Raw genomic sequence first — 111,696 nt, 5'->3', positions numbered from 1 at the left:
TTGAGCAACAGCGCCAGAACGGCATGCAGCAGGACTACGGCCAGAATGGTCAACAAGGGCAAAATGGCCAACAGGGCAACCAGGGCCAGATGTCAGATCAGGAGATCGAGAACGCCTTGCGCGGCCTGCAGGAAGGGCAGAACAAGCTCAGATCCGATCTCGACCAGATGATGGACGATCTTAAGGGCCTCGGCATCAATCCGGGCAAGGACTTCGGCGATGCCGGCAAATCAATGGGCGATGCCGGCAAGTCGCTCGGCGAAGCTGATGGAGGGCAGGCGCTCGACCAGCAAAGCAATGCGCTCGACGCCTTGCGCCGCGGCGGCCAGGACATGATGAAACAGATGCAGCAGGCGATGGGTCAGGAGGGCCAGACCGGACCGGAAGGACGCCAGCAAAACGGCCGGCTCGATCCGCTCGGCCGCGAGCGCCGCACTGGCGGCATGGACGACGGCACCAGCACAAAGGTCCCCGGCGAAATCGATATCCAGCGGGCGCGCGAGATCCTGGATGCCATCCGCCGCAGGCTTGGCAATGCGCTGAGCCCGCAGATGGAAAAGGATTATCTCGAGCGGCTATTGAAGTTCGATTAAGCGTCGTCAGTCACGACGCCGACATAGGGCAGTTGCCGGTATGAGTGCCCGACATCCATGCCATAGCCGACGACGAAATAGTCCGGGCATTCAAAACCCTTGAAATCGGCCTCGATATCGGTCTTGCGCTTGACGCTCTTGTCGAGAAGCACGGCAATGGAAACGCTGCGGGCGCCGCGCGCCAGCATCAGTTCGCGCGTGAATTTGAGAGTCTTGCCCGATTCCAGAATATCATCGATCAACAGCACATCGCGTCCATGCACATCGCTGTCGATATCGCGCAAAAGATGCACTTCGCCGCTCTCGGTTCCCTTGCCGTAGCTTGACACCGTTATGAATTCGACATCGGGTTCCGCGCCTGCATCGTGCATGGCGCGGATCAGGTCGGCTGCAAAGATAAAAGATCCCTTGAGGATCGAAATGACGAGGAGGTTCTGGAAGTTGCGCCCGACAATGGCCTTTGCAAGTTCGAGGTTCCGCTCCGCGATCGTTTCGGCGCTGAATAGAACGTCGATGTTTCTTCCGCTGACCTTTGGCATGCGTGTCTTTCCGGTTTCATATACGGGGTGGTTGCGCAGATGCGCTCTATAGCCTGATCCTGAGGCAAAAAGCAAAGTTGAACATGTGCGGGCGGCTTACTGTCCGATGAATAGCACGTGCCCGCCAGCGATCCAGAATGCCGACAGCGCCGCCAAAGCGACGACCAGCCAATAGCCAAAGCCGGGAAGGCTTGGACGGCCCGAAACCGCAGGAGTGAATATCGCAAAGCCGCCTGCCGTTGCCGCCACCTCAGCATGTGCGTTGATCGCGCTTCCACCTGGCATTATCGTTTCGAACGAAGCGTCTTCGATGTCGGGCATGGCGAATGCCTGCGCCGACGCAATATTCATGGCCTCGTTCGCAAGCGGTGCTGCAGATTGTGCATTCATCGGGTTTTCCGCTCACCCTGCCATGTTGCAGTCATGTTTGTCCGAATCATGCGCAGGAGCCTAGCGCGCAAAAATTAACGTTTCGGCTGTCGTTCAGGCATGTTGATGGGTGGTCAAATCTGTCCGCGCCAAATAAAACGGGCATGGATTTGAGATTGGAAAACTACGCTTGATTCGCTTTGAGAATGTCGGACTGCGATACGGGATGGGCCCGGAGGTGCTGCGTGATGTCAGCCTCCATATCTCGCCCCGCTCGTTCCAGTTTCTGACCGGTCCCTCTGGCGCCGGCAAGACCTCGCTGCTTCGTCTCCTCTTCATGACACTGAAGCCGACACGCGGTCTGATTACGGTTTTCGGCAAGGACATTGCCACCATCTCATCGAAGGAAATGCCACTGCTGCGCCGCCGCATCGGCGTCGTCTTCCAGGATTTCCGCCTGCTCGATCACATGACGACCTATCAGAATGTCGCGCTGCCGCTGCGTGTGCGCGGCAAGGAAGAGGCGACATACCGCGCCGAAGTCGAGGAACTCTTGCACTGGGTCGGCCTTGGCGAGCGCATGCACGTGCTCCCGCCTGTCCTTTCCGGCGGTGAGAAGCAGCGCGCGGCAATCGCCCGCGCCCTCATCGACCAGCCCGAGATTCTGCTTGCCGACGAGCCGACCGGCAATGTCGATCCGCCGCTGGCGCGGCGGCTGCTGCGGCTCTTTGGCGAGCTCAATCGGTCCGGCACCGCCGTTGTCATCGCCACCCATGATCTCACGCTCATGGACCAGATCAATGCGCGGCGCATGATCCTCGATCAGGGGAGGCTCGACGTCTATGATTGACGCCGCCCGCCTCAAGGAACAGGCTTTCTCCGCCATAGGCGTCCTTGTCGCGCGTGTGCGCGGCGGCAATGGCCAGGCGCCGATCGTTCCGGCAGGCAATGTCGTCGGACATGCCCTGATGATCGTGATTGCCATCATGACCTTTCTCGCCTGCCTCACAATAGGCGCCGTCAGCCTTGTCCAATCGACGGCGGCCACCTGGCAGAGCCAGATTTCGACTGAAGCCACCATCCAGATACGCCCCGTCGAGGGCGAGGACATGGAAGCGCTGCTCGCCAAGGCAAGCGGCATCGCGCAAGGCTTCGCCGGCGTGAAGGCAACGCGGATCATCGACAGGGCAGCGACGGCGCGGCTGCTTGAGCCGTGGCTCGGTACCGGGCTCGACATTGATGAACTCCCGGTGCCGCGCCTCGTTGTCGTGACGCTCGACGAGGCCGCCCTGCCCGATTTTGCCGCCATCCGCGCCGCGCTCGTCAAGGATGTACCGGGGGCAAGCTTCGACGATCACCGCAACTGGGTGGACCGCCTCGTCTCAATGGCCCGCTCGACCGTGCTCATCGGCACCGCGGTCCTTGCCCTCGTCGTGGCGGCGACGGTGCTTACGGTTATTTTCGCAACGCGCGGCGCCATGGCGGGCAACGGCCATATCATCGAGGTGCTGCATTTCATCGGCGCTGAACAGAAGTTCGTTGCCCGCCAGTTCGAGCGGCATTTCTTCTGGACCGCGCTCAAGGGAGCACTCTGCGGCGGCGCGCTCGCGATAGCCATTTTCCTGATGATTGCGTGGTGGTCGTCGCGCAATCTCGCCACGCCTGAGGCAGATCAGGCGACCGCGCTTTTCGGCAATTTTTCCATCGGATCGAGCGGCTATACCGGTGTTGTCCTTATTATTCTGGCGGTCAGCGTCCTCACGATGATTACAACGCGAATGACGGTCATTGCACATTTAAGACAGGTGGACAGACGCGACGAAACCTAACTTTGTTAATTTAGTTTCAGTAACATGGATTTGGCAAAAGGCCCCTGCAAGGCCGTGGTTGACCTCCATTTTGAAAGACATATCTCAGACAAGGCAATTTGCGCGCAAGATGAACGGCGTCAACGACAGCAACGGCAACCAGGATTCCGACGATATGAGACGTGATGGGCGGGTCGTGACATTCGTCCGCAATCGCATCGTCTTGCCTTTGTTCGTCCTCGCAATTCTTGCCCTCGGACTGTTCATCGGCGGTTTCATCATTTTCAGCGATCGCGTGACGATGATGGAACCGCCCGATTTGACCGAGCCGGCCGATGGGATCGTCGTTCTCACAGGCGGTTATTCGCGTATCGAGGGGGCGCTCGACCTGCTCAAGAACAAGCGCGGCAAGCGGCTTTTCATCAGCGGCGTTCACGCCTCAGCCAACCGCGCTGAATTGCAGCGGGTTACGGGCGGCGATGCGGAACTGTTCGACTGCTGCGTCGATCTGGACCGTTCGGCACTGGACACGATCGGCAATGCCGAAGAGAGCGTCAAATGGGCCAATGCGAACAATTACAAGCGGGTGATCGTGGTCACCAACAATTACCACATCCCGCGCACCATGGTCGAACTCACCCACGCTTCGCAGGATATCGAATTCATTCCCTATCCGATCATCAACACCAATCTGCGTGATGGCGACTGGATATCGCGCGGCCTGATCGTGCGCGTACTCTTCGTCGAATACGTCAAATATCTCGGCGCCGTCCTGCGCTCCAATCTGCCCGACAGTCTGTCCGATGCCACCGCGTCACTTCTGCACCGTTTCAAGGGGTAATTTCACGGGCGCCGGTTTGCCGGTTCACGGCCACGCTGAATTGGTATAACGAAGACCGCAAGCCGACAGCACCAGAGACCCTCATGACGATCATCCGGTCACTTCTCTTCAACACCGCCTTCTATCTCAACCTGATCATCCAGATGATCATCTTTACGCCCTTCTACTTCCTCAGCCCGCGCAAGCAGGCCTGGATCATCCCCAAGAATTGGGCAAAATCCAATCTCTGGCTGCAGAAGGTCATTGCGGGCGCCGAGCCGCTGATTGAAGGGTTGGAAAACCTCCCGGAGGGCCCCTATATCTGCGCGCCGAAGCACCAGTCGTTCTGGGATACCTATGCCTTCCTGCCGCACATCGCCGATCCGGTCTATATCCTCAAGCGCGAACTGACGTGGATCCCGCTTTTCGGCTGGTATATCGCCAAGATGAAAATGGTGCCGATCGACCGTGGCAGGCGTTCCGCGGCCATGAAAGCCGCCGTGCGTGGTGCTCGCGATGCCATTGCCGACAACCGGCAGCTGATGATCTACCCTGAGGGTACCCGGACGGCTCCAGGTGCTCCGCCGCATTACAAATACGGGGTTGCCCATATCTATGGTGAACTCGGCGTTCCTGTGGTGCCAATTGCCCATAATGCCGGGCTTTTCTGGCCGCGCCGCAAATTCTTGCGCTACCCCGGAATAATCCGCTGCCGAATCCTGCCGCCGATCCAGCCGGGTCTCGACAACGACGCCTTCCTCAAAAAGCTGGAAGAGGTCACGGAAGCCGCATGCGACGAGCTATTGATCGCAACGGCGAAATCCGACAATCCGCCGCCAATGCCGCCAACGGCGGTCCAGCGGCTGAAGGAACTCAGCGTCGAGGTTTGATTATTCATATTGCGTTGCCACGTCCTCGAGCCTCGCCTGAGGACCAGCGTTAGCCCTGGTCGACAGCAACAGCGACTGCCTCCATCCAATGATCGCGAATATCCATCTTGCGCATATGTTCAAGCGTACTGTGCACATAGTCTTCGTTGCGGCCGGATTTTCCGACCGAACCGCGGACCGCCATTGCCGCATCTTCAACGGACAGTGCCCCTGCATATTGCACATGGTCGCGGTCCACGATGTAGGTTAACGCCTCGACCTTGCGGCCATCCGCAAGGCGCACGCCCAGCCGGCGTTCAAGATAAACGTGGGTCACAAGCTCGCGCTCGCGCAGATAAGCGACAACTTCATCCTCGAGCTCTCCCGGCACGCGAAACGCCATGCCGAGGCATGACCCCCCTCGATCAAGCCCGAGGACGAGGCCCGGCCGCTCCGGCGTGCCACGGTGAACATAAGAACGCACGCAAAGCGCGCGCCGGTAGCCGTGGAGGCGGGCATGAGTGGTCTCCACATGAGCGAAGCCGGGTTTCCACATCAAAGATCCGTAGCCAAAGACCCAAAAATCGCCCATATCCATCCTGATAGCTGTACTCCCACCCAGCGGAGCTTCCCCATGATCGATAGCGATAGCCGGACCATGCCGTCAAGCACCCCCGAAACTGTCAAGAAACCGCGCAGGCTGCTGAAATTTCTGATCGGCGGGCTTGTCGTGCTTGGCGTGATCTACACGGCCGGCTGGTACTACCTCGCCCGCGAGCTCGAGGCCCGTGTTGCGACGAACATCGCCGCCTTCAAGGAAAGAGGCATCGACGCGACTTGCGAGAACGCAAGGGCCAGCGGCTTCCCCCTGCGCGTCGGGCTCGATTGCACCAAGGTCGGCTGGGCCGACAAGGCAAAAAATCTTTCAGTGACAGCCGGAAGCTTCCGCTCGGCGGCACAGCTTTACGATCCAATGCGTATCAACAGCGTCATCGAGGGGCCTGCGGCGCTCGATCTGCCGGGGTTTATTCCACTTGATGCCAAGTGGGACGGCCTGACCTCCAGTATCCGCCTCGACCGGCCGCTTCCGAAGGAAATCACGATCGACGGGAAGAATGTCGTCGTGAGCGGGCGTGATCCAGGCGCGGCGCCAATCGCCGTCGTGGGAAGCGGGCAGCTCGACTTTCGCGCCAATGATCCGCAGATGGATGTCACGCTGAATATCAACAAGCTCAAACTCGCCGATAACGTCGTTCCCAACCGTTCGCTGCCTGAACTTACCGGCGCTGCGGACATCGGACTTACCAATGGTTTCGCGCTTCTGGGCAAAACCGAGCGCAACCTGACTGTCCTGCGCGGGCAATCAGGCACTTTGCGCAAGGTCGATCTCTCCTTTGAAGACGGCAGCGGCGTCGGCATCACCGGGCCGTTCTCGGTGGCTGAAGACGGGCGCATCACCGGCGAATTCCGGGTGACTTTACGCAACCCGGAGGGCTTCGCCAAAGCCGTTCAGGGCATCGTTCCTGAGGCCGGCAATACGATTTCCACCGTGCTGCAGGCGCTTGCTTTTGCGCCGCGCGACGCCAACGGCGCACCGACGCTTCCGATCAGCGTGAAGAACGGAAAAATGTCCGTCGGCTTTATCAGTATCGGCCGCCTGCCGGCGCTGTGACTACGCATTCCATGCAGCTAAAGTCGCATTGCTAACAGTTATCAGCAATGTTAGTTTCGGGGAGGAGATATATCCATGGCCAGTAGCGCAAATCTGGGACAAAAGCTCGAGGCCTACGTAGACGACCTGGTGAAGACCGGGCGCTATAACTCGCGCAGCGAAGTTCTACGGGAAGGTGTTCGTTTGATAGAGGAGCGCGAAAAGCGCCTGGCGGCACTGGATGCTGCTATTGCCCGGGGCCTCGCCGACGTTGAAGCGGGACGCGTCCGGCCTTTGCAAGAAGTCGCCGACAGGCTTAACGCGAAATACCAGCGTATGATTGTTGAAACTCAAAAGTGATCGTTGTTATTACGCAGGAGGCCGAAGACGACCTTGAGCGTATTGGCGACTACATCGCCCGCGATAATGCTGCGCGAGCAGCAACCTTCGTGAATGAATTGGTCGAACGATGCCGGCGGCTAGGCGATATGCCGCGCCGATTTCCCATCGTAACCCGCTATGAGCACACTGGCGTTCGCCGTCGACCGCATGGCGAATATCTGATTTTCTATCGCGTCGACGAGGCCAGCGTTAAGGTGCTACGTATCTTGAACGGGGCCCAGGACTACGAATCTCTCGTCTTCCTGGAGCCATAGCTGTCGATAAACGATTCCCAGCGATCAACTCCCCGGCTGGCCTGCCTTCTGGCGGCCGAAATCGGGAGCGTCGATTTCCTGCCCTGCGTCGATGATGCCGCGGCGCACTGCGCGGGTGCGCGTGAACAGGCTGAAGAGGGCATCGCCGTCGCCCCAACGGATCGACCGCTGCAGCGAGGATAGATCCTCGGAAAAGCGCGCGAGCATTTCGAGGATCGCCTCCTTGTTGTGGAGGCAGACGTCCCGCCACATTGTCGGGTCGGAGGCCGCGAGGCGCGTGAAGTCGCGAAAGCCCGAGGCCGAGTATTTGATGACTTCGGAATTCGTCACTTCCTCAAGGTCGCTGGCGGTGCCGACGATATTATAGGCGATGATGTGCGGCAGGTGCGAGACAATGGCGAGCACCCGGTCGTGGTGCACAGGATCCATCGTATCGAGGCGCGAGCCGCATGCTTCCCAGAACTTCGTCAAACGATCGAGCGCGTCGGGGTCGGTACCTTCGAGCGGCGTTAGAATGCACCAACGATTGTTGAAAAGTTCGGCAAAGCCTGAATCCGGTCCGGAATACTCAGTACCCGCCAGCGGATGGCCGGGAATGAAATGCACGCTTGCGGGAAGTTCCGGCTGCATCTGTGCAATGACAGAGCCCTTGGTCGAGCCGACATCCGTGACGATGGCGCCACGCTTAAGCGACCCGGCAATCTGGCGCGCCACTTCGCCGGAGGACCCCACCGGCACGGAAATGATCACCAGGTCGGCCTGCTTCACCGCCTCGGCGCTGTCGAGCGTGTAGCTGTCGCCAAGCCCCAGTTCCCTGGCCCGGGCAAGCGTAGAGGCGCTGCGTGTGGAGATGACGACGTGATCGGCAAGGCCCTCGCGCTTGATGACGCGCGCAAGGGAAGAACCGATGAGGCCGATGCCGATCAGTGCGATTGTGTCAAAGTGGATTTTGGACATGGTCTACTTCAGAAATTCGGAGAGTGCGGCGACTACGCCGCGATTGGCTTCCTCGGATCCGATGGTAAGGCGCAGCGCGTTGGGGAATCCGTATCCGCCGACGCGGCGCAAAATATAGCCCTTGCTCGTCAGGTAGGCGTCGGCCATCTCGGCGGACTTTGCCGGATCGTCCGGGAAGTGCACAAGCAGGAAATTGCCGACTGACGGCGTGATCCGCAGCCCCAGCGCCGTCAGTTGCTCCGTCAGCCACGGCAGCCACTTCTCGTTGAATGCGACGGCGGCATCGACATGAGCGCGGTCGCGGATAGCCGCGGCCCCGGCGGCGATCGCCGCCGAGTTCAAGTTGAAAGGACCACGAATGCGGTTGACCGCATCGATGACATGGGCGGGCGCGAACATCCAGCCGATGCGCAGGCCGGCAAGCCCGTGAATCTTCGAGAATGTTCGGGTCATCACCACGTTTTCAAAGTTCGAGACGAGTTCGACCCCGGCTTCATAATCGTTGCGACGCACATATTCGGCATAGGCGGCATCAAGCACGAGAAGGACGTTCTTTGGCAGCCCGGCATGCAGCCGGCGCACTTCCTCGAATGGCACGTAGGTGCCGGTCGGGTTGTTCGGATTGGCCAGGAATACGATCTTGGTGCGTGGCGTCACTGCGGCAAGAATGGAATCGACATGCGCCTGCTCGGTCTTTTCCTTGGCGACGACAGGCGTTGCGCCAGCCGCCATGATGTAGATCTTGTACACCATGAAGCCGTGCTCGGTATAAATCGCCTCATCGCCGGGCGCGAGATAGGTCTGGCAGAGCAGTCCGAGCAGTTCGTCGGAGCCATTGCCACAAAGAATATTGCCGGCATTGAGGCCATGCATTTCGGCGATCGCCTTCTTCAGCGCGGTCGCCTGCCCGTCCGGATAGATTTCCAGCCGTTCCGCCGCGGCGCCATAGGCTTCGATCGCGTGCCGGCTGGCGCCAAGTGGCGTTTCGTTGGACGAGAGCTTGTGCACCTTCGCGACACCCGGCGCATGTTCCTTGCCGGGCACGTAGGCCTCGATGTCGAGCACACCGGCTTTGGGGGTTGGGCGTAGGTCTTTAAGCGTCGTCGTCATGATTCTATGTTCCGTGGCATCGTACGTTTCGAGGGCAATGCTCGTCGTTCACTGGAAAGCAACCGTGCGGACATAGCCGCACACGGGGCGGATGTCGAGAAAAATGGCATTTCTCCTTCTTGGCCTTGATCGCCATGGATGACGGCCAGCACCAAAGTAACCATTGACTTTGTCGCTACCGCAACCATAGCTACCGGCATCTTGCTCAATTTTCGCGTAAAGATGACAAAAGCCAGCCGAGCATCAGCAACGACCGATCAGAAGATTCAGGAGGCGACCAATCCCCATAGTCCTGTGGTGGATTTCGGGGCGGACAAGCCCTTGCATCTTGATAGCGGCGTGTCGCTGTCTCCGTTCCGCCTGGCCTACCAGTCCTACGGCGAACTCAACGCCGACAAGTCCAATGCCATTTTGATCTGCCACGCGCTCACCGGCGATCAGCACGTTGCCAACGTGCACCCGGTGACAGGAAAGCCCGGCTGGTGGGAGACGCTCGTCGGGCCGGGAAAGCCTGTCGATACCGACCGCTATTTCGTGCTTTGCTCCAACGTCCTTGGCGGCTGCCTCGGATCGACTGGTCCCGCATCGATCAATCCGGAGACAGGCAAGCCCTATGCGCTCGATCTGCCCGTCATAACCATTGCCGATATGGTCCGGGCTCAGGCCATGCTCATCGACCATTTCGGCATCAAGCAACTCTTTGCCGTCATCGGCGGGTCGATGGGCGGCATGCAGGTGCTCGAATGGGCATCGAGCCATTCAGACCGGGTGTTTGCCGCAGTAGCGATTGCGACAGGCGCGCGGCATTCGTCGCAGAACATCGCTTTCCACGAGGTTGGCCGGCAGGCGGTCATGGCCGATCCCGAATGGAAGGAAGGGCGTTATCTCGAAGCAGGGACAGTGCCGCGCAAGGGTCTCTCCGTTGCCCGCATGGCTGCGCACATCACCTATCTTTCAGAAGTTGCCCTGCATCGAAAGTTCGGCCGCAATCTTCAGGACCGGCAGAACGTCACGTTCGGTTTTGATGCGGATTTCCAGATCGAAAGCTATCTGCGCTATCAGGGCATGAGCTTCGTCGACCGCTTCGATCCGAACTCCTATCTCTACATGACCCGCGCCATGGATTATTTCGATCTGGCGGCCGAGCACGAGGGGCGGCTTGCCGACGCCTTTGCCGGGTCGAAAACACGTTTCTGCATCGTATCGTTTACCAGCGACTGGCTGTTTCCAACGAGCGAAAGCCGCACTGTCGCCCATGCCCTGAATGCCGCAGGCGCTTCGGTGTCTTTCGTCGAGATCGAATCCGATCGCGGCCATGATGCGTTCCTGCTCGATGAGCCGGAGATGTTTTCGGCCATCAACGGCTTCATTCGTTCGGCGGCCCGCGCCAAGGGGCTCCTGGCCCAATGAGCGTCAACACCAATGCCCGCGTCGATTTCGAAGTCATCGCCTCGCTGGTCAAACCCGGTTCCCGCGTCCTCGATGTCGGATGCGGCGATGGCGAACTCCTCGAATTGCTGCAGAGCGCAAAAAATGTCGATGGCCGTGGCGTCGAGCTATCGCAAAAGGGCGTCAATGAATCGGTGGCCCGCGGCCTGTCAGTCATCCAGGGCGACGCCGACAGCGACCTCAAATACTACCCCGATTCCGGCTTCGACTATGTAATCCTGTCACAGACCCTGCAGGCGACCCGCAATCCGAAAAACGTCCTCACGGAACTCCTGCGCATCGGCGAGCGCGCGATCGTATCCTTCCCCAATTTCGGCCATTGGCGCGTGCGAACTTCACTTGCCCTTAACGGCCGCATGCCGGTCACCAAGGATCTTCCCTATAGCTGGTATGACACGCCGAACATCCATTTCTGCACGATCAGCGACTTTGTCGACATGACCAGGGAGGTCGGGGCCGAGGTGGAATCCGCCGTCGCGCTCAACGCGCTCGGCCAGCGGCTCGGCTTCAACATGCCGTGGGGATTCTGGAACCTTTTCGGCCAGCAGGCCGTGTTTCTGCTCAAGCGTTAGATCCCATCCCGCCGGGCACTGGCCGTACCTGACGGTGACAGTACCGGGACGAAAACGCGCCGCGATGAACGCTGCGCAACCGGCAGGCCCTGGTAGATTCGCTTCTGCGCTTCGACGATGTGAACGCCCGAGAACATCGGCCAGAAGCGCCGGCCCGCCCGCTCGAACAGCGGCGACGGCCGCATGACGGAGCGCCTCGACGACGGCGGAAAGAACAACGCCTCTGCCCAGGGACCCGGCGTGAAGTTTGCCTCGCGCAGGAGCCGCGTCAGCTGCCCGCCGCTATAGGGCCTGCCGCTGCCGAAGGGCGTATGCTCGAAGCGCGCCCATAGGCCGCGCCGGTTCGGCACGACAATGACCAGCCTGCCGTTGGGCGCCAGCACGCGCCACATTTCCTTGAGCGTTTCGCGGGGGTCTTCCGCATGCTCCAGCGCATGCACCATTAAAATCCGGTCGACAGAAGAATCGGGCAGCGGCAATTCCTCTTCGAAGATCAATGCCGTGGCGGAAGGCTCCGCCGGCGGCCAGCTCGCGGCGCCTTGCCCGGCCGGCATGAAGGCAAACGTACGCTCCGTATCGCCGCGGAACCGGTCGAGATAGGGAACGGCGTAGCCAAGTCCGACGAGCCTTTCTCCCGGCAGTTTCGGCCAGATCGAAGCGAGTGCCATCGTAATCGAACGCTCCGTCAGGTGGCCGAGCGTCGATGCGTAGAATGCGCGGAGATCGATAATGTCGAGATGCATGCGGGCAACCTAAAGCGTTCCTGCCTTAAATAGAAGCAGGTACGAGTATCGCCAACATGAACATGAAACTTCTAGGGACAGGTGGGTTGCGCCGCTCAGTAGCAAGGCTATCCTGTTTCTGCTCCCCTTTCTTCAAGAGAACGATCATGTCCAATCTCCAAATCGAACAATTCACGGCACGCAGCGATAATTTCGGCGTGTTGATCCACGATCCGGACGCTGGCCTCACTGCTTCGATCGATGCGCCCGAAGAAGCGGCGATCCTCGATGCCCTGAAGCGGCGTGGCTGGAAGCTGACCCACATCTTTACGACGCATCATCATGGCGACCACGTAGAGGCGAACCTTGCCCTCAAGAAACGTTTCGGCGCCGAAATCATCGGGCCCGCCGACGAGCGGTCGAAAATACCGGGGATTGATCGCGCCGTGAAGCACGGCGAGCGCTTTGCGTTCGGCAACTTCGAGGTCGAGGTCATTTCGACCCCCGGGCACACGGCAGGCGAGATTTCCTATTACATACCGAACGGCAGGGTCGTATTTACGGGCGATACGCTGTTTTCGCTCGGCTGCGGCAGGCTCTTCGAAGGGACACCATCGACGATGTTTCAGTCGCTGCAGCGCTTGATGGCGCTACCCGGCGAAACCCAGGTCTATTGCGGGCATGAGTATAGCGAAAGCAATGCGCGTTTCGCCCTGACAATCGATCCGGACAATTCGGCGCTGAAGGAGCGCGCCAAGGAGATTATGGCCTTGCGCGAGTCGAGCCTGCCGACCTTGCCGACGACGATATTGCGCGAGATGGCGACCAACCCATTCCTGCGCGCCCATGATCCCGTTATCCGCAAGAACCTGAAGATGGAAAACGCCAGCGACGAGGCGGTGTTCGCCGAAATCCGCAAGCGCAAGGACGTGTTCTGATGACGCTGACGCCCGAGGCCATCCGCAGCTACCTTGGACTTGCGCCGCATCCCGAGGGCGGCTCCTACGTGCAGACGTTTCGCGATAACAGGGAATGGCCGGTCGGCGGTCGCGGCCATTCGACGGCAATCTATTTCCTCCTCGAAAAGGGCGAGGTGTCGGCCTGGCACCGGGTCAAGGACGCAGCCGAAGTCTGGCACTGGTATGGCGGCGCGCCCTTGTTGCTGTCGATTGCATCTGCCGATGGAGCGCGCGAAACCCACCGCCTTGGTCTTGATCTTGCCGCGGGGGAACGGCCGCAAGCGGTCGTTCCGGCGGGACAATGGCAAAGTGCACGAACAACCGGCGAGTGGACACTTGTCGGCTGCACCGTCGCACCGGGCTTTGATTTTGCCCAGTTCGAGCTTGCGGAGCCGGGCTGGGAACCCTGATGCGTTATCGGCGCTTGAACAGCATTTCCTTGGCTGCCAGCACCGCGCCGAGCGTGATGAGCAGGCAGGCGAGCAGGACACGCGAGGTCGGCTCGGTCACCCCGGCAATGATGAGGACAAGGGTCGAAAGCAAAGGCGCGGCATAGCTTGCTGCGCCCAGAACCTGGATGTTGCCGTGCTTGACGCCGTAATCCCAGACGTAGAAGGCGGCGCCGACCGGGAAGAGCCCGAGGCCGAGCACCGCCAGCCACTGAACCGCGCCCTCCGGCCAGATCGTCTGTTCAAGCATCAGGTGTGAGACGAGAGAGAGGACAGATGTCGCCGCGCAAAAGCCGGTCACGGCATCGGTCGGAACATGGGCGAAGCGCCGCGACAGCAGCGAATAGGCAGCCCATGTGAGCGCGCACAGCCCGGCCATGGCATAGCCGAAGCCATATTGCGCATCAAAGCCGAAGCCGCCGCCCTTGGTAATGATCAGCACTGTTCCAGACAGGCCAAGCAGCGTACCGACGATGTGGAACCAGCGCAGCTTCTCGCCCGGCATGAGCGCGGAGCCGACAACGATGAAGAGTGGCCAGAGATAGGCGATAAGGCTTGCATCTACCGCAGGGGCATTCCGAAGCGCGGTGAAATAGAGGAAGTGGTAGCCGAAGAGGCCGGCTATACCCAGCAGCCAGACTTTTGCCGGCTGGCGCAGGTTGCGTGCAGCGCCGGGACGCCAAAGCCAGGAAATCAGGCCGAGGCTCGTACCGATGGCGAAGGTCATGGCTGTGAGCTGGAATGGTGGCACCTTGCCGGACACATCGGTGAAAAGGGCAAGCATTGCCCACATGATGATCGCAAGAAACCCGACGAACGTGGCCACGCGGCGCCCCCAATTTCGAAACGACCGCCCCCGGCCGCGCTATTTTGTCTTTTCGAAACGGGTCGCGTAAACGGTAACCGTACCGATCTGCGTGCCGATCCTCGCCTGCACGGGCGAATAGATAGCTGACTTGCCCAGCGAAGCAAAGGTGAGACTGATCTTGCTGAAGTTTTTCAAATATTCTATCGCCTTGCGGCCCGCCTGATAGCCGGCGATCGGGACGAATTTCGCGGTACACGTTATAGCATCGCCTTTGAAGCCGCGGGTCGCGAAGGGGGCGACACCGCCTGATGGCGACAGCTTGAGATCGACGCGCGTCTGTCCGTCATAGAGATGCAAGGTCTGGGCGCAGACCTCATCGGGACGATCCGCCGCAACCATCACTCCGGATATGGGATCTGCAACGGATTGAAGATCGGCAGGGGTGAGTTCCACCCAGTTCTTCTTTTTGCTGTTAATCGGCGGAACATTGGTTGTGTTGGTCACATTGCCATTGGTGAATGCAATCGAGGTCAGCTTGTCGCGGTCGCCGTGCCGGTACTTCACCTCATAGGAATTCGGCACAGGACCGTTCTTGGCAAGGTGCCCGGTGACGTCCAGATTCCCATTGGTATCGTCGAAAATACTCGCGAGGCCGGAGCTCGAAAGCTTGCCCGTGACCTTGTAGGCACCATTTTCCTCAACGCTGGTCGAAAAACTCGCCTTGGCGATGGACAAGCCATATATCGACACACGGTAGTCGGTCTTGAATGATTGCGCGCCATGTGCCGGCACTGCCCCGATAAGCGCGGAGGCGGCCAGCGGAACGAGAGCTAGTCTTCGGATGGCAAGGTGCCGGGTAAGCTTCATTCTGTCATTCCCGTCGGTACGCGTCCCTTTCTCCGGTTCGAACGTAGAAAGCAGGCAAAGTTGTGATAAAGATGTGAACTGACGGCCTGCCACGCAAGAGCTGTGCCAAACTTCGCAGCCGGCAGCAGAAGTAGACTTGACGCGCGCGGCTCATATCACTATAGAAACGCGACTTCCCAATAGGCCGCCTGTCCGATAAGCGCGCCGCTGCACGGCGACGTGCGATGGTAACAAGAAACATTCGGGCTATAGGTAATGAAATTTGAAGGTGAGACCCAATGTCCCGCACATGTGAATTGACCGCTAAATCGGTACAGTACGGTAACAATGTGAGCCATGCGAACAACAGAACGCGCCGCCGCTTTTTGCCGAACCTCTGCCACGTTACGCTGATCTCCGAAGCTCTCGGTCAGAGCTTCCGTCTGCGCGTCTCGGCTCATGCCCTGCGCAGCGTCGAGCATCGCGGTGGCCTGGACGCGTTCCTGGCCAAGGCTGACGAGAAGGAATTGTCGCAGCGCGCTCGTCTCTTGAAGCGCCAGATCGCCAAGAAGCTTCTCGAGGCACCGGTTGCTGCCTGATCAGGCAACGGCTTCCATTTGATTGCCGTAAGGCCAGCTTCGGCTGGCCTTATTGTTGTCATCATCGTTTTGGCTGGTTCCATTACCCAGGATAAAAAAATGCCGCTCAAAAGCGCTTATTCTCCTTCGGATTTCATTCTTCCCGTACTCGCCATGTGCGCCGTGGTCGCTGCCTCCAATATTCTGGTTCAGTACCCGTTCAACCACTTCGGCCTTGGTGAAATACTCACCTACGGGGCCTTCACCTATCCGATTGCATTCCTGGTCAACGACCTTGCCAACCGTAGTTATGGCCCCGCCTTCGCGCGCAGGGTCGTCTATGTCGGCTTTACGATCGCTGTGGTCCTGTCGATCTGGCTGGCGACGCCGCGCATTGCGATCGCCTCTGGCACTGCCTTCCTGACAGCGCAGTTGCTCGACATCACTGTTTTCAACAAGCTCCGGCAGTTGACCTGGTGGAAGGCCCCGTTCGCCTCGGCGATCTTCGGCTCGCTCCTCGACACGCTGCTGTTCTTCTCCATAGCCTTCGCCGCGAAATTTGCGTGGATCGATGCAGTAACTGGCCGTCCCGACTCGTCGCTCGCCATGCCTGTTCCATTCTTCGGCCACGAGATCCCGCTGTGGATGTCGCTGGGCTTCGGCGACCTCATGGTCAAGATTGTCATGGCCGTCGTGATGCTCGTCCCTTATGGCGCCATTCTCGCCATCTTCGCGCCGGCGATCTATTCGGCCAACCGGAATTCCAGATAAAGATTGCGCTGGACGATCGAGTGGTTGTCGTCGGAAACGAGTGACACCCGCGTCGAGCCGTCCTCGGCCTGCCAGACGTCAAGCGCTTCCATATTGTCGATCTGGTAGCGCATGTCAGCGTCAATAATGACGGGACCATCCACGGTAGCGCCGGGTACGATGGCGTCGGAGGCTATCCGGCGAATGCGCAGTGCAACGCCGCTCGCAATGCTGAAGCGACGCTCCAGCAACAGGAGATCGCCGTTCGGCAGAAAATCTCCATCGCTGATGTCGAAACCGTCGATGCGCTTGACGTAGAAGATGCCCTTGCGCGGCCCCTCAAGCACGGCAGCAAACATGTCGCCGGCCTTGTTGATGCTTTTCTCGGTAACGGCCACGCGAGCGCCCTGGAGCGGCCCTGTCTCCGGCGCATAGGCGATCGTTTCGATGCCGCGATTACTGCGGAGCTCGTTCTCCGGTATCGGCAGCGGCAGAAATCTTGGCTTTGATGCGAAGTTTTCGAGATCGAGATCGAATTCGGCGATCCGGTGCACGCGTTCGAACGAGACCGTCACCGTACTGCCCGAAACGCTCATGCCTTCGGCGTCGGAGTTCCATTTGCCTTCCAGGGGCGCGCCGTCCTCGCTCGGGATCGGCGCGAGGCGGAATTTGCCGACCCCGACCGGCCTGCCTTTCTCGTCGCGTTCCATCGTGCCGGCATACCAGAAGCCCGTATCGGTAATGCCGAGAAACGAGCCGCCTTTGTCGAGATAGCGGAACGCCGAAAGGCCTCCGAAGTCGCGATTGGTCGAAGAAAGGTCGAGACCGCCGACGAACTCCAATCCGCCAAATCGGGATTCTGACGATCCGATCCGAAAGTTGCTGATCGGATATACCTTGATGACGGCGGGCGACACGCCCTCGTCCTGCGCTTGCGCAGTCAGAGGAATGAGAATAGCGGCTGATAGCAATGCGCGCCGGAAAGCCAGCGCGGGTCGCCGCATTAACGCTTCCGCGCGGATTTCGGCGCCCGTTCCGGTTCCTCGAACAGCGAGGCGAGTTGCTCGGTCATGGCGCCGGCAAGCTCCTCCGCATCGACGATGGTGACAGCCCGTCGATAGTAACGCGTGACATCGTGACCGATGCCGATCGCGATCAGTTCGATGGGCGAGCGCGTCTCGATCTCTTCGATGACGGCGCGCAAATGCCGTTCGAGATAGTTGCCCGGATTGACCGAGAGCGTCGAATCATCGACCGGCGCGCCATCCGAAATCATCATGAGGATGCGACGTTGCTCGGGACGGCCGAGCAGGCGCTGGTGCGCCCAGATCAGTGCCTCGCCGTCGATATTCTCCTTCAGAAGTCCCTCGCGCATCATCAGGCCGAGATTGCGCCGGGAACGACGCCACGGCGCATCGGCGCGCTTGTAGACGATATGGCGCAGATCATTGAGGCGCCCGGGATTGGCGGGTTTGCCGCGTTCGAGCCAGGCCTCGCGCGCCTGCCCGCCCTTCCAGGCCTTGGTCGTGAAGCCGAGAATCTCGACCTTTACACCGCAGCGTTCGAGCGTGCGCGCCAATATGTCTGCACAGGTAGCGGCCACCGTGATCGGACGGCCGCGCATCGACCCGGAATTGTCGATGAGGAGAGTGACGACCGTGTCGCGGAAATCCGTATCGCGTTCCTGCTTGTAGGAGAGCGGCTGCGTCGGGTCGATGACAATGCGCACGAGGCGCGCGGAGTCGAGATAGCCTTCCTCGAGATCGAAATCCCAGGACCGGTTCTGTTGCGCCATCAGGCGGCGCTGCAGCCGGTTGGCGAGACGCCCGACGACGCCGGAAAGATTGGCCAGTTGCTTGTCGAGAAAGGCCCTCAGCCTGTCGAGTTCTGCTTCGTCGCAAAGCTCTTCGGCGTCCGTCGTCTCGTCAAACTCCTGGGTGAAGACTTTGTAGCCGCTTTCGCTGCCGAGATTGGAGAAAGGCGGATTGGGCCGGCGCGCCTCACCGGGAATTTCGGCGTCGGCGTCGCTATCTTCTTCCATCTCGTCCGACGAAGCATCAGTGGCCTCGGTTTCCCCGGCCTGGCTATCATCGCTGGACGTGTCGGAATCATCGCTTTCGGACGAATCGCTGCCTTCGTCCTGCTCGGAACCGCCCTCTTCGTTCTCCTCCGGATCGGGCGAATCCTCGATATTGTCCTGGTCTTCGTCCTGCTGGCTGTCCTGGGCGAGATCCTCGGCCATTTCCATGGATGCGAGCATCTCGCGCACGACGCGGGCGAAGGCATTCTGGTCGTTGATCTTGGCGGCCAGGTGGTCGATGTCGCCGGAGGCTTTCTCCTCGATCCAGTCGCGCCAAAGGTCGAGGACGTTGCCCGCCGATTCCGGCGCCTTGCGTCCGGTCAGTTTCTCCCGCACGAGAAGCGCCACGGCTTCTTCGAGCGGCGCTTCGGCCTTGTCAGTGATCGCCGGAAAATTGGCCCGCGCATATTTATCCGAAAGCATCGAAGTCAGGTTTTCGGCAACGCCGTCCATGCGCAAGGCGCCGATCGCCTCGACACGCGCCTGTTCGACGGCGTCGAATATCGCCCTCGCCTGCTTGCCTTCCGGTGCGAGCGTCGCGTGGATACGGTCATTGTGGCAGGCTTTGCGCAGCGCCATCGAATCGCCAAGACCGCGGGTGACCGCGATGTCGTTGGCGGACGGGCGCTTGGGAAGGTCCGGAAGGCGGGCGCGATGGCCGGTCAGCGCCGGCTTGTCATTGCCAAAGCCGACTTCGAGCTCATGGTCGCCGGCAATGGCGCGCATGCAGGCGGTAACGGCACGTTTGAAGGGCTCGGAATCGACCGGGCCTTTCGGATTTGTACGTAAGTTATCTCCCGGACCTGCCATTTCCAACAGCCGCTCAGCTTATGACGACGTTGGCCGTTGATTCGGGCAGTTCCTTGCCAAAGGCGCGCTGGTAGAACTCAGCAACGATCGGCCTTTCAAGCTCATCGCACTTGTTAAGGAAGGTAAGCCGGAACGCGAAACCGACATCCTTGAAGATATCGGCGTTTTCCGCCCAGGTGATGACCGTTCGCGGGCTCATGACCGTCGACAGATCGCCGTTGATGAAGGCCGAGCGTGTCATATCCGCGACCCGGACCATCTTGGAGATGATCTCCTTCCCTTCCTTGTTCTGGTAGTGCTTGGCCTTGGCCGCGACGATTGCAGCCTCGTTGTCGTGCGGCAGATAGTTGAGCGTCGTCACGATTGACCAGCGGTCCATCTGCGCCTGGTTGATCTGTTGCGTGCCATGATAGAGGCCCGTCGTATCGCCGAGACCGACGGTATTGGCCGTCGCGAACAGCCGGAAGGCAGGGTGCGGACGGATGACCCGGCTCTGGTCGAGCAACGTCAGCCGGCCGGACGATTCCAGCACGCGCTGGATCACGAACATAACGTCGGGCCGGCCCGCATCATATTCGTCGAAGACGAGCGCGACATTGTGCTGGTAGGCCCAGGGCAGGATGCCGTCGCGGAATTCCGTAATCTGCATGCCTTCCTTGACGACGATTGCATCCTTGCCGACGAGATCGATACGGCTGACATGGCTGTCGAGGTTGACGCGGACGCAAGGCCAGTTCAGGCGGGCGGCGACCTGTTCGATATGGGTGGATTTGCCGGTCCCGTGATAGCCGGAAACCATGACGCGGCGGTTATAGGCAAAGCCTGCGAGGATCGCGAGCGTCGTCTGCTTGTCGAAGAGATAATCGTTGTCGATTTCCGGCACGTAGGCATCGCCCGCCTTATAGGCAGGGACCATCATGTCCGAATCAAACCCGAAGAGCTTGGAAACCGAAACCGTTGTATCCGGCAAATTCGCAATATCGCGATCAACCTTGTTCATCATGCCTCCAGCGCGACTGCACGCGCAGACGCAAAACGATAGTCACACCCTGAAACCTCCGGCGAGGTCTCGAAAAATAAGCCGACAGCGGTCCTAGCAGAAACCAGCCTGCTTAAGCAATTGATAGGCCTGGATTACGTCACGGAAACGATCCTCGGAAGCCCGGTCACCGCCGTTGGCATCGGGATGATGGCGCTTCACCAGCTCTTTATAGCGCGACTTGATGTCTTCGCTACTGGCTTTTGCGCCAAGTCCCAGCGTATCCAGCGCTTTCGCTTCCAAGGGTTTCGGCTTGCGCACATGAACCCGCGCCTCATTGAAAACGCTGTTGGGATCACGAAAACGATTGAGATAAGCCGCGCGGCCCGAGCGCAGCTTGGAAAAATCCGGTGATGTGCGCGCGCCGCCAGCGCTTGCAGCCTGGGCGCTTGCACCGGCGCCCGTTCCAGGCAGGCCGGCGATGGTCCAGGTCGGGCGGTCGCCCGTCAGGGCTTCCTTCTGATAGCGCGCGACCTCGGCATCGGAGAGACCGGAGAAATAATTGTAGCCCTTGTTATACTCGCGCACGTGATCGATGCAGAAGTGAAAGAATTCCCCCTCCTTCATGCGGCCCACGGGGGCGCGATGCGGGCCCGGCTTTTCGCAGCCGTCCCACTGACACACCGGAGTGCGCGATTTTTCCTCTTCCGCCTTCTTCGGCCGGATGCGGATGCTGTCAAAATATTTCGAATTCGAGGTCATCTATCTTTGCTAAGCATGAATTGACATTTGCCCATGGATCGACCTAACGCCTGAAATGGCGGTAAATTTGTGATCATGTACGGATTTGCCAAGTGAAACTACCATATGGGCGCAGGAGAACGAAATGTCCACTCAGTCCGCAATCGAAAACAAACTGAACGAGGCTTTTCATCCCGTTTCTTTGGCAGTCATTAATGAAAGCCACCTCCACGCCGGTCACCATCATTCAGACGGCGATCATCATGGCACATTTGACGGGTCGGGCGAAACGCATTTTCGGGTGCGTATTGTCGCGGACGCCTTTACGGGACTGTCGCGCGTCGAGCGCCACCGGGCCATCAACGAAGTCCTCAAGGAGGAATTGAACGGGAGCGTTCATGCGCTGGCGCTCGAGCCGGCAGCACCCGGCGAGCCTACACGGAAATAGCGTTCAACGCTCCATCCACTGCCCTTCAGGCCTGGCAATCGCGCCGGATTGTGGATCACAGGCCTCGCGGAATGTAGCCGGGTCGCGCCAGTCGCGCTGAAGGAATAGTCAGGATTGTCGTGATTCTAGCGGGATTCGGCCTTGTCGTCCTCCAGGGGACGGATGCGCAACCGCGTGATGCGATTTTTCTCACGCCGCAAAATGGTGAAGCGCTTGCCGTGGAAGGTGAAGGCCTGCTTTTCCTTGGGGATGCTCTGCGTTTCGTGGATCACGAGCCCAGCGATGGTCGTGGCTTCAGCATCGGGCAGGTTCCAGTCGAGCGCGCGGTTGAGATCGCGAATCGGCACAGAACCGTCGACCAGCACTGAACCGTCCGGTTGCGGCCGGCAGCCCTGCACGTCGATATCGTGCTCATCGGCAATGTCGCCGACGATTTCCTCAAGGATGTCCTCAAGCGTGATCAATCCCTGAACATCGCCATACTCATCGACGACGATCGCTATATGCGCCTTGCGCCGCAAGAACGCATTGAGCTGGTCCTGCAATGTGGTCGTATCGGGCACGAACCACGGCTTGGTCGCGACCTTCATGATGTTGATCTTCGCAAAGTCGCGGTCCGCGTCACGAATGGCCCGCACGAGGTCCTTGGCATGCACGACACCGACTATATTGTCGCTCGCCCCCTTCCAGACCGGGATACGCGTGTGATGGCTCGCCAGAATCTCGCCGATCACCGTTTCAACCGGATCGTCGGCATTGACCGAATCCATGTCCGTGCGATGGATCATGACGTCATAGACTTCGAGCTCGCGCAGATCGAGGAGCCCGCCGATCTGGTCGCGGTCGCCTTTGACGACCGAGCCTTCCTTGTGCAGGAGTTCGACCGCGCCGCGCAGCTCTTCCTGTGCCGACAACATGGATGTTCCCGCAGCAAGGTTGATGCCGAAAGCGCCCAGCATCTTGCGCACGATCCAGTTGACGAGGTCAGAGATTGGGCCGAGCACGAAAACCGTGCCCTGGGCGAAACGCACGAGCGCCAGCGCGTGCCGATCCGGGCTCGCAACGGCCCATGATTTCGGAAGGACTTCGGCGAAGATGACAAGCATCACCGTCATGATCGCCGTCGCATAGGCGACACCGGCCTGCCCGAAGAGATCAAGCAGCATGCTTGTCGTCAGCGACGAGGCGAGGATGTTGATCAGGTTGTTGCCAATCAGCATGACGCCGATCAGCCGGTCGCGCTTTTCGATGAGAGTGGCAACGATCTTCGCCCGGCTGTCGCCACGGTTGGCGAGGCGATGCATGCGCGCCCGCGATGCTGCTGTCAGCGCCGTTTCGGACCCGGCAAACAGTCCGGAGATCAGGATCAGACCGAAGATGACTCCGCAAAAGATCCAGATTTCCAGGGTCATCTTTGCTGCTTCTCCTGCAAAAAGCTCAATACGGCGGATGCCGGCACGTCTCTGGCGATGAACGACTGGCCGATGCCCCGCGTGAGAATGAAGGTAAGCGCCCCGCGCGCCACCTTCTTGTCCTGGGCAATATATTCCATCAGCCTTTCGGAGGGCGGCAAATCACCGGGTATTTCTTCGATCGACGTCGGAAGGCCGACCATGCGCAAATGCGTTTCAACCCGCGCGGCGTCGTCGGGGCTCGCCAGGTTCATCTTGGCCGAAAACTGATGGGCGAGCACCATGCCGATCGCCACAGCCTCGCCGTGCACAAGCCTCGAAGAATCATAGTGCGTTGCCGTTTCGAGTGCGTGCCCGAACGTATGGCCGAGATTGAGCAAGGCCCGGTCACCGGTTTCCCGCTCGTCGCGGGCCACCACGTCCGCCTTGGACCGGCAGGAGACTGCGATCGCCTCCGTCCGCTCCGGACCGCCTTCAAAGATGCCGCGCCAGTTCTTTTCGAGCCACGCGAAGAAATCGGGCCGGTCGATCAGGCCGTATTTGGCAACTTCAGCATAGCCGGCGCGGAACTCGCGTGGCGACAGCGTGTCGAGAACATCCGTATCGGCAAGCACAAGCTGCGGCTGGTAGAACAGGCCGACGAGGTTCTTGCCGTGGATGGTGTTGATGCCGGTCTTGCCGCCGACAGAGGAATCGACCTGCGCGAGAAGCGAGGTCGGCATCTGGATGAATCCCATGCCGCGGCGGGCGATGCCTGCAGCAAAGCCGGCAAGATCACCGATGACCCCGCCGCCGAAGGCAATGACAATGTCACCGCGCTCAAGTCGCGCCGAAAGGATAGCGTTGGTCACGGTTTCAAGCGTGGCAAAGCCCTTGGACTTTTCGCCCGGTGCAACGATGATCGGCGTCACGTGAACGCCCGCTGCGTTGAGACTGTGCGTCAGGCGTTCAAGGTGCAGGCCAGCCACGGTTTCATCGCTGACGATGGCAACGCGCATGGCATCGGTCCGATCGGCGATCTCACGACCGGCGCGCTCGATAAGCCCTGATCCTATGACAATATCATACGAGCGGTCCCCGAGCTTGACGGGAACGATCGTTGTCGCTGCGGCGGATGGTTCCGTCATTTACTCGTTTCCTCACCGGTCATCACCACGCCGCCGAGGTACTCGGCAATCGCCTGCATCGCCTCAAGCGCGATGATCTCTTTCTTTTCTTCGCGCGAATTGATCGTCAGATCGGCCCGGGCATAGATCGGATAGCGCTCGGTCATCAACCGCTCCATCACGCCGCGCGGGTTGTCGTTCTTGAGAAGCGGCCGGTTCTGCTTGCGCGCCACGCGCTGCATCAGCACATCGAGCTCGGCCTTCAGCCAAAGCGAAACGCCCTCCGAGGCGATAGCCCGCCGCGTCTGGTCGTTCATATAGGCACCGCCTCCGGTCGCAAGCACGATCGGTCCATCCTCCAGCATGCGGGCAATTACCCGGCGCTCGAGGTCGCGGAACTCGGCCTCGCCATAGGCTTCGAAGAGTTCCGGTATCGTCATCGTCGAGACCTTTTCGATCTCGTGATCGGCGTCGAAGAAGGGCAGCTCGACCAATGCGGCAAGCTTTTTGCCGACCGTCGACTTGCCGGCGCCCATCAGCCCGATGAGCACGATGGATTTGTGCCCAAGGCGCTCGCGGATGGACCTTGCAGTCTCTGATACGTCCGTATGTTCTACTTGGTCTTCAGTGGTGTTCATCATTGCGTATCGACAGGAAAACTCTGTTTTCGTCAAGCAAACTATAGTGGTCCTGCCCTTCTTGCCAGTTTCATGAAATCATAAGGTTTCGGCGGCAGGATTATGGAACCTCAAATCTGACCATACGAAGCGAAAATGCCTACCCTGACACGATTGATCCTTGTCCTCGCGATCCTCGCCGGACTCGTCTATGCCGGCATGGTCGCGCTCGTGACCTTCGTGCATCCCAAACAGACCGAAATGACCATTCGCATTCCAGGCGAGAAGCTCAACCCGAAGCCCGACCAGAAGAAGTGACGCCATGCGCGCTGCCGCCGCCATTGAAACATTTCTCGAAATGATGAGTGCCGAACGCGGCGCCGCCCAGAACACGCTCGAATCCTATCGGCGCGATCTCGAAGACGCAGCCGCCTTCAGCGCGGCGGCTGGCGAGCAGTTGACGGATGCCGCCAATGTGACGGTTCGTGCATATCTTGACGATATTTCGGCCCGTGGTTTCGCAGCGACCTCGCAGGCCCGCCGGCTCTCGGCGCTCCGCCAGTTCTTTCGCTTTCTGTATACGGAGAATCTCCGGGGCGATGATCCAACGAGCACGCTCGATGCCCCCAAAAAGGAGCGGGCCCTTCCTAAAATCATGAGTGAGGCGGATGTCGAGAAACTGCTTGGACGCGCCGAGCTTGAGACGAACGACCCGGAGGCCTCCGGCGCATCGCCGATGCAGGCCCTGCGTCTCCATGCGCTCCTCGAAATCCTCTATGCAACGGGTCTGCGCGTTTCCGAACTTGTCGGATTGCCGGTGGCTGTCGCCCGGCAGGACAGCCGGTTTTTGATGGTGCGCGGCAAGGGCTCGAAAGACCGGATGGTGCCGCTTTCGACAAAGGCGCGCGATGCGATGAACCGCTACCTCGCCGCCCGCGATGCACAGCCCAATCTGGCTGACAATTCCTGGCTCTTTCCCGCTGTTTCCGAAACAGGCTTCCTGGCGCGGCAGGTATTTGCCCGCGAGTTGAAAGGGCTGGCGGCCCGCGCCGGGCTAAAAACCTCCGCGATCTCGCCGCACGTCCTGCGGCACGCCTTCGCCAGCCACCTCCTCCAGAATGGCGCCGACTTGCGCGCCGTCCAGCAATTGCTGGGTCATTCCGACATTGCGACGACCCAAATTTACACGCATGTGATGGAAGAACGCCTGCACAGGCTTGTCACGGAGCATCACCCTCTGGCAGACTAGGGAGAAGGGCGAAAAAGCATTCAACCAGAGGTCTGTCCATGTGGCACTTGTTGAAGAAGATGATCACCCGACCGGAGCCGCCACCCGCCGAGGCCGACGGCGAAGTGATGCATTTTCATGATCGGGGCTTCACCCGCACCAGCCACCTGACCCGCTCCATGGGCTGGCGGCAAAGCTGGGGCTGGAACGAGGTAACCGCCTTCGGCTTTACCTTTACCCCCGCAATGTTTCCCGACCCGTGGTTTGGCGACTATATGGAAAGCCAATGGTTCTTTACCGTCGATGACGGGGAGCGCAAGGAACACATATACTTCGATGTCACCTGGCTCGATCTTGACCGCCTGCCTCGCGGGCTTCTCGATCGTATGCCGGACCTTGACCTCGACAGATTGCGTGAAGGGTTGCAAACCGCAGCTGTGGGCCCGCGCCATTTTGCTGGCGAAGGCCGCTGGATCGGTTGGCAACACGCAGAACCGAAACCGAGGCGGCGCAAGGCTGCCGCGCCGCCCAGGCCGCCGAAGCTTGCAAGGCGCAAACCCGCGGCGAAATAGCACCACACCTTCGCCTGAATTCCCCCCAATAAGTTGCGCCGCCGGCCCGCCGTTCGGCCATGTTTCTTGACATGCGCCTCGGCAACAGCCAGTTAGAGCAAAATTCACCGTTTGCAGGCAGACATCTCGTCCATGTACAACTACCTTGATTTTGAGAAACCGGTCGCCGATCTCGATGGCAAGATCCTCGAGCTGAAGAAGCTCGCCGAAGAAGGCGACGCGCTCGATACCAATGACGAGATCGCACGGCTGGAAAAAAGGTCGGCCGAGGCCCTGCGCGATCTCTACCGCAAGCTTACGCCCTGGCAGAAGGCGCAGATCGCCCGCCATCCGGACCGTCCGCATTGCGTTGACTATATTTCCAAGCTCTTTAGCGACTTCACGCCGCTTGCCGGCGACCGCAATTTTGCCGACGACGATGCAGTGCAGGCCGGCCTTGCCCGTTTCAACGGCCAGGCCGTAGCCGTAATCGGCCAGGAAAAGGGCAACGACACCAAGTCGCGCCTCAAGCACAATTTCGGCATGGCCATGCCCGAAGGTTACCGCAAGGCCGTGCGCATCATGGAACTTGCCGACCGCTTCCAACTGCCGGTGCTGACCCTCGTCGATACGGCCGGCGCCTTCCCGGGCATTGCCGCCGAGGAACGCGGCCAGGCAGAAGCTATTGCCCGCTCCACCGCGGCGTGCCTCAACCTGAAGGTCCCGGTCGTCTCCGTCATCATCGGTGAAGGCGGGTCCGGCGGCGCCATTGCCATCGCCACAGCGAACCGCGTCTATATGCTCGAACATTCGATCTATTCGGTCATTTCGCCGGAAGGCGCGGCCTCGATTCTCTGGCACGATTCGACGCGCGCCAAGGATGCCGCAACATCGATGCGCATTACGGCGCAGGATCTCTACGAACTGAAGATCATCGACGGCATCATCCCCGAACCCATGGGCGGGGCCCACCGCGGCAAGGACGCCGCCATCGAGGCGACAGGCAACATCATCAATGTCGCGCTGAAATCCATGGGCAACATGGACGGCGACGCACTGCGCCAGGATCGCCGCGATAAATATCTCTCGATTGGCCGCAATCTTTAGAGTATCCGTGTTGGTCAAGGCAAGGATGGCGCCCATTTTCTTCCGTGCCTGAGCGCAGCGGTTCATTCTTTGCCTGTTCGGCAGCAAAAGTCATAAGACAAGCGTTTCTCTTCAAGCAAGAAGCGCTCCACGCACCCCTCTCTTTCAAACCTCCTTACTAAGCAAGGGCCGTTTGTCTCCGGGCTTTTTTTTGCGCTGGACTTCACCGCATGCTGCAGCGAATTTGCTAAGTCGCCGAACAAATCCGCTCAGCGACCGCACTGCCGAAAATAGTTTCGGTTTTTTTACGAAGCAGCTTGCAATTCGGTTCCCAACCCATTACGAACCGCGCTGCGCAGACGAACGCGCATAAGTGGTACGCGCCCGTAGCTCAGCTGGATAGAGCACCAGACTACGAATCTGGGGGTCAGAGGTTCGAATCCTTTCGGGCGCGCCATTCTTTCAATATGATCCAATTACAGTTGTGATTGCCAATGTAGGCGCGAGCCTGATTCCGCGAGAACAGGCTATCCTGCATTTACCGTGAGCTGCCAGCGGTCTTGTGGCGATGCATCACTTGTGCCAGAAACATTTGGTATTTTTCACTGGAAAAGTTTCAGCTATCAATGGAATTGGTATACCGCAAATTGGATGGAGAGATTTCTCCCGATGCCGCGAATGTTCACTCGGCGCGATATCCCCTTGTCGTCGATCTCGATAAGACGCTGATATTGACCGATACACTGCATGAGCAGGTGGTAGCCGCAATCTTTACAAAACCGGCAGCGCTTGCCTTTGCCGCTCCGAGTGTGCTGCGCGGGCGCGCCGCGCTGAAAGCCTCCCTGGCGTCGAAGGTCGATCTCGCTTCGACCGTGTTGCCTCTGCGTGAAGATCTGGTCAAGTGGCTGCGTGAGCAGGCCGCGACAGGCCGCGAAATTCATCTCTGCTCGGCGGCAAATCAAGCGGTTGTCGAGAATGTTTCCCGCCGCGTCGGGATTTTTGCAAGCGCCATAGGTTCGGCGACGGCAAATCTGAAAGGCCGCGTCAAGGCAGAACATCTGGCGCGCACTTTCCCGGATGGTTTCGTCTATGTCGGTGACAGCCGAGCGGACCTTGCCGTGTGGAAGGCGGCTGAAGGGGTTGTTCTGGCTGGCGCGTCGCCCGGCGTCGCCAGGGCCGCGCGCGGTCTCGGCAAGCCGGTGGAAGCGGAGTTTTCCAATCATCCGCTCGGTTTGAAGGATAGCCTCAAAGCACTGCGGGTCCACCACTGGTCCAAGAATGCGCTCATTTTCGTCCCGTTGGTTCTTGCCCATGCCTGGGGTGATTTCGCCGTTGTGCGCGATACGATCCTCGGTCTTATCTGCTTGCTGATGGTGACGTCTTCGACCTATCTGCTTAACGATCTTGCGGATTTAAGTGCCGACAGGGAGCACTGGTCGAAACGCAATCGGGCGCTCGCCAGTGGGCGGCTTCCGATCGCATCCGGTCTTTTGCTGGCTTGCAGCGGCCTCATTGCCGCCTTCATCGGCTCGTTGTTCCTGTCTCCCTATTTTACGCTTGCATTGGCGGCCTATCTGACACTTACCCTGGCCTATTCATTCGGGCTCAAGCGCGTGCCCATCCTGGATACGCTCATCATCGGTATCCTGTTCACCACGCGCCTTATCATGGGGATTGCGCTTCTAAGGGTGCCCGCGTCGGCGTGGCTGCTGACGTTCTCGGTGTTCTTCTTTTTCTCGCTCGCCATGGCCAAGCGTCACACCGAAATCGTCCGTGCTTCGTCGAGCGGCTCCCATAGTCTCGCGAGCCGCGGCTACCTGATCGAGGACGAGCCTCTCACACTGGCACTTGGTGTAGCTTCCGCCGTCGCATCCCTGCTGATCATGGTTCTCTTCATCGTCGAAGAGATGTTGCCCGGTCCGTTTTATTCGCATCCGCAGTTGCTGGCAGGTATACCCGTCTTCCTCGCGATCTGGATCGGCCGTATCTGGTTGCTCGCCCATCGCGGCCGGATGAACGACGACCCCGTCAGCTTCGCCTTGCGTGACAGGCCCAGCATTCTGCTGGGCGTTCTGATCGCAGTGCTGTTTGTGGTCGCCCTATGACGTCATACATGGTTGCGGATGACATCCGCTCCTGGGGCGGAACGGTAAAAGCGCAGCATTTCGTCAGCCGGCCGATCTGGCGTGAGCAACTGCCGGAGATCCTTGCCCGGAAAGAGGGGCGAAGCGTGCTCGGCATCGGCTTGCGCCGGTCCTATGGCGACAGCGGACTCAATCCCGATGGCTCGCTTATCGACATGACTGCGCTGGACCGGGTGATATCGTTCGATCCTGGGACGCAGCTGTTGCGCGCGGAGGCCGGAATAGCCTTCGACAGCATCCTCGAGCTCTTCGTACAGCGCGGCTACTTTCTGCCGGTCACGCCAGGGACGCGTTTCGTTACATTGGGCGGCGCCATTGCCAACGATGTTCACGGCAAGAACCATCATTCCGCTGGAACGATCGGCAGATGGGTGCGCCGCATCGGTCTCCTTCGATCCGATGGCACTGAGATCGAGCTGACGCCCGATGATCAAACGGGGTTATTTGCTGCAACAATTGGCGGATTGGGCCTGACGGGCCTGATAAGCTGGGCCGAGATCGAACTTCTGCCGATTGAGAGTTCCATGATGGTGGCGGAGACCATCCCCTTTGCCAATCTCGACGCATTCTTTGCCGTCGCAGCCGAAAGCGATGACGTTGCGGATTACACGGTCGCCTGGGTCGATTGCCTGGCAAGAGGTGACCGGCTGGGGCGGGGACTCTTCAGCCGTGCCCGCCACGCGCCTATAGGAGCGCGACTGACAAAGCAATTAAAGCCAAGGCTTAGCATGCCCTTCGCAATGCCGGGCTTCATGCTGAACCGTACCTCCATAGGTCTATTCAACAGCCTTTATTTCTACCGCGGCCGCCGGGCTGCGGGACCTGCGATTACTCCGTACCAGCCTTATTTCTATCCTCTGGATGCCATCGGCCATTGGAACCGGATGTATGGCAGCCGGGGGATGTACCAGTATCAATCGGTCGTGCCGCCAGGCACGGCGCGAGACGCTACGCGGGAAATGCTCGAAACGATATCCAAGGCTGGCGAAGGCTCCTTTCTCGCGGTGCTCAAGACCTTTGGTGGAGTGCCGTCACCCGGACTTTTATCTTTTCCGCACGCCGGCACCACGCTTGCACTCGATTTTCCCAACAAGGGCCAGTTGACGCTTGACTTGTTGAACCGGCTCGACGACATCGTCCGGGAGGCAGGCGGGCGGCTCTATCCTGCCAAGGACGGGCGGATCTCCGCATCCATGTTTCGCGCCGGCTATCCGGCGTGGGAGACGTTTGCCAACCATGTCGATCCGGCATTCTCGTCAGCTTTCTGGCGAAGAGTGAGTCAATAACGAAGAGGAATGATTTTTTGCGCGTTATCGTTTTGGGAGCGACATCGGCGATTGCTGAGGCCACAGCCCGCCTCTACGCACTGGAAGGCGCTGATCTGCTGCTGGTAGGCCGCCAGGAAGGCAAGCTCGAAGCCATTGCCGCGGATCTGAAGGTTCGAGGCGCGACCCGCGTCGAGACTGCCGTCCACGATCTTGCTGTTTCGGATGATGTGCGCACCAGGCTTGCAGAACTTGTTGCGACGCTTGGAGGCGTCGATCACGTTATCGTCGCCTACGGGATTCTCGGCGATCAGAACGAGGCCGAGCGCTCGACAGAGGTGGCGGAGGATATCCTGAGAATAAACTTCAATTCTGCAGCGGCCTGGTGTCTAGCTGTTGCGGATTTGTTCGAAACCCAGGCCCGGGGTTCGCTTGTCGTGCTGGGATCAGTGGCGGGCGACCGCGGCAGGCGCGCGAACTACGTATATGGATCTGCGAAGGCAGGCCTTGCCGCTCTCGTCGAAGGCATATCGCATCGTTTCGCCAGCAATGGTCCGCGCGCTGCGATTGTCAAGCCGGGGCCGACCATTACGCCAATGACCGATGGAATGAAGCGCAAGGGCGCATTGTGGGCGACACCCGAGCAAGTAGCGAAGGTCGTGCGGCGCGCCGCGGATGGGAAAGGGCCCGTATTCTACGCTCCGGCCCGCTGGCGCTTGATAATGCTCATCATCCGCAACTTGCCCACAGCAATCTTCAACCGGATGAGTATATGACCCGCAAGATCATCATCACCGGCGCGGCAGGCCTTGTCGGACAGAATCTCATAGCCCGGCTTAAGGCAAATCCAGACATTGCCATCGTCGGCATCGACAAGCATCCCGCCAACACGGCGTTGCTTCGGCGGATCCATCCGGAAATCGAGGTCATCGAGGCTGATCTTGCAAAGCCCGGTGCTTGGTCGGGCGCGCTCGCTGGAGCAGATGCCGTGGTGCTCAACCAGGCCCAGATCGGCGGCCTTTATGAGCAGGAATTCACCGACAACAACGTGACGGCCACGGAGAACATTGTAGCGGCCATGCGCGAGCACGGAACGCCTTACTTCGTGCAGATTTCATCGTCGGTCGTGCACTCGCAGGCCGATGATTTCTACACGCGTTCAAAAACGGCTCAAGAGAAGTTCATCGATACCGTAACCGATATACCGCATTTGATATTGCGCCCGACATTGATGTTCGGCTGGTTCGACCGCAAACATCTTGGATGGCTGCGCCGGTTCATGGACCGCACTGCGATCTTCCCGATCCCGGGTGACGGCAAGTTTATCCGCCAGCCGCTATATGTCGGTGATTTCGCCGCCATCATCGCTGCTGGATTGGATAGCCGGGCGACGGGTACCTACGACATTTCGGGACTGGAACAAGTCCACTATGGCGAGTTGATTGCACTCATCCACGACATCGTCAAGCCAAAGGCGAAGATCGTCCATATACCCTATGGGCTGTTCTGGGCCCTGCTATACGCCTATGGCAAGCTCAACAAGAACCCGCCATTTACGACCAGCCAGTTGGAGGCGCTTGTCATACCGGAGACGTTCCCGGTTATTGATTGGCCAAAAATTTTCGGTATCAAAGCAACCCCGTTGCGGAAAGCGCTCGAGGAGACTTATCTCGATCCGCGCTATTCCGGTATTGTTCTCGATTTCTAAGGATCGCCATGAGCAGGATCGTCGTCATAGGTGCCGGGCCAATGGGACTTGCGGCAGCACATCGCGCCGTTACCCTCGGTCATGAGGTTGACCTGATCGAGGCGGACAGCAAGCCGGGCGGGATGGCAGCGCATTTCGACTTTGGCGGATTGTCGATCGAACGTTACTACCATTTTGTCTGCAAGACCGACAAGCCGACATTCGCCTTGATGGAAGAGCTTGGCATTGGCGACAAGATGCGCTGGACGCCGACCTCCATGGCTTACTACATGAAGGGCAAGGTCCACCCTTGGGGCAGCCCGATTTCGCTTTTGATGTTCCCGCATTTGAGCTTCATAGCCAAGCTGCGGACGGGCGTTCAGATGTTTTTGACAACCAAGGCCAAGGCATTCGATCGCATCGAAAAGTTGACCGCGCGCCAGTGGATCGAAGGCGGTTCAGGCAAGGAAGTCTACGACACATTGTGGCGGCGCCTCATGCAGCTCAAATTCTATGAACTCTCGGATGATATTTCGGCGTCCTGGATTGCCACGCGCATCAAGCGCATCGGCAATTCACGCCGCTCCATTTTCCAGGAGGAACTCGGCTATATCGAGGGGGGCAGTGAGACCCTGGTCAGGGCGCTTGCATCCGCCTTCGAGGCAAAGGGAGGTCGACTGCAGCTTTCGGCGTCGGCAGAGAAAATCGAGACAAAGGACGGCAAGGTCACCGGCGTTACCGCGGGCGGGCGATTTTTCCCCGCCGATGCGGTCATCTCCACCGTGCCAACGCCGCTCGTATCCAAACTGGCTCCGGATCTTCCGGAGGCGTGGAAGACAAAATACGATGCAATCCGCAATATCGGCGTCGTTTGCCTCCTGTTCAAGTTGAAGCGTTCGGTCACCAAAAATTTCTGGGTCAATATCGTAGACGACGACATCGACATTCCCGGGATCATCGAGTTTTCGAATCTGCGCCCTGTCGATGATACGATCGTCTATGTGCCCTATTACATGCCCACGACCCAGCCGAAATGGCAGTGGAGCGACCAGCAGTTCATCGACGACGCGTTCGGCTATATAAGCCGCATCAATCCGGCAGTCACCAAAAACGACCTGATCGATGCGAAAGTCGGCCGCCTGCGTTATGCCCAGCCGGTCTGCGAGCCGAATTTCTACGAAAAGCTGCCAGACGTTCAGACCCCGATTGCAGGACTGCAGATTGCCGACACATGCTTTTATTATCCTGAAGATCGAGGTGTTTCGGAGAGCATTCGCTTTGGCCGGTCAATGGCAGAGGCAGTCATCTGATGCGTGAGCGAGCGATCTCAGTTGTCGGATCTCCTTTCGTGCGGTTTGTTATTTCAGGCGGGATAGCCGCCGCAATCAACATTCTTTCCCGCATCGCCTTCTCGCAGTTCCTGCCCTTTAGTGCGGCTATTGTGCTCGCTTTTCTTGTAGGAATGACTACGGCCTTCATATTGATGAAGCAGTTCGTTTTCGAAGAGTCCGGCAACTCGACTGGAAATGAATATGTGCGCTTCGGACTTGTGAATCTTGTCGCACTTTTGCAAGTCTGGCTGGTGAGCATAATTCTGGCGCGGTGGCTGCTCCCTGCGATCAACTACAATTGGCATGTTGAAACAACGGCCCACGTAGTGGGGGTCCTCAGTCCGGTCCTCACCAGCTATGTCGCGCATAAATCATTTACTTTTGCCGGCACCGAACGATAGCGTCTTACAGCGTTCGTGAAACGACGGATCGCGTTTCGCAGTGGCAGGTCGTGGACTAAAAGTAGGTTAGTTTTCGATGGCGGACTTTATGTGGAAACATTTCCGTGTCCTCGCCAATTTCCCGTAAAGACCAACCTTGGGATCTCAGTGTCATAGGAATTGCCCGTTCAAGCACGTGGCCGTACGTTCCATCCCTTTGCCCGTCCTCTGACTCAAACTGATCCAAGTCGACGTTGGAAAGAATCTCATTGGCGCATTGCGATCGTATCCAGAACATGGTTCCTGCATAGAAACCAAGGTCGTCGGAGGCTGGCTGATTTAATCCCGCCGATGTCATGAACTTAAATACTCGGGTCTGGTTCGAGCCCCAGTATCCCAGATCGCTGACATAGGATCCGCTTGCGCCAATCATAGCCAATTTAGGCGAATTGCCAAATTCATTGACGATCTTTTGGACACCTGCTTCAGAGGGAAGAAGTTCATTCAGCAGATCGCGTCTCCATTTCTCGCCGGTTGGAGAATAGAGGCTACGCTTCCCGTGAATTTTCAGGATTGGGATATCGTCGGGCAATTTGAGGAGAGCGAGTACCTTCAAAAATGGCAAGACATCCCGCCCTTTGTTTTCGGTCGCCAATACGTCAAGCGAGACCTTGCTTCGTCGCCATCCAGCCTTGAAAGATGCCAGCACGGACGGATTTGATGACGTAACATGGACCTGGCTGCCATCCGGCAATCGGTCGAGTATCAAAATGAGTTCGTCGACGACTTCTTCATAGTGGCAATGGCAAATGACGATGAGCGGCGGCTTGGTAGTCTCTTGCTTTATAGCTGGCACAGGTTGCTGGGTGACTGCCAACTGGGCAATCTCCTTCAGACGAGCGGAATCGCTAAGCAACAAGGGATTTTTGATTAGTCGCTCATACTTGACAATGCCGTATCGCAATTCAATTTCATCTGCGTAGTCATGCGTTGGATTAATTCCTCGTTGGGGTGTGACTCCCCTTTTGAGACCCGAGAAGTGCGGATCCATAACTGACGAGAAATCGGCACCCATGTCCTTGAGACACGACGATAGTCCAATTTCGTAGGCATAGATCACGTCCAGCCGAGTAGGTTGGGGTCGGACACTACTCATAAATTGCTGAAACGGTCGCCGCGAAAAAACAGAACGATCCACTGCGAAGAGATAACTCTGTCCATGCTCGGTGATCTGGAGCGAACTTGTAAGGAACACCGCCGGATCATTGGACTTGAACAGGAGGTTCAAGGCGTTGGTGAATTTTGACGCGTTGGAAATGAAGAAGCTATCATTGCAGAACAGAATTTTACTTGCAGGACCGGCGCCTTGGATGGCGTCGAACCCAACCGAGTAGCTCATGAAATCGTACCCGACGTTCCCGCGTTGAATGACCGCGTAGCCCAGTTGCTTCGCGAAGTCGGAGTCCCGGTCCGATATTCCTGTGGAAACGACAACGGCATCGCTTACGACCGGCCTGAGCGTTCGCAACAGATTGTGCCAGTTGGCGGACTTTTCGCTGTACGGGTCAAAATGGGCGATGACAGCATTAATGCGCAACTTAGAGCCCTCTAACGCTTCGCCCTAAACGATAGCCTGCGCGTGCGATGCGATATAAAATGTTACGCTTCCGCAATCGATTTGCCATTAACGTAGCGAAGGGCACATTGTGTCCGGTCCGTAGTGCCTGTATCTCGCTCAATGCTTCCTTGTATCGATATTCCAGCCCCGACAGATACTTGAAGTCCTTGATGTCGTAGGAGTCGATTGAAGCCAGTGCACCCATCGTCGAATCGTGTGAGGGGGTGGCGGCAAGGTATCGATCAGCGTCGACTGCTCGACGAACAGCTTCCAAATGCTGATGGCCATATTTCAGGCATGGCTCCAAATGACAACCCTCCGCCCATTCATTCCACGCGTTGATAAAAACAAACTTTTCCTTGTTTCGATCGTCTTTCAGCGTTTTTACGCTCTGTTGACGCAGCCAGAACTCGAAAAGCTCCGGCGAGGAATTAATGAACGTGAAGGGATCATTCTGACGACGCGCCGTATTGTCCCAGGATGGCATTGACCCATGAAAGAATAGAAAATCATCGTGGGTGCGATCAATCGATTCTGACATCACGGCCCGGTAGTCCATGATATTGCCGCGAAACTCCGGGTTGGTGATCCTTGGAAGTTGAGAAGCAAACGCGTTTTTCAGATATTGATGCGGTGGGAATTCCACCAAAGCATCGCAGCCCCAGTCAGCCGGGTCGAAAATATCATAGAACGCAACGGACGCGATAAAAAGGCCAGGCAAGCCAGCTTCCTTGGCACGCTTTCGCCAATGGTCAAAAGTCGTTTTTGAATCGACCAAAATGTCAGGTCGATAGATTACGATCATGGGTAGGCCGTCATAACGGATGTACCGCTCATCACGCATATAGGGGATCACATCGTCAATGAAGCGACTGTCATTCTCGACGCTATGCTCATTGGCGAGCAGAACTTCATTGTTTCCACCGTCCCAGCGCTTCGTCCAATTTTCGTTGGCCCAGCAAAAACAAAATGGCATATCAATCTTGTTGTCCACGAAGACGTCTATCGGCGTTTCGAGAATTCTTCGCCCTGAGAACCAGTAATAATAAAAACAAAAACCATAGATGCCGTTCTGCTTGGCTAGATCAGCCTGAGCCTGCATCGTCTCCGGCATACGCAGATCATAGAATCCGAGATCTTTTGGAATTTGAGGCTGATAATGGTCTTCAAAGTTGGCCCGCGCTTTTGCGACGTTGGTCCATTCCGTGAATCCGGCGCCCCACCATTCTGAGTTTTCTTTGACGGGATGAAACTGCGGCAGATAAAAGGCAATAGGTTTAATCATAAATCGCTAGTCTTCTGATTAGAAATGGCCAACCCTTAGTGAAGAATCCTGCCACGTCTGTCAAACCATAATCTCCCGCGACCCCTGATTTAGCGCCAGGCCGTCGAAATTCAAACCCGTATCAACCTTGCGAACATATCGATTTCATCTCGCGGGGTTAGAGTTACGATATCCAGTTTAAAGGGTATCCGACCGGTGTAGGCCATCATCCCGATCTCGTGAAAAAATGTCTGGGGCGTAAAAACCCAACAATGACAATCAACGTAATCGTTGACGGATTGCATCGCCTTATCAATTGCGTAGTCTAGCGTATGTACAAGCTTTCCCTCACGCTCGTGCCACCGAAAACTATCAAAAACTTGTGTTGGTGATGGCCGGGTCTGTTTCTGGATAAACGCACCGTAGAAGTCCTTTTCTTCTGAAACGGACCGCCTGCTGTCGAAGGTCTTCTCCTTGTTTGGAATGATGAGTGACAGCACACCTCCCTGCCTCAACACATCCCCAACGTCACACAGCCAAGAAATAATATCGGGCACGTGCTCGATGACATGCGATGCAATCACGTAATCAAATCTGAGGTTGTTTGGCACGACGCGCGCAAGTGGTCCTCCATCGGTTATAAAATCAACATCAACAATGTTTTGTACGTTCACTGTTGGGGTATGTTGATGGTTTCGCCTCAGATTATCTGTCGAGCAATAGTCAGCGTAATACACTTTTCCCACAGAACGCAGCGCACATGGATTGTCCAGTGCGCCAATCTCCAGCCCAATTCCCGTCGCCTGGTCGATCTTCTCGAATAATTGTTCCGGTCTCGATAAAACACGTTCGACAAGCATGTCCCCTCCAAAAGCGCATTAGATTTCGGCTTCGACTACAATGCACGTTGAATACAACTTTAAGTTATCATAGACGTTGGCGATTCCGACAGGCAAACTAGGGAAAATTTAGGTGTTGCAATTCGAAAGAGCGGAGACGGTAATCTTCGGCACGTGCCTCCCTGCAAGCGTCTATCTGTGGGATCGTTTTCAAACAACCCTAGAGACGGGACTTGCATGAATGAGTGTTGAGCTTAGGACAGAGCGTCAAATATCGGTAGTCGACAAATATCGTGGCGCGCTCGATTGTGTCAGCGCCGCTTCATTTTGGCCGGTCGACAATCTCGTCCGGGAATCTGCGTGGAAAGAACATGCGCCATTTGCATATTGGCTCGCTGAATCTCAAGAACCTCGCACATTTGTGGAACTGGGAACGCACGGTGGCTTTTCTTATTTCGCCTTTTGCCAAGCGATTAAGAAATTGGCGCTGGAGACAAAGTGCTATGCAATTGATACTTGGACAGGAGATGAACACTCTGGTCTTTATGAGGATGACGTTTTTGATACGGTCAAATCCTATAACGACGAGCACTACTCTGGTTTTTCCAACCTGGTCCGAATGACATTTGAGGAAGCACGAAACCAATTTGCTGATGGTTCCGTAGACCTGTTACATATCGATGGTCGTCATTTCTACGAAGACGTTAAGAGCGACTTTGAATCCTGGCTCCCTAAATTGTCCGAGCGGGCAATCGTCCTTTTTCATGACACTGAGGTTCGATATCGCGGTTTCGGCGTTTTCAAATTATGGGAGGAAATACGCGACTTGTATCCATCGTTCGAGTTTCAGCATGGCTACGGCTTGGGGGTACTCGCCGTGGGACCCAAAATACCGAAAGCCGTTGCTCCTCTGTTCGAAGCTTCAAATTCACACGAGACCGTCGTCGCCATTCGATCGGCGTACGCTCGACTAGGTTCGACGATCAGTTTGGAGGCCAAAGATGCCACCCAGCAAGACGAACTCAGCCGGATGACTGCAGAAAACGATGCGCTTGGGAAGGCGCTCGGTGAACGCAACGAACAAGTGCAAGGCCTCGTTTCAAACGCCGCGGCCCTTGAGCAAACAATTGCACAATTACAATTCGACACAGCAAGGCAAGACGGCGAACTACGAGAATTACGGAATTCAACGTCTTGGAAACTGACGGCGCCTCTTAGATTTATCGGACGCCTGATCGGTCGCGCTTAGTGAAGCACTCTCATCGATAAGGCAACAAAGACTCTTGCCGCCGAGATCGGTGACGCGAGTATCGCGCACGCGATCCTGGAAAGGCTGGACAAGCCTTCATTGAAACGCGAGCCACCGCCTGCTGATTACAACTGGGCCTGAGAGCCTCGAAGGTAACGACGACAAGGTTAGACGCGGAGCATTGTCTTGATTGCCCGGCGCTCGTCCATGGCCTTGTAGCCTTCCGCGACATCGGCAAGGGGAAGCGTCAAGTCAAACACTTTGCCGGGATTGATCTTGCGGGTAAGCACGAGGTCCATCAGGTGTGGCAGGAAGCGGCGGACCGGGGCCGGGCCTCCGAGCATTCCGACCTGCGCGAAGAACAGCGACTGACCGTCGAACTGCACGCCGTGCGGCACGCCGACATAGCCGATCATCGAGCCGGGGCGCGCGACCTGCAGCGCCTGGGTCATCGACTCCTGCGTGCCGACGCACTCAAGGACGGAGTCGGCGCCGACCTTTTTGGTGAGCTGCTTGATCCGCGCAATGCCTTCCTCGCCGCGCTCCGATACAATGTCGGTCGCGCCATATTCGAGGGCGAGGTCCTGGCGCGTCTTGTGGCGGCTCATGATGATGATGCGACCGGCTTCCATTTGCTTTGCGGCCAGCACGCCCATCAATCCGACAGCACCGTCGCCGACGACCACCACCGTCGATCCCGGCTGCACGCGCGCCGCATCCGCAGCGTACCAGCCGGTGCCGAGCACATCCGAAACCGCGAGCAGGCTTGGGATCAGGTCTTCCTCCGGCTGCGTCTCAGTGGCGACGAGCGTTCCGTCGGCAAGCGGGACGCGGGCATAGGGCGACTGCGCGCCAGTCATGAACTCGCGCTGCTCGCAGGACGACTGAAAGCCGAACCGGCAATGCGGGCAGGTATTGTCGGAGATTACGAACGAGCCGACGACAAACTGGCCAGGCCTGACGGTCTTCACATCGCTACCGACCTCGACCACCACGCCGCAATATTCATGGCCCATCGCCAGCGGCGCCGTCACCTCGTTGGCACCGCGATAGGGCCACAGGTCCGAACCGCAGACGCAACTCGCCGACAACTTGATGACGGCGTCGGTGGGCTTTTCGATTTTGGGCTCGGGCCGTTCCTCGAAGCGAATGTCGCCAGGGCCGTAGAGCATCGTTCCAAACATGACGTGTCCTTTCGTCTACTCTTGTTCTGAGGGTACTCCATCACCATGCGAATGTCAGGCGAAAGCCTCTAAAGCAGGCGACTTGCCTAAACACGGCTGGCCGCGGACTTTCACGGCAGGCGGGCCATCGACACACCCGCCTTTAAATTGCTTGCGGAGCCCGTCCGTCATCGATCGATCCGCGCCTGGTTCTGCGGTGAATAGCGTTCGCCGGTGATCGCGATGCCGGAAAGGGCGTCATCGATGGCAGCAAGCTCGGCGGGGGAAAGCGTGATGGCGGCAGCGCCGAGATTCTCCTCAACGCGGGCCAGCTTTGTCGTGCCGGGAATGGGCACGATCCAGGGCCCTTGCGAAAGCACCCAGGCAAGCGCGAGCTGGGCTGGCGTCACCTTCTTTTCGCGGGCGATGGTGGCAAACGCCTCGGCAAAGGCGTGATTTGCGGCAAGATTGTCAGGTGCAAAACGCGGCACCGTGCTGCGGAAATCGTCTTTCCCGAATGTCGTGTCCTTGGCAACAGTGCCGGTCAGGAAGCCCTTGCCGAGGGGGCTGAACGGCACAAAGCCAATGCCAAGCTCTTCCAGAACCGGAAGTATCTGATCCTCTGGCTCACGCCACCACAACGAATATTCGCTCTGCAGCGCCGCAACCGGCAAAACGGAATGCGCTCGACGGATGTTTTTGACACCCGCTTCCGACAGACCAAAATGAAGAACCTTGCCTTCCGCGATCAGTTCCTTGACCGTTCCGGCGACGTCCTCCATGGGCACATTGGGATCGACGCGGTGCTGATAGAGCAGGTCAATGCGGTCTGTTTTCAGGCGCTTGAGCGATCCTTCGACGGCAGCGCGAATGTACTGGGGCTGGCTGTTCATCGCACCGCCCCCGGCAATGTCGAAACCGAACTTCGTGGCGAGGACGACCTGATCGCGGATGGGGATCAACGCTTCTCCAACAACTTCTTCGTTTTTGTAAGGACCGTAGACTTCAGCCGTGTCGAAGAAGGTGATGCCGCGCTCAAAGGCTCCGCGGATCAGCGTAACGGCTTCAGGCAACGCCAGCGGCACACCGTATGACTGGCTGATGCCCATGCAGCCAAGACCGATTGCCGAGACCTCAAGGCCGCTTTTTCCCAAAATCCGTTTTTGCATGTTTCTATCCTTCTTGCTTGTTGTTTGGGCACTGAACACAATGACCTTGCTCATTGCCGCGCTCCCTCGCCCGCGCCGTATTCCGCGTCGGTAACGTGTTGCAGCCAGTCGACGGCCTTGCCATCCAGGGATTCCTGCACAGCGATGTGGGTCATCGCGGTATCGGAGGCCGCGCCGTGCCAGTGCTTTTCGCCGGGGGCAAAGCGCACAACATCGCCAGGGCGGATGTCTTCGATCGGCCCGCCTTCGCGCTGGACCCGGCCGTATCCGGCAGTAACGATCAACATCTGGCCGAGCGGGTGGGTATGCCATGCGGTGCGGGCGCCAGGCTCGAATGTTACGGCATTGGCTGCAGCCCTTGAGGGATCTGCGACAGAGAAGAGCGGGTCCACGCGCACCGTGCCCGTGAACCAGTCGCTTGGTCCTTTGGCAGAGGGCTGCGTTCCGGCGCGGATGATTTCCATAATGGCTCCTTGCGCCGGGGAAGGTGATCCAACGCTTCACAACCAAAATAGTCGTCACGGAATTTTTCAACTAGATGATATTATCCGCATGTCCTTATGAATGAGATTCAGTAATGCAGAAGCCTGATTTCAACGACCTTATCGCATTCCGGGCGGTTGCCCGCGAAGGCAGCTTTACGCGGGCGGCGGCGCAACTCGGCCTGTCGCCGTCAGCCCTCAGCCACACCATTCGCCGTCTTGAAACAATGCTTGATGTGCGCCTGCTGGCCCGGACCACGAGAAGCGTGGCCCTTACCGACGCGGGCGAGCGTTTGCTGAATGAAATAGGCCATCACTTCGATGATATCGACCGTGCGGTCGAAACGCTGATGGCCACGCGCGACAGGCCGACGGGCACGCTGCGCATCAATGCGGGCGAGCATGCCGTCCGCTCGGTGCTGTGGCCGAAGCTCGACCGTTTTCTGCGCCACTACCCCGATATCAAGGTCGAAGTCGATATTGACAACGGCTATACCGACATCGTGGCGGGGCGATACGACGCCGGTGTCCGGCTGGGGCAGGAAGTTGCCGCCGATATGATAGCAGTCCGAATCGGCCCCGACTGGCGCATGGCGGTGGTGGCGGTGCCCGATTATTTCCGGGAGCATGGCGTGCCTAGATCACCGCACGACCTCACCCGGCACCGTTGCATCAACCTGAGACTGGCGACATATGGCGGCTTTTACGCCTGGGAGTTCGAGCGCGATGGGGAGCCGCTGAACGTCCGGGTGGACGGGCAGCTCGCATTTAACAGCAGCCTGCCGATATTGACGGCTGCCCTGGCCGGGCACGGACTAGCCTTCATTCCGGAAGACATGGCGGCCACCCATATCGCCGAGGGACGGCTGCAGCGCGCACTGACCCAGTGGTGCGCGTCATTCACGGGCTACCATCTCTATTACCCCTCGCGCAGGCAATCATCGCCGGCTTTCCAGCTGCTTCTGGACGCCCTCAGGTTCAAGCCTTGATGAGAGACACGGTAGTGGAAACTCCGCGGAAGGTGCGCCGACTTGCCTCCAGGGCAACGGCGTATGCGAGGAGGAGCGCGTTTACCCTGAAATGTCGAAAGTGATGCTGTAGCGGCACGCTGCAGCAGGCTGCGCCTCGTTCATGAAGGCGACCTTGACCTGATACTGGCCGGACGGCGGCAACTTGCCTATGTAACCGTCGCCGATAGCCCTGGCTTCGACGACCGTACCATCGCTCTCGGGATCGTAGACGTTGAACGTGCAACTCTCATTGTCGGACCTGAATGCGATCGACATTTCCTGGCCGGGCTTGGCCTCAATAATATAGGTGGTGGTTTCAGGCCCCCGTATATCGCCCGACATGGTCGTCGAGCGCATGCCAAGGCGAAATTTGACCAGGTAGGATTGGCTGTCGGCCAGTCCGCTGCCGGCGCAAGCAACACAGGCTGAGAATGCAAGAATGAACAATCGTATCTTCATGTTCGACTCATTCAAGCGAGAATGCCGCAATGCTAGCAGCTTTCCGTTAATGGAAAAGTGCTGCACAGGCCCTGCCATCGACAAATTACACTAAAAGATTGCCTTGCGTTGCGGCGCATCGGCAATGAGCCGCCTCGCCGCCCCAGACCCGTGGAACAAATTTTACCACCCGCTGTTATGGATAGCCGGCGCTCGATGCCGGCTCGCAACGGAGGCACGGCCATGTTCGGGAAGTTATTCAACACCATAGCGAATAAGGTCGCGTTTGCCGCCGGCAAGCCGGTAACGTTCATTCTTTGCTGCGTCGTGGTGGTCGTCTGGGGGATCAGCGGCCCTATATTCGGCTTTTCCGATACATGGCAGCTCATTATCAATACAGGTACGACGATTATAACCTTCCTGATGGTGTTCCTCATTCAGAACACCCAGAACCGGGACGGCATCGCCATTCAGGCGAAGCTTGACGAACTCGTCCGGGTCACCGAGGCGAAAAATGCCTTTATCGGCATCGAGCACCTGACCGAAGACGAAGTCGAAAAATTCCGCCGCCAATGCGAAGCTGCAGCCAGAAAGGCCGACAAGGAGCTCGAGGAACTCAAGAAAACCGAGACCCAAAAACGCTCGCAGGGCAAGACCGCGGCCAAGCCCGCAACTGGTCGCGCCCGCACCTCCCGCTCTGCCGCAACGGCACGCTGACATTGCTTTTTATTGTGCAACGCAACCTATGATTTGTTGCATTGCAGCTATGCAAAACTGTCACTCCAAGTTCCTCACCGCCTTGCCTATATCACCGTCAACGATCGGAAAATGATCCAACAAACAAGAAGTTACATAGGTGAGTGAAATGAACTTGATCCGCTCTTACAATAACTGGCGCCGCTATCGTGACACTGTCACGGAACTGAGCCGCCTTTCTGCCCGCGAACTGAACGACCTTGGCATCTCCCGCGGCGATATCGCCTTCGTTGCCAAGCGCGCAGCTTCGGCTCGCTAATAGAATACAACTTGCGTCCGGAGCACTCCTCCTCCCAAGCTTCGGATGTATAAAGACCGGCACTCCTCCTCCCAGCCGGTCTTTACAAATAGCACCCACCGCTCCTCCCGCGGTGGGTGTTGTTTTTTGTGCCTCTGCATCCCTCATCTCCAGATTGTTCGCTCGACGGTTTCCCTGTAACGCTCTGCCGACCATGAGGAGGCGAACATGACGGGCGGAATTCACCACATCACGCTGATTACCCGTAAGGTTCAGGCAAATGTCGACTTTTATGTCGGCTTCCTTGGGCTGCGGCTGGTCAAACAGACCGGCGGGTTCGAAGACGCGACCCAGTTGCATCTGCTGTATGGCGATGCGACCGGAACGCCCGGATCGCTCATAACCTTCCTCGTCTGGGAAGACGGCTCGCCCGGCCGCGTCGGCTATGGGCAGCCCAGCGAAATCGCGCTTGCCATCGCACCGGAAAGCATCGGCTTCTGGCTGACCCGGGCCCTCCAGTTCAACATACCGACCTCCGGTCCGGCGCAGGAGTTCGGCGAACCCGTGCTGCGGCTCAAGGATCCCGATGGCGTCATCGTCAAGCTCGTCGGCACCGATGCTGTCGCTCCCGGCGATGCCTGGGCCATGGCTGGAATACCCTCGCCTGACGCGATACGCCGAATCCGCGGCACGACCATCCTCACCGAGCAGCCGCAAGCCACCCGTGCCTTTCTGGAAGATTATTTCGGCTATGCGGCGATGGGTGAAAGCGAAACGATCACACGCATGGTGGCAGATAGTGGCGACTGCGTCGATGTCCGCGATGCTTCCGGTTTCTGGAGTTCGGCCCCCGGCACCGGCACGATCGACCATATTGCCTTTCGTTCCCCAGGCCTTCCCGAAGTGACGGCCATATTCGATCGCCTCGTTGCAAGCGGCGCCGATGCCACCGCCATGCACGACCGCAAATATTTCTCTTCGATCTATGTGCGCGAACCGGGCGGCTCGCTGTTGGAACTCGCGACCGACGGCCCGGGCATGTTGATCGACGAGCCGAAGGACGAGCTTGGCTCGACACTGTTCATTCCGCCGCATTTTGCGAAAGAAGCGCAGAACCTCAAAGTGATGCTGCCGCAGTTCAGCATGCCGAACGAGTGGCGGTTCATCTACCGCGAGCTACCCTTTGTGCACCGCGTCTATACGCCGGAAGAAGCCGGCGGACGCACGCTTGTGCTCCTGCACGGAACTGGCGGCAATGAGGCGAGCCTCATGCCGCTCGCAGCATTGGCGGCACCGCGCGCAACGCTGATGGGCGTACGCGGCCGCAGCACCGAAGAAGGTAGCGCGCGTTGGTTCCGCCGGTTTGCGCCGCTCACCTTCGACCAGAAGGACATAGGCTTCGAGGCAGATGCCTTCGCTGCCTTTATCGAGGGCGCGGTCGAAGCCTATAGGCTGGACCTTACCAGCACGGTATTCCTCGGCTACTCGAACGGTGGCAATCTGCTTGCGGCGATGATGCAGTTGCATCCGCATCTCGTGCGCAACGCAATACTCCTGCGGGCAACGAAAGTGCTCGACGAGACCCCGCAATCCGACCTTTCGGATGCGCGAATCCTGTTCGTCACCGGCAATCATGATCTATTCGGTGCCCATGCGCCGGCACTGGAGGCGGAACTTCGGCAGGCCGGGGCCGATGTGACTTCATTGAGCGTGGCGGCCGGGCATGAAACCGGCGATCATGACATCGAGGTGATCCGCCAATGGCTGGCGGAAACGGAAACGGGGCAGAACTGATCTGCCCCGCTTTGACGTTTATACGAGAGGTTTGAGGCCCGCTTCGATCGATGCCCGTTTCGGTTCGAGGAACGGCGGCAAGGACAGGCTCTCACCGAGCGTTTCCATCGGTTCGTCCACTGCAAAGCCCGGCGTGTCCGTAGCGATCTCGAACAGAATACCATTGGGCTCGCGGAAGTAGAGCGAGCGGAAGTAATAGCGTTCGACCTCGCCGCTTGACGGCATGCGGAAGCCCTTCAGCCGTTCGGTCCACTCATGCAGCGCTGCCACGTCCGGAACGCGGAACGCGACATGGTGAACCGCGCCCGCACCCTGCCGGGCGACGGCAAGATCCGGCTGCACGGCGACATGGAGTTCGGCGGCAGGTCCGCCCTCGCCCATGGCAAAGACGTGCACATGCCCTACACCGTCCGGCGATGCATAGTCGCTAACCTTGCGCATATTAATCACATGCAAAAGAATCGCCTCGGTATTGGTGATGTCAGGCACGCTCAGCGTAATCGGCCCGAGGCCGCGTATCTGGTGTTCGGCCGGAACCGGGCTCTTCTCCCATGGATGCGACGGGGTGGCGCCGCCATCATTGACCAGGCGGAAACGCTGGCCTTCGCCATCCTCGAAATCGAGTGAATCATAGCCGCCGACGACAGCGATCTCGCCGGCCTTGACGCCGAGTTTGTCAAAGCGCTCCTTCCACCAGGAAAGGCTTTCCTTGCTGCCAACGCGCAAGCCGGTGCGTGCGATACTGTGCGTGCCGCGCCGTTCCGGACCGATCGGCCAATCGAAGAATGTGAGATCGGAGCCAGGCGTTGCCTCGCCGTCGGCGTAGAACAGGTGGTAAGCGCTGGTATCGTCCTGGTTGACAGTCTTCTTGACGAGGCGAAGGCCGAGCGTCTGCGTATAGAAGCGCAGGTTTTCAGGTGCATTTGCGGTAATGGCAGTCAGATGATGAATGCCTGTGAGTTGCAAGGTCATTGAAGCCTCCTGGATGAAAATTGCGGCCCGTTTGCCGTTGCGCTGAATATCTGTCCTTGCCCGCACTTGATAAAGAGCCAATCTGCGCAACCCATGTTCGCCTGTATCGAACAAAAGTGATCAAATTGGCTTCCCTCGCAGCCGACTGTCCGATAAATTGCAACCATGAAATGGCGTTTCGACGATCTTCTCACCTTTCTCGACGTAATGGAAACGGGCAGCATCACTGCGACCGCCGCTCGCCTCAACCTGTCGAAATCCGTCGTCAGCAAACGTATCACCGAACTTGAAGGGGCTCTTGGCATCGAGCTTTTCCAGCGCTCGCCGCGCAAGCTTGTCGCATCCGGAAGCGCCCTGGATTTTGTCGAGCGTGTGCGACCGCTGGTGCGAGAACTGATCGAGGCGGCCGATCGGGTCGGCGAGCGGCACAGCGCCATCCGGGGGACGCTGCGCATTGCGGCGCCCATGACCTTCGGCACGCTCTATCTCGGGCGCATGATTGCCGATTTCGCTCGCCAGTACCCCGAACTTGAAGTGGCGGTAGAATTCGACGATCGCATGGTCGATCTCGGTCGCGGTGGTTTTGACGTCGGCATTCGCATCGGCATCTTGAAGGATTCGAGCCTTATTGCCCGCAAGCTCTGCACCGATGCGCGCGTCATCTGCTGCAGTCCGGATTTTGCGGCGGCCAACGGCATGCCGAAATCCCTGGACGATCTCGGCAATTTCGCCTGCATCGACTATTCCAATGTAAATACGAGCCAGCTCTGGCAATTCGAAAACCCCGGCCAACCATCAGATCCGATTTCGGTCGCCATGCATGGGCGCATCGTTGCCAATAACGGTGAGGCGATGCGCGATATGGCAATTGCCGGGCTTGGTCTCGTCCTGCTGCCTATGTTCATTGCGGCCGAAGCGCTGCGTGCCGGCACGCTCATTCCGGTGCTGCCGCAGGCAAAGCCCCTCCCTTACAGGATCCATGCCGTCTACCCGCCGACGCGTCATGTCTCGGCGAAGGTCCGCGCCTTCGTCGATCATCTGGTGCGCCATATCGGCGATCCGCCTATATGGCAGATGACCGATGTTCTGCGCCAGGAGCCCGCCTGAATTAGCCTCGGCTTGCGCGAATCACCTCTCGGGGTTTTTCCGCCGCCTCGGCGGCCTTGCCCGCCTTTCGTAGCCGGTTTCGCAAAAAACCCTGTAAACACTGGGTATAAACCAGCATTTTGGGCGCTATTGCTGATGACAGGGCGGGAATCGCATGCCATACAGACCCCTCCGATCAACGAATTTACTGAGGAAACCGCCAACATGAATACCTCCGATCTTGTAGAGAAGCTGGTTGCTGATCAGGGTCTTACAAAAGTTCAGTCCAAGGCGATTGTTGACAGCGTTCTTAAGGGTATCACCGATTCCGTCGTAGCTGGCGATGAAGTATCGCTGCCGGGCTTCGGCAAGTTCAAGGTTCAGTCGCGCGCTGCTCGCGAAGGCCGTAACCCTGCAACTGGCGCTACGATCAAAATCGCAGCTTCGAAGAAAGTCGCGTTCCAGCCTGCAAAGGCATTGAAGGACGCGCTGAACGGCTAATCCCGTTCACGATCGACTTCAAAAAGGGCGGCGCGGTTGTGCCGCCTTTTTCATTTGTGGCAGCCTTGAGTAACTTTTCGTTCACCATAGATACGCTCTCCTTGCCAACCGCCAATCGTTTGCCATAAATCCGCCCTGTCTTGGTCGCAGATCACGATTGCATGATTGAGCAATTTGCATAGTTGCGGTAAGGCTTTATCAACCATAACCGATGCATGCATGTGCTGTGGGTAAGGATCCGCGTGATTTGGGTCCAGGCAATGACACTGACAACAAACTGAAACAGCTTGCGATGAAACTATCGACACGAATCCTTGTGCCCCTCGCGCTCACCGCATTTCTTGCGGCGTGCCAGGGATCATCCGTCGAGGACATTGTCCCGAACGGCGCGTCGACGCAGCTGCCTGCGAAAATGATCGAGAGCATGAAGTCGAAAGGCATCAGCCTGACCGCGCCTGTCATGTTCCGCATTTTCAAGGAAGAGAATGTACTTGAGGTCTGGAAGCGCAAGGATAATGGCCGCTACGACATGGTCACCAGCTACCAGATCTGCAAATGGTCCGGAAAGCTCGGGCCTAAATTCATCGAAGGTGATCGTCAGGCGCCTGAAGGCTTCTATGCGGTGCGGCCGGCGCAGATGAACCCGAAATCGAGCTACTACCTCTCTTTCAACACCGGCTTTCCCAACGCGCTCGATCGCTCCCTTGGACGCACAGGCGCGAATCTGATGGTGCATGGCTCGTGCTCGTCGTCGGGTTGCTATTCGATGACCGACGCGCAGGTCGCCCAGATTTACGCCTTTGCCCGCGACGCCTTCAAGGGCGGCCAGGACTCGATCCAGCTCGAGGCCTTTCCCTTCCGCATGACCGCAGCCAATATGGCGCGCTACAAGGATGATCCGAACTATGCCTTCTGGAAAAACCTGAAGGAAGGCTACGACCATTTCGAAATCACCAAGGTGCCGCCGAAGGTCGACGTCTGTGAGAAGAAATATGTCTTCAATCACACCAGCGATCCGAACGCTCCTATCGCCGCAACGAGCGCCTGCCCGCCGTCCGATCAGCCCGATTCGCTGAAGATGGCCTATCAGTCCTACCAGAGCACCTACGATTCGGCGTTTTCGTCGATGGTAAGCAAGGGCCGGGTTCAGCCGCCTGCACGCTCGATCCAGGGCATCGCCGAAGCAAAGATCATCGCTGACTGGAGTTCTCGTCGCGCCCGCGGTGAACGCGTTACGATGGACCCGCCGTCGCTCTCACCGCAGGACAAGGACAAGGCTTCGAAGCCGCAGGTCATGGTACGCCTCGCATCCGCCGTCGCCGCCGACAAGGCCAAGGAAGAGCGCGAGGCCGCCAAGCGCACGCGCATGTCGAAGGTTCAACTGCCTTCCGCTTCGATGTCCGTCGCCTCCAACGCGGCAGCACCCGCCGTCTCGGCACAGGCCACCCCGCAGACCACCGGCGCAATCGATACCGCCCCGGCAGCCGCGCCTGTCGAACAGCCTGCGGCAGCACCTGCCAAGAAGGCCTGGTGGAAAATTATCGGTAACTAGGGACGTGCCTGACGAAATCTATGACCTGCGCGGTCTGAACTGCCCCCTGCCGGTGATGAAGACGCGCCGAAAGCTCCTCGACATGCCCGCCGGGAGCCGTCTGTGGGTCGAAACGAGCGATCCGCTCGCCGTGATCGATATGCCGAACTTCTGCCAGACCGAGGGCCATCAGCTGATCGAAACGATCAGCATCGTCGGCGGCCATCGCTTCCATATCGAGCGTGGCGACCCTATCTGAACGTCATGCCTGAGATTGCGAGCGGATTGTCGATGAGCGCCGCACTATCCGGCGTATCGATTTGCGGCTGGTTGAGGAACGCGCTGAAAAGCTGCCTGACATAGCTTTCGGGCAAGTCCTTCACGATCATCACCAGACGGGTCTCGCGCGCGCCATCGGGCCAGGCAGCAAGCCGCGCCGGTGGATGGAAAATCTGTTGCACGCCATGGATCACCAGCGGACGGTCCGGATCATCAGCAAGCTGCACGATGCCCTTGACCCGCAGCAGCTTCTCGCCATGGGCGGAGCGCAACAGATCGAGGAACATGTCGAAGCTCGACAGCGGCACCGGCCGGTCGTGCCTCAGGGAAAAAGAACGGATCGAGGCATCATGGCGGTTGACGTCATGGTGGTGGTGATCGTGACCGTCCTCGTGGCTATGATGATGGTGGTGATGATCATCGTCGAGGCCATGGCGCTCGCCTTCGCGGTCCCTGTAGGCCTCGGTTTTGAGCCAGCGCTGCACGTCCACCGTCTTTGTCTCGGCATTATAAACGCCGCATTCGAACAGCGCCGCATAGCCCGTGCGCTCATCGCCGACATCGATCAGTTCAGCACCGGGGTTGAGCGCCGCGAGGCGCGTGCGCAACGCCGCGAGACCTGCCGCAGCTTCGGGCAGATCCGTCTTGGTGATCACGATCCTGTCGGCAACGGCGGCCTGCTTGACCGCCTCTTCATGGGCATCGAGCGTCGCCATGCCGTTGACCGCGTCTACCGTCGTTATCACGCCGTCGACCCGAAAGGCCTGCAGCAGGACCGGATGGCCCATGATGGTGTGGAGGACGGGGGCAGGATCGGCGAGGCCCGTCGTCTCGATGATGACGCGCCGCAGGCGCTCCAGCCGCCCGGTCTGCAAACGGTCGATCAGGCCCGCAAGCGTATCGACCAGTTCACCGCGCACGGTGCAGCAAAGGCAACCATCGGCAAGCTCGATGACGCCGTCGCTGGCGCTTTCTACGAGGAGGTGATCAATGCCGACATCGCCGAATTCATTGATGATCACAGCCGTATCGGCCAATGCCGGATCCTTGAGGAGCCGGTTGAGCAGCGTTGTCTTGCCGGAGCCGAGAAAGCCGGTCAGCACCGAAACCGGGATGGGCGCATTGCTGGCCATCAATTGATGGCCTTCAGCACATTGCTGGCATCCGTCATCGAAGGCCGATCTGGCCGCGGCGTCGGCACGGGTATGCTGCTCAGCGGCATGCCTTCGGAGTTAACCTTGGGCGGCAGGACGACGATCGGTTCCGACTTCGGCTCATGGTCGAGCCGCGCGAGGTAGACCGAGCCCTGAACCAGGTGGCCCTCGGCATCCTTGCCGTCCCAGCTGTCGGAGGCATTTGCTTGTTTCGAGCAGACGGTCGGACGCATATTCACCGCGACATCACGCGTGGGTCCGCCATAGGGCGCCAGCGTATCGAGCGTCTGGCCGCTGCCTTTGCCTTCAAATGCCTTGCCCAGAAGATCGGCAGCCTTGGTGACCCGCGAGGTGATGGTCATTTCGCCGAGAACCACCGTGACAATCGTCCGTCCGTTGCGTGTCGCCGAGCCAATGAGATTATAGCCCGAGGGGCATACGAAACCCGTCTTCATACCGTCGGCACCCTGGAAGCGCCCGATCAGCGCATTGTAGTTGGCCTGTGATTTCTTGGCGCCGTAGTCGATCGCCTCGATATCGAAATAATGGGCGTATTGCGGATACTCGCGGCGCAAATGCAGCGTCAGGACCGCGAGATCGCGGGCCGTCGAGTAGTGATCATCCGAATGCAGGCCGTTCGGATTGACGAAGTGCGTGCCGTACATGCCAAGCCGTTTTGCCTCCTCATTCATCAGCGCGGCAAACTTCTCCTCCGAACCGCCGAGTGTCTCGCCGATGGCCATGGCGACATCATTGGTCGAGCGCACCAGCATGATCTTCAACGCATTGTCCAACGTCATTTCCGTACCCGCCTTGTAGCCGGATCGGCTTGGCGGTTCCTTGACGGCATTTGCGGAGATGCGGATTGGCGTGTCGAGCGTCACCTGACCGGATTCGATCATGCGGAATGCCACATAGGTCGTCATCAGCTTGGTAAGCGAAGCCGGATACCAGCGCTGGAACGCATCCTCCTGCGACAGGATTTCACCGGTATTGGCGTCCACGGTAATGTTGGCGCCGGCAAATGCTGTGGTACCGGCCATGGCCGCAAGCAAACAACCCGATAGAAAAGAAACTACAGTTTTGCGCATTCCTGAGATCCGACCTGTCCTTTTAAAAGCAACCGGGAGGGCATAAGGCATTAAGCCGCGCTTCACGCCGGGCGGCAATGGCCTTATCTATCTTATGTGGCAGGCAAAAGGCAAAGCGCCTTTATGCTGTGCACGAAAATGTCAGACGCGAATTTGGAGTCGCTAACGAATGCCCTTGCTTAACCGTGCCATCGAGATGCAGGACGAGGTTTCAACGTGGCGTCGCAAGCTGCACGAGAAGCCGGAACTGATGTTCGACGTGCACGAGACTGCCGGCTTCGTCGCCGCGAAACTGCAAGAATTCGGCTGCGACACGGTGGAAACCGGCATCGGCCGCACCGGCGTCGTCGGCATTATCAAGGGGCGTCACGGCAATGGACCCACGATCGGCCTGCGCTCGGACATGGACGCGCTGCCGCTCACCGAGATCACCGGCAAGCCATGGGCCTCGCAAAACATCGGCAAGATGCATGCCTGCGGCCATGACGGCCACACCGCGATGCTGCTCGGCGCTGCGCAATATCTTGCAGAAACACGCAATTTCAAGGGCACGGTTGCAGTCATTTTCCAGCCGGCGGAGGAAGGCGGTGGTGGCGGGCGCGAAATGGTCAAGGAAGGCATGATGGAGCGCTTCAGCATTTCGGAAGTCTATGGCATGCACAATATTCCGGGGCTCGCCGTGGGCGAGTTCGCCATCCGCAAGGGGCCGATCATGGCGGCGACGGACGAGTTCAACATTACCATCGAAGGCCGGGGCGGGCACGCGGCGCAGCCGCACCGAACCATCGATCCGGTGGTCATTGGCGCGCAGCTCGTCAACGCCTTGCAGACCATCGTCTCGCGCGGCACTGACCCGCTCGATTCCGTTGTGCTGTCAGTAACGAAGTTTCATGCGGGTGATGCGCACAACATCATTCCCCAGCGCGCCGAGCTTGCCGGCACGGTCCGCACGCTGCGCGCCGAAATGCGCGATTTTGCCGAAAAACGCCTCACCGAGGTCGCCGAAGGCGTCGCCGGCGCGCTTGGAGCAAGCGCCAGCGTTCACTATGCCCGCAACTATCCGGTTACATTCAATCATGACCGCGAGACGATCTTTGCCGCGCAAACCGCCCGTATGGTCGCCGGCAATCACGCGGTCAACGAAGACGTTGCGCCGATGATGGCCGGCGAGGACTTTTCCTACATGCTGGAAGCTCGCCCCGGCGCCTTCATCTTCATCGGCAATGGCGACAGCGCATCGCTGCACAATCCGGCCTATGACTTCAACGACGCCGCCATTCCACACGGAATCAGCTATTGGGTGACGCTTGCGGAAAGTGCCCTCCCCGCCTCGGCTTGAGGCGGCTCGGCAACGCAATTTCCTCGCATCTTCAGGCTTGGCGCGCGCTGCGAAAAACAGTATGTCTCAGGTCACGGTCCCGTAGCTCAGTAGGATAGAGCGACAGATTCCTAATCTGTAGGCCACTGGTTCGAATCCAGTCGGGATCACCAATCACCGATGCCCGAGTTAACATGTTTGCCTCGTCGCATCGTGCCGCAACCCGCGCATAGCGTCCAGAAATTCCAATCTGGAAGGCTGCTGCACCGTCACGATCCCCAGTTGATGCAAAGCTGCGTACCACAAAAGCCAGAATTTGTGACAGAGGTTTTTCCACGAGTGGACAACTAGGAATTGTGTCAGAACGGATTGACTATTTGTGACTATCGCTATTATGCCCCTAGTAGACTTGGCTTTGAGGGGGGATCATGTCACCAAATATAGAACGTATTTTAGCCAGTGCAGATAAAGAAACACCGGAACTTCCCACGTTCCCTCCGAACGAAGTTCAAGAACGTTTCGTAGGACGGAGCGGACGGTCTGCGCTTGAAGAAGTCGTGCCGTTCCTCTCCCTCATTGCTAAATTTAAACGCCCCAGCAAAGACACGACTGTTGTGGACTTTGGTGCGGGATGGGGGCGAATCGCTCGTTTTTTCCAAGACGTTGTTCCTGCGAACCAACTCTACCTGGCCGATGTTGACCCCGCCGCGTTGGAGTGGTGCAAAAACTGCCGCGTTCAGGGCACGCCAATCCTTCTAGAGAAATCGGGACCGTTGCCGCTGGGCTCAAGCTCGATCGATATCGTGTACTCGTACTCGGTCTTTTCCCATCTCGCCGAATCCGCCGCAGAACTTTGGCTCGATGAAATACATCGGGCATTGAAACCAGGCGGCGTATTGGTGTTCACTACTCAATCGCTTAGATTTCTTCATCTCGTACGGGCTTGCGCCGCTAAGGACGACGCGAATGATCTCGAGCGAAGCATCGGTGGATACATGGGAGCTGACCCGGAGAAGGCGGTAGCCTCGTACGAGCGAGGAGACCACACGTACTCTGACGTAAACGGCGGTGGCGGTGGAGGCGTTTTAACCGGCGATTTCTACGGGTGGGCAGCCATCCCACCTGCTTGGTTTGAACGAAAGTTTGGAACTAAATTTACGATTGAAAAGTACGTTGACGATCCTAAGATTCTAGAACAAGCCATTTATATCGTCCGCAAGCGTTAAACTGGTATGATGGATCATCATGGGACTGATGATCCATCAGCGCCTCTGTTCATTTCACGCAAACTAATTGCTGCATCTAAGCTCTCGGAATCATGGTGACATCGACTGCGGGCACCTTTTCAGTCGTGCTTTTGAATGGCCGAATTCGAAATGTGCGCATAAGCATCCCTCCAGGACGCCGCTCCGTGGCCGCTAACCAGCTAAGAACAACCTGTGCTTTTTCGGTGATTGACCGTTCCTGGTCTTCGGCTGCACACAGCCGTCCGGTGCGCGAGGCTCAAGGAACAGGCTCGACCCTCGTCCAGAAATCGTTGAAGGCGATGCTGTCAAAGAAAGCGTGCGCCTTGCCGATCTTGCCGTCTTTCAGATCAAGGAACCAGGCATAGGTATTTGCATAGGGCTTGCCGTCGCGCGCAGTGCCACTCGCATCGAAGAAAACGACGACGGTGTCGCCTTCTGCATAGATCTTGCGAATTGACGGCTTCAGGCCGGCGCTCATGCGCGCGTTAAATGGCCGGATCACTTCACTCATGAAGGCTTCGCGGCTCGGATAGGTCTTCGAAGCAAGTGAATTGCCGGTAATGGTCCACGTCGCATCATCAGCCAGCAAATCGTATGGGCCGCCTGTTCCCGCGGCCCACGCATCGAACGCGCGCTGGATGATCGCCTTGTTCGCATCTCCCGTGTCTGCCCGTGCGTGCGCCAATGGAGCCAGCGCGGCCACGGCGAAGCCTGAGACCGCTACTGCCAACAATGTGCCAAATCCTGCCATGGCTATCTCCTCCATTGCTTATAATCAGTCCGGTCCGCTGCCAGTCGGCGAACGGACGTCCGTGGCCCTCGGGCCGGACCGCTTAGATTTGGTTTTCCCAGGCCGCCAGTTGGTGTTCTTTCAGCATGTTTTCGATCGCTTTCGGCATCACATTGCGGAATTTTCCGGTGTCGGCGGGTACGACCTCGATCATGCGATCGATCATCTCCTGCGGGTCCATTTTACCCTCGGGCGTAGCGAAGAAATCGTCGAACCCCTTGCGCAGGTCGGCGCGCTTGGTGAAATTTGTGGAATCGTCCAGCCAACGGAACGGGTTATCGGCCATGGTTTCATTATAACCGGTGTAGTAAGCGCCGGGGTTGATCGTCTGAATCTTGATCCCATAGGCACTGAGTTCCTGCTGCAACGCTTCAGCGATCGATTCCAGCGCATGCTTGGTCGAAACATACGTGCCCCAGTTGGCCGGGGTAAAAAGCCCGCCCATTGACGATGTGAAGACGACCTTGCCTTTCTTGCCCTGCCTCACCCATTTCTGGACAACGCCCTGCGTAAGCTGAAGGGGCAAGATGACATTGACCTCGAAGTTACGGCGAACAAGGTCGATCGGGATTTCCCAGACCGGACCCGCCTCGCCCATGCCGGCATTGTTCCACAAGACATCGCATTCCCATCCAATGGCCTGTTTGATGTCGTACGGATCGTCGAGATCCAGGCGTTCGACACGGAGGTTGTTGAGGCCGAGCGCAACCGCTTCTTCGCGCAACGGCGTGACTTGCGAAGATACGTGTGCTGTGGCGATGATGTTATGACCGTTTTTGGCCATCCCGATCGCAGCAGCTTTACCGAAGCCCGACCCAGCACCGGTGATAAGGATCGTCCTGGACATTCCATTCTCCTCTTGGTGGCCTAGTTGATGTGAGTTTTGAGAGAGTCAGTCGAGGCCTGAAGCGGCCGCCTGGGCGACGTCCATGTCCTGGGCTACGGCCCCTCCCGACACGCCTACCGCCCCGAGGACAGTTCCGTCGGGCGCCGTCAGAGGCAGGCCGCCGCCAAATACCACGAGAACGCCATTGGTCTGCTCAAGCCCTGGCGATCCGCCTCCCGGCTTGCAGAACTCACCAACGGTCTCCGTTGCCATCTGGAAGAGGGCGGCCGTCTTGGCCTTCCCGAGAGCGATATCAATGGACCCGAGCAATGCTCCATCCATGCGGCTGAAAGCTTTGAGTTGGGCGCCTGCGTCAAGCACCGCGATATTGACCGCAACCCCGATGGCCTGGGCACGGGCTTCCCCGGCCGCAATAATCGAACGCGCCTGATGAACCGAGATCTGCATGGCTATTCCCCTCGACGCCAACTGCGCGAGGAATAATATTCAGCATCGCTCGTCCTGCGAGGTACGTGCGTGCTTTTTTGTGTACTCGAGTGCTGATTTGAGAGCGGCCGAAATCACATATGCTTGAATGGGCACGGCCGTCGGCTGTTCGGTCCACTCACAACTTGTGCTTGCGGCGCCATTCGCCCGGGGAGGCCTTGAAGCGCTTGAGGAAAACTTTCGTGAGGTGACTGTGGTCAGCGAAGCCGCAATCGTCGGCGATCGCCTGGATAGTAAGGCTCGTTCCAAGAAGCAACGTCACCGCCTTCTCCAGGCGCTGGTTCTGCAGCCACATCATGGGCGAACGACCCGTGCTGATCTTGAAGGATCGAGCGAGGTGAGCGCGGGAAAGGCCGGTTTCCTTAGCGAGAGCGTCAAGCCCGATGTCGCCTTTCAGGTTCGCGAGCAGAAGGTCCTTCACCCTTCGCTCTTGCCGCGGAGCCAATCCTCCTTTGACCGCGCGGAACTCGGTTTTCTGTTCCCCGTAAAACATGGTCAGATGGGACAGGAGCGTTATCGTGAGCTGGTCAAGGAAGAGGCGCGAGGCAGCGTCAGGCCGCTCGAATGCAGGCACGAAACATTCCATCAAGTTTCGCACGATGATATCTGAATAACCAAACACGTCTCTATCCCGCAGCGTCGAGAAGGGCGCCAGATCGTTCTCCAGGTGGAATTCGCTAATCGAGGCATGGGGCGCGAACATCGAGACGCAGTCGACGTCCCCTGCCTCGACCGCTGTGTAGCGTCTTCTAAGGTCGAGGAGTAGAAATTCGCCTGGATCCAATGATACGGACGTTACGGGCTTCCCATCGATCCATCGTGGCCGCGCCGGAAGATGGTTTCTTTGATAGCAGATCATGTAGCCGTCCGCCTGCTCCAGCTGGACGGGAATGCCATTGTCATCGTGCCGCCATTTGAGCCTGCCGAAGGTGGCGTCCTGCAGCGTGATATGACTCATCTCAAGCGACGAAGGCCGCTCGACGCCTTGAAACCTGTCTGGACTGGCTATCCCCCTGCGCGCCATCCTTGGCCCTCGCGCGATGTTCCGGAGCAATATTAGATTAGCCGAGGCGCCAAATCCACCCGTCCGTTGGGCGTCACTGGAAGCGGCCGTCCAGCGGCGCTTTGGCGAGCACTGATATGGTCAAGCCATTTGGTTCAAGGTATTGCGGACGTTTTTGTTCATTTCGGCCTGGGTCGCGGCAAAATCGCCGACAGAGGTCCAGTAGCGCAAGGTTATCGACACGCTGCTATCGCCGAGGTCCGCGACAAATGCGGCAGGAGTCGGCTCCTTTTTCACGCGCCCATCGCGCTCGGCGAGCTTCATCAGCGATTTCTGCATTGCTTCGATGTCATCCGAATTGGGAATCGTGATGGTGATATCGTTCCGGCGCACGCCGTTGCGCGTGTAATTCTTGACCGGCAGCGTCCAGAGCGTCGAATTCGGCGCCAGAATGTAGATCCCATCAGCGGCACGCAATCGCGTCGCAAAGAGCCCTATCTCCTCAACAGTGCCGGAGACGCTGCCGACTTCGACATATTCGCCGATCCGCAGCGGCCGCAGCGCCAAGAGCATAATACCGGCGGCTATATTCTGCAGTGTTCCCTGCAGTGCCAGACCGATAGCGAGACCTACCGCGCCAATGGCGGCAATGACCGATGCTGTCTGGATACCGAACTGGCCGAGCACCATGACAACCACGAGCCCGAGCACGAAATAGCGCGCGATCTTTGAAAGGAAGCGACGCAAGGTAAGGTCGAAGCCGCCAACGCGGCCAAGACCGGCAAAGAGCCAGCGCTCGACGAGGCCGGCCACAAGAAACCCTATGACCATGAGCAAGATCGCGCCGATCACCGAAAACGAATAGGTGACGACCAGCGTGCTCGCCTGTCTTATCCCGGTTTGTATGGCGGAATAGGCGCTTTGAGGATCAAGTTCCATAAGACAGTTCTCCGTTTCGGTGGGAAGGGCTCAACCGTTGGAAGATGCTCCTGGTTCCGGATGCCACAGCGTCGCCGTTTGTTCCGCCTCAAGCCTCCTGGGTTTCGCCGTGACGCCGGCGGTAGCGGATCGAGGAGAAGAAGGCGAACATGATGAGCGCTGCGCCGATCACGCCGGTTATCACCTCCGGAATGTGAACCAGCGTCTGGCAATACATGATCAGGGCGAGAACGAGGATCGCGTAGAAGGCACCGTGCTCAAGGTAGCGATATTGGCCGAGCGTTTCCTTGTCGACCATCATGATCGTCAGCGCCCGAACATAGAAGGCGCCGATGCCAAGGCCGATCGCAATGACGAAGAGATTTGTCGAGAGGGCAAATGCCCCGATAACGCCATCGAACGAGAAGCTGGCATCGAGCATTTCGAGGTAAAGGAAGGCGCCGAGCCCACCCTTGTGCACCGTGTCCATCTGCTCCTGGGTCGCATCGAGAACCGCGCCCAGCCCTTCGACGAAGAGGAAGGTCAAGAGGCCGTAAATGGCCGACGTCAGGAACGTCACCGATTCCTCGCCCTCGAGTTGGCGCGAGAAGAATATGATGAGAAGCAGCGCAACCGCGACCTCAATACCCTGGATCGAGGCAAAGCGGGAGGCATTGGCCTCGATCACCTTGATCCAATGGACGTCCTTCTCGTGGTCGAAAAAGAATTTCAGGCCGACCATCAGCAGGAAAGTGCCGCCGAATGCAGCAATGGAGACATGCGCGTCCTGCATGATGCGGGCATATTCTTCCGGATTGGAAATGGCGAGTTTCAGCGCCGAAATCGGATCGATCCAGGCCGCAATGGCGACGATTGCCAGGGGAAAGATAATCCGCATGCCGAACACGGCGATTATGATGCCCCACGTCAGGAAGCGCCGCTGCCACGTTGGTGTCATGTCACGCAGGATCTTGGCGTTGACGATGGCGTTGTCGAAAGACAGCGAGATTTCGAGGATGCCGAGGACAGCACAAATGAAAAGGACCGAAAGTGCACCCTGTACGGTTCCTGAATAAATGAAACCGATCCAAGTACCGAGCGCGAGACCAACAAATGTAAAAATGAAGGGCCAGGTGAAATATTTATACGTTGCCATGCGCGTTTCCTGCTTGAAACTCCCTGATTGCTATCAAGATGGGAACTCAGAACGGCCATAACCACCGCATAGACGGTTTATGCGCCGTTCAATATGATTTCACACTCGATTGCAATCCTCCCACTGTCTTTAAACCCCACAAACCTGTCTCAATCCTGTCTCGTCCACGAGCAGGCGGTCAATTGGTCTTTCGAACCATATAGATGGTGACGGGCAGCGCAGCACGCCAGGCGTCGAAGCTTCCAAGCGGTTGCGCCTGAGAAACCGCAAGCTTGGTCAGGTCGCCGCCATGCTTCCTGCGCCAATCGACGAGCGTCATTTCGCCTTCGATGGTTACGGCATTTGCGACGAGGCGACCGCCAGGTTTCAGGTGGGCCCAGCAGGTTGAAAGTACATCGGGGTCGGTGACGCCCCCGCCGATGAAGATCGCGTCCGGAGCCGGCAGTTCGGCCAGGGCTGCAGGCGCTTCGCCGCGAACAAGATGAAGGTCCGGCACGCCGAGCGCGCGGCTATTGTGCAAAATGAGCTGCTGCCGCTTGTCGTTGGCTTCGATTGCCAGCGCCCGGCACATCGGATGGCTGCGCATCCACTCGATGCCGATCGAACCGCAGCCTGCTCCGACATCCCACAGCAATTCGCCGGGAAGCGGTGCAAGATGCGCCAGCGTCACGGCACGGACATCACGTTTGGTCAGTTGTCCGTCATGTTCGAACGCGTCATCCGGCAAACCGGCCAGCAGCGGAAAGGTTCGCGTTTCCTGGCCGACCGCGCCGCAATCGACGGCCATGACATTGAGATCCACACATCGCGGATGATCCCAGGAGCCGGCAACGCCATCAATCCGGCGCTCATCCGGTCCGCCGAGATGTTCGAGCACTGTCAGCCTGGCGGCAGCAAATCCGCGCTGGGCGAGCATTCCCGCCACATTGGCGGGTGTATCGCCGTCATTGCTAAGAACGATGAGTTTGGCGTTGGGAACAAAGGCTTTGAACAGCGTCTCGATTGGCCGGCCATGAACGCTGAGCAACTGGCTTTCCTGGATGGGCCAGCCCATTGCAGCGGCTGCGAGCGCGAACGAGGACGGGGCAGGAAGTATTCGCATCTCGCTGCGCTCGATATGGCGCGTCAGCGCCGCGCCCATGCCGAAATGCATAGGGTCGCCGCTGGCGAGCACCACGACGGGGTGACCGCGTAAAGCAAGCAGCATGGGATAGGCGTCGGAAAACGGTGTCGGCCAGGCAACGCGCTTTGCTTCGAGATTTTCGGGCAGGAGTTCCAGATGGCGCCTGCCGCCAAAAATGGTTCCGGCCTCGGCAAGAGCGCGCCTCGCGTTTTCGCCAAGCCCGCCATAACCGTCCTCGCCGATTCCAATTACAGTCAGCCACTGTACCGTGATTTCTTCCTCGTTCATGGCCCATGCATGCCCGAAAGCAGACGTGAGGTCAACGAAACGGCCAACGCGCCTGCCGCTCCTGTCATCGCTGTTGGCACGCTGCCGGCCATCCTGTAAAACCGTCAAACCATGAGTCAGCGCGCGCCAATTGCCCCGAATTTTACTATCGAAGACCGGCGTTCCGCCTGTCCCGGCCTGTTTCGCATGGCCAAGGCGCTTGATGGCGGCATTTGCCGGGTAAAGCTCACCTTCGGCGAACTCAGCGCCGAACAGGCACGGGGGGTAGCCGAAGCGGCGGAAAAGTTCGGAAATGGGGTCATCGAGATCACCAACCGCGCAAACCTGCAGATACGCGGCGTTCGTATGGAAACGGAAGCGCCGCTAATAGCGGCGTTGCTCGATGCCGGACTTGGGCCGCTCACGGATCGCGGTGACGATGTGCGCAACGTTATGGTCAGTCCGGTCGCCGGGGTCGATCATGCGCTTGTCGATGTTCGCCCGCTCGCCCTCCGCCTGCTCACGGCCTTGCAACTCAATGCCGGCTATCAGACGCTATCCCCGAAATTCTCGGTGCTCGTCGATGGCGGCGAGACTGTCGCGATGGTTGAACACCCGCACGATATCTGGGTTAGCCCGATCGATCCCGAAAGCAAGGCGTCGCAATTTGCATTCGGCATCGCCGGAGTACCCCCAACGGGGCGAGACGATCGCCCGGCGCTCGGGAGGGTCAACGGCGATGAGGTCTTTGCGGTCGTTACCAGCATTATCGACCTGTTTCTCGAATGGAGCCGGTGCAACCCCGCCGCCTCGCGCATGCGCCACTTTCTTGCGGAGATTGGGGAGGCAGACTTTCTGCAGCTGTTGGAGCGGCGGCTCGGCCATTCAGTAGGACACGCTGCTTCTGCCGATTGGTTAAGACGCCAGCCTCGGGCGCATGGACACCTCGGCGTCCTCATTGAGAGCGCAAGCACCTGTCTCATTGGCGCCATGCCGGCCCTTGGCCGTCTTGATCCCGATATGCTCGTCGCCCTTGCTGCGCTGGCTGAAGAACAGGGCAATGGCCACCTGCGCCTGACTCCCTGGCAAAGCATCCTATTGCCGGGCGTTGCGAAGGCTGGGGCCCAGAGCGTCCTCGCTCGACTCGAAGCGTTGGGCCTGCGCTCAGACCCTGAAACGCCGCTCGCAACGATGATCAGTTGTTCGGGATCAGCCGGTTGCGGTTCCGCCCTCGCCGCCACCCAGGCCGACGGGTTGAAGCTTGCTGCCCTGCTGGGCCCGACATCAGCTTCGCCGCAGATACATGTGAGCGGCTGCATGAAATCCTGCGCATCGCCCGGGGCACGTCCCATTACGTTGGTTGCGACAGCGCCCGGCCACTATGACATCTTTCTGCAAGCGACCAATGGACCGTCGCGTTTTGGCAAGCTATTGGCTGCCAATGTCACTATCGAGGAAGCGGCCGATTTGATCGGCAAGAATTTTGGGGCCAGTTAATGCTAGATTATATTCGCGACGGCCAGGCGATCTATGATCGCTCGTTCGCCATCATCCGTTCCGAGGCTGATCTCAGCCGGATCCCCGCCGATCTCGAAAAATTGGCCGTGCGCGTTGCACATGCCTGCGGCATGGTGGACGTCATCGATGACCTCGCCTTCTCCGAAGGTGCCGGGACCGCCGGCCGCAACGCGCTTTTGAACGGTGCGCCGATCCTTTGCGATGCGCGCATGGTGGCCGAGGGTGTCACCCGCGTAAGGCTTCCTGCCAATAACGACGTCGTCTGCACGCTGAACGATCCGTCAGTACCGACACTGGCGCGCGAACTCGGCAATACCCGCTCGGCCGCGGCGCTTGAACTCTGGCGCCCGTATCTCGCCGGCTCCGTCGTGGCCCTCGGCAATGCGCCGACCGCGCTCTTTCGCCTCCTCGAAATGATCGATGCTGGCGCTCCGAAGCCTGCGCTTATCCTCGGCTTTCCCGTCGGTTTCGTGGGCGCCGTGGAATCGAAAGCTGCTCTCGCCGAAAACAGCCGCGGCATACCCTATGTCGTCGTGCATGGGCGGCGCGGCGGCAGCGCCATGGCGGCGGCAGCCATCAACGCGCTTGCCTCGGAGAAGGAATGATGCCGCAAAAGGGGCGGCTCTTCGGGCTGGGCGTTGGTCCCGGCGATCCCGAACTCATCACCCTGAAGGCGCTGCGCCTGCTGCAGGGTGCGCCGGTCGTTGCCTATCATGCCGCCAAAGGCAAGAAGGGCAACGCGCTGACCATCGTCGAACAGTATCTCAGGGACAATCAGCTTCTGGTCCCGCTCGTCTATCCGGTTACAACTGAGATCCTGCCGGCGCATATGAATTACGAGGCGATCGTCAGCGACTTCTATGGTGAAATCACCGGCCTGTTGCGCCGCCATCTCGATGCCGGCAGCGACGTCGCCGTGATCGCCGAGGGCGATCCGTTCTTCTATGGCTCGTTCATGTATATCCACGACCGGCTGGCGGAAGATTACGAGACCGAAGTCGTGCCCGGCGTCTGCTCGATTCTCGGCGGCGCAGCCGTGCTGGGCGCGCCGCTGGTCTACCGTAATCAGACGCTTACCGTTTTGTCCGGCGTCCTGCCTGCAGACGATTTGAAGACGCGCCTTGCCGCCACGGAGGCAGCGGCAATCATGAAGCTCGGCAAAAACCTCGGCAAGGTTCGGGGCGTCATCGAAGAGCTTGGCCTCATGAACCGCGCGCTCTACGTCGAACGGGCGACCATGGAAGCGCAACGGATCATTCCGCTCGCCGAGGTCGATCCGGAAACGTCGCCCTATTTTTCGCTCATCCTCGTTCCGGGCGAGAAGTGGCAAGGCAGCGGCGAATGACCCGCCCGCTCAGCATTTTCGTGCTTTCCGTACGCGGCATCGAAACGGCGCGGCGCATCAAGGCGGGTATAGAGGGCGCAATGATCCTCGGGCTCGAGGGCCGCGTTGAGGGCGCCGACGAGACATTCGCCAATTTCGGCGACACGATCCGCGAGCACTATTTGCGCGGCAACGCTATTCTCGCCCTTTGCGCCGCCGGCATCACCATACGCTCGCTGGCGCCGCTTCTCGGCAACAAGACAGGCGAGCCCCCCGTTCTTGCCGGCGCCGACGACGGGTCTGCCGTCGTTCCCTTGCTCGGCGGCACCACCGGCGTCAACGTCCTCGCGAGGAAGATCGCCGCCGTCCTGAATGTTAATCCGGCGATCACCACCTCCGGTGAATTGCATTTCGGCACGTGCCTGCTCAATCCTCCGCCGGGCTATGTGCTTAAAAATCCGGAGAATGCAAAGACCTTCATCGCGGATCTGCTCGCCGGCAAGACGGTGCGGATCGAGGGCGATGCTCCCTGGCTCGAGCAGGCGCGCCTGCCCGTCGATGATAACGCCGATCTGCTCATTCGCGTAACCTCCGACGATACTGCTCCCAAAAAAGGCGAGCTCGTATTTCAGTCTGTGCCGCAGAACAGTCCTGCCCCTCGAAAGCGCGGCCGTCTGTCCGTCATCGGTCTAGGTCCCGGTGACCCTGACTTCATGATTCCGGCCGTCAAACAGGCGCTGCAACGAGCCGAAGATGTGCTTGGCTATGAAACCTATGTGCGGATGGCGGGCGCATTCCGGCCGGATCAGACGATCCACATGACCGACAATCGCGAGGAAATGCAGCGCGCCCGCCATGCCTTCGAATTGGCCGCGACCGGCCGTTCCGTGGTGATGATTTCCTCCGGCGATCCCGGCGTGTTCGCCATGGCCGCCGCAGTGGTCGAGGCGCTGCACGAATCGCAAGATCCGGCCTGGCATGCCGTCGAGCTCGAAATTCTGCCCGGCGTTTCGGCGGCGATGGCGACGGCAAGCCGCAGTGGCGCCCCGCTCGGCCACGATTTCTGCATTCTTTCGCTTTCCGACAATCTCAAGCCCTGGGAGATCATCGAGAAGCGGATCGCGCTTGCCGCCGAGGCGGACCTTGCCATGGCCTTCTACAATCCGATTTCCAAGCCGCGCCCATGGCAGCTGCCGCGCGCGATCGAAATTCTGCGTCAGTATCGTGGTGCCTCGACGCCGGTGGTTCTCGGCCGCGACGTAGGCAGGCCGGGCGAAACGCTGCGGACCATCACCCTTGGCGAATTGACACCGGAGCAAGTTGATATGCGCACGGTGGTGATCGTCGGATCGTCCCATACGGTAAGTTTCCCCCGCGCCGATGGTGGCACCTGGGTCTATACGCCGCGTTGGTATGGGACGAAGCCGCAATCCTGACGTGCCGCGGGCCCTTTCGCGATAAAACTCATCGTTGAGTGAGGAAAGTTCATTTGACGCTGCCCGCCGATGCCGGAAAAAGGACTGAGCACTTCGCATTTGTATCGCCGCCCTTCAATGGCGCTCACTATGATCCGCCAAGACCAGAATGCCTGCATCCGGAGCTACCATGCCTGACAAGAATTACGTTTTGACCCTGACCTGCGAAGACCGTCCCGGCATCGTCGCCTCGGTGACGACCGAACTTGCCGGCATGGATGCCAATATTGCCGAGAGCAACCAGTTCTGGGACCGGCAGACCAACCGCTTCTTCATGCGCATCGCTTTCACCGCGGCGGAAGGGACGACCAAGGACGATGTCGAACGGGGGCTGAAGCCCGCCATCGACCGCTTCGACATGAAGACGAGCCTCGCCGATCAGGCGAAAAAGCCGAAGATCATCATCATGGTGTCGAAGTTCGACCATGCGCTGCAACATCTGATCTACCAGATCCGCGTTGGCTGGCTCGATGCCGAAGTTGCCGCCATCGTCTCCAACCATGAGGACAGCCGTCGGTTCGCCGAGCACGAGGGTATTCCCTATTACGTCCTGCCGGTATCGAAGGACAACAAGCGCGACCAGGAAGAAACGCTCCTGAAGATCGTCAAGGACAGCGGCGCCGATCTCGTCGTTCTCGCCCGCTACATGCAGGTTCTCTCCGACAACCTTTCGAAGCGGCTCTACGGCAAGGTAATCAACATTCACCACTCGTTCTTGCCGAGCTTCAAGGGCGCAAAGCCCTATCACCAGGCGCATGAGCGCGGCGTGAAGCTGATCGGCGCCACCGCCCATTACGTCACGCCGGATCTCGACGAAGGCCCGATCATCGAGCAGGAGACCGAGCGCGTCAGCCATGCGATGAGCGCCGAGGACTTTGTCGCCACCGGCCGCGACATCGAAAGCCGCGTGCTCGCCCGCGCGGTGAAGAAGCACCTCGAATCCCGCGTCATGCTCAACGGCCACAAGACCGTGGTTTTCGGCTAGGCAGACACGGTACCGGCTGCGACCGCAGCCGGCTTGGGAAAGTTAGTTAGCCGCGAAATATTTCTCGAGGTTCGAGACGACCCGGTCGGCCATTGCCTTCCGGGTTTCGACCGTCGCGCTGCCCATATGCGGCTGCAGCACCACATTATCGACCTTGAACAGCGCCTCTGGAACATTTGGTTCGTCGACAAACACGTCGATGCCGGCGCGGCCCAGTTCGCCTGACTGCAGCAGTTCCACGAGTGCGGTCTCATCGACGACGGTACCGCGCGCAATGTTGACGAAAGTTCCCTCAGGACCGAGCGCTTGCAGCACCTGGCGTGAAATAATTCCCTGCGTCGCCGCGCCGCCGGGCAGGATGGCGACAAGGGCAGCGCAGTCGCGCGCCATGGCGACGAGATCGTCATAATGGGTGTAGGGCGCGTCCGGCTTCCTGTTGCGGGTATGATAGACGACGTCGCAGCCAAATGCCTCAAGCTTGCGCGCAATGACGCTGCCGATGCGACCGAGCCCGACGAGACCGACCTTCTTTCCTTCGATGCCGAGCGCAAGGGGTGCATTCTCACCCCTTGCCCAGCGCCCTGAGCGCACGAAGCGATCATTGGCCACAAGATCGCGGGTTGCGGCAAGGAGGAGCACGATCGCCATGTTGGCGGTATCTTCGTTGAGTACATCCGGCGTGTTCGCGACCTTGATGCCCTTCTTCTCCGCATAGGCAACATCGAGAGAATCCGTGCCGACGCCGAATGACGAAACAATCTCGACCGCCGTCAAAAGGTCGATCATGTCGGCCTTTAGCCCGGTAAACGTGCTTGTTACAGCGGCGCGAAACCGGCTTGCATTCTTTTCGAGGAAACCGAGCGCATCCTTTTCCTCGTAGAGCTTTTCCACCGCATAGCGCTTTTCGAGTTCTTCAAGGAGATAGGGCATCAAGGGCCCGAGTACGAGAAGCGGTTGCTTTGGCATTCGTCACATCCTGTTCGTTCTATTCAATGGGCTTTCCTGACCATAGCGAAACTGATGACGCAAACACAAACCCTTACGGAATAATTTATATGTGAAATATGCACCCGTATATGATTAAAACCGTCAGGCGCGGTAATTTGGTTCTGGTGCTTGCGCCACCCTATCAATTAGTATGAAAAACAAGGACCAAGGCCTCGGGACGGAAAAATGTCAAAATCAGTTGAAATCAATGATCTGAAGCGAATTGCCAAGCGGCGCGTACCGAAGATGTTCTTCGACTATGCGGATTCGGGCGCCTGGACGGAAAGCACCTATCGCGCCAACGAAGAGGATTTTCGCAAGATTCAGCTGCGCCAGCGCGTAGCCGTCGACATGACCGACCGCACGCTGGAAAGCACGATGATCGGCCAGAAGGTATCAATGCCCGTGGCTCTGGCGCCGACCGGCCTCACCGGCATGCAGCATGCCGATGGCGAGATCCTGGCGGCACAGGCGGCCGAAGAGTTCGGCGTCCCCTTCACGCTTTCGACCATGAGCATCTGCTCGATCGAGGACGTCGCCGAAGCGACGACGAAGCCGTTCTGGTTCCAGCTTTACGTGATGCGCGACCGTGATTTCATCTACAATCTTATCGACCGCGCCAAGGCTGCCAAATGCTCCGCCCTGGTGTTGACGCTCGACCTGCAGATTCTCGGCCAGCGCCATAAGGATATTCGCAACGGACTCTCCGCACCGCCAAAATTCACGCCGAAGCACATCTGGCAGATGGTGACGCGCCCGCAATGGTGCCTCGGCATGTTGAAGACAAAACGGCACACCTTCCGCAACATCGTCGGCCACGCCAAGGGCGTCGGCGATCTCTCGTCCCTCTCGGTCTGGACGGCGGAACAGTTCGACCCGCGCCTCTCCTGGAGCGATGTCGCCTGGATCAAGGAACGCTGGGGCGGCAAGATCATCATCAAGGGCATTCTCGACGTCGAAGATGCAAAGATGGCCGTATCGACTGGCGCCGACGCGATTATCGTCTCCAATCATGGCGGACGTCAGCTCGATGGCGCGCCCTCCTCGATTTCTGTGCTGGCCGAAATCGTCGACGCAGTCGGCGACAAGATTGAAGTGCTGTTCGACGGCGGCATCCGATCCGGTCAGGATGTCCTGAAGGCACTCGCCATCGGCGCAAAGGGCACTTTTATCGGACGCGCCTTCCTTTACGGCCTCGGCGCTGGCGGCAAGCAGGGCGTGAGCGAAGCCCTCGAAATCATCCGCAAGGAACTCGACATCACCATGGCGCTGTGCGGCGAGCGCGACGTGAAGAACCTCGACCGCAACAATCTCTACAAGAGCGGGCTCGAAACCAAACCGCGCATGGCCGAAGTCAAGACCAAGCGCGCATCATAAGCAGGAGCACAAAAAGCCCCGGTCGCCCGGGGCTTTTTTCACAATTCAGATCGCCTTCCAGTTGGGATCGACCGCGTCTGCCGCTGAACGCCATTCATCGGCATAATCGACGTTCTGCCAATTCTTGAACCACGGGCCGCCATTGGTGAAATGCACGGCGTTGGGATAACCGCTGGCAGGCTTCTCATTCCAACCTTCGAGCCAGTTCCATTCGACCGGAACTTCGCCGATCTCATCATCCTTCGCCCACTGCATCCGGTGGAGATAGGCGCCGGTTTCGCGGTTGATCAATTCCGGCGTCAGTTGGCGCGTTGACGGATGCTCGCAGTTGAACAGCATGAAGGACGACCAGTTCTTGCGCGGATAGCTGGTCTGCACCTTGCCATCCATCTTGGTGCCTTCCTTGGGCGTGTAGTCATGCTTGACGCAGATGACTGCCTTCGATTCGTCGCGGTAATCCAGAAGCTTGGCCACGTCGGAGAAGAACAGGAAATCGCAATCGCAAAACAGCGCCCAGCCCTTGTAGCCGGCAAGCCACGGGGTGAAGAAGCGCGAATAGGTGAATTCGGTTGAAGCCAGCGGGTCGATATCGCGGGTATAGGCGCCTTTCTCGACAAGCTCTTCAAGCTTGATCGGGATCACGTTGACCGGAATGCTCGCATGTTTGAGGATAGTGCTCTTTGCAACTTCGTAGGCAATGGGTTCGCGTGAATCCCAACCAATATAGATGTCAAGTTCCCTGTTCATATGACCTCGCTTCCAGCTTCATACGATGACGTTGAGGATGTTCTGTTCAACCCTGTCCATGACCCATTTGCGCTCGTCGCCCCAGGAGTGACGGCGCCAGCCTTCCCAGCTGAACCCGCAAAGGACGATCTTCCATTCCGCCGGGTCATAATGTTGGAGGATATAGGTCAGGCCGAAGTAGCCGGTGCTCGGGAACACCTCCCGGCGCGCAGCTTCGGGAATACCGAGCGCAGCACAGCCATCCTTGTAAAACCGGGGCGGCAGGATCAGGACCGATTTGCCCGCTGCGCCGAAAGCGTCGATTGCCTGCAATGTCCAGTCACCGCGCCGGCCCTTGAGCCGCGAGAGCAGATGCGGCTGGCGGAAATATTCGGCGATGATCTGCGGGTGATAGGCAAAAATGACTTCGGTCGCGCCCTGGACGATCGGAGAGCCGAAATAGTTCGGATCGGTGAGGCGGCGCTGCATCGGCTTGCCGGAATTGCACACGAACAGAATGTCGGTCTTGACCCCCGACATGCCCTTCGACGACTTGGGCTCGTTGAAGCGAACAACACAATCTGCACGATCGACATCCTCGGAGAGATTGTCCTTGATCGGACCGTTACCGACGATGAACATCGTCTTGCGTTCGCTGTGATGGGGAATGGAAGACATTAATGGTTTCGTGTTGCTCGTCCGGGCGGCGTGGAATCACCTTTTTGAAGGCTACGCGCACACTTCGTTTTAGACTTTCGTCGTACGACTAATGTACTGGGCACCATCGCGAGTCAACATGGTGTAGTTGAATGCTTTGTCGACGGATGATTGGGCGATGAGCGCTGCGGAGGGAAACTTAAATGTCAAATGAACCGCGACGAGTCAAAGCGGTCGCAATCATCGGCGGTGGACCGGCCGGACTGATGGCCGCCGACGTGTTGTCGGTATCGGGCGGCTATACTGTCACCGTCTACGACAGCATGCCGACCTTTGGCCGGAAATTTCTCCTTGCTGGAAAATCCGGGCTCAACATCACGCATTCCGAAGCTTACGCCCGATTTGCCGGGCGATTTGGCCTTGCCTCCGATCACCTGCGCGCGGCGCTCGACGCGTTTACGCCGGACGATGTCCGCCAGTGGGCGGCCGAACTTGGCACTGAGACCTTCGTTGGCTCCTCGGGCCGTGTCTTTCCTAGGGTCATGAAAGCCTCGCCCTTGCTGCGCGCCTGGCTTGCCCGGTTGCGGCAGCGCGGTGTCGTGCTCAACCCGCGTCATCGCTGGATTGGCTTTGCCGAAGGCGGCTACGCATTCGAAACGCCTGACGGACCAACAATCATCCACAGCGATGCCACGCTGCTGGCGCTTGGCGGCGCGAGCTGGCCCAAACTTGGCTCTGACCGACGCTGGCAGCCGTTGCTTGCCGCTAAAGGCGTGCCGATGGCGGGCCTTCGTCCGGCAAATTGCGGCTTCGACGTCGCCTGGGATGACGGATTTCGCGAGCGGTTCGCAGGCGTGCCGGTGAAGTCGGTCACGGCAACATCGGATGCAGGCACTTTGCCCGGCGAATTCGTGATCAGCACCCATGGCATCGAGGGAAGCCTGGTTTACGCCCACTCCGCCGCATTGCGCGACCGGCTTCAGCGTGAGGGGCGGGCAGAACTGGTGCTCGATCTTGCGCCTGGACGCAGCGAGGAGCGGCTTGCCCGCGACATTGCGCGCCAGGATAACAAGGCAAGTTTCAGCAATCGTCTGCGCAAGGGCGCCGGCATCGACGGCGTCAAGTCGGCGCTCCTCAGGGCCTATGCAAGTCCGGCCGATCTTGCCCACCCGTTGCGTCTCGCCGCAAGCATAAAGAGCTTGAAACTGCCCCTGCTTCGGCCGCGCCCCATCGCCGAAGCCATCTCATCGGGCGGCGGCATAAAATGGGAGGGCCTCGACGACAATTACATGCTCAAGTCGATCCCGGGCGTCTTTGCCGCCGGCGAGATGCTGGATTGGGAAGCGCCGACCGGCGGTTATCTGCTCACCGCCTGCTTTGCCACGGGGCGCGCCGCGGCGCACGGCATGGCGGCATTTCTGGATAATTGAAAACGCCGCTTGGCGATGATTTTTCAGCATATTCCGTCTGTTTGATGTACTCTCCTTAAGGGGGCAAAATATCGGTTGGGAGGCTGATATGGACGACCTTCGAGATGCCGCAGCCGGCGGGGAGACACGCTGGACGGCGCCGCCCCTGCCGGCAACTTCAGCTGAATACATTACCGTTGTCGCGCACTATCACCGGGCGGAAATGGGCCGCATGGCAGGCTGGCGCGACCGGATAGACCGAACGACCAACTGGGCCATCACCGGCGTTGCGGCAATGCTTTCCCTGTCCCTTTCAACGCCGACGTCCCACCATGGCGTCCTGATCTTCGCCATGATCCTGGTACAGCTGCTGCTCCTGATCGAGGCCCGCCGATACCGCTTTTTCGATGTCTATCGTGGCCGCGTGCGCAAGCTCGAGAAGCACTATTTCGCTCAGATCCTCGATCCGATGCCAGAACCGGACACGAAATGGGGCCACCTCATCGGCGAGGATTTGCGCAGACCGAAATTCATGATCTCGACCCGGGCAGCAATGTCGCGGCGGCTGCGCCGCAACTATATCTGGATGTTCCTGGTCCTGCTTCTCGCCTGGGTATTGAAGATTTCGACGCCGAAACTGCAGGATGGCGGGGCGGTACATGATGTGGCCGGGTCGCTGGCCGAGATCGTCCGCAACGCCACCTTTGGACCGCTCCCCGGCTGGCTCGTGGTGGCCGGCGTGGTGATGTTCTATGTGTGGCTCGGCTATCTCGCGCTGCTGACCGACCCCGACGAAAAAGAGCACGGCGAAGTCCACGTCTGAACGACGAGAGTCTATAAACGTAGATGAGAGGAAGTGTTGGTACGCCCAAGGGGAATCGAACCCCTGTTTGCGCCGTGAGAGGGCGCCGTCCTGACCGCTAGACGATGGGCGCTTAGCGAGTTGCTTCTGGCGGTATAATCAAGCCGGCGGCAAAGTGCAATAATGATTTGTCACTGTCGTAATCCGACTGGCTGCCCTACTTCCCGGGAGCTTCGCCAATGCGCGCCACGACGCGCTTCGTTGCAACGTCATAGACCAGAATCTGCCGCGTGCCGTCGGCAAGCCGCGTTTCCAGCGAAAGCGAATTGTTCGACAGATTGTGGGAAAGGATGCGCGTGCCGGGTTCGAGCGTGATCGATTCGCCGGCCAATGCCTCGCCGATAGGCTCCCCCGGAACCGTCTGGTGCGCTGCCGCTGCGACCTCGGGAACCGGCTGGTTAATCTTGTAGACAATCGCCGCCAGCACGGCCATAAGACCCACAACCATGATGCCGATGGATACGGCGAGAAGCCGTATCATCTTGCGGCGCACCCGCTCCATCGCCGGATCGAGCGGCTGTTCTTCCGCATCGAGTTCTTGGTTGATTTGAGCCATTAAGGCATCTCCGAGGTTCGAAACCAAGCCTCTGTAACGAAGGGACGCGGTCTTTGAAAGAGTTAATTACCGATAGCGAAGCGGCTGGCAAGCGGCTGGATGCGTGGCTTTCAGCACAATTGGCGCCCGATCTGTCGCGCAATCGCATCCAGTCGCTCATCGGCGAAGGCCAGGTCAGCATCGACGGCAAGGTTATCCGCGAAGCCAAGCACAAGCTGCGCGAAGGCGCGAGCATCGCGATCGCCGTCCCCGAACCCGAGGACGCAACGCCGCAGGGCGAGGAGATCGCCCTCGATATTCTTTACGAGGATAGCGATCTCATCGTCATCAACAAGCCCGCCGGCCTCGTCGTCCATCCAGGCAACGGCAATTGGAGCGGCACACTCGTCAATGCGCTGATCCACCACTGCGGCGATACATTATCGGGCATTGGCGGTGTAAGGCGCCCGGGCATCGTCCATCGCCTCGACAAGGAAACCAGCGGCGTCATGGTCGTTGCGAAGAACGATCTCGCGCATCGCCATCTGAGCGCGCAGTTTGCGGACCACGGGCGGACGGGCGATCTGGAACGCGCCTATCTCGCGATCGTCTGGGGCACGCCCGATCGCAAGACCGGGACCGTGGACGCACCCCTCGGCCGATCCCACCGCGACCGCACCAAGCAGGCCGTCGTACGTGAGGAGCGTGACGACGCGCGCCACGCCGTCACCCATTTCGAGGTCATGGAGAAATTCGGCGCGAAGGACGACGCGACCGCCCTTGCTGCCTTGATCGAATGCCGGCTCGAGACCGGGCGCACGCATCAGATACGCGTACACATGGCGCATATCGGCCATCCCCTCGTCGGGGATCTCGACTATGGCAGCGCCTATAAGACCAAGGCGAACAAATTGGCCGAGCCGCTTCAGGGGATCGTCAAGAGCTTTACGCGCCAGGCGCTCCATGCGCAGCTTCTCGCCTTTGCACATCCTTCGACAGGTGAGGTCATGCACTTCGAAGCGCCCGTGCCAGCGGATATGGCCGAGTTACTTGACGCCTTCCGCACAACTGCGCTTTAATAAGCGGCGGAACATTCTTTGCCATGCCACGTTTTACTGAACGCACACCCCAAACATGACTTCATTGTTCACGTTTATGTGACAGCTTGTTTCGTCGCTTAATAGATCGTGATTTTGACAAAATAGTACCTATATGTTGATGGCACGAATCCGCCAGCGCCAATTTGTGGGTGGCCGGACGTTGCGGACCTGCCGATAATGGGGGTCCATTTCAAATGAGGAGGGTGCCCTGTGGCCCAAAATCTTCCTAGTGTTCTCGGCGGGGATGGTGGACTGACCCGCTACCTTGAAGAAATCCGACGCTTTCCGATGCTCGAACCGCAAGAAGAGTACATGCTCGCCAAGCGGTATCTTGAGCATTCCGATCCGAAGGCGGCACACAAACTCGTCACCAGCCACCTGCGTCTCGTCGCCAAGATTGCGATGGGTTATCGCGGCTATGGCCTGCCGATCGGTGAAGTCATTTCCGAAGGCAATGTCGGCCTGATGCAGGCCGTGAAGCGTTTCGAACCGGAGCGCGGCTTCCGTCTTGCAACCTATGCGATGTGGTGGATCAAGGCCTCCATCCAGGAATATGTCCTGCGCTCGTGGAGCCTGGTCAAGATGGGCACGACCGCCAACCAGAAGCGCCTGTTCTTCAACCTGCGCAAGGTGAAGAGCAAGATTCAGGCGCTCGACGATGGCGATTTGAACCCGGAACAGGTCAAGGAGATCGCAACGCGGCTCAGCGTATCGGAAGACGAGGTCATTTCGATGAACCGACGCCTTTCCGGCGATGCTTCGCTCAATGCGCCGATCCGCTCGGCCGACGGCGAGGCAGGCGGCGACTGGCAGGACTGGCTGGTCGACGACCACGACAGTGCCGAGGACATGCTGATCGAGCAGGACGAACTCGAAAGCCGACGCGAAATGCTTTCCGGTGCGATGTCATCGCTCAATGATCGCGAACGCCGTATCTTCCAGGCGCGGCGCCTGGCGGATGATCCCGTTACGCTCGAGGATCTGTCGACCGAGTTCGGCATCAGCCGCGAGCGTGTACGCCAGATCGAGGTCCGCGCTTTCGAAAAGGTGCAGGATGCGGTCAAGGCAGCCGCCATCAAGCAGCAGAAGGCGCTCGTCTCGATGAGTGACAGTCGCTAGTTCGGCCAGCACTGAACGCAAAAAAGGCCGCTCGAAGCGGCCTTTTTCATATCATCACGCGTAATCCTAACCGCCCGCCTTGTCTGCCCAGGATTTCAGGACGTCGTTGAAAACCTTCTCGCCGGGCAATCCCTTTTCGAGCGTGATCAGCGCCCGGCGTCCGGTCTTGTAGGCAATCGGAATATCGATCCAGGATTGGCGGCCCATCAGGGCCATGTTGGTATCGACCGCCGTCTTCGCGTCGTTCATTGCAATGATGAAGAAATTGTCCGCGATCTTCGCCGGTATGGCGACGAGCGGGCTGCCCGGCGCCTGTTCCGTATCCTTGAAGGTCATGCGCGAGACATTTTCGATCGACCCGCCTGGAAAGCCTTCCGGAACGGTAAAGATCATCTCGACGAGATGGCTCGCGGGCAAAGTCTTGTCGCCATTGCGCCGGATGATCATGCGCAGGTTTATGCCTCGGCCAGGAATGGTGACCTCGGCCTTGATCGCAGGTTCCGGCGGCAGGTCGTTGCCGGGGGATTCCTGCACCACCGACCAGACGACCGCGCCAGCATCGGCGGTTCCGGCTTCCTGCCCGGAGCGTTCCTCATAGAAGAAGGCTTTCTGTCCGATCGGCAGGGCGGCCGGCTGCTGCGTCTGGCCTGCGGCCTGCTGTTCCGCCGGGGGTGCAGCCGGCTTTGCCGATTGGTCCGGTGTCGATGCTGCAACGGACGTTCCCTCACCGAGCGAAGGCTTGTCGTTGGCGGGACCGGGATTGACCTCCTGCCCATCCGGCATGAGGCGCTGCGTAAGCTTCGGCTCGGGTTTGGGCTCGGTGCTCTCCGGCGTTGCGGCCGGCGCAGTGGCTTGCGGCGTCGGTGCAGGCGTGGCTGGCTCGGCAGGTGTCGTGGCCGGCGCATTGTTGGCGGTTTCCGCAGGGGCCTGCGGTTCGGTCTTGGAACTGGTCAGGCTGGCAAGCCAGGTCTTGGCCGCTGAAGCTTGTTCGGAAAGCTTGTCCTTGTAAACCCATCCTGCATAGCCGCCACCGGCAATGACCAGCAGAAGGCCAAGAATGGCAAGGAGCGGCACCAGCGACTTCTTGGGCGCCGAGCGCTTCAGGGGGCCGCGCGTGTACACGCCATAATCGCCCGCCCCGCGATCTTCCGCGGCGACCGTCAGATCGTTTTCGTCTTCTTCTTCCGGGCCTCGGCCAGATTTATTGCCTGCGGCAAACCCGGTTGCGGATTCTGCCAATACATCTTCGTCAGGAAGCCTGTCGTCCTCAGGCTCGCTCCGCTTGTTGATGCCGGCGCCGTGACTTGTCAGAAAATCTTCAAGCGCATCAGGCTGCGAACCTATCTTCGTGAAGCCCGGCGCCACGCTGGGCGCGGGCTTGGGTGGCTCCGGCGGTGCAGGCAGGGGCTCCGGCGCCTTGATTTCAGGCTCCGGTTCCGGATCCATAATGGGCGTAAACTTGAAGTGCGGCGGCGTCGATGAGGGTGGCGGGGCGACCGGCTTTGCTTCCGCTGGCGGTGGCGGCGCATCCTCGATGGCCGGCGTGAATTCCGACTCTACCTCGGCGATGGCGTCTTCGAGCGCCCTTATCTGGCGCGTCGCCGCGGCTTCCGGCGCATTCAGCGCCGCAAGCTTCTGCTCAATCGTTGCACGAGCTTTTGCATATACACGTTGACGAAGTTCGGGCGTTGGGTCCGCGATCCCGTCAATTGTCTTCCTCAATACTGCAACGAAGTCTGCCATTCACCCAAACCTATGGTTTTGCTGTGAGATTCTAGGACAATCCGAGTCTAGTCATGAAACGGATCGGTAACAAGTATCGTGTCGTCGCGTTCGGGGCTGGTGGACAGCAAAGCGATCGGCGCGCCGATCAATTCCTCGATATAGCGCACATACTTGACTGCCTGCGCCGGAAGCTCGCTCCAGCTCCGTGCGCCGGCCGTGGTTCCCTTCCAGCCTTCGAGCGTCTCGTAGACGGGCTTGACCCGCGCCTGCTGACCCTGCCCCGCCGGAAGATAATCGATCACTTCGCCGTCGAGTTCGTAGCCTGTGCAGACCTTGATCTCCTCAAGGCCATCGAGGACATCGAGCTTTGTGAGCGCGATCCCGCTGATGCCGTTATTGGCAACCGCTTGGCGCACCAACACCGCGTCGAACCAGCCGCAACGGCGCTTGCGCCCGGTAACTGTCCCGAATTCGTGACCGCGCTCGCCGAGGAACTGCCCGACTTCATTCTGCTGTTCTGTCGGGAAGGGCCCCTCGCCGACGCGCGTCGTGTAGGCCTTGGTGATGCCAAGCACATAATGCAGGGAGCCAGGGCCAATGCCCGAACCTGCGGAAGCCTGCCCAGCAACGGTGTTGGATGAGGTAACGAACGGATAGGTGCCATGGTCTATGTCGAGGAGCGTGCCTTGCGCCCCCTCGAAAAGGATACGCTCGCCGGCCCGCTTCTTCTGGTCGAGCACATACCACACACGGTCCATGAAGGGCAGGATGTGCGGTGCGGCGTCGTTGAGTTCAGCGAGAAGTTTTTCCGCATCGACCTCTTCGATGCCGAGACCACGGCGAAGCGGATTGTGGTGCGCGAGCAGGCGCTCGATCTTTGCCGGCAGCGTGTCCGGATCGGCAAGGTCGAGAACATGAATGGCGCGGCGTCCCACCTTGTCCTCGTAGGCTGGACCAATGCCGCGGCCGGTGGTGCCGATCTTGGTGCCCGCGTTCGAAGCTTCCCGCCGCCGATCAAGTTCGCCATGGATCGACAGGATCAGGGTCGTATTTTCGGCGATTTTCAACGTATCCGGGGTAATGACAACGCCTTGGGCCTCGAGTTTCTTCTTCTCGGCGATGAAGGCATGCGGATCGAAAACGACGCCGTTGCCGATGATCGACAGCTTGCCGGGACGCACGACGCCGGAAGGCAGGAGTGACAGCTTATAGGTGACGCCATCGACGACCAGCGTATGACCTGCATTGTGACCGCCCTGAAAGCGAACGATGATATCTGCCCGTTCGGAAAGCCAATCAACGATCTTTCCCTTGCCCTCATCACCCCACTGGGAACCGATCACAACAACATTTGCCATTCAAAACTCCTCGAGTCATAACCTCGTCGTGCATTTTTCTTCAAATGCGGTGCTTCTATACAGGCTGGTTCATAAAAGCGCGACAATTCTTTCGGCTATCACGCAACCTATTTACCTTTATCCTGGCAATAAACGTCCCTGCCGTTGCATCCAGATAGTGGTTTCGCAACCACCCCGAATAGATTGCAAAACATGAATCGTACCGCCTACATATTTCTGCTGCTAACCGCGCTTTTTTGGGGCGGCAATGCTGTGGCCGGCAAGTTTGCAGTCGGCCATATCTCGCCGATGCTGCTTACGCTTTTGCGCTGGCTGCTCGCCTTTCTGATCATTGCCGCCATCAGCGTCAGACAAGTGCAGCGCGACTGGACAATGCTGCGCAAACATTTGTGGTTGCTCGCCGCCCTTGGCGCCTTCGGCTTCACCTTCTTCAACATGGCGCTCTACAGCGCACTCAACTATACGTCCGCGATTAACGTTACGATCGAGCAGGCCGGCATACCGATGGTGATCTTCGTTGCAAATCTCCTGCTGTTCGGCACGCCCGTTCGCGCCGGGCAGATCATCGGCTTCAGCCTTTCCCTCGTCGGCGTGGCGCTGACTGCGGGCCACGGCAGCTTCAGCCAACTGGCCCGGCTTGAAGTCAATTTCGGCGACGCGCTGATGATCCTCGCAGTCCTGCTCTATAGTGGTTACACGGTGGCGCTGCGGTTCCGGCCCGCGATCAACTGGCAGAGCCTGATGACGGCAATGACTTTCTTCGCGTTTCTGACCGCGATCCCGTTCACGCTCTGGGAATGGCAGCGCGGCGCGCTGATGCCACCGGACACGACCGGCGCCTTGGTCGTCCTCTATACCGCTATCTTGCCTTCACTCGCCGCACAGGTGCTTTTCCTTAAGGGCGTCGAATATATCGGCGCCAACCGTGCCGGCCTCTTCATCAATGCGGTCCCGATCTTCGGGACACTTCTCGCGGTAGCCTTGCTCGGCGAGGAGTTCCACCCTTACCACGGTATCGCCCTTGTGCTCGTGCTTGGCGGCATCTGGATCGCCGAACTCAGCGGACGCAAGCATGCCGCGATCAGCGAAGCTGGCGGACCATGAAACGCGCGTCCTCCGAATAGGTTTTGAGCTTTGCTGCAAGCTCTGGCAGGTTTTCTGTCTTGAAGCCCTGCTTTTCCCAGAATCCAACCGAGTTGTTCACCGAGACCAGAGACATATTGGCGAGGTCTTCCCGCCTGGCCTGCTCGGCAAGAATGGCAACAATGCGCGCCGCTGCGCCGCTACCGCGGGCCGTCGGCATGAGGGCGATATCGTGCAGATAGTAGGTGGAAGGTTGGGCGGGTAATTCGACGAGCAGGCTGTTGAGCGCAGGCATCGCATAGAGTTGCCACGGGTGGGTGACCGCGTAGCCGTGAAGAGCGCCTCCCGGCGATTCGAGCACAAAACAGCCATTGCCGTAAAGCCGCATGCGCTCACGAAAAACGCTGTCATCCTCCGGGAAATTCGGGTGGATGGCGTCGGCCATGGCATTGATGGAAGCGAGGTCGCCCGCTTCCATCAAACGCCAACGGAGATCGCTGGGCTCGGATGCCATGACCGACATCCGTACAATCAAGCGATGTTGAATTCCAGCGGTTTGGCCGAAACAATTGCCTTGTTGATCCGTAGTTCCTCAAGGACATTGTCCGGGATGCGCTCGTCGAGATAGAGCATGGCAATGGCATTGCCGCCGGGCGCGTCGCGCCCAAGCGCGAAGTTGGCGATGTTGACCTTGTTGTTGCCGCAGATCGTGCCAAGCAAGCCGATCATGCCCGGCGTGTCGTTGTTGGTCGTATAGAGCATATGCTGTCCGACTTCCGCGTCGAGGTTGATACCCTTGATCTGGATGAAGCGCGGCTTGCCATCGGAGAAGCAGGTGCCGGCGATCGAGCGTGTCATCGACGCCGACTTCACCGTCAGTTTGATATACCCGTCGAAAACCCCGGATTTGTCACGGCGGATCTCGGAAACGATGATACCGCGTTCCTTCACCATGATCGGCGCGGAAACCATATTCACATCGGCAACCTGCGGTCGAATGAGACCGGCGAGCGTCGCGCTGAGCAATGCCCGCGTATTCATCGCCGCCGTCGCTCCATCGAACAGCACTTCGACTTCCTCGATCGGCTCTTCCGTGACCTGGCCGACGAAAGCACCCAGCACTTCGGCAAGCTTGACGAAGGGCTTGAGGCGCGGCGCTTCTTCCGCGGTGATCGAGGGCATGTTGATCGCGTTGGAAACCGCACCCTTGATCAGGTAATCCGACATTTGCTCGGCGACCTGCAGGGCGACGTTTTCTTGCGCTTCGCTGGTCGATGCGCCGAGGTGCGGTGTGCACACGACGTTCGGCAGATGGAACAGCTCGTTATCGGTAGCAGGCTCGACTTCGAAGACGTCAATGCCGGCGCCGGCGACCTTGCCGGATTTAAGGGCGGCAACGAGGTCCTTCTCGACGATGAGACCGCCGCGGGCACAGTTGATGATGCGCACACCGTCCTTCATCTTGGCGATCGCGTCGGCGTTGATGATGCCGCGCGTCTTGTCGGTCATCGGCGTGTGCAGGCTGATGAAATCGGCACGGGTCAAAAGCTCGTCGAGTTCGACCTTCTCAACGCCGAGCTCCTCCGCCCTCCCCTCGGAAAGGAACGGATCGAAGGCGATGACATGCATTTTGAGGCCGACGCCGCGCGTAGCGACGATCGAACCGATATTGCCGCAGCCGATAACACCGAGCGTCTTGCCGGTGATCTCGACACCCATGAAACGGTTCTTCTCCCACTTGCCGGCGCGCGTTGAAGCATCGGCTTCAGGCAGTTCGCGGGCGACGGCGAACATCAATGCAACGGCGTGCTCAGCCGTGGTGATCGAATTGCCGAAGGGCGTATTCATGACGATGATACCGCGGCGGGAAGCCGCCGGTATGTCGACATTGTCGACGCCGATACCGGCGCGGCCAATGACCTTGAGATTCTTCGCTGCGCTAATCAGCTTCTCGGTGACCTTCGTCGCCGAGCGAATGGCAAGGCCATCATATTGGCCAATAACCTCAAGCAGCTTGTCCTTGTCCTTGCCGAGATCCGGCAGGTAATCGACTTCGACACCGTGATCCTTGAAGATCTGGACGGCGGTGGGGGAGAGTTTGTCGGATACGAGTACGCGCGGTGCCATCATGGCCTCCATCGTTGAAATCGGATAAATGGGAGGAGCGGCCGCAATGCTGCGGCCGGCTTTAGCCTGGAGACCTAGGCGGCCTTCTTCGGTTCGGCCTTCTGGGCTTCGAACGCCCAATCCAGCCACAGCATCAAGACCTCGAGGTCAGCCGTCTCGACAGTGGCGCCGGCCCAGATGCGCAGACCCGACGGAGCATCGCGATAGGCGCCGATATCGTAGGCGACGGCTTCCTTTTCGAGCGCTGCAACGAGGTTCTTGGCAAAGCTGGCCTGGGCGTCGGCGTCGAGCGCGGTGATCTCGGGATCGACGATGGTCAGGCAAACGGAGGTGTTCGACCGGGTTGCCGGATCCTTTGCCAGATTGGCAAGCCATGGCGTACGTTCGACAAAGGCGTCGATCGCCGCGAAGTTCCTGTCGGCGCGGGCAACGAGTCCATCGAGGCTTCCTACCGACTTCGCCCAGTTCAACGCATCAAGGTAATCCTCGACGCAGAGCATCGATGGGGTGTTGATCGTCTCGCCGGAGAAAATGCCTTCGATGAGCTTGCCGCCGGAGGTGAGGCGGAAAATCTTCGGCAGGGGCCAAGCAGGTTTATAGGTTAAAAGCCGCTCGACCGCGCGCGGGCTGAGGATGAGCATGCCGTGTGCGCCCTCCCCGCCGAGAACCTTCTGCCAGGAGAAGGTGACGACATCGAGCTTGGCGAAATCAAGGCGCTGTGCGAATGCGGCCGAGGTTGCGTCGCAGATGGTGAGGCCCTTGCGGTCCGCAGGGATGAAGTCGCCGCTCGGAACGCGCACGCCTGACGTTGTGCCGTTCCAGGTAAAGACCACGTCGCGGTCGAAATCGATCTTGGAAAGGTCTGGCAGTTCGCCGTAGCCGGCTTCGATCGTGCGGGCATCGGCGAGCTTCAGCTGTTTGACGACATCGGTCACCCAGCCGGCGCCGAAGCTTTCCCATGCGACCATGTCGACGCCGCGCTCGCCCAGCAGTGACCAGAGCGCCATTTCGACGGCGCCCGTATCGGAGGCCGGAACGATGCCGATGCGGTAATCGGCAGGAACTTGCAAAATCTCACGGGTAAGGTCGATGGCCTGCTTCAGCTTGGTCTTGCCGACCTTGGCGCGATGCGAACGGCCAAGCGCTGCTTCGGAAAGCGCAGCAAGCGACCATCCGGGACGTTTAGCACAGGGACCTGATGAAAAATTGGGATTAGCCGGGCGCTGGGCCGGCTTTACAAGCGTGGTCATGTTTTCTCCTATCCTCACAGATAGCACGCCTCTCGTTGGGGAGAGGTGGCCCACTCCGGGACCTAGGAGAAATGTCGCTGGCAGTCAAGAAATATGTTTGGCTGCGACATGAATTTCTGGCGAACTTCAAACGAAAACGGCAGGTGCTGGCACCTGCCGTTGAAGTTCGGTGGTTCACTCAATCAGAAAGCGTAACGAACGCCGACCTTGAAGTCGTGGGAGGTAATATCCTTGAACTTGAAGGGTTCAGGATTTTCGCGGGTCAGCGAGTTGATGTAGTTAAAGGCATTGTCGGTCTTGCCGTCGCCGAGATCGACATAGCTGTAGCCGATATCAATGGTCATGCGATCGGTCGCCTTGATGCCGACACCGGCATGCAGCGCCCAGGCGAGTTCCCACTGCGAGGCGCTGCCGGCATAGCCGCCGCCGCCGGTAATGATATTGTTGTCGGTGAAGCCCGAAATCGTATTGCGCGACGCGCCGATACCCGCGCCCACATAGGGCGTGATTCCGGCATAGGTGCCGAGGTCGGCATAGGCATTGGCGAGGAACAGCCATTCCGACTTCTTGGCATGGTATTCATTTGTGGCCGCGTCATCCGTCGTGGTGAGATCGCCATCGATATCGTAGAAGTCCAGCGCACTGAAATCCGTCTTGCCACGATATTGCCCGGTCACGTCGGCACGGAGCCAGTCGTTGAACTGGTAGCCGATACCGATCTGCGCCGTCATGCCGGCGTCGAAGTCGCCATCATTGAAAAAGGTATGATAGGCAGGATCGGCAAACCCGACATAGTCGAGATGATCGAACTGCTGGTTGCTCATACCGATGTCGCCGCGCAGATACCAACCGCCGAAAGGCGCTACTTCCACCACCGGATCCTGGATCATGTCTGCCGCGAGGGCCGGTGCCGCGCCCAGGCTCATAATAGCTGCGCCCATGGCAGCAAACTTGTTGAATGTGCTCATTACTCTATTCCTCACAAAGCCCCATGGTTGGAAAGCGCGGCGATTGCCACAGATGGTTGTGAGGAAATATGGGCGTAAAAGGTTAAGTCCCGCTTAACCGTGTTTGTTCACCATGTCTATTAAGGTTAACGGAATACAGCTTTGAGTAGAATGAGACCCTTAACAGCAAAACGGGCCCGAATGGGGCCCGCTTTCGTTATGATTTGTTAATGGATTGCGGCCGGTTAGGCCGCCGAAGATGAAATGACGGAAATGATATCGTTGACCACGGCCTCGACCAGCTTGCGGTCGTCGCCCTCCGCCATGACGCGGATCAGCGGTTCGGTGCCGGACGGGCGGATCACAAGGCGGCCGGCCGTGCCGAGACGATCGCGCGCTTCGTCGATCGCGCTTTTCACGTTCTTGTTTTCAAGCGGCTTGCCGCCGGTAGTGCGCACATTCTTCAAAAGCTGCGGCACCGGGTCGAACTTGCGGCAAACCTCGCTGACAGGACGTCCCTGCTCCTGCACGACAGCGAGAATCTGCAAGGCCGAGACCAGGCCGTCGCCCGTTGTCGAGAAATCGGACAAAACAATGTGACCGGACTGCTCGCCGCCGACGTTGAAGCCATGGTTGCGCATGTGCTCGACCACGTAGCGGTCTCCAACCTGCGTGCGGGCGAGGGTCAGTCCCCGGTCCATCAAGAAGCGTTCGAGCCCGAGATTGGACATGACCGTTGCAACGACGCCGCCGCCGACGAGCCTGTCCGTCTCCTGCCACGATTGGGCGATGACCGCCATCAACTGGTCGCCGTCGATGATGGCGCCATTTTCATCGACGATCAGCACGCGGTCGGCATCGCCATCGAGCGCGATGCCGATATCGGCCCGCACCTCGTGCACCTTCTTGATCAGGCCGAGGGGATGGGTCGAACCGCAGTCCTCATTGATGTTGGTGCCGTTCGGCTTGTCGTTGATCGTTATCACTTCCGCCCCGAGTTCCCAGAGGGCGGCCGGAGCGACCTTGTAGGCCGCGCCATTGGCACAGTCGACGACGATCCTGAGGCCCGAGAGCGAGATATTCTTCGGCGTCGTGCGCTTTGCAAATTCGATGTAGCGGTAGATGTCGCCATCGACACGCTTGGCGCGTCCGAGATTGTCGAAACTCGACAGGCGATCCGACAGGTTCTCGTCCATCAGACGTTCGATCTGCAGTTCGATCTCATCGGAAAGCTTGAAGCCATCCGGTCCGAACAGCTTGATGCCATTGTCGAAATAGGGGTTATGCGAAGCCGAGATCATCACGCCGATATCGGCGCGCAGCGAGCGGCAGAGCATTGCAACAGCGGGGGTCGGAATCGGGCCGAGCAGGAATACATCCATCCCGGTCGAGGTGAAGCCGGCGACAAGGGCGTTCTCGATCATGTACCCTGAAAGCCGCGTATCCTTGCCGATAACGACGCGGTTGCGGTGCTCGCCGCGCTTGAACGTAAGGCCGACGGCCATGCCGACTTTCATTGCGATGTCGGGGGTCATGGGATAGGCGTTTGCCTGTCCGCGAATGCCATCCGTGCCAAAATATTTGCGCGCCATGCTGGTTATCCGAATCTAGGGCTGTCTTATATCCGCAAAGACAGGAATGCAGCCTCGTGTGCCTGACCTTGGGTCTTATCAAGCTTATTGCAAAAGACCTTCTATTCCGCATCTCACATTTTGTGTAGCGATTATACTTAGAGCCAATGCATGAACAATTCGTACAAACGGCCGGTTTTTACCGGCCGTTTGTAGAAGTTGCATCCACCATCAGGATTGTGGCTGGGGCTCAAGACCCTTGTCGGGCTCATCGCCCTTGCGGGGCTTCTTGGCCGATCCGGCCTTCGGAACAGCCGATCCACGCGAAGGCGGCGTATCGTCGCCAAGGTCGCGGGCGGGCTTGCCGCCGGCCATCAATGCCTTGATTTCCTCGCCCGTCAGCGTCTCATATTCGAGGAGGCCTTCGGCGATGGCGATCCATTCCTTCTTCTTCTTGGTCAGGATGGAACGCGCGTGATTATAGGCATCGTCGATGAGCTTGCGAACTTCCGCATCGATCAATTGCGCCGTCTCTTCCGAAACGTTCTGCGTGCGGGCGACGGAATGGCCGAGGAACACCTCTTCCTGGTTCTCGCCGTAGGCGACCTGCCCGAGCTTGTCGGAAAAGCCCCAGCGGGTGACCATGGCGCGAGCAAGCTTGGTGGCTTGTTCGATGTCGGAGGACGCGCCGGAGGTGATGTTCTCCTTGCCGAACTTGAGTTCTTCGGCGATGCGCCCGCCCATCATGATGGCAAGGCGCGAGATCATCCACTTGTAGCTCATCGAGTAGCGATCGGCTTCCGGCAACTGCATGACCATGCCGAGCGCACGGCCGCGCGGAATGATCGTTGCCTTGTGCAGCGGATCGGCAACTTCGACGTTGAGTGCAACAATGGCGTGGCCGGCCTCGTGATAGGCTGTCAGTTCCTTCTCGGCCTGCGTCATCGCGGTCGAGCGACGCTCTGCACCCATCATGATCTTGTCCTTCGCATCCTCGAACTCGAGCATGGTGACGAGGCGCTTGTTGCGGCGGGCGGCCATCAGGGCAGCTTCGTTGACGAGATTCATCAAATCGGCGCCGGAGAAGCCGGGGGTGCCGCGAGCAAGAATCTTGAGGTCGACATTGGGTGCGAGCGGCACGTTGCGCGCGTGCACCTTCAGGATCTTTTCGCGGCCGGTGACGTCCGGATTGGGAACAACGACCTGGCGGTCGAAACGGCCCGGACGCAGCAGCGCAGGATCGAGCACGTCGGGACGGTTGGTTGCGGCGATGAGAATAACACCCTCATTGGCCTCGAAGCCGTCCATCTCGACCAGCAGCTGGTTGAGTGTCTGTTCGCGCTCGTCATTGCCGCCGCCGAGACCCGCGCCACGATGGCGACCGACCGCGTCGATTTCGTCGATGAAGATGATGCAAGGGGCATTCTTCTTCGCCTGTTCGAACATGTCACGGACACGGGAAGCGCCTACACCAACGAACATTTCAACGAAGTCGGAACCGGAGATGGTAAAGAACGGCACGTTGGCTTCGCCGGCAATGGCGCGGGCCAGCAATGTCTTACCTGTGCCGGGAGGGCCTACCAGCAGCACGCCGCGCGGGATGCGCCCGCCGAGCCGCTGGAATTTCTGCGCGTCGCGCAGGAATTCGACGATCTCTTCGAGATCTTCCTTGGCCTCATCGACGCCGGCGACGTCCTGGAAAGTCACTCGCCCATGCGCTTCGGTCAAAAGCTTGGCCTTGGACTTGCCAAAGCCCATGGCGCCACGCGATCCACCCTGCATCTGGCGCATGAAGAAAATCCACACGCCAAGGATAAGTATCATGGGTAGCCAGGAAATCAGCATGCCAACAAGCGAAGTGGACCCATCGGTCTCCGGACGCGCGGCGATCTGGACATTCTTGCTTTCCAGACGGCCGACGAGGCCGGCATCGCCGGGCGAATAGGTCTGGAAGGTCGAACCATTGTCCGAATAGGTACCGGTGATGCGATTGCCGGAAATCGTAACGGATTTCACGCGGCCGCTATTCACGTCGGTAATGAACTGCGAATAGGGAACATCACTCGATGCCGAGCGCGAGGTGGGGCTTTGAAAAAGGTTGAACAACGCGATCAGCAGCAAGGCGATAATCGCCCACAGAGCGAAGTTCCTGTAGTTAGGATTCATATCGGGTCCCATCAATCACAACCGCAAGGATGCGGAATTTTAACGTAACATAGGTTCGAAGCGTGGCCTTGCCAAGGCTGGCAGTCAAACTGAGGTCAATTCTTGTTAATCTGGTTTACAGGCAAACCCTTATACGGCGGTAGGCAAAACAGTTCAGCAAGAACTCTGGCCAAGCTGATATCATAGCCTGAAAGGATATGGTCGAACAGGGAAAGGTGCCGCGCGAGAGCGATGCCTGCAGGCAACTTAGCGTGATCGTCGCGGCAAATTACGGTGGTCATCTCGCCTTCGTTTACAATTGCAGGCGAGGATTTCAGGGCACCGGGATGGTTGTTGGTAGGGCGTTCTCCTTCGATCGATCCAATATTCCCGTTCCCTACTGGCACGATCTCGACCGGATTTTTCGTCCAGTTGGTGAGCCGATAGCGCTCGTCCCAGATCGCGGTTTCGCCAGCCCCAACGGTGATTTCAGGCAGCGATCGCATTTCGCGATAGATGAAAGCCTTGTCTCGCTTGACCTCAATCACGCAGCGGCCGAGCGATACGCGCCGAAACGTCCCATCTCCCTTAATATGCTGGATGGCCCTGTCACAAAGCTCTGCCGCCGGCAGCATCGATAGGCCACCCATCGCCGCGAGAAGGACGCCAACGGCAAGGCGTCTGTCATCGCTATCGCCGGCAAATTCCGATCTTTCGATTTCGGCGAGCGTACCATCGTGCACTGCGACGCTTTTCTGCAAGAGCCCGGCGGCGCCGATATTATGCGCCATGCGCTGCTCGGTCTTTAGCGCAATGCTTGCGAGTATAGCTGCGCGCTCCCCATCGCGCAGCGCCTTGCGGATGCGCACGCGTTCATACTTTGGGTCTTCGTTGGATGGATCATCGCACCAAGCGATGCTGCGCGACCGCAAATAGGCGCGGAGCGCCTCGCGGGTTATCCCGAGCAGGGGCCGCACCAGCCAGATCTCGCGTTCGAACAATGTCGCAGGCGCCATTCCGGCAAGACCCCTGTCGCTGCCTTCGCTGCTCGTTCGCAAGCGCCGCATTGCATAGGTTTCGATCTGGTCGTCCTGCGTGTGTCCCGTCAGGATCACGTCCGTATCCGCCTGCCGGGCCGCCTGGCAAAGAAGGCGATATCGCGCGTCGCGCGCCAATGCCGAAAGTGCGGTCTGTGGCTTGGGCTCATCCCATGCAAGGGTCCGGTGCTTGACGCCGAGTTCTGCGCACAAAGTTGCCACATAGCGCGCTTCTTCGGCGGCTTCCGGGCGAAGGCGATGATCGACGGTAACGGCAATAATGGCTGGGAACTGCGGCCGGGAAGCGCACAATTCTACGAGGAGATGGAGAAGCCCCAGAGAGTCGCTGCCGCCGGAGACGGCGACGATGACCGAGGTCAGTCCCTCGAAATGGACCGAACCAAAAATGCGTTCCGGATCGAGCCCTGTCTCAGCACTTGTTGGCGGCACGCTCACTCTTCACGCGCTCCTTGATCGCCGGCGTAATATTCGGATAGCGCGTTGCGACGGAGGAAAAGGTGGCGCAGGCGACGTCATGATCGCGCATCTTGGCGAGAGTCATGCCGAGCTTTAGCAGGTTCTCCGGGCTCTTCTTCGAATCCGGATACTGCTTGTGATTGTCGAGGAACACCGATGCCGCATCCTGATATCGGCCCTGCCCGTAAAGCGACTCGCCGAGCCAGTAACGGGCATCGGGATCGGCGGGATCCTTGGGGAACCGGTCGACATGATCGCGGAAGGCAAGTTCCGCGCTCTTATAGTCGCCGGAGAGGAACAGCTGATAGGCCTGGTTGTAAAGCACCTTGGGATCGTCGGTTTGCGGCAAGGCAGCAACCGTCGTGTTGTCAGCCGGCGGATTATCGGTGGCATTTCCACCGATCACGTTGCCATTGGCATCAAATTCGATCTGCCCGAGGTCGCGCGGCGGCGCGCCGAGTTGCTCGGAGCCGGACAAATCGACCTGGGGATCAATAGCAGCGGAATCGGTGGTCTGGGGCGCTGCCCGCGACGAACCGGAAGAGGCAGAGGCATCCGACGATGCCTCCCCCGTTGTTGTTCGCGGCGATGGGGCGGATGCGACCGTACGATCGCTCTTGCCGCCGGCATCCGACCGCTTGCCCTTTTCCAGCTCCTGGAAGCGGAACTCGTTGTCTTCCTGTACTTTGCGCATCTGCTCCTGCATTTGCAGGATCTGGAAGTTCAGTTCCTCAACCTTGCCGGTGAGCTGCCTGATCTGCTCCTCGAGCTGGCTCACCCGCGGATCGCCTGCCTGAGCCAGGATGACGGGAGCTTTGCTGGGTGCAATCTCCGCCTTTGGCGCAGGCGGAAAAAATCCACCGCTCAAATCCATGGCGTGGCCGACGCCGGTTGCCAGAAATGGCATAACCGTCAGTGCCAGAACCATTCTTCTAAGTCCTTTGTTCATTCCTTTTACCGCCCCTGATATGGGAATTGAAACACCGCCTTGATTGCGGCCGCCCTATCTAACACGAGCAATGTGACTTCGGCCAAATTTTGTTAGCCTTGCGTCAAAACAAAAAAAGCGGCCCGAAAGCCGCCTTTTCCGTCGATAAAATCGAAGTCTGCTTAGCTGCCCGCGCCGCCGAGAACGGTGATGGCGCGGCGATTCTGCGACCAGCACGATTCGCTGTCGCAAACGGCAACCGGACGCTCGTTACCATAGGAGATGGTCTTGATGCGGCCAGCTGGAACGCCCTGAGATGCCAGATAGTTGCGTGTCGCAGCAGCACGGCGCTGACCGAGAGCAAGGTTGTACTCGCGCGTGCCGCGCTCGTCGGCATGGCCTTCGACGGTGATCGCATAGTTGGGGTAGCGCTTCAGCCACTGTGCCTGCTTGGACAGGGTCTGCTGTGCATCACCACGGATGACCGAGGAGTCGACATCGAAGAAGATGCGATCGCCGACATTGACGGTGAAGTCTTGCGTCGAGCCCGGTGTCGCGCTGCCAGCAAGGCCAAGGTCGCCGGCGCTGTTGGGCATGTTTTTCTTCGAGGCGCAACCCGCGATGGCGAGAGACATGAACAGTGCAACGACAAGTGGACTGCGTGCGATCATTTCGAACCGGCGCATGGCCTGGACTCCTTAAGAACTGAATTGTTTCGGTGAACAACCAGTAACCATATTGAGGTTAAGGCGAGTTCAAGAAACAGGGTTAATCCCCTCTTAAAACCAGGATTAACGGCGAATCGAATGCGTATTTCCGTACCTCTAAGGCAAACAATGCGGCGGAAAAACGACATTCGCGGCGAATGTCGGAGGACATCGCCGCGAATGCAGAGAAGAGCTCCTGATGGCTGGCAGCCACTATTCGAGAAGCGGAGACCAGGCCGGGTCCGACGAGAGGTTCGGGGTCTGGATCTGGCGGATATTGCGGCCCGTCAGATCGACCGTCATCAGATGCGGGCTGTTCGAGCCGGGCGGCTGGCGGAAGAACATCAGAACGCGGCCATTCGGCGCCCAGGTCGGGCCCTCATCGTGGTAGCCGCTCGAAAGGATGCGCTCGCCCGAGCCGTCCGTCTTCATGACGCCGATCGAGAATTCGCCGCCCGCCTGCTTTGTGAAGGCGATCAGGTCTCCGCGCGGTGACCAGACCGGGGTCGAATAGGAACCGTCGCCGAAGGAGATGCGCTGCGGGTTCGAACCATCCGCGCCCATCTTGTAGATCTGCGGTCGGCCGCCACGATCGGATTCGAAGACGACCTGCGTGCCATCCGGCGAATAGGATGCGCCGGTATCGATCGCAGACGTGCTGGTGAGGCGCGTCGTCGTGCGGCTGCGCAGATCCATTGTGTAAATGTTGGCGCTGCCGTCTTCCTGGAGCAGGCTCATGACGACCTTCTGCCCGTCGGGTGAAAAGCGCGGTGCGATGGTCATGCCGGGGAAGTTGCCGACGAGTTCACGCTGGCCGGTCTCGAGTTGCAAGAGGTAAATCTGCGGCTTGCCGCCTTCGAATGACATATAGGTGATTTCCTGCCGGCTCGGCGAGAAGCGCGGCGTCAGGACGAGATCCTTGCCGTTGGTGAGATAGCGCGTGTTGGCACCGTCCTGGTCCATGATGGCCAGACGCTTGACGCGTTTTTCCTTGGTGCCGGACTCATCGACATAGACGACGCGGGTATCGAAATAGCCGTCCTCGCCCGTCAGTTCCTTGTAGATCGCGTCGGCGATGATGTGGGCGACCCGGCGCCAGCTTTCCGGCGAGGTGAAGAACTGCTGTCCGATCAATTGCTTACCGGCGAAGGTGTCCCACAGGCGGAACTCCGCCTTCAGCCTGCCGTCGCCCTGCTTGGTGACGCGGCCGGTGACAAGCGCCTGGGCATTGATCACCTTCCAGTCTTCAAAGCGCGGGGCAGCATCGGGGTTCGAGATCTTTTCGATGAACGCACCCTTCTCGATCGGCGCGAAGAGGCCGGACCGCTCAAGGTCCGCAGCAATCACGCCGGAAATATTGGTCCCAAGCTGATCACCGGAGAGAAAATCTGTAATCGCGATGGGCATGGGTTCAACCACGCCCTTGGTGATATCGAGTTTGAGCTGCGCGCGCGCCGGGAGCGTCGCAACAGCCAACAATGCGATAATCATTGCGAAAGCGGAAAGAATTGTCCGGGTCGTTCTAAGCATAAGTTCAGGGCCCTCTTTTGGCTGGCCAATTGTCATCATCAGGTCGTTCCTGGATAGAAGGTTAGTTCAACATCTTTCCAGGTATCATATTTGTCTTGCGGCAGATTGAACGGTACCGAGCGCATGACCGCGCGCAATGCACTGCTCTTGATCGCGTTCAGGAGACCGGGTTCACCGCCGCTGCCGCTCACGACCGGCGAACCTTCGATCTCGCCGCTCGGCGTGAGCTTGAACGAGACGATGATCTTCATATCCGGATATTCCTCGGCACCCACCGGCTTGTTCCAGTTGCCCTCGATGGCGCTGCGCAAAGCATCCATTTCGCTCTGGCTGAGCTTCGAGCCGCCCGTCGCCTTGTCGGCGCCGAGAGAAGCCCGGTCCGTGGAGCGCTTGGCACCACCTGCGGACGGCTTCTGGTTGTTGAGCAATTCCGCAACCTCGTCGGCTATGCCCTTCTCCTTGGAAGGTTTGGCCGCCGTCTGCGTCTGCTTCGGCTTCTCAGGTTCCTTGCGCTCCGGAGTCTTTGCCGTCTGCGCCGGCTGGGTGGGCTTTGCTTCCGGCTTGGCGACATTCTCGGGAAGCTTGAAAGTCTCTTCCTGCGGTACGGGATCGGGCTTGGCTTCGGTAATTGCCGAAGCCACAGGATCAGGTTTGACTTCCTGCTTGGGCGCAGGCTCCGGCTTCACCTCCGTGGCGGGCACGGGTTCAGGCTTCGGTTCCGGCTTGACCTCGGGTTTCGGCTCAGGCTGCGGTTCCGGCTTTGGGACAGGCGCTTCCGATGGCTTCGGCGCTTGTGCGGATTCCACCGGCTTGGGTTTTACTTCCAGCGTCTCCTTGGTCTTGGTGTCGAGGTCGCTGTCGCCGGTATTCTGGGCGTCGAGCTGGGTCTGCGGCTTCTCGGCGGGCTTCGGCGCGGGCTTTTCGGCCTTCGGCGCCTTCTTGTCGCCCTGCTGCAGCTGGGTGATGGATTCGACGGGAACGATATCGATAGGCATGGACTCGACGTCCGCGACCATCGGGGCGGGCGCGGAGAACGTCAGCAGCCCCCAGCCAAGGATGGCGGCATGAATTACAGCAGAGGATACGACACTGCCCTTCATTTCGCTTAGCTATCCTGCTCCTGAAGACTGACCAGACCAATATTCTTGAATCCGGCCGATGAAATGCGCGCCATGACCTTCATGACCGCACCATAATCGGCCGTCTTGTCGCCGCGAACGAAAATGCGCTCGTTATAGCCGGTCTTGGCGATTGCCTGCAGTTTCGGCACAATTTCCTCGATCGGGATTTCCGTGTCCTCGATGAAGATCTGTCCCTGCTGGTTGACCGAGATCGTGATCGGCTTGGTGTCGGTATCCAGCGCCTTGGCCGCGGTGTCCGGCAGGTCGATCGGCACGCCGACCGTCATCAGCGGCGCAGCGACCATGAAGATGATCAGGAGAACCAGCATCACGTCGACCAGCGGCGTGACGTTGATTTCACTCATCAGCGCCTTGCTGGCCCGACCGCGGCGTCGGCGTCCGCCTGACGACCCATTGTTTCCCATTGACATGCCCATGGCATCAATCTCGCAATTTCAAGTATCGGTTACGCAGGCGGTCATTCAGGTCCGCGGCAGCTTCTCATCGATTTGCCGCGAGAGTATGGCGGAAAACTCGTCCGCAAAGCCTTCCATGCGTGCGGTAAGCTTGCCGGCGTCGCTCGACAATTTGTTGTAGGCGATAACGGCTGGAATAGCGGCGACAAGGCCGATAGCCGTTGCCAGCAGCGCTTCGGCAATACCAGGCGCCACAACAGCAAGGCTGGTGGACTTGGAACCGGCAATCGCCATGAACGAGGTCATGATGCCGATGACGGTGCCGAAGAGGCCGATGAAGGGGCCGGCGGAGCCGATCGTTGCAAGAAATGTCAGGCGGGCGGCGAGATAGTCGCTTTCGCGCGCCAGCGCCACGTCCATCGCCTTGTCGATACGCATCTGCAGCGCGATAGGCGAGCGGGCGCCCTTTTCGAATGACTTCTTCCATTCACGCATGGCGGCAATGAAGATCGAGCCCATGCCGGTGGTGCGCTTGTCGCCAAGGTTGCGATAGAGCTCTTCGAGCGACTGTCCCGACCAGAAGACCTGTTCGAAACGGTCGAAGGCGCGCTTGGCGCGTCCGAATCCGAGCGCTTTGTCGATGATGATCGCCCATGTCCAGATGGACGCACCGAGAAGCCCGATCATCACAAGCTTGACGATAAATCCGGCTTGCCAGAACAGTCCCCAAAGCGAAGTATCTGATGCTTGAACGGCAACCGCTAAATTTTCCATAACCACAACCCTCGAATCCGAAAACCCGGCATGTTGACCGGGGCGCAATCGTCTCTCACTCCAGATGAGCCACGCTAGTGAGACCGGATTTTTCCAGTAACCACACCGCGGCTTCTCACGGTTAATTTTGGTAAAACGAAGGCGTTAACGCAAAACGCCCCGTTTGATGACCTTATTCATGGTTTGTTATGGTTAAGGATCAGTTATGATTCAGCCCGGTGCGTGATTTTAAATTATCGAGGCTAAGATTGCGGCTTGAAAAGCTTGATCCATTCTGCGGGAAACCTTCGCGGCCGTCCGACGCCATTGACAAGGGCCGCTTCGACCCTTGCCGCGATCAAGAGTTCTTCACCGCGTTTGATCGATTGCGCCATGCGCACGCGCGCACCCGATATCTCCGCCGTATGGGTCTCCACCGTCAGGACATCGTCGATACGCGCCGCTGAGCGAAAGTCGATCTCCATGCGCCGCACCACCCAGACGATACTTTCACCGAGCTTGCCATCGGCCAGCTCCGAGTGGTGCACGCCGAGCAGACGCAGATAGTCGGTGCGCCCGCGTTCAAGAAATTCGAGGTAGCGGGCATGGTAGACGACGCCTGAAAAATCGGTGTCCGCATAATAGACGCGGGCAAGCAGCCGGTGCCCGATATCGGTCAGTTCTCCGGCGAGACCGTCCGTTAAGGAAAGAATATTGTTTTCGCTCATGGTTCTTTTCTTTTGCCGGGTAGGCGGGCATTTTGTCCAGACCCGGATGGAGGACGTGAAGGAATTGGCGTTTCGATTGTTTCACGTGCTTTTCGCATTTGCATGCCTGCTTGTCACTGTCGCAACGGCATCGGCCACCGCCTTCACGATGCAGCGCGGGGTCAATCTCGATCCATGGGTCACCTGGCCGCTTCCCGAACGTTGGGACGATGAAGAAATCCTCACCAACTTTCCGGAGTGGCGGCGTAGTACACGGCTGGAAGACCTGCAGGCAATCCGCAAAGCGGGCTTCGATTTCGTCCGCATGCCTGCCGATCCTGCCATCTTCCTGCAGGATGCCTCGGAGGAACGCGTCAGGAAGCTGCTTGCCGCCACGCTCCGATCCATCGACTTGCTGCATAAGGCCGGTCTCAAGGTGGTCGTCGACATGCACACGATCCCGAGCGACAAGCGGAAAATCGGCACCAACCAGATTTCGTCGGATCCGGCCCTGTTTGCCCGTTATCTCGATCTGGTAGGGCGCCTCGGCCGTGCCCTTTCCATCACCGATCCAGCCCTTACTGCCTTTGAACCGTTCAACGAGCCGGTGGTGGATTGTGATCTCGCAGTCTATCCAAAATGGTCCGCCTTGCTGGTGCAATTGCATGCTGCGGCGCGCAACGCATTACCCAATCACACGCTGGTTCTCTCCGGCGGATGCTGGGCGAGCGCCTACGGTCTGATCCAGCTCAATCCGACGAGCGTCGCGGATGACAATGTGATCTGGACCTTCCACTCGTATGAGCCCTATATCCTCACCCATCAGGGCGCAGGATGGACGGGCGATGCCATGGCCTATGTCGAGGGCCTGCCCTATCCGCCTGACAGGCTCGGGCAAGACGGGTTTCACGAGGTTCTCGACGAAGCCCGCCATCGCATCGAGAAGCAGGCGCCAGAGGACAAGCGCAAGGCCCTTCTCAACAATCTCAACGAAATGGCCGATGGGATTGCCGATGATGCCAAGGCGCTGGCGAGACTGAACGAGCCGTTCGACCAAGCGGATGCATGGGGTCGGCAGTATAATATTGCCCCGGAACGGATATACCTTGGCGAGTTCGGAATGATCCGTCAGGAATATGGCAAGTATTTCCTCATGCCGGCCGAGTGGCGCGCCGCTTACATGAAAGACGTGGTTGCGGCCGCAAACAAGCGTGGCTTTCCCTGGTCCGTCTGGTCGTGGGGCGGCGCCTTCGGCATCACTCTTGCCGACGACAAGCGGGTTTTCGATCCGGTTATCCTCGAAGCGCTGAAGGCTGAATAAGCTTCATTCGTCTTCCTGGAAGAGGTTGATCTGTTGCTGCGTGACTTCGGCCGGCGCATTGAGCCCGAGATGTTTCCAGGCATTGGCGGTCAATACGCGGCCGCGCGGCGTGCGCTGGATAAAGCCCTGCTGGATCAGGTAAGGCTCGATAATATCCTCGATCGCGTCGCGCGGCTCGGAAAGCCCGGCGGCGATCGTTTCGATTCCGACCGGCCCTCCGCCGAAATTATGTGCAATCATTGAAAGGTAGCGCCTGTCGAGCTGATCGAGACCGAGAGAATCCACCTCGAGCCTCAGCAGCGCCGAGTCGGCCGTTTCGCGATCGATCCGGTCCTTGCCATCGACAATGGCGAAATCGCGCACGCGCCGCAGCAGGCGGCCGGCAATACGCGGGGTGCCTCGTGCGCGGCGTGCGACTTCGAGCGCGCCGTCATCGGTCATGCCGATGCCCATGATGCGGGCACCGCGCCGCACGATATGTTCGAGCTCCTCGACCGTGTAGAAGTTCAATCGGATGGGAATGCCGAAACGGTCGCGCAGCGGGGTGGTCAACAGGCCGAGCCGGGTCGTTGCAGCCACAAGGGTGAACTTGGCAAGATCGATCTTGACGGAACGTGCTGCCGGTCCCTCGCCGATGATCAGGTCGAGCTGATAGTCTTCCATGGCCGGATAGAGAATTTCCTCGACCGCCGGGTTCAGCCGATGGATTTCGTCGATGAACAGGACGTCATTTTCTTCGAGATTGGTGAGCAGGGCGGCAAGATCGCCAGCCTTGGCGATAACCGGGCCCGAAGTCGAGCGAAAGTTTACGCCAAGTTCCTTCGCCATGATCTGCGCCAGCGTGGTCTTGCCAAGGCCCGGTGGCCCGACGAAGAGCACATGATCCAGCGCCTCGCCGCGCGATTTCGCCGCCTCGATGAACACCTTGAGATTGGCGCGCGCCGCAGCCTGCCCGACGAAATCGGCAAGGGTCTGCGGTCGCAGCGAGGTATCAAGGTCCTCGCCGCGCTTGTCGGGTGAAATCAGACGGCCTGCATCGCTCATGCGCCTGTCCTCGCATAACGAGCTTCGTCAGACAATGGCATTAGCGCGACAGCTCCTTGAGGCCGAGCCGGATGAGCTTGGTCGAATCGGCGCCCTCGCCTGCCTCCTTCATCGCCGCCGCTACCGCATTGGCGGCCTGGTCGCGGGAATAGCCGAGATTGGTGAGGGCCGAAACCGCGTCGGCGACCGGGCGGGGCGCGACGCCCTCGCCGATCTCCTGCTTGAGGCCGATCGTGCCGCTGGCCTCGCCGGCAAAGGCCGGCGCCTTGTTCTTGAGTTCGGTGACAATGCGCTCGGCCACGCGCTTGCCGACGCCCGGGGCCCGGCTGACCATGGCAATGTCGCGCAGCGCGATCGCGTTGGCGAGGTCAGACGGCGTCAACACGCCAAGTACGCTGAGCGCCACCTTGGCGCCAATGCCCTGCACACTCTGGAGCAGGCGAAACCATTCCTGTTCGAGCGGCGAGGTGAAGCCGAACAGCCTGATCATGTCTTCGCGGACATAGGTTTCGATGAAGAGTATTACCGCCTCGCCAACTCCGGGAAGATGTGAAAGCGTCCGCGCCGAGCAGTAAGCCACGTAGCCCACCCCATGCACATCGATAATCACATGATCTTCGCCGATTTCGTCTACCGTACCCTTGAGCTTGCCGATCATCCGAGAGCCGCCAGTTTCTGTTCGATGGCTATGCGCCCGATCGCGCTTTGCCGGTGATGTGCGTGGCAGATGGCTACAGCGAGCGCGTCGGCAGCATCGTCCGTATCGAACGTCGCCTTCGGCATCAGAACCTTTACCATCATGTGAATTTGCTGTTTTTCGCCGTGACCGACGCCGATTACCGCCTTCTTGACGGCGTTCGGCGCATATTCGGCGACCTGCACACCGGCGAGTGCCGGCACCAGCAGCGCAATGCCCCGCGCTTGCCCAAGCTTCAGGGTCGCCGTCGCATCCTTGTTGACGAATGTGTGCTCGACAGCGGATTCGTGCGGCACCATCTGGTGAATGACCGCCGCAAGACCATCGTGCAACTGGCATAGACGCGAGGCAAGATCGAGCTTTGCATCGGAAAGGATTGTGCCGGAAGCGACGAAGCGCAGGGAATTGCCCAGCGTTTCGATCATGCCCCAACCGGTTCGCCTGAGACCGGGATCAATACCGATGATTCGAATCGCTTCCTTCATGTCGGGAACCTTACCTTTCTGCCGGGCATGTTGACAGCAGAAAGGTGAACAAAAGCGAAACGAAACTGTTTATGATTGCCGAAAGCGAACGCTCAACGATTGCCGAAGGCGGTGGCGAGCAGCGTGATCTGGTCCGAGACCGGATTAGTCGAGAAAAGCGGGCGCTCCTCGACGTTCTCATTGTAGATCTCGTCATCCATCTGCCGGACTCGTGCCTGCAGCCGGAGCGAGCGATGCACGATATCGCAATAGGAAAGCGGGATTTCATCCCAGCCCGCGACGCTTTCGGGGGCCGAATCGGTATCAAGGCGCACCTTGGCCTTCTCCGAAAGCACCTGGTCGGGCGTCATCTCGCCGCTGCGCGAAGCGCGCTGCAGCAGGAGCCAGGACGCGACCTGCATCAGCCGCGTCGTCAACCGCATCGATTCGGCGGCATAGAGCGTGGCGGCGACACGGGTGAGCCTGCGGGCAGCCGCGCGCCCTTCCCCATCGAGATAGGAAGCGGCTTCTTCCACAAGACTCATGCCTTCATCATAGAGATGATTGAAGCTTTCCGACCGAACCATGCGCTCCGCAAGCCGTATCGTGTTGTCCACGTGGAATTCCTGTTCAGCCATCATATGCCCTGTTACCAATGCGCTGTCGCGAACCGAATCTTGCCAAAGCCGTACACCCTTACTGAAACAGCAAGCGATACACCACAACGGTCGGCGGACAGTATTCCCCAGCAACCTGCCTGCATACTCACGTCAGCGCAAGTTTATCCTTAATAAAGGGTTAACGGCAGGGCCGGTCGGAAGATATGAACATAAAAAAAGAGCCGCGAAACATGGCGGCTCTCAGGAGTCTAACAGGGAGGCGTCAAACAAAGTGGCCAAACCACTTGGTAAGAATCCAGAAAACTGGATGTTCAATTTATAGATTGTAATGCTTAACGATTCCTTAACGCCGACAATAAAGTTGGGCGGAATGTTCTATCCATGCGGTGCGTCCATGGCTTGGCCGGTGGTGGATCGGCGGCTCAAGGCTGAGGACCACAGCGGTGGTGTTGGGGTGGCTGACGGTAGCAGAACGTCCGCCACGCGCATCGTTGCTCGGCACCTCTATCGCCAACAGGGCTTCAATTTGAGGTTAGCCCACCCCCCCGTTATCCTAAAGCGCCCTTGCTCGCTTGCGCAGCTCGAACTTCTGGATCTTGCCGGTCGAGGTCTTCGGGATCGGCTCGAACAGCACATTGCGCGGGCATTTGAACTTGGCCAACAACGTCCGGCAATGGGCGATGATCTCCGCCTCGCTCGCCGCATGGCCGGGTTTCAGTTCGACAAAAGCGAGCGGGGTTTCGCCCCATTTATCGTCAGGCCGTGCGACCACGGCGCAGGCGCCAACGGCCGGAAACTTGTAGAGTGCGTCCTCGACTTCGATCGAGGAGATATTCTCGCCGCCTGAAATAATGATGTCCTTGGAGCGATCCTTCAGCTGGATATAGCCGTCCGCATGCATTACGCCGAGATCGCCGGAATGGAACCAGCCGCCCGCGAAAGCCTCGTCGCTTGCCGCCCGGTTCTTCAGATACCCCTTCATGACGATGTTGCCGCGGAACATGACCTCACCGATGGTCTCGCCGTCCGGCGGCACCGGCTGCAGCGTTTCCGGATCGAGCACTGCCAAATCTTCCAGCGCCGCGTAGCGGACGCCCTGCCGCGCCTTCTTGGCGGTACGCAGAGAAACATCGAGCGCATCCCACTCGTCCTGCCACTCATTGACAACGGCCGGACCGTAAGTCTCGGTCAGCCCATAGAGATGAGTGACGGCAAAGCCGGCTTCCGCCATGCCCGCCAGGATCGACTCGGGCGGCGGCGCAGCCGCAGTGTTGAAGGTGACCGTTTGTGGGAACGACCGCTTGTCCTGGTCTTTCGCGTTGATCAGCGTCGACATGACGATGGGCGCCCCGCAAAGATGGGTCACGCCGTGGTCTGCGATCGCATCGTAGATCTGCCTGGCGCGCACCCAGCGCAGACAGATATGCGTGCCGAACTGCAGCGCCAGCGTCCAAGGGAAGCACCAGCCGTTGCAATGGAACATAGGCAAGGTCCACAGATAGACCGGATAACGTCCCATTCCCGAAGCGATGATATTGCCATAGCCCATCAGCGCGGCACCACGATGGTGATAAACAACGCCTTTCGGATTTCCCGTCGTGCCGGACGTGTAGTTGAGCGTGATGGCATCCCACTCGTCATCGGGCTTTGACCAAGCAAATTCAGGATCGCCGGAATCGACAAAGGCACCGTAGTCCATCCCGCCCAATGGCTCGCCCTGGGGATAGGGCGCATCGGCGGGGTACTCGGCATCGACGAAGTCGATCACGATCGGCTTCACCGTGGCAAGCTTGAGCGCCTCGCGAAAGACATCGGCAAATTCGCTATCGACGATGGCGACCCTGGTTTCCGCATGATCGAGCTGGAACGCGATCACCGCCGCATCGAGCCGCGTATTCAGTGAGTGCAGCACGGCCTGCGTCATCGGAACGCCGAAATGGGCTTCAAGCATCGGGGGCGTATTGGAAAGCATGACGCTCACTGTATCGCCTTTGCCAATGCCAAGCCGCGACAGCGCCGAAGCGAGCTGGCGCGTGCGCCGATAGAACGTGCCGTAATCGATGCGCTGGGCCCCGTGAATGATTGCCGGTCGGTCGGGATAGACGCGCGCCGCCCTTTCGAGAAAGGAAAGCGGCGTCAGCGGCTGATGGTTGGCCGCGTTGCGCTCAAGATCACGATCGAAGATTCCGCCCATACACGCCTCCCAACGCGATAGCTCCCAAGCTCAAGCTACAGCGATTTGGTTGGCGGAGAAAGGCGCAAGTCAGGTCTTCGGGACTGGCTCGAAGACCCATTGCTCATACTCAGGCAGAACGCGCCGTTGCCGGCTTCATGGCCCCGGCCGGCATGGACTTGCCGGCCACGACGGGCTTGGTCTTTTCCGCCTTCTGGACGGGACGCCCACCCCAGCCGAGCCGCGGCAGCCACTCAAGGTAATAGGCAAGCGCGAACTGAGCCATGATGCCGCTGGCGATCAGCAGCGTATCGTCGAGAAGCCCACCAGGATTCATGACCTTTACGACCTGAGCCACCATCGCAAGGATGGTGCCTGCTACAAAGACCGGCAGCGAATGCTTGCCGAGAATGGCGAGCGGATGATCGGCGGATGTGCGGGCGAGGTTCGAGATCGCCGGTACCGAGACGATGACATAGGCGAGCGCCAGAACATGCGCGAGGCGCGTCAGCGACAGGAAGGTCTTGTCGAAACCGGTGACGACCATGGGCAGTCCCAGCGAGGTGTCGATGCCCCAGAGCGGCCACCGCACCCAGAAGAGCGCGATCAGAATATAAGCGACGGAGAGGCCAAACAGGTATTTGTTGAAGACGATCGTGCCGCCACGGCGCACATGCATGATGCCGGCCATCCCCACCACGAACAGGAACTGCCATGACAGCGGGTTAAGGAACCAGACGCCGTCAGTCGGATAATTGGGCGGCGCGATCTGGTAAACGCCGGACACCAGCCAAAGCAATCCGGAGGCGCCGACAAGGAGGGCAAGGCTGTATTGCGCAATCACCAGGAACAGCGGCAGCATCAGGAGCAACACGCCATACATGGACAGAATATTGTTGTAGCCAAGCTGATGGCCCATCGTCGCAAGCCCGATCAGCGCCTTGGCCGGCTGATCCATCAGGGGACCGATATTGATGAAGGACATGAATTCAGGGCGCTGCAGGTAAATGCCGGCCGCGCAGAAAATCGCGAGCGTCGCGATCGTGGTCAGAATATGGGTGCTATAGAGCGTCGCTGCCCGCCGCCATGCCTTCAGTGTCATCAGGAAACGATTGCCGGGTTCGAACTTCGAGCCATAGGCAAGGCCGACGGCAATACCGGATATCAGGACGAAAGCCTCGGCGGAATCGGAGAAGCCAAAGTTCTTGTGCGTGAGATTTTCATAGACCGTGCCTGGCACGTGATTAATGAAAATCGTCAACAGGGCAAGCGCTCTGAAAACATCGATACGGGTATCCCGCTGTTTCAGCTGAATCTGTGTCATGGCCTTCCCGTATTCCGATATGCAAGGTTGAATTTTACACGCCGCCGATGGGCGCGAGTGAGGCGTATGAATGTGGTGATTAATGTTGACATAGGACAAAAGTTGCGTTTCGGCTGATCAACTTTCGTTGAAAATTATAACAAACTGACCACGCCGTCATAGGTCAGCTTCAGTCCCATCAGCAAAATCATGATGTACATGAAGGGGTAGAAAATCTCCGGCCGCATGCGCTTGACGATCCAGGCGCCAGCGAAGGTTGCAAGCGGCGCCAGCGGCAAAAGCACTGCCGAAGCCCTGAGATTTGCGGTGTCGAACTGCCCGAGCGCGAAATAGGGAATGACCTTCACGGCGTTGACGATCGCAAAGAAAATTACGCTCGTCCCATTATAAACTTTTGGATCCTGGCGCAGTGGCAGGGCATAGACCTGATAGGGCGGACCGCCCGCATGAGCGACGAAACTTGTGAAGCCGGCGAGCGTCGACCACAGCGTCGCACTCGCAGCATTGTGAGGTTGTGCCGTGGCTCGCTTTGCCGCACTGGTAAGCATATAGCGGGCAAAAAAGATGATCGCGATGGCCCCGACAATGAGCTTGACCATGTCATCCGTGACGATGGATGCGGTGAGCCAACCGATGCCAATGCCGAGAAATGCGCCCGGCAGCATGAGCTTCAGCGTCTGGTTGTCGCGGTAGCCGCGCCATGACCAGAGGCTCGCGACATCCATGACGATTAGGATCGGCAACATGATCGCTGCCGCCTGCACCGGCGGCATCACCAGAGCCATCAGCGGCACGCCGACCTGCCCCATCGCCCCGCCAAGACCGCCCTTCGACAAGCCGATCAGGATCGTTGCCGGAACGGCGGCAGCATAGAACCATGGGTTCATCAAGAGGTCGGGCATGTCAGGAAATCCGGCGGATGGGCGTAAATCTGTGTAACCCCGCACGTCGCGGTTGAGAAACGATTTTTGGAATTGTGCCCCGATTTCGATACACCGGCGCTTAACCCACCTATGGCAACATGCCCACGAAGGCCGGGAGGACTGTTCAAACCGACTGCCTTCCTTTATGCCCCAATTTGATCACGAGCACTCGCTTTATGGGTGCGCCCAATGCATTCGAGAACGAAACAGGTTGCAGCCATGAACACCAAAACAACGCCCGAACGCTGCCGAATCGTTCTGATCGCTCCGCCAGCGGCCAGCGCCGAAGAACTTGTGAGGATTCTCGCATCAGCTTTATCGGGCGGCGATGTGGCCTCAGTCCTCCTTCCGCCCTATGATGTCGACGAAGCCCAATTCCAGATGCTTGCCGAAGCCGCGGTGCCGGTGATCCAGAACGCGGGCGCTGCCGCGATCATCGTCGGGAACACACAGGTTGCGGGACGCGTGAAGGCCGACGGCCTGCATATCGAAGGCCCAGCCACCGCCATTGCCGATGCCGTGTCGCGCTTCTCTCCGAAGCTCATCGTCGGCACCGGCAACGTCAAGAACCGCCACACGGCGCTTGAGATGGGCGAAGCCCAGCCGGATTATGTACTCTTCGGCAAGATTGGCGCGGATACCAAGCCCGAGGCGCATCCGCGCAATATCGAGCTTGCCGACTGGTGGGCGGGGATGATCGAGATCCCCTGCATCATCCAGGCGGGCAACAATCTCGAAAGCATTGTCGACGCCGTTTCCACCGGCGCGGAATTCATTGCCCTTGGTGCCGCCATATTTGAAGGAAACAACCCGGAATCGGCAATCCGGGAAGCCAACAGGCTCCTCGACCAGCACGCGCCGAGATTCGAGGAATGAGATTTATGGGAGCAAGGTCGCTAAACCTTATCCGCACGGGCGCAGTGCTTGCCTTTTCAGGCATCGTTACTGGCGCCCCGGCCCAAACGGCGCAGCCAGTGCCGACTGCACCTCTGCCGGCCGAAGCGGTTCAACCTACCCTTGAAGATCCCAAGCCAGCGCCTTTGCAACAGGAACTTGGTGCACCCGTCACGTCCACCAAGCAGGACAGGCCAAAATCGGCCGGTGACAACAATTCGGCCGACCCGATCAATCCGACCCGGTTCGGTCAGGCGCCGGCCGACGACGCCTTTGGCGCCTACCAGCGCGGCCTCTACAAGACTGCCTACAACCTTGCTCTGCCCCGCGCCGAAGCCGGTGACAGCGCTGCTCAGGTGCTGCTTGCGGAAATATTGGCGCGCGGCCTTGGAACGCCGGTCAACATGGCTGAATCGGCCAAATGGTATGGCAAGGCCGCCGAGCAGGGCGTACCTGAAGCGCAATTCCGCTATGCAGCCATCCTGCTCCAGGGACGATATGCCCCGAAGGATCCGAAAAAGGCCAAGGAACTGACCAAGGCGGCGGCAGACAAGGGTAATGCCGCAGCTGAGTTCAACTACGGCCAGATCCTCATGCAGGAGCGCCCGGGCTCTGCCGGCATTGAAAATGCCTATCCCTGGTTTCTGAAAGCCGCAGACAAGGGCCTTGCCGATGGCGAATATGCGGTAAGCCAGGTGCTGGCCAATGGAACGCCGACGATTCCGCGCGACATGGCGAAGGCGCGGGAATATCTCATCAAGGCCGCGGTCAAGGGTTACGATACGGCACAACTCGACCTTGGCAGTTGGCTCGTCGCCGGGCTCGGTGGTCCGCACGAATACAAGGCTGGCTTCGGCTGGATGCTGCGGGCAGCAACGAGCGGCAATGTCGCCGCCCAGGCGCGGCTTGCAAAGCTCTACCGCGACGGCATCGGCGTCGAAGGCGATTTCATCAAGGCCGCCGCGTGGTACATCGCCGCCAAGCGTGCTGGCCTCAACGATCCCGATCTTGAATCCTTCATGGACGGCCTCGACGACGATCAGAAAAGCCAGGCTATCGCGGAAGCCAACAAGCTGCAATTCCGCTAGAGCCTTGCCTGTTCACATGGGACTGTTCGAATTCATTGCGTTGACGGATCGTGCATCCCGGTCGTAGCTTCGCTCCATCCGCATAACCAAGCGATGGGAATTCGAAATGCCGCTGATCAACCGTGCTCATGAAATGCAACAACACGTCGCCGAGTGGCGCCGTCATCTGCATGAAAACCCGGAAATCCTCTACGACGTGCATGAGACGTCGCGATTTGTCGCCGAGAAGCTGCGAGCGTTCGGCTGTGATACGGTTGAGACCGGGATAGGCCAGACGGGGGTTGTCGGCATCATCCGTGGACGCCACGGCGATGGTCCGGTTCTCGGGTTCCGCGCCGACATGGATGCCCTGCCGATTGCCGAGGAGAGCGGCAAACCATGGGCATCAAAAACACCCGGAAAGATGCATGCCTGCGGCCATGACGGTCACACTGCGATGTTGCTCGGGGCAGCGCAGCACCTTGCCGATACACGCAATTTCAAGGGTTCTATCGCCGTCATCTTCCAGCCGGCCGAAGAGGGTGGCGCCGGTGCCCGTGCAATGATCGACGACGGCATGATGGATCGCTTCGCCATTCGCGAGGTCTACGGCATGCACAATGCCCCCGGGCTGCCCCTTGGTGAATTCGCCACCCGCAAGGGCTCGATCATGGCCGCGACGAACGAATTCGAGATCACGGTAACGGGGCGCAGCGGTCATGCTGCTAAACCGCAGTCGGCGATCGATCCGGTGCTGATCGCCGCCCACATCATAATTGCGCTGCAGTCCATCGTGTCACGCGAGACCGATCCCTTGAAGGCGCTGGTCGTTTCCGTGACGCAGCTCAATGGCGGCGATGCATCCAACGTCATCCCCGACCGCGTCAAGCTTGGCGGCACGGTACGCACACTCGTGCCGGAGATCAGGGAACTGGCGCAGAAGCGCGTAACGGAGATTGCCGAAGCCACCGCATCCGTGTTCGGCGGCAAGGCCGACGTCGTCTACCACGAAGGATATCCGGTCACCTACAACCATGACCGCGAGACCGACTTTGCCGTTGGCATTGCCCAATCCATCGTCGGCGCAGCGGCCGTAAGCAGCGATATGCCGCCGGTCATGGGCGCGGAGGATTTTTCCTACATGCTGGAAAGCCGCCCGGGCGCCTTCGTCTTCATCGGCAATGGCGACACGCCTGCGCTTCACAATTCGGCCTACGATTTCAACGACGACGCGATCCCCTATGGCATCAGCTATTGGGTTTCGCTGGCCGAAACCGCGCTGGCCGCTTGAGCTGCGACCGATAAGAACAGGGCGCATCCTCAAGCAGTTTGCGCCCTCTCTCTTGCCTATTGTGTGAAATTGTGGTCTTGGAGGCGCCAATATTTGGCCTAGCCGTCGAAATCGGCGCCAAGTTCCAACAACAATCCGGATAGACAAATGAAAATCAACGGGAATGAAATCCGTCCAGGCAACGTGATCGAGCACGACGGCGGCCTTTGGGTTGCGGTCAAGACGAATGCCGTGAAGCCCGGCAAGGGCGGCGCCTACAATCAGGTCGAGCTCAAGAACCTCATTAACGGCACCAAGCTGAATGAGCGCTTCCGTGCCGCCGAGACGGTGGAGAAGGTGCGCCTTGAGCAGAAGGATTTCTCGTTCCTCTACGAACAGGGCGAAGCACTGATTTTCATGGACACCGACAGCTACGAACAGCTCGAATTGCAGAAGGACTTCGTTGGCGATCGCGCCGCGTTCCTGCAGGACGGCATGATGGTTACGGTCGAACTCTATGACGAAAAGCCAATCGGTATCTCGCTCCCGGATCAGGTCACGCTGGCGATCACCGAAGCCGACCCGGTCGTGAAGGGCCAGACGGCGGCATCCTCCTACAAGCCGGCGCTGCTCGAAAATGGCATTCGCGTTCTCGTTCCGCCCTTTATTTCGTCGGGCGAGCGCATCGTCGTCGACACCAACGAAATCACCTATATCCGCCGCGCCGATTAAGCCGGCCCCGGGGAGCCGGCTCCGCTGGCTTCCCTATTTGATCTTACGGAGACATACCCCGAATGGCGCGTTCAGCGATACTCAATGTAATGGTTCAGGCCGCCATGAAGGCGGGCCGCTCGCTGGCGCGCGATTTTGGCGAAGTGCAGAACTTGCAGGTGTCGCTCAAGGGTCCGGGCGACTATGTGAGCCAGGCCGACAAGCGCGCCGAAGAGATCGTCTACGCGGAACTCCGCCGCGCCCGTCCCGACTACAGCTTCCTGATGGAAGAATCCGGCGCTGTCGAAGGCAGCGACGGCCAGCACCGCTGGCTGGTCGATCCGCTCGACGGCACCACCAACTTCCTGCATGGCATTCCCATTTTTGGCGTTTCCATCGCCCTCGAACGCCAGGGACAAATCGTTGCCGGCGTGATCTTCAACCCGGCCATGGACGAGCTCTATACTGCCGAGCGTGGTGGCGGGGCATTCCTGAATGATCGCCGCCTGCGCGTTGCCGGCCGCAACAAACTGGTCGATTCCGTCATCGGCACAGGCGTTCCACACCTCGGCCGCGGCCACCATGGCAATTACCTCGTCGAACTGCGCAACATCATGGGCGAGGTTTCCGGCGTGCGCCGCATGGGCGCTGCTGCCCTCGATCTCGCCTATGTGGCCGCCGGTCGCCTTGACGGTTTCTGGGAAAGCGGCCTTTCCCCGTGGGACATCGGCGCCGGCATCATTCTCGTTCGCGAGGCCGGCGGTTTCGTCACCGACTTTGACGGCGGACAGGATGTGGTGGAGAGCAGTTCGATCGTCGCCGGCAACGAAGCCATCCAGAAGGCACTCGTCAAGGCACTGAAAAAGCCGATCTGAGGCCGGCAGTTTAAGAATGCGCCCCTGAGGCTGAAGTAGGTGCGTTGTGGCGTGAGGTGGCTACCGCTCGAAGCTTTTTCCCTGTCGGGTCTCGTAACCACATCGAACAGTGAAAAAGCCTTGCTTTGCTTCGGCCATGCCCGCTGCGTGTCACGATTAGCTCCGACCTGTTGAACTTGCCGGGCGTACCGAACAGGGAACCTCTTCAATCTCCGGTACATTTTGTGGAAATACTCTGTTTCCACTGTCTGCTCACCAACCTTGAATTGATGCAGCAATAACAAATTCAAGCGTTACCTCATTGCACCTTCCATTTTCACCTCGATTTCGGTTAGGGTCGCGGCAAATTCGGTTTATGCGACGCGGAGACGATGCGATGGCAGATTTCAGTTCGACCCGCCAGGGTCGGGATGGCGAAGAATACGATCCCTACCGGCTTTCAAGCCCGCGGTTCGTCCTCTTGTCCATGGCAATATTTCTGGCGATCGTAGCATTTCTTGCCGCCATCCTGTTTCGGCAGATCTCGGTGTTCTACGTCACGAACCCGGGCCTCAACAGCCTGATCATCGGCGTGCTTGCCATCGGTATCCTTCTGGCCTTCGGCCAGGTCATCCGGCTCTTCCCGGAAGTGCGTTGGGTAAACTCCTTCCGCCGCGGCAACAGCGATCCAAATGCGCATCCCGTCATGCTCGCACCGATGCGCGCCCTCATCGGCCGGCGCCAGTCCATGGCTCTGTCGACCAGCGCCATGCGGTCGATGCTGGATTCCATCGCGGCGCGCCTCGATGAAACCCGCGACATTTCCCGCTATCTGATCGGCCTGCTCGTCTTCCTCGGCCTGCTTGGCACGTTCTGGGGCCTGCTCGAAACGATTGGCTCCATCGGCCAGACCATTCAGTCGCTGGATCCGCGCGCTGGCGACGCAAACAGCGTTCTCGACTCGCTGAAAGCCGGCCTGCAATCCCCGTTGCGCGGCATGGGCACGGCTTTTTCGTCCTCTCTCTTCGGTCTATCCGGATCGTTGATCCTCGGCTTTCTCGACCTGCAGGCCGGACGGGCGCAAAACCGTTTCTACACGGAGCTTGAAAACTGGCTTTCCAGCGTCACCGATCTCGGCTCGGATCTGCATGCGCTCGACGCCGCCAGCACCGGTACGAGTGACGAACTGCGCGCCCTGGCTGAACGCCTGCAGAATATCCAGGAGAGCGGCGGATCGAGCCAGCGCACCACGGCGGCGCTTGCGAGCCTTGCCGAGGGAATCCAGGGGCTCGTCAAGAACATGCGCTCCGAACAGCAGATGATGCGCGACTGGGTGGAGAAGCAGGCTGACGAGCAGAAATCCATCCGCCAGACGCTGGCGAAGCTTGGCGATGCCATTGCCCGCGACAAGGCCAACTGAGCATGGGACTCGGTCGCAATCGCAAGGCCATCCGCCACATTGACTACTGGCCGGGCTTCGTCGACGCCCTGTCGACGCTGCTCCTGTCGATCATGTTCCTCCTGTCGGTGTTCGTCCTGGCGCAGTTTCTGCTCAGCCAGGAAATCACCGGCAAGGACGCTGTTCTCAATCGCCTCAACGCGCAGATCAACGAGTTGACGCAGCTTCTTTCGCTGGAACAGGGCAACAAACAGGACCTTGAAGATACGATCGCAAACTTGCAGGCGTCCCTGACCAATGCCCAGAGCGAGCAGTCGCGCCTGCAGGCGCTGCTGTCGCAGGGCGCCGGCGCCGGGGCTGCCGCCGAAGGCAAGATCAACGAGCTTTCCACGGGCCTTGAGAACGAAAAACAGATCAGCGCGCGTGCGCTCTCGCAGGTGGAGATTCTCAACCAGCAGATATCCGCCCTGCGCAAGCAGATCGCTGCTCTCGAAGACGCCCTCAATGCGTCTGAGTCCCGCGACAGGGAATCGAATGCCAAGATTGCCGATCTCGGCAAGCGCCTCAACGTCGCCCTCGCCCAGCGTGTCCAGGAACTCAATCGCTATCGCTCGGATTTCTTTGGCCGGCTGCGGGAGATTCTTTCCGACCGCGAAAACATCCGCATCGTCGGCGACCGCTTTGTCTTCCAGTCGGAAGTCCTGTTTCCGCTCGGGTCGGCTGTCCTCAATCCTGCCGGATCGGAAGAGATGAAGAAGCTTGCCGTCGCCCTGATCGAGCTTCAGAAGGAAATTCCGGACGATATCAACTGGGTTCTGCG

General features: G+C 59.0%; 114 protein-coding genes and 3 tRNA genes (2 of these 117 cut by a window edge). 57 read left to right on the top strand and 60 right to left on the bottom strand.

Annotated elements, in window-relative coordinates; genetic code table 11:
- On the top strand, positions 1-593 hold the 3' portion of the coding sequence (locus AC1DNI_RS16580) for a TIGR02302 family protein (protein WP_477692634.1). Its footprint begins 1,972 nt before the window's first position; the window shows 593 of its 2,565 coding nt (coding positions 1,973-2,565); its start codon lies beyond the left edge, outside the window; the stop codon is at positions 591-593.
- Here AC1DNI_RS16580 and hpt read toward each other — a convergent pair.
- Entirely contained in the window at positions 590-1,132 is a 543-nt protein-coding gene (gene hpt / locus AC1DNI_RS16575; RefSeq protein ID WP_027231345.1) for a hypoxanthine phosphoribosyltransferase, read from the bottom strand. The genes AC1DNI_RS16580 and hpt overlap by 4 nt on opposite strands.
- Positions 1,133-1,228: 96 nt before the next feature.
- Complete coding sequence (locus AC1DNI_RS16570) at positions 1,229-1,522, bottom strand: hypothetical protein (protein ID WP_477692633.1); 294 nt, start codon at positions 1,520-1,522, stop codon at positions 1,229-1,231.
- A 169-nt stretch (positions 1,523-1,691) separates the two neighbouring features.
- Between AC1DNI_RS16570 and ftsE the strand changes: the two genes are divergently transcribed.
- From ftsE to AC1DNI_RS16550, 4 genes are all read left to right on the top strand, one after another.
- The gene (gene ftsE / locus AC1DNI_RS16565; protein ID WP_091948362.1) at positions 1,692-2,351 is read left to right on the top strand and encodes a cell division ATP-binding protein FtsE; all 660 of its coding nucleotides are present in this window, start codon (positions 1,692-1,694) and stop codon (positions 2,349-2,351) included.
- Positions 2,344-3,330 carry a cell division protein FtsX gene (locus AC1DNI_RS16560; protein ID WP_091921253.1) on the top strand — a complete coding sequence of 329 codons (987 nt, stop codon included), beginning with the start codon at positions 2,344-2,346 and terminating at the stop codon, positions 3,328-3,330. Before ftsE ends, AC1DNI_RS16560 begins: the two co-directional genes overlap by 8 nt.
- A gap of 70 nt (positions 3,331-3,400) precedes the next feature.
- The gene (locus tag AC1DNI_RS16555; protein ID WP_477692632.1) at positions 3,401-4,150 is read left to right on the top strand and encodes a YdcF family protein; all 750 of its coding nucleotides are present in this window, start codon (positions 3,401-3,403) and stop codon (positions 4,148-4,150) included.
- An 83-nt stretch (positions 4,151-4,233) separates the two neighbouring features.
- Entirely contained in the window at positions 4,234-5,019 is a 786-nt protein-coding gene (locus AC1DNI_RS16550; RefSeq protein ID WP_477692631.1) for a lysophospholipid acyltransferase family protein, read from the top strand.
- A gap of 49 nt (positions 5,020-5,068) precedes the next feature.
- On the opposite strand, the gene AC1DNI_RS16545 is transcribed toward AC1DNI_RS16550, so the two are convergent.
- Positions 5,069-5,590, bottom strand: a complete 522-nt coding sequence (locus AC1DNI_RS16545) for a gamma-glutamylcyclotransferase (RefSeq protein WP_477692630.1) — start codon at positions 5,588-5,590, stop codon at positions 5,069-5,071.
- A gap of 42 nt (positions 5,591-5,632) precedes the next feature.
- Between AC1DNI_RS16545 and AC1DNI_RS16540 the strand changes: the two genes are divergently transcribed.
- The 3 genes from AC1DNI_RS16540 (at position 5,633) to AC1DNI_RS16530 (ending at position 7,305) form a co-directional block, all read left to right on the top strand.
- A complete protein-coding gene (locus AC1DNI_RS16540) occupies positions 5,633-6,670 on the top strand; it encodes a DUF2125 domain-containing protein (protein ID WP_477692629.1) in 1,038 nt (345 codons plus the stop codon).
- Positions 6,671-6,745: 75 nt separating this feature from the next.
- Positions 6,746-7,009, top strand: coding sequence for a type II toxin-antitoxin system ParD family antitoxin (locus AC1DNI_RS16535; protein WP_477692628.1), 264 nt, complete (start codon positions 6,746-6,748; stop codon positions 7,007-7,009).
- Positions 7,006-7,305, top strand: a complete 300-nt coding sequence (locus AC1DNI_RS16530) for a type II toxin-antitoxin system RelE/ParE family toxin (RefSeq protein WP_477692627.1) — start codon at positions 7,006-7,008, stop codon at positions 7,303-7,305. Before AC1DNI_RS16535 ends, AC1DNI_RS16530 begins: the two co-directional genes overlap by 4 nt.
- Before the next feature lie 24 nt (positions 7,306-7,329).
- On the opposite strand, the gene AC1DNI_RS16525 is transcribed toward AC1DNI_RS16530, so the two are convergent.
- Together AC1DNI_RS16525 and hisC are read right to left on the bottom strand one after the other, a co-directional pair.
- Complete coding sequence (locus AC1DNI_RS16525; protein ID WP_477692626.1) at positions 7,330-8,262, bottom strand: prephenate/arogenate dehydrogenase family protein; 933 nt, start codon at positions 8,260-8,262, stop codon at positions 7,330-7,332.
- A gap of 3 nt (positions 8,263-8,265) precedes the next feature.
- Entirely contained in the window at positions 8,266-9,372 is a 1,107-nt protein-coding gene (gene hisC, locus AC1DNI_RS16520; protein ID WP_477692625.1) for a histidinol-phosphate transaminase, read from the bottom strand.
- A 222-nt stretch (positions 9,373-9,594) separates the two neighbouring features.
- Between hisC and metX the strand changes: the two genes are divergently transcribed.
- Positions 9,595-10,782 (top strand): homoserine O-acetyltransferase MetX, encoded by a 1,188-nt coding sequence (gene metX / locus AC1DNI_RS16515; protein WP_091921588.1) that lies wholly within the window; start codon positions 9,595-9,597, stop codon positions 10,780-10,782.
- Positions 10,779-11,393, top strand: a complete 615-nt coding sequence (gene metW, locus AC1DNI_RS16510) for a methionine biosynthesis protein MetW (protein WP_091921245.1) — start codon at positions 10,779-10,781, stop codon at positions 11,391-11,393. The genes metX and metW overlap by 4 nt, the downstream gene beginning before the upstream one ends.
- Here the strand turns inward: metW and AC1DNI_RS16505 are convergent.
- On the bottom strand, positions 11,390-12,136 hold the full coding sequence (locus AC1DNI_RS16505) for a class I SAM-dependent methyltransferase (protein ID WP_027231333.1): 747 nt from the start codon (positions 12,134-12,136) through the stop codon (positions 11,390-11,392). The two genes, metW and AC1DNI_RS16505, sit on opposite strands and share 4 nt — an antisense overlap.
- Positions 12,137-12,282: 146 nt before the next feature.
- Between AC1DNI_RS16505 and gloB the strand changes: the two genes are divergently transcribed.
- Positions 12,283-13,053, top strand: coding sequence for a hydroxyacylglutathione hydrolase (gene gloB / locus AC1DNI_RS16500; RefSeq protein ID WP_113282087.1), 771 nt, complete (start codon positions 12,283-12,285; stop codon positions 13,051-13,053).
- Positions 13,053-13,484, top strand: a complete 432-nt coding sequence (locus AC1DNI_RS16495) for a cupin domain-containing protein (protein ID WP_477692624.1) — start codon at positions 13,053-13,055, stop codon at positions 13,482-13,484. The genes gloB and AC1DNI_RS16495 overlap by 1 nt, the downstream gene beginning before the upstream one ends.
- Before the next feature lie 4 nt (positions 13,485-13,488).
- On the opposite strand, the gene yddG is transcribed toward AC1DNI_RS16495, so the two are convergent.
- Complete coding sequence (yddG, locus tag AC1DNI_RS16490) at positions 13,489-14,316, bottom strand: aromatic amino acid exporter YddG (RefSeq protein ID WP_477692676.1); 828 nt, start codon at positions 14,314-14,316, stop codon at positions 13,489-13,491.
- 72 nt (positions 14,317-14,388) lie between these two features.
- Positions 14,389-15,198 carry a DUF3108 domain-containing protein gene (locus tag AC1DNI_RS16485; protein WP_477692623.1) on the bottom strand — a complete coding sequence of 270 codons (810 nt, stop codon included), beginning with the start codon at positions 15,196-15,198 and terminating at the stop codon, positions 14,389-14,391.
- Between the two features lie 278 nt (positions 15,199-15,476).
- Here AC1DNI_RS16485 and rpmB point away from each other — a divergent pair, with 278 nt between their 5' ends.
- Positions 15,477-15,776 (top strand): 50S ribosomal protein L28, encoded by a 300-nt coding sequence (rpmB, locus tag AC1DNI_RS16480; RefSeq protein ID WP_091921235.1) that lies wholly within the window; start codon positions 15,477-15,479, stop codon positions 15,774-15,776.
- A gap of 99 nt (positions 15,777-15,875) precedes the next feature.
- Positions 15,876-16,526: a queuosine precursor transporter gene (locus AC1DNI_RS16475; protein ID WP_091921233.1), complete on the top strand. Its 651-nt coding sequence runs from the start codon at positions 15,876-15,878 to the stop codon at positions 16,524-16,526.
- On the opposite strand, the gene AC1DNI_RS16470 is transcribed toward AC1DNI_RS16475, so the two are convergent.
- The 4 genes from AC1DNI_RS16470 to AC1DNI_RS16455 all read right to left on the bottom strand — a co-directional run bounded on the left by AC1DNI_RS16470 (position 16,499) and on the right by AC1DNI_RS16455 (position 21,136).
- Positions 16,499-17,509: an esterase-like activity of phytase family protein gene (locus AC1DNI_RS16470; RefSeq protein ID WP_477692622.1), complete on the bottom strand. Its 1,011-nt coding sequence runs from the start codon at positions 17,507-17,509 to the stop codon at positions 16,499-16,501. The genes AC1DNI_RS16475 and AC1DNI_RS16470 overlap by 28 nt on opposite strands.
- Complete coding sequence (cobT, locus tag AC1DNI_RS16465) at positions 17,509-19,395, bottom strand: cobaltochelatase subunit CobT (protein ID WP_477692621.1); 1,887 nt, start codon at positions 19,393-19,395, stop codon at positions 17,509-17,511. The genes AC1DNI_RS16470 and cobT overlap by 1 nt, the downstream gene beginning before the upstream one ends.
- Before the next feature lie 13 nt (positions 19,396-19,408).
- On the bottom strand, positions 19,409-20,395 hold the full coding sequence (gene cobS / locus AC1DNI_RS16460; RefSeq protein WP_027231324.1) for a cobaltochelatase subunit CobS: 987 nt from the start codon (positions 20,393-20,395) through the stop codon (positions 19,409-19,411).
- Positions 20,396-20,488: 93 nt separating this feature from the next.
- Entirely contained in the window at positions 20,489-21,136 is a 648-nt protein-coding gene (locus AC1DNI_RS16455) for a J domain-containing protein (protein ID WP_027231323.1), read from the bottom strand.
- A gap of 124 nt (positions 21,137-21,260) precedes the next feature.
- On the opposite strand from AC1DNI_RS16455, the gene AC1DNI_RS16450 reads away from it, so the two are divergent.
- A complete protein-coding gene (locus AC1DNI_RS16450) occupies positions 21,261-21,563 on the top strand; it encodes a BolA family protein (protein WP_477692620.1) in 303 nt (100 codons plus the stop codon).
- A 125-nt stretch (positions 21,564-21,688) separates the two neighbouring features.
- Here the strand turns inward: AC1DNI_RS16450 and AC1DNI_RS16445 are convergent, their stop codons facing one another.
- The 3 genes from AC1DNI_RS16445 to AC1DNI_RS16435 are packed head-to-tail and all read right to left on the bottom strand — an operon-like array spanning position 21,689 to position 24,722.
- A complete protein-coding gene (locus AC1DNI_RS16445; RefSeq protein ID WP_477692619.1) occupies positions 21,689-22,975 on the bottom strand; it encodes an HlyC/CorC family transporter in 1,287 nt (428 codons plus the stop codon).
- Positions 22,972-24,102 (bottom strand): 3-dehydroquinate synthase, encoded by a 1,131-nt coding sequence (gene aroB / locus AC1DNI_RS16440; protein ID WP_477692618.1) that lies wholly within the window; start codon positions 24,100-24,102, stop codon positions 22,972-22,974. Before aroB ends, AC1DNI_RS16445 begins: the two co-directional genes overlap by 4 nt.
- Positions 24,099-24,722: a shikimate kinase gene (locus AC1DNI_RS16435; protein ID WP_477692617.1), complete on the bottom strand. Its 624-nt coding sequence runs from the start codon at positions 24,720-24,722 to the stop codon at positions 24,099-24,101. Before AC1DNI_RS16435 ends, aroB begins: the two co-directional genes overlap by 4 nt.
- Before the next feature lie 132 nt (positions 24,723-24,854).
- On the opposite strand from AC1DNI_RS16435, the gene AC1DNI_RS16430 reads away from it, so the two are divergent.
- From AC1DNI_RS16430 to AC1DNI_RS16380, 11 genes are all read left to right on the top strand, one after another.
- The gene (locus AC1DNI_RS16430; protein WP_477692616.1) at positions 24,855-25,016 is read left to right on the top strand and encodes a histidine kinase; all 162 of its coding nucleotides are present in this window, start codon (positions 24,855-24,857) and stop codon (positions 25,014-25,016) included.
- Between the two features lie 4 nt (positions 25,017-25,020).
- Positions 25,021-25,947: a site-specific tyrosine recombinase XerD gene (gene xerD, locus AC1DNI_RS16425; RefSeq protein WP_477692615.1), complete on the top strand. Its 927-nt coding sequence runs from the start codon at positions 25,021-25,023 to the stop codon at positions 25,945-25,947.
- 38 nt (positions 25,948-25,985) lie between these two features.
- Positions 25,986-26,498, top strand: coding sequence for a hypothetical protein (locus tag AC1DNI_RS16420; RefSeq protein WP_477692614.1), 513 nt, complete (start codon positions 25,986-25,988; stop codon positions 26,496-26,498).
- Positions 26,499-26,630: 132 nt separating this feature from the next.
- The gene (locus tag AC1DNI_RS16415; RefSeq protein WP_477692613.1) at positions 26,631-27,584 is read left to right on the top strand and encodes an acetyl-CoA carboxylase carboxyltransferase subunit alpha; all 954 of its coding nucleotides are present in this window, start codon (positions 26,631-26,633) and stop codon (positions 27,582-27,584) included.
- 359 nt (positions 27,585-27,943) lie between these two features.
- Positions 27,944-28,020: transfer RNA gene (locus AC1DNI_RS16410), tRNA-Arg, on the top strand.
- Positions 28,021-28,189: 169 nt separating this feature from the next.
- Positions 28,190-29,668 (top strand): UbiA family prenyltransferase, encoded by a 1,479-nt coding sequence (locus AC1DNI_RS16405; RefSeq protein WP_477692612.1) that lies wholly within the window; start codon positions 28,190-28,192, stop codon positions 29,666-29,668.
- An 8-nt stretch (positions 29,669-29,676) separates the two neighbouring features.
- Entirely contained in the window at positions 29,677-30,993 is a 1,317-nt protein-coding gene (locus tag AC1DNI_RS16400) for an FAD-binding oxidoreductase (RefSeq protein WP_477692611.1), read from the top strand.
- A 17-nt stretch (positions 30,994-31,010) separates the two neighbouring features.
- Positions 31,011-31,748 (top strand): SDR family NAD(P)-dependent oxidoreductase, encoded by a 738-nt coding sequence (locus AC1DNI_RS16395; protein WP_477692610.1) that lies wholly within the window; start codon positions 31,011-31,013, stop codon positions 31,746-31,748.
- The gene (locus tag AC1DNI_RS16390; RefSeq protein WP_477692609.1) at positions 31,745-32,680 is read left to right on the top strand and encodes an NAD-dependent epimerase/dehydratase family protein; all 936 of its coding nucleotides are present in this window, start codon (positions 31,745-31,747) and stop codon (positions 32,678-32,680) included. The genes AC1DNI_RS16395 and AC1DNI_RS16390 overlap by 4 nt, the downstream gene beginning before the upstream one ends.
- Positions 32,681-32,688: 8 nt before the next feature.
- Positions 32,689-33,969 carry an NAD(P)/FAD-dependent oxidoreductase gene (locus AC1DNI_RS16385; protein WP_477692608.1) on the top strand — a complete coding sequence of 427 codons (1,281 nt, stop codon included), beginning with the start codon at positions 32,689-32,691 and terminating at the stop codon, positions 33,967-33,969.
- Complete coding sequence (locus AC1DNI_RS16380; RefSeq protein ID WP_477692607.1) at positions 33,969-34,391, top strand: GtrA family protein; 423 nt, start codon at positions 33,969-33,971, stop codon at positions 34,389-34,391. Before AC1DNI_RS16385 ends, AC1DNI_RS16380 begins: the two co-directional genes overlap by 1 nt.
- A 55-nt stretch (positions 34,392-34,446) precedes the next feature.
- Here AC1DNI_RS16380 and AC1DNI_RS16375 read toward each other — a convergent pair whose 3' ends face one another.
- The 3 genes from AC1DNI_RS16375 to AC1DNI_RS16365 all read right to left on the bottom strand — a co-directional run bounded on the left by AC1DNI_RS16375 (position 34,447) and on the right by AC1DNI_RS16365 (position 38,112).
- Entirely contained in the window at positions 34,447-35,967 is a 1,521-nt protein-coding gene (locus AC1DNI_RS16375) for a rhamnan synthesis F family protein (protein ID WP_477692606.1), read from the bottom strand.
- A gap of 1 nt (position 35,968) precedes the next feature.
- Entirely contained in the window at positions 35,969-37,273 is a 1,305-nt protein-coding gene (locus tag AC1DNI_RS16370; RefSeq protein WP_477692605.1) for a glycosyltransferase WbsX family protein, read from the bottom strand.
- A gap of 110 nt (positions 37,274-37,383) precedes the next feature.
- On the bottom strand, positions 37,384-38,112 hold the full coding sequence (locus AC1DNI_RS16365) for a methyltransferase domain-containing protein (RefSeq protein WP_477692604.1): 729 nt from the start codon (positions 38,110-38,112) through the stop codon (positions 37,384-37,386).
- Between the two features lie 220 nt (positions 38,113-38,332).
- On the opposite strand from AC1DNI_RS16365, the gene AC1DNI_RS16360 reads away from it, so the two are divergent.
- Positions 38,333-39,340 carry a class I SAM-dependent methyltransferase gene (locus AC1DNI_RS16360; protein ID WP_477692603.1) on the top strand — a complete coding sequence of 336 codons (1,008 nt, stop codon included), beginning with the start codon at positions 38,333-38,335 and terminating at the stop codon, positions 39,338-39,340.
- 167 nt (positions 39,341-39,507) lie between these two features.
- Here AC1DNI_RS16360 and AC1DNI_RS16355 read toward each other — a convergent pair whose 3' ends face one another.
- The 3 genes from AC1DNI_RS16355 to AC1DNI_RS16345 all read right to left on the bottom strand — a co-directional run bounded on the left by AC1DNI_RS16355 (position 39,508) and on the right by AC1DNI_RS16345 (position 42,136).
- Positions 39,508-40,524 carry a zinc-dependent alcohol dehydrogenase family protein gene (locus tag AC1DNI_RS16355; protein WP_477692602.1) on the bottom strand — a complete coding sequence of 339 codons (1,017 nt, stop codon included), beginning with the start codon at positions 40,522-40,524 and terminating at the stop codon, positions 39,508-39,510.
- A 167-nt stretch (positions 40,525-40,691) separates the two neighbouring features.
- Entirely contained in the window at positions 40,692-41,672 is a 981-nt protein-coding gene (locus AC1DNI_RS16350; RefSeq protein ID WP_477692601.1) for an aldo/keto reductase, read from the bottom strand.
- Between the two features lie 50 nt (positions 41,673-41,722).
- Positions 41,723-42,136 carry a (R)-mandelonitrile lyase gene (locus tag AC1DNI_RS16345; RefSeq protein WP_477692600.1) on the bottom strand — a complete coding sequence of 138 codons (414 nt, stop codon included), beginning with the start codon at positions 42,134-42,136 and terminating at the stop codon, positions 41,723-41,725.
- A 113-nt stretch (positions 42,137-42,249) separates the two neighbouring features.
- On the opposite strand from AC1DNI_RS16345, the gene AC1DNI_RS16340 reads away from it, so the two are divergent.
- Positions 42,250-43,143, top strand: a complete 894-nt coding sequence (locus AC1DNI_RS16340; RefSeq protein WP_477692599.1) for a LysR family transcriptional regulator — start codon at positions 42,250-42,252, stop codon at positions 43,141-43,143.
- 81 nt (positions 43,144-43,224) lie between these two features.
- Here the strand turns inward: AC1DNI_RS16340 and AC1DNI_RS16335 are convergent, their stop codons facing one another.
- The gene (locus tag AC1DNI_RS16335; protein WP_477692598.1) at positions 43,225-43,623 is read right to left on the bottom strand and encodes a hypothetical protein; all 399 of its coding nucleotides are present in this window, start codon (positions 43,621-43,623) and stop codon (positions 43,225-43,227) included.
- Positions 43,624-43,845: 222 nt separating this feature from the next.
- Between AC1DNI_RS16335 and AC1DNI_RS16330 the strand changes: the two genes are divergently transcribed.
- From AC1DNI_RS16330 to AC1DNI_RS16320, 3 genes are all read left to right on the top strand, one after another.
- Positions 43,846-44,319 (top strand): low affinity iron permease family protein, encoded by a 474-nt coding sequence (locus tag AC1DNI_RS16330; protein ID WP_477692597.1) that lies wholly within the window; start codon positions 43,846-43,848, stop codon positions 44,317-44,319.
- A gap of 148 nt (positions 44,320-44,467) precedes the next feature.
- Positions 44,468-44,617, top strand: a complete 150-nt coding sequence (locus tag AC1DNI_RS16325; protein WP_081815820.1) for a DUF1127 domain-containing protein — start codon at positions 44,468-44,470, stop codon at positions 44,615-44,617.
- Positions 44,618-44,824: 207 nt separating this feature from the next.
- Positions 44,825-46,390, top strand: a complete 1,566-nt coding sequence (locus AC1DNI_RS16320; RefSeq protein WP_477692596.1) for a VOC family protein — start codon at positions 44,825-44,827, stop codon at positions 46,388-46,390.
- Between the two features lie 18 nt (positions 46,391-46,408).
- Here the strand turns inward: AC1DNI_RS16320 and AC1DNI_RS16315 are convergent, their stop codons facing one another.
- Complete coding sequence (locus AC1DNI_RS16315; RefSeq protein ID WP_477692595.1) at positions 46,409-47,362, bottom strand: ring-cleaving dioxygenase; 954 nt, start codon at positions 47,360-47,362, stop codon at positions 46,409-46,411.
- Between the two features lie 165 nt (positions 47,363-47,527).
- Between AC1DNI_RS16315 and AC1DNI_RS16310 the strand changes: the two genes are divergently transcribed.
- The 4 genes from AC1DNI_RS16310 to AC1DNI_RS16295 all read left to right on the top strand — a co-directional run bounded on the left by AC1DNI_RS16310 (position 47,528) and on the right by AC1DNI_RS16295 (position 50,739).
- Complete coding sequence (locus tag AC1DNI_RS16310; RefSeq protein ID WP_477692594.1) at positions 47,528-48,469, top strand: LysR family transcriptional regulator; 942 nt, start codon at positions 47,528-47,530, stop codon at positions 48,467-48,469.
- A gap of 204 nt (positions 48,470-48,673) precedes the next feature.
- The gene (locus AC1DNI_RS16305; protein ID WP_027231303.1) at positions 48,674-48,949 is read left to right on the top strand and encodes an HU family DNA-binding protein; all 276 of its coding nucleotides are present in this window, start codon (positions 48,674-48,676) and stop codon (positions 48,947-48,949) included.
- A 292-nt stretch (positions 48,950-49,241) separates the two neighbouring features.
- Positions 49,242-50,501 (top strand): hypothetical protein, encoded by a 1,260-nt coding sequence (locus AC1DNI_RS16300; RefSeq protein WP_477692593.1) that lies wholly within the window; start codon positions 49,242-49,244, stop codon positions 50,499-50,501.
- Between the two features lie 4 nt (positions 50,502-50,505).
- Positions 50,506-50,739, top strand: coding sequence for a sulfurtransferase TusA family protein (locus AC1DNI_RS16295; protein WP_027231301.1), 234 nt, complete (start codon positions 50,506-50,508; stop codon positions 50,737-50,739).
- On the opposite strand, the gene AC1DNI_RS16290 is transcribed toward AC1DNI_RS16295, so the two are convergent.
- Complete coding sequence (locus AC1DNI_RS16290; RefSeq protein WP_477692592.1) at positions 50,732-51,892, bottom strand: CobW family GTP-binding protein; 1,161 nt, start codon at positions 51,890-51,892, stop codon at positions 50,732-50,734. The two genes, AC1DNI_RS16295 and AC1DNI_RS16290, sit on opposite strands and share 8 nt — an antisense overlap.
- Positions 51,892-53,004, bottom strand: a complete 1,113-nt coding sequence (locus AC1DNI_RS16285) for a D-alanyl-D-alanine carboxypeptidase family protein (RefSeq protein WP_477692591.1) — start codon at positions 53,002-53,004, stop codon at positions 51,892-51,894. Before AC1DNI_RS16285 ends, AC1DNI_RS16290 begins: the two co-directional genes overlap by 1 nt.
- A gap of 169 nt (positions 53,005-53,173) precedes the next feature.
- On the opposite strand from AC1DNI_RS16285, the gene AC1DNI_RS16280 reads away from it, so the two are divergent.
- The 3 genes from AC1DNI_RS16280 to AC1DNI_RS16270 all read left to right on the top strand — a co-directional run bounded on the left by AC1DNI_RS16280 (position 53,174) and on the right by AC1DNI_RS16270 (position 55,548).
- The gene (locus AC1DNI_RS16280; protein WP_477692590.1) at positions 53,174-54,343 is read left to right on the top strand and encodes a M20 aminoacylase family protein; all 1,170 of its coding nucleotides are present in this window, start codon (positions 53,174-53,176) and stop codon (positions 54,341-54,343) included.
- A 75-nt stretch (positions 54,344-54,418) separates the two neighbouring features.
- Positions 54,419-54,495, top strand: a tRNA-Arg gene (locus AC1DNI_RS16275).
- A gap of 255 nt (positions 54,496-54,750) precedes the next feature.
- The gene (locus tag AC1DNI_RS16270) at positions 54,751-55,548 is read left to right on the top strand and encodes a class I SAM-dependent methyltransferase (RefSeq protein WP_477692589.1); all 798 of its coding nucleotides are present in this window, start codon (positions 54,751-54,753) and stop codon (positions 55,546-55,548) included.
- 277 nt (positions 55,549-55,825) lie between these two features.
- Here AC1DNI_RS16270 and AC1DNI_RS16265 read toward each other — a convergent pair whose 3' ends face one another.
- The 7 genes from AC1DNI_RS16265 to cbiE all read right to left on the bottom strand — a co-directional run bounded on the left by AC1DNI_RS16265 (position 55,826) and on the right by cbiE (position 62,180).
- Entirely contained in the window at positions 55,826-56,320 is a 495-nt protein-coding gene (locus AC1DNI_RS16265; RefSeq protein WP_477692588.1) for a nuclear transport factor 2 family protein, read from the bottom strand.
- Between the two features lie 82 nt (positions 56,321-56,402).
- Positions 56,403-57,206, bottom strand: a complete 804-nt coding sequence (locus AC1DNI_RS16260) for an SDR family oxidoreductase (RefSeq protein ID WP_477692587.1) — start codon at positions 57,204-57,206, stop codon at positions 56,403-56,405.
- Positions 57,207-57,251: 45 nt separating this feature from the next.
- Positions 57,252-57,653 (bottom strand): GlcG/HbpS family heme-binding protein, encoded by a 402-nt coding sequence (locus AC1DNI_RS16255; RefSeq protein WP_477692586.1) that lies wholly within the window; start codon positions 57,651-57,653, stop codon positions 57,252-57,254.
- Positions 57,654-57,810: 157 nt separating this feature from the next.
- A complete protein-coding gene (locus tag AC1DNI_RS16250; protein ID WP_477692585.1) occupies positions 57,811-58,650 on the bottom strand; it encodes a helix-turn-helix domain-containing protein in 840 nt (279 codons plus the stop codon).
- A gap of 186 nt (positions 58,651-58,836) precedes the next feature.
- Entirely contained in the window at positions 58,837-59,634 is a 798-nt protein-coding gene (locus tag AC1DNI_RS16245; protein WP_477692584.1) for a mechanosensitive ion channel family protein, read from the bottom strand.
- An 88-nt stretch (positions 59,635-59,722) separates the two neighbouring features.
- Entirely contained in the window at positions 59,723-60,769 is a 1,047-nt protein-coding gene (locus AC1DNI_RS16240; protein WP_027231293.1) for a DUF475 domain-containing protein, read from the bottom strand.
- A 178-nt stretch (positions 60,770-60,947) separates the two neighbouring features.
- Positions 60,948-62,180, bottom strand: coding sequence for a precorrin-6y C5,15-methyltransferase (decarboxylating) subunit CbiE (gene cbiE, locus AC1DNI_RS16235; protein ID WP_477692583.1), 1,233 nt, complete (start codon positions 62,178-62,180; stop codon positions 60,948-60,950).
- A gap of 111 nt (positions 62,181-62,291) precedes the next feature.
- On the opposite strand from cbiE, the gene cobG reads away from it, so the two are divergent.
- The 5 genes from cobG (at position 62,292) to purU (ending at position 67,461) form a co-directional block, all read left to right on the top strand.
- Positions 62,292-63,656 carry a precorrin-3B synthase gene (gene cobG, locus AC1DNI_RS16230; RefSeq protein ID WP_477692582.1) on the top strand — a complete coding sequence of 455 codons (1,365 nt, stop codon included), beginning with the start codon at positions 62,292-62,294 and terminating at the stop codon, positions 63,654-63,656.
- The gene (locus AC1DNI_RS16225) at positions 63,656-64,282 is read left to right on the top strand and encodes a precorrin-8X methylmutase (RefSeq protein WP_477692581.1); all 627 of its coding nucleotides are present in this window, start codon (positions 63,656-63,658) and stop codon (positions 64,280-64,282) included. The genes cobG and AC1DNI_RS16225 overlap by 1 nt, the downstream gene beginning before the upstream one ends.
- Positions 64,282-65,022 (top strand): precorrin-2 C(20)-methyltransferase, encoded by a 741-nt coding sequence (locus AC1DNI_RS16220; protein ID WP_477692675.1) that lies wholly within the window; start codon positions 64,282-64,284, stop codon positions 65,020-65,022. The genes AC1DNI_RS16225 and AC1DNI_RS16220 overlap by 1 nt, the downstream gene beginning before the upstream one ends.
- On the top strand, positions 65,019-66,437 hold the full coding sequence (cobJ, locus tag AC1DNI_RS16215) for a precorrin-3B C(17)-methyltransferase (protein WP_477692580.1): 1,419 nt from the start codon (positions 65,019-65,021) through the stop codon (positions 66,435-66,437). Before AC1DNI_RS16220 ends, cobJ begins: the two co-directional genes overlap by 4 nt.
- 169 nt (positions 66,438-66,606) lie before the next feature.
- Positions 66,607-67,461 carry a formyltetrahydrofolate deformylase gene (purU, locus tag AC1DNI_RS16210; protein WP_027231287.1) on the top strand — a complete coding sequence of 285 codons (855 nt, stop codon included), beginning with the start codon at positions 66,607-66,609 and terminating at the stop codon, positions 67,459-67,461.
- 42 nt (positions 67,462-67,503) lie between these two features.
- On the opposite strand, the gene AC1DNI_RS16205 is transcribed toward purU, so the two are convergent.
- Positions 67,504-68,427: a 2-hydroxyacid dehydrogenase gene (locus tag AC1DNI_RS16205; RefSeq protein WP_477692579.1), complete on the bottom strand. Its 924-nt coding sequence runs from the start codon at positions 68,425-68,427 to the stop codon at positions 67,504-67,506.
- Between the two features lie 207 nt (positions 68,428-68,634).
- Here AC1DNI_RS16205 and AC1DNI_RS16200 point away from each other — a divergent pair, with 207 nt between their 5' ends.
- Positions 68,635-69,825 (top strand): alpha-hydroxy acid oxidase, encoded by a 1,191-nt coding sequence (locus tag AC1DNI_RS16200; protein ID WP_477692578.1) that lies wholly within the window; start codon positions 68,635-68,637, stop codon positions 69,823-69,825.
- Between the two features lie 45 nt (positions 69,826-69,870).
- Here AC1DNI_RS16200 and AC1DNI_RS16195 read toward each other — a convergent pair whose 3' ends face one another.
- The gene (locus tag AC1DNI_RS16195) at positions 69,871-70,572 is read right to left on the bottom strand and encodes a hypothetical protein (protein ID WP_027231284.1); all 702 of its coding nucleotides are present in this window, start codon (positions 70,570-70,572) and stop codon (positions 69,871-69,873) included.
- Between the two features lie 18 nt (positions 70,573-70,590).
- A complete protein-coding gene (locus tag AC1DNI_RS16190) occupies positions 70,591-71,229 on the bottom strand; it encodes a hypothetical protein (RefSeq protein WP_477692577.1) in 639 nt (212 codons plus the stop codon).
- A gap of 182 nt (positions 71,230-71,411) precedes the next feature.
- On the opposite strand from AC1DNI_RS16190, the gene AC1DNI_RS16185 reads away from it, so the two are divergent.
- Positions 71,412-72,638, top strand: coding sequence for a TIGR03862 family flavoprotein (locus AC1DNI_RS16185; protein ID WP_477692576.1), 1,227 nt, complete (start codon positions 71,412-71,414; stop codon positions 72,636-72,638).
- An 88-nt stretch (positions 72,639-72,726) separates the two neighbouring features.
- Complete coding sequence (locus AC1DNI_RS16180; protein ID WP_477692575.1) at positions 72,727-73,440, top strand: DUF2270 domain-containing protein; 714 nt, start codon at positions 72,727-72,729, stop codon at positions 73,438-73,440.
- A gap of 37 nt (positions 73,441-73,477) precedes the next feature.
- Here the strand turns inward: AC1DNI_RS16180 and AC1DNI_RS16175 are convergent.
- Together AC1DNI_RS16175 and AC1DNI_RS16170 are read right to left on the bottom strand one after the other, a co-directional pair.
- Positions 73,478-73,552, bottom strand: a tRNA-Glu gene (locus tag AC1DNI_RS16175).
- Between the two features lie 84 nt (positions 73,553-73,636).
- Entirely contained in the window at positions 73,637-74,035 is a 399-nt protein-coding gene (locus tag AC1DNI_RS16170) for a fimbrial protein (protein ID WP_477692574.1), read from the bottom strand.
- A gap of 53 nt (positions 74,036-74,088) precedes the next feature.
- On the opposite strand from AC1DNI_RS16170, the gene AC1DNI_RS16165 reads away from it, so the two are divergent.
- Together AC1DNI_RS16165 and rpoH are read left to right on the top strand one after the other, a co-directional pair.
- Complete coding sequence (locus AC1DNI_RS16165; protein WP_477692573.1) at positions 74,089-75,093, top strand: RluA family pseudouridine synthase; 1,005 nt, start codon at positions 74,089-74,091, stop codon at positions 75,091-75,093.
- A gap of 231 nt (positions 75,094-75,324) precedes the next feature.
- A complete protein-coding gene (gene rpoH / locus AC1DNI_RS16160; protein WP_027231278.1) occupies positions 75,325-76,233 on the top strand; it encodes an RNA polymerase sigma factor RpoH in 909 nt (302 codons plus the stop codon).
- Between the two features lie 66 nt (positions 76,234-76,299).
- On the opposite strand, the gene AC1DNI_RS16155 is transcribed toward rpoH, so the two are convergent.
- Both AC1DNI_RS16155 and AC1DNI_RS16150 read right to left on the bottom strand, forming a co-directional pair.
- The gene (locus AC1DNI_RS16155; RefSeq protein WP_477692572.1) at positions 76,300-77,976 is read right to left on the bottom strand and encodes a hypothetical protein; all 1,677 of its coding nucleotides are present in this window, start codon (positions 77,974-77,976) and stop codon (positions 76,300-76,302) included.
- A 47-nt stretch (positions 77,977-78,023) separates the two neighbouring features.
- A complete protein-coding gene (locus tag AC1DNI_RS16150; RefSeq protein WP_477692571.1) occupies positions 78,024-79,316 on the bottom strand; it encodes an adenylosuccinate synthase in 1,293 nt (430 codons plus the stop codon).
- A gap of 192 nt (positions 79,317-79,508) precedes the next feature.
- Between AC1DNI_RS16150 and AC1DNI_RS16145 the strand changes: the two genes are divergently transcribed.
- The gene (locus AC1DNI_RS16145; protein WP_477692570.1) at positions 79,509-80,420 is read left to right on the top strand and encodes a DMT family transporter; all 912 of its coding nucleotides are present in this window, start codon (positions 79,509-79,511) and stop codon (positions 80,418-80,420) included.
- Here AC1DNI_RS16145 and AC1DNI_RS16140 read toward each other — a convergent pair.
- From AC1DNI_RS16140 to ybgC, 14 genes are all read right to left on the bottom strand, one after another.
- A complete protein-coding gene (locus tag AC1DNI_RS16140) occupies positions 80,398-80,913 on the bottom strand; it encodes a GNAT family N-acetyltransferase (RefSeq protein ID WP_477692569.1) in 516 nt (171 codons plus the stop codon). The genes AC1DNI_RS16145 and AC1DNI_RS16140 overlap by 23 nt on opposite strands.
- Positions 80,914-80,930: 17 nt before the next feature.
- Positions 80,931-82,526 carry a phosphoglycerate dehydrogenase gene (serA, locus tag AC1DNI_RS16135; protein ID WP_477692568.1) on the bottom strand — a complete coding sequence of 532 codons (1,596 nt, stop codon included), beginning with the start codon at positions 82,524-82,526 and terminating at the stop codon, positions 80,931-80,933.
- Positions 82,527-82,600: 74 nt separating this feature from the next.
- Complete coding sequence (locus AC1DNI_RS16130; protein ID WP_477692567.1) at positions 82,601-83,776, bottom strand: phosphoserine transaminase; 1,176 nt, start codon at positions 83,774-83,776, stop codon at positions 82,601-82,603.
- 182 nt (positions 83,777-83,958) lie between these two features.
- Positions 83,959-84,744 carry an outer membrane protein gene (locus AC1DNI_RS16125; RefSeq protein ID WP_081815817.1) on the bottom strand — a complete coding sequence of 262 codons (786 nt, stop codon included), beginning with the start codon at positions 84,742-84,744 and terminating at the stop codon, positions 83,959-83,961.
- Between the two features lie 224 nt (positions 84,745-84,968).
- Entirely contained in the window at positions 84,969-86,315 is a 1,347-nt protein-coding gene (glmM, locus tag AC1DNI_RS16120) for a phosphoglucosamine mutase (RefSeq protein ID WP_027231270.1), read from the bottom strand.
- 210 nt (positions 86,316-86,525) lie between these two features.
- The gene (gene ftsH, locus AC1DNI_RS16115; protein ID WP_027231269.1) at positions 86,526-88,460 is read right to left on the bottom strand and encodes an ATP-dependent zinc metalloprotease FtsH; all 1,935 of its coding nucleotides are present in this window, start codon (positions 88,458-88,460) and stop codon (positions 86,526-86,528) included.
- Positions 88,461-88,555: 95 nt separating this feature from the next.
- Complete coding sequence (gene tilS, locus AC1DNI_RS16110; protein WP_477692566.1) at positions 88,556-89,932, bottom strand: tRNA lysidine(34) synthetase TilS; 1,377 nt, start codon at positions 89,930-89,932, stop codon at positions 88,556-88,558.
- The gene (ybgF, locus tag AC1DNI_RS16105; protein ID WP_477692565.1) at positions 89,907-90,881 is read right to left on the bottom strand and encodes a tol-pal system protein YbgF; all 975 of its coding nucleotides are present in this window, start codon (positions 90,879-90,881) and stop codon (positions 89,907-89,909) included. Before ybgF ends, tilS begins: the two co-directional genes overlap by 26 nt.
- A gap of 182 nt (positions 90,882-91,063) precedes the next feature.
- Positions 91,064-91,567: a peptidoglycan-associated lipoprotein Pal gene (pal, locus tag AC1DNI_RS16100; protein WP_036813673.1), complete on the bottom strand. Its 504-nt coding sequence runs from the start codon at positions 91,565-91,567 to the stop codon at positions 91,064-91,066.
- A 234-nt stretch (positions 91,568-91,801) separates the two neighbouring features.
- Entirely contained in the window at positions 91,802-93,118 is a 1,317-nt protein-coding gene (gene tolB, locus AC1DNI_RS16095; RefSeq protein WP_027231266.1) for a Tol-Pal system beta propeller repeat protein TolB, read from the bottom strand.
- Between the two features lie 38 nt (positions 93,119-93,156).
- Positions 93,157-94,218 carry a cell envelope integrity TolA family protein gene (locus AC1DNI_RS16090; protein WP_477692564.1) on the bottom strand — a complete coding sequence of 354 codons (1,062 nt, stop codon included), beginning with the start codon at positions 94,216-94,218 and terminating at the stop codon, positions 93,157-93,159.
- A gap of 5 nt (positions 94,219-94,223) precedes the next feature.
- A complete protein-coding gene (gene tolR / locus AC1DNI_RS16085) occupies positions 94,224-94,676 on the bottom strand; it encodes a protein TolR (protein ID WP_027231264.1) in 453 nt (150 codons plus the stop codon).
- Positions 94,677-94,721: 45 nt separating this feature from the next.
- The gene (tolQ, locus tag AC1DNI_RS16080) at positions 94,722-95,429 is read right to left on the bottom strand and encodes a protein TolQ (protein ID WP_027231263.1); all 708 of its coding nucleotides are present in this window, start codon (positions 95,427-95,429) and stop codon (positions 94,722-94,724) included.
- A gap of 242 nt (positions 95,430-95,671) precedes the next feature.
- Positions 95,672-96,136 (bottom strand): tol-pal system-associated acyl-CoA thioesterase, encoded by a 465-nt coding sequence (gene ybgC, locus AC1DNI_RS16075; protein ID WP_477692563.1) that lies wholly within the window; start codon positions 96,134-96,136, stop codon positions 95,672-95,674.
- Between ybgC and AC1DNI_RS16070 the strand changes: the two genes are divergently transcribed.
- A complete protein-coding gene (locus tag AC1DNI_RS16070; protein ID WP_477692562.1) occupies positions 96,123-97,436 on the top strand; it encodes a glycoside hydrolase family 5 protein in 1,314 nt (437 codons plus the stop codon). The two genes, ybgC and AC1DNI_RS16070, sit on opposite strands and share 14 nt — an antisense overlap.
- A gap of 3 nt (positions 97,437-97,439) precedes the next feature.
- On the opposite strand, the gene ruvB is transcribed toward AC1DNI_RS16070, so the two are convergent.
- The 7 genes from ruvB to AC1DNI_RS16035 form a co-directional block, all read right to left on the bottom strand.
- Complete coding sequence (gene ruvB / locus AC1DNI_RS16065) at positions 97,440-98,480, bottom strand: Holliday junction branch migration DNA helicase RuvB (RefSeq protein WP_091948117.1); 1,041 nt, start codon at positions 98,478-98,480, stop codon at positions 97,440-97,442.
- Positions 98,481-98,520: 40 nt separating this feature from the next.
- A complete protein-coding gene (gene ruvA / locus AC1DNI_RS16060) occupies positions 98,521-99,138 on the bottom strand; it encodes a Holliday junction branch migration protein RuvA (protein ID WP_477692561.1) in 618 nt (205 codons plus the stop codon).
- On the bottom strand, positions 99,135-99,662 hold the full coding sequence (gene ruvC / locus AC1DNI_RS16055) for a crossover junction endodeoxyribonuclease RuvC (protein ID WP_477692560.1): 528 nt from the start codon (positions 99,660-99,662) through the stop codon (positions 99,135-99,137). Before ruvC ends, ruvA begins: the two co-directional genes overlap by 4 nt.
- A 92-nt stretch (positions 99,663-99,754) precedes the next feature.
- Positions 99,755-100,282, bottom strand: a complete 528-nt coding sequence (gene rcdA / locus AC1DNI_RS16050; RefSeq protein WP_091921142.1) for a protease adaptor protein RcdA — start codon at positions 100,280-100,282, stop codon at positions 99,755-99,757.
- Positions 100,283-100,814: 532 nt separating this feature from the next.
- The gene (locus AC1DNI_RS16045) at positions 100,815-102,455 is read right to left on the bottom strand and encodes an acyl-CoA synthetase (RefSeq protein WP_477692559.1); all 1,641 of its coding nucleotides are present in this window, start codon (positions 102,453-102,455) and stop codon (positions 100,815-100,817) included.
- Positions 102,456-102,564: 109 nt separating this feature from the next.
- Positions 102,565-103,758: an OpgC family protein gene (locus AC1DNI_RS16040; RefSeq protein WP_477692558.1), complete on the bottom strand. Its 1,194-nt coding sequence runs from the start codon at positions 103,756-103,758 to the stop codon at positions 102,565-102,567.
- Positions 103,759-103,892: 134 nt separating this feature from the next.
- Positions 103,893-104,660, bottom strand: a complete 768-nt coding sequence (locus AC1DNI_RS16035; RefSeq protein WP_113281534.1) for a sulfite exporter TauE/SafE family protein — start codon at positions 104,658-104,660, stop codon at positions 103,893-103,895.
- Positions 104,661-104,900: 240 nt separating this feature from the next.
- On the opposite strand from AC1DNI_RS16035, the gene AC1DNI_RS16030 reads away from it, so the two are divergent.
- The 7 genes from AC1DNI_RS16030 to AC1DNI_RS16000 all read left to right on the top strand — a co-directional run.
- Positions 104,901-105,557 (top strand): thiamine phosphate synthase, encoded by a 657-nt coding sequence (locus AC1DNI_RS16030; protein WP_091948102.1) that lies wholly within the window; start codon positions 104,901-104,903, stop codon positions 105,555-105,557.
- A gap of 5 nt (positions 105,558-105,562) precedes the next feature.
- The gene (locus AC1DNI_RS16025) at positions 105,563-106,663 is read left to right on the top strand and encodes a tetratricopeptide repeat protein (RefSeq protein ID WP_477692557.1); all 1,101 of its coding nucleotides are present in this window, start codon (positions 105,563-105,565) and stop codon (positions 106,661-106,663) included.
- Between the two features lie 106 nt (positions 106,664-106,769).
- Positions 106,770-107,933, top strand: a complete 1,164-nt coding sequence (locus tag AC1DNI_RS16020; RefSeq protein WP_477692556.1) for a M20 aminoacylase family protein — start codon at positions 106,770-106,772, stop codon at positions 107,931-107,933.
- A gap of 147 nt (positions 107,934-108,080) precedes the next feature.
- Entirely contained in the window at positions 108,081-108,644 is a 564-nt protein-coding gene (gene efp, locus AC1DNI_RS16015; RefSeq protein ID WP_027231251.1) for an elongation factor P, read from the top strand.
- A 62-nt stretch (positions 108,645-108,706) separates the two neighbouring features.
- Entirely contained in the window at positions 108,707-109,498 is a 792-nt protein-coding gene (locus AC1DNI_RS16010) for an inositol monophosphatase family protein (protein WP_027231250.1), read from the top strand.
- A gap of 376 nt (positions 109,499-109,874) precedes the next feature.
- Positions 109,875-110,897, top strand: coding sequence for a MotA/TolQ/ExbB proton channel family protein (locus AC1DNI_RS16005; protein ID WP_027231249.1), 1,023 nt, complete (start codon positions 109,875-109,877; stop codon positions 110,895-110,897).
- 2 nt (positions 110,898-110,899) lie between these two features.
- Positions 110,900-111,696 carry the 5' portion of a peptidoglycan -binding protein gene (locus AC1DNI_RS16000; protein WP_027231248.1) on the top strand. Its footprint extends 235 nt past the window's final position, so the window shows 797 of its 1,032 coding nt (coding positions 1-797); the start codon lies at positions 110,900-110,902; the stop codon falls past the right edge of the window.

This window comes from Phyllobacterium sp. 01N428 (genome assembly GCF_056399405.1).
This window is presented reverse-complemented; position numbering and strand designations above follow the sequence as displayed.

Excerpts from the sequence above, each read along its gene's own strand:
- hpt (WP_027231345.1), bottom strand. The coding sequence starts at position 1,132 with ATGCCAAAGGTCAGCGGAAGAAACATCGACGTTCTATTCAGCGCCGAA.
- AC1DNI_RS16570 (WP_477692633.1), bottom strand. The coding sequence starts at position 1,522 with ATGAATGCACAATCTGCAGCACCGCTTGCGAACGAGGCCATGAATATT.
- AC1DNI_RS16560 (WP_091921253.1), top strand. The coding sequence starts at position 2,344 with ATGATTGACGCCGCCCGCCTCAAGGAACAGGCTTTCTCCGCCATAGGC.
- AC1DNI_RS16550 (WP_477692631.1), top strand. The coding sequence starts at position 4,234 with ATGACGATCATCCGGTCACTTCTCTTCAACACCGCCTTCTATCTCAAC.
- AC1DNI_RS16545 (WP_477692630.1), bottom strand. The coding sequence starts at position 5,590 with ATGGGCGATTTTTGGGTCTTTGGCTACGGATCTTTGATGTGGAAACCC.
- AC1DNI_RS16540 (WP_477692629.1), top strand. The coding sequence starts at position 5,633 with ATGATCGATAGCGATAGCCGGACCATGCCGTCAAGCACCCCCGAAACT.
- AC1DNI_RS16535 (WP_477692628.1), top strand. The coding sequence starts at position 6,746 with ATGGCCAGTAGCGCAAATCTGGGACAAAAGCTCGAGGCCTACGTAGAC.
- AC1DNI_RS16525 (WP_477692626.1), bottom strand. The coding sequence starts at position 8,262 with ATGTCCAAAATCCACTTTGACACAATCGCACTGATCGGCATCGGCCTC.
- hisC (WP_477692625.1), bottom strand. The coding sequence starts at position 9,372 with ATGACGACGACGCTTAAAGACCTACGCCCAACCCCCAAAGCCGGTGTG.
- metX (WP_091921588.1), top strand. The coding sequence starts at position 9,595 with ATGACAAAAGCCAGCCGAGCATCAGCAACGACCGATCAGAAGATTCAG.
- metW (WP_091921245.1), top strand. The coding sequence starts at position 10,779 with ATGAGCGTCAACACCAATGCCCGCGTCGATTTCGAAGTCATCGCCTCG.
- AC1DNI_RS16505 (WP_027231333.1), bottom strand. The coding sequence starts at position 12,136 with ATGCATCTCGACATTATCGATCTCCGCGCATTCTACGCATCGACGCTC.
- gloB (WP_113282087.1), top strand. The coding sequence starts at position 12,283 with ATGTCCAATCTCCAAATCGAACAATTCACGGCACGCAGCGATAATTTC.
- AC1DNI_RS16495 (WP_477692624.1), top strand. The coding sequence starts at position 13,053 with ATGACGCTGACGCCCGAGGCCATCCGCAGCTACCTTGGACTTGCGCCG.
- yddG (WP_477692676.1), bottom strand. The coding sequence starts at position 14,316 with ATGTGGGCAATGCTTGCCCTTTTCACCGATGTGTCCGGCAAGGTGCCA.
- AC1DNI_RS16485 (WP_477692623.1), bottom strand. The coding sequence starts at position 15,198 with ATGAAGCTTACCCGGCACCTTGCCATCCGAAGACTAGCTCTCGTTCCG.
- rpmB (WP_091921235.1), top strand. The coding sequence starts at position 15,477 with ATGTCCCGCACATGTGAATTGACCGCTAAATCGGTACAGTACGGTAAC.
- AC1DNI_RS16475 (WP_091921233.1), top strand. The coding sequence starts at position 15,876 with ATGCCGCTCAAAAGCGCTTATTCTCCTTCGGATTTCATTCTTCCCGTA.
- AC1DNI_RS16470 (WP_477692622.1), bottom strand. The coding sequence starts at position 17,509 with ATGCGGCGACCCGCGCTGGCTTTCCGGCGCGCATTGCTATCAGCCGCT.
- cobT (WP_477692621.1), bottom strand. The coding sequence starts at position 19,395 with ATGGCAGGTCCGGGAGATAACTTACGTACAAATCCGAAAGGCCCGGTC.
- cobS (WP_027231324.1), bottom strand. The coding sequence starts at position 20,395 with ATGAACAAGGTTGATCGCGATATTGCGAATTTGCCGGATACAACGGTT.
- AC1DNI_RS16455 (WP_027231323.1), bottom strand. The coding sequence starts at position 21,136 with ATGACCTCGAATTCGAAATATTTTGACAGCATCCGCATCCGGCCGAAG.
- AC1DNI_RS16450 (WP_477692620.1), top strand. The coding sequence starts at position 21,261 with ATGTCCACTCAGTCCGCAATCGAAAACAAACTGAACGAGGCTTTTCAT.
- AC1DNI_RS16445 (WP_477692619.1), bottom strand. The coding sequence starts at position 22,975 with ATGACCCTGGAAATCTGGATCTTTTGCGGAGTCATCTTCGGTCTGATC.
- aroB (WP_477692618.1), bottom strand. The coding sequence starts at position 24,102 with ATGACGGAACCATCCGCCGCAGCGACAACGATCGTTCCCGTCAAGCTC.
- AC1DNI_RS16435 (WP_477692617.1), bottom strand. The coding sequence starts at position 24,722 with ATGATGAACACCACTGAAGACCAAGTAGAACATACGGACGTATCAGAG.
- AC1DNI_RS16430 (WP_477692616.1), top strand. The coding sequence starts at position 24,855 with ATGCCTACCCTGACACGATTGATCCTTGTCCTCGCGATCCTCGCCGGA.
- xerD (WP_477692615.1), top strand. The coding sequence starts at position 25,021 with ATGCGCGCTGCCGCCGCCATTGAAACATTTCTCGAAATGATGAGTGCC.
- AC1DNI_RS16420 (WP_477692614.1), top strand. The coding sequence starts at position 25,986 with ATGTGGCACTTGTTGAAGAAGATGATCACCCGACCGGAGCCGCCACCC.
- AC1DNI_RS16415 (WP_477692613.1), top strand. The coding sequence starts at position 26,631 with ATGTACAACTACCTTGATTTTGAGAAACCGGTCGCCGATCTCGATGGC.
- AC1DNI_RS16405 (WP_477692612.1), top strand. The coding sequence starts at position 28,190 with ATGGAATTGGTATACCGCAAATTGGATGGAGAGATTTCTCCCGATGCC.
- AC1DNI_RS16400 (WP_477692611.1), top strand. The coding sequence starts at position 29,677 with ATGGTTGCGGATGACATCCGCTCCTGGGGCGGAACGGTAAAAGCGCAG.
- AC1DNI_RS16390 (WP_477692609.1), top strand. The coding sequence starts at position 31,745 with ATGACCCGCAAGATCATCATCACCGGCGCGGCAGGCCTTGTCGGACAG.
- AC1DNI_RS16385 (WP_477692608.1), top strand. The coding sequence starts at position 32,689 with ATGAGCAGGATCGTCGTCATAGGTGCCGGGCCAATGGGACTTGCGGCA.
- AC1DNI_RS16380 (WP_477692607.1), top strand. The coding sequence starts at position 33,969 with ATGCGTGAGCGAGCGATCTCAGTTGTCGGATCTCCTTTCGTGCGGTTT.
- AC1DNI_RS16370 (WP_477692605.1), bottom strand. The coding sequence starts at position 37,273 with ATGATTAAACCTATTGCCTTTTATCTGCCGCAGTTTCATCCCGTCAAA.
- AC1DNI_RS16365 (WP_477692604.1), bottom strand. The coding sequence starts at position 38,112 with ATGCTTGTCGAACGTGTTTTATCGAGACCGGAACAATTATTCGAGAAG.
- AC1DNI_RS16360 (WP_477692603.1), top strand. The coding sequence starts at position 38,333 with ATGAGTGTTGAGCTTAGGACAGAGCGTCAAATATCGGTAGTCGACAAA.
- AC1DNI_RS16355 (WP_477692602.1), bottom strand. The coding sequence starts at position 40,524 with ATGTTTGGAACGATGCTCTACGGCCCTGGCGACATTCGCTTCGAGGAA.
- AC1DNI_RS16350 (WP_477692601.1), bottom strand. The coding sequence starts at position 41,672 with ATGCAAAAACGGATTTTGGGAAAAAGCGGCCTTGAGGTCTCGGCAATC.
- AC1DNI_RS16345 (WP_477692600.1), bottom strand. The coding sequence starts at position 42,136 with ATGGAAATCATCCGCGCCGGAACGCAGCCCTCTGCCAAAGGACCAAGC.
- AC1DNI_RS16340 (WP_477692599.1), top strand. The coding sequence starts at position 42,250 with ATGCAGAAGCCTGATTTCAACGACCTTATCGCATTCCGGGCGGTTGCC.
- AC1DNI_RS16335 (WP_477692598.1), bottom strand. The coding sequence starts at position 43,623 with ATGAAGATACGATTGTTCATTCTTGCATTCTCAGCCTGTGTTGCTTGC.
- AC1DNI_RS16330 (WP_477692597.1), top strand. The coding sequence starts at position 43,846 with ATGTTCGGGAAGTTATTCAACACCATAGCGAATAAGGTCGCGTTTGCC.
- AC1DNI_RS16325 (WP_081815820.1), top strand. The coding sequence starts at position 44,468 with ATGAACTTGATCCGCTCTTACAATAACTGGCGCCGCTATCGTGACACT.
- AC1DNI_RS16320 (WP_477692596.1), top strand. The coding sequence starts at position 44,825 with ATGACGGGCGGAATTCACCACATCACGCTGATTACCCGTAAGGTTCAG.
- AC1DNI_RS16315 (WP_477692595.1), bottom strand. The coding sequence starts at position 47,362 with ATGACCTTGCAACTCACAGGCATTCATCATCTGACTGCCATTACCGCA.
- AC1DNI_RS16310 (WP_477692594.1), top strand. The coding sequence starts at position 47,528 with ATGAAATGGCGTTTCGACGATCTTCTCACCTTTCTCGACGTAATGGAA.
- AC1DNI_RS16305 (WP_027231303.1), top strand. The coding sequence starts at position 48,674 with ATGAATACCTCCGATCTTGTAGAGAAGCTGGTTGCTGATCAGGGTCTT.
- AC1DNI_RS16300 (WP_477692593.1), top strand. The coding sequence starts at position 49,242 with ATGAAACTATCGACACGAATCCTTGTGCCCCTCGCGCTCACCGCATTT.
- AC1DNI_RS16290 (WP_477692592.1), bottom strand. The coding sequence starts at position 51,892 with ATGGCCAGCAATGCGCCCATCCCGGTTTCGGTGCTGACCGGCTTTCTC.
- AC1DNI_RS16285 (WP_477692591.1), bottom strand. The coding sequence starts at position 53,004 with ATGCGCAAAACTGTAGTTTCTTTTCTATCGGGTTGTTTGCTTGCGGCC.
- AC1DNI_RS16280 (WP_477692590.1), top strand. The coding sequence starts at position 53,174 with ATGCCCTTGCTTAACCGTGCCATCGAGATGCAGGACGAGGTTTCAACG.
- AC1DNI_RS16270 (WP_477692589.1), top strand. The coding sequence starts at position 54,751 with ATGTCACCAAATATAGAACGTATTTTAGCCAGTGCAGATAAAGAAACA.
- AC1DNI_RS16265 (WP_477692588.1), bottom strand. The coding sequence starts at position 56,320 with ATGGCAGGATTTGGCACATTGTTGGCAGTAGCGGTCTCAGGCTTCGCC.
- AC1DNI_RS16260 (WP_477692587.1), bottom strand. The coding sequence starts at position 57,206 with ATGTCCAGGACGATCCTTATCACCGGTGCTGGGTCGGGCTTCGGTAAA.
- AC1DNI_RS16255 (WP_477692586.1), bottom strand. The coding sequence starts at position 57,653 with ATGCAGATCTCGGTTCATCAGGCGCGTTCGATTATTGCGGCCGGGGAA.
- AC1DNI_RS16250 (WP_477692585.1), bottom strand. The coding sequence starts at position 58,650 with ATGAGTCATATCACGCTGCAGGACGCCACCTTCGGCAGGCTCAAATGG.
- AC1DNI_RS16245 (WP_477692584.1), bottom strand. The coding sequence starts at position 59,634 with ATGGAACTTGATCCTCAAAGCGCCTATTCCGCCATACAAACCGGGATA.
- AC1DNI_RS16240 (WP_027231293.1), bottom strand. The coding sequence starts at position 60,769 with ATGGCAACGTATAAATATTTCACCTGGCCCTTCATTTTTACATTTGTT.
- cbiE (WP_477692583.1), bottom strand. The coding sequence starts at position 62,180 with ATGAACGAGGAAGAAATCACGGTACAGTGGCTGACTGTAATTGGAATC.
- cobG (WP_477692582.1), top strand. The coding sequence starts at position 62,292 with ATGAGTCAGCGCGCGCCAATTGCCCCGAATTTTACTATCGAAGACCGG.
- AC1DNI_RS16225 (WP_477692581.1), top strand. The coding sequence starts at position 63,656 with ATGCTAGATTATATTCGCGACGGCCAGGCGATCTATGATCGCTCGTTC.
- AC1DNI_RS16220 (WP_477692675.1), top strand. The coding sequence starts at position 64,282 with ATGCCGCAAAAGGGGCGGCTCTTCGGGCTGGGCGTTGGTCCCGGCGAT.
- cobJ (WP_477692580.1), top strand. The coding sequence starts at position 65,019 with ATGACCCGCCCGCTCAGCATTTTCGTGCTTTCCGTACGCGGCATCGAA.
- purU (WP_027231287.1), top strand. The coding sequence starts at position 66,607 with ATGCCTGACAAGAATTACGTTTTGACCCTGACCTGCGAAGACCGTCCC.
- AC1DNI_RS16205 (WP_477692579.1), bottom strand. The coding sequence starts at position 68,427 with ATGCCAAAGCAACCGCTTCTCGTACTCGGGCCCTTGATGCCCTATCTC.
- AC1DNI_RS16200 (WP_477692578.1), top strand. The coding sequence starts at position 68,635 with ATGTCAAAATCAGTTGAAATCAATGATCTGAAGCGAATTGCCAAGCGG.
- AC1DNI_RS16195 (WP_027231284.1), bottom strand. The coding sequence starts at position 70,572 with ATGAACAGGGAACTTGACATCTATATTGGTTGGGATTCACGCGAACCC.
- AC1DNI_RS16190 (WP_477692577.1), bottom strand. The coding sequence starts at position 71,229 with ATGTCTTCCATTCCCCATCACAGCGAACGCAAGACGATGTTCATCGTC.
- AC1DNI_RS16185 (WP_477692576.1), top strand. The coding sequence starts at position 71,412 with ATGTCAAATGAACCGCGACGAGTCAAAGCGGTCGCAATCATCGGCGGT.
- AC1DNI_RS16180 (WP_477692575.1), top strand. The coding sequence starts at position 72,727 with ATGGACGACCTTCGAGATGCCGCAGCCGGCGGGGAGACACGCTGGACG.
- AC1DNI_RS16170 (WP_477692574.1), bottom strand. The coding sequence starts at position 74,035 with ATGGCTCAAATCAACCAAGAACTCGATGCGGAAGAACAGCCGCTCGAT.
- AC1DNI_RS16155 (WP_477692572.1), bottom strand. The coding sequence starts at position 77,976 with ATGGCAGACTTCGTTGCAGTATTGAGGAAGACAATTGACGGGATCGCG.
- AC1DNI_RS16150 (WP_477692571.1), bottom strand. The coding sequence starts at position 79,316 with ATGGCAAATGTTGTTGTGATCGGTTCCCAGTGGGGTGATGAGGGCAAG.
- AC1DNI_RS16145 (WP_477692570.1), top strand. The coding sequence starts at position 79,509 with ATGAATCGTACCGCCTACATATTTCTGCTGCTAACCGCGCTTTTTTGG.
- AC1DNI_RS16140 (WP_477692569.1), bottom strand. The coding sequence starts at position 80,913 with ATGGCATCCGAGCCCAGCGATCTCCGTTGGCGTTTGATGGAAGCGGGC.
- serA (WP_477692568.1), bottom strand. The coding sequence starts at position 82,526 with ATGGCACCGCGCGTACTCGTATCCGACAAACTCTCCCCCACCGCCGTC.
- AC1DNI_RS16130 (WP_477692567.1), bottom strand. The coding sequence starts at position 83,776 with ATGACCACGCTTGTAAAGCCGGCCCAGCGCCCGGCTAATCCCAATTTT.
- AC1DNI_RS16125 (WP_081815817.1), bottom strand. The coding sequence starts at position 84,744 with ATGAGCACATTCAACAAGTTTGCTGCCATGGGCGCAGCTATTATGAGC.
- glmM (WP_027231270.1), bottom strand. The coding sequence starts at position 86,315 with ATGGCGCGCAAATATTTTGGCACGGATGGCATTCGCGGACAGGCAAAC.
- ftsH (WP_027231269.1), bottom strand. The coding sequence starts at position 88,460 with ATGAATCCTAACTACAGGAACTTCGCTCTGTGGGCGATTATCGCCTTG.
- ybgF (WP_477692565.1), bottom strand. The coding sequence starts at position 90,881 with ATGGTTCTGGCACTGACGGTTATGCCATTTCTGGCAACCGGCGTCGGC.
- pal (WP_036813673.1), bottom strand. The coding sequence starts at position 91,567 with ATGCGCCGGTTCGAAATGATCGCACGCAGTCCACTTGTCGTTGCACTG.
- tolB (WP_027231266.1), bottom strand. The coding sequence starts at position 93,118 with ATGCTTAGAACGACCCGGACAATTCTTTCCGCTTTCGCAATGATTATC.
- AC1DNI_RS16090 (WP_477692564.1), bottom strand. The coding sequence starts at position 94,218 with ATGAAGGGCAGTGTCGTATCCTCTGCTGTAATTCATGCCGCCATCCTT.
- tolR (WP_027231264.1), bottom strand. The coding sequence starts at position 94,676 with ATGGGCATGTCAATGGGAAACAATGGGTCGTCAGGCGGACGCCGACGC.
- tolQ (WP_027231263.1), bottom strand. The coding sequence starts at position 95,429 with ATGGAAAATTTAGCGGTTGCCGTTCAAGCATCAGATACTTCGCTTTGG.
- ybgC (WP_477692563.1), bottom strand. The coding sequence starts at position 96,136 with ATGAGCGAAAACAATATTCTTTCCTTAACGGACGGTCTCGCCGGAGAA.
- ruvB (WP_091948117.1), bottom strand. The coding sequence starts at position 98,480 with ATGAGCGATGCAGGCCGTCTGATTTCACCCGACAAGCGCGGCGAGGAC.
- ruvA (WP_477692561.1), bottom strand. The coding sequence starts at position 99,138 with ATGATCGGCAAGCTCAAGGGTACGGTAGACGAAATCGGCGAAGATCAT.
- ruvC (WP_477692560.1), bottom strand. The coding sequence starts at position 99,662 with ATGAAGGAAGCGATTCGAATCATCGGTATTGATCCCGGTCTCAGGCGA.
- rcdA (WP_091921142.1), bottom strand. The coding sequence starts at position 100,282 with ATGATGGCTGAACAGGAATTCCACGTGGACAACACGATACGGCTTGCG.
- AC1DNI_RS16045 (WP_477692559.1), bottom strand. The coding sequence starts at position 102,455 with ATGGGCGGAATCTTCGATCGTGATCTTGAGCGCAACGCGGCCAACCAT.
- AC1DNI_RS16040 (WP_477692558.1), bottom strand. The coding sequence starts at position 103,758 with ATGACACAGATTCAGCTGAAACAGCGGGATACCCGTATCGATGTTTTC.
- AC1DNI_RS16035 (WP_113281534.1), bottom strand. The coding sequence starts at position 104,660 with ATGCCCGACCTCTTGATGAACCCATGGTTCTATGCTGCCGCCGTTCCG.
- AC1DNI_RS16030 (WP_091948102.1), top strand. The coding sequence starts at position 104,901 with ATGAACACCAAAACAACGCCCGAACGCTGCCGAATCGTTCTGATCGCT.
- AC1DNI_RS16025 (WP_477692557.1), top strand. The coding sequence starts at position 105,563 with ATGGGAGCAAGGTCGCTAAACCTTATCCGCACGGGCGCAGTGCTTGCC.
- AC1DNI_RS16020 (WP_477692556.1), top strand. The coding sequence starts at position 106,770 with ATGCCGCTGATCAACCGTGCTCATGAAATGCAACAACACGTCGCCGAG.
- efp (WP_027231251.1), top strand. The coding sequence starts at position 108,081 with ATGAAAATCAACGGGAATGAAATCCGTCCAGGCAACGTGATCGAGCAC.
- AC1DNI_RS16010 (WP_027231250.1), top strand. The coding sequence starts at position 108,707 with ATGGCGCGTTCAGCGATACTCAATGTAATGGTTCAGGCCGCCATGAAG.
- AC1DNI_RS16005 (WP_027231249.1), top strand. The coding sequence starts at position 109,875 with ATGGCAGATTTCAGTTCGACCCGCCAGGGTCGGGATGGCGAAGAATAC.